Source organism: Erwinia sp. CGal63 (assembly GCF_037026505.1).
GTDB lineage: Bacteria > Pseudomonadota > Gammaproteobacteria > Enterobacterales > Enterobacteriaceae > Erwinia.
The window spans coordinates 229031-340371 of sequence record NZ_JAKUMN010000003.1 but is presented as its reverse complement, the minus strand read 5'-3'; the positions used below and the strand labels follow the sequence as shown (position 1 = coordinate 340371).

The following is a 111341-nucleotide window of genomic DNA, read 5'->3' as shown; positions in this document are numbered from 1 at the left end:
GGACGCGCAAAAAGCAAAGAGTAAAACAGAATTTTTCATCTTGTATTATTTATTGTCATTGACCAGCTTTTGATACTCTTTGCGCATAGAAGCAAGGTCTTTAACATAAGAGTTTTGGAAGTGTTCAGTGGTATCTTTATCGTAAAAAATGTCTTCATCATCTTTTACACCTAAGACTACATAGTCTTGCGAATACTGGCCTCGAACATCAACTTTATAAATAACAGCGATCTTTACATTTTTATCATCTGACCGCGACAGAATACCGACAGCCTGAACTTTATCACAGTCTACAGTTTCCCAATCATCAGCCCCCATCGTTTGCATAAAGAATGCATCGGGACGATGACCCGCTGACCATCCGATAAAACAAACGGGATGCACATCTCGTAACCAGCCTTTTCCCTGGACTAATGTTCCTAACTTTTTATTGTTAGTAAAAATATCGAACGTTTGCGTGGTATCAATTTTAACATTTGATAATCCTGTACTTGAAGCCTTCTCAGTCACAAAATCGTTAAAGCTGTTTGAGTCGATTTTTTTTAACGTTGTACCCGCGACAGAAAAAGCGCTACTTATTGACAATACTGCTCCCACAAAAAAATTGATAGCTTTCATAATAACCCTTAGTTAATGATGCAATGCATAATTGTAGTTAGCTGCCATCTGTGTATCGTAATGTTTTTCTTTATAACCAGAGCCATTATAGTAATAAGAAAATTTTGCCCAATTTTTGGTTCTGATTGCATTCAATAATACAGGTGTATTGGATATGTGGTTTACAAATGCATAAACCTGACCGGTAATTGTATTCATTCCTTCAACGAATTTTTCTATGCTTTCGTATCCGGCTGTTTTATAGTTATTTCCCATTATTTGAAAAGCCCCCCATGAAGCAGACTTGAGCGCAGCCTGACGGTCAAGCGCTATGGCTTTATTCAGTCTGTCATACTGTATGCTAAATTTTCCATAATGCTGGTAACGCGGTCCAGAAATTTCAGGGTGAGACTTATCGTACTTCCCATTGGTTAAGGAACTAAAATAGTGTCGTTCATAAAGAATCGTTGGGCGCCGTTGCGCGTCGAAAGCGCCAGTGACTTTAGATTCTGTAATAACTACAGCCTTTACTGCAGCCACCTCACAGTTAAGTGCTTTTGCGGCACTTAGGTACATTTCCTCAGTTAATTCCTGAACGTCCGTGTTGAAATTTAATTTTATCGGTTTAACTGTATTTGAATGATGATGTAAATTACGCATTGTTGGCCCATGAGGGGAAACAATGCCATCAGGATTAGATAATCTTACTACTTTTCTTTGAAAGTCTTTTATCCTTTCGATAGTTTTTGGTCCAATCAAGCCATCAACATTCAATTCATCACCTGGATTGGTAATGAGTTTGTTACTGTTAAGTAATAACTGAACTGTTTTCACATCCCGATATTTATTTATCTTTCCATAGCCTACAGCCTGGCTTATTCTGATTGTGCTCACCAAAGACTCCTGTATCAGAATTGATTATTTAATCAAAACTTATCTTTATTAACCCTATCCGTCGGAAAGGTTAAATAAAAACATTAAGCTTCTTTATTCTCTTTGACGCCCCGCTAACGTATCTTCTACGCCTTTACCGCCGAAAAGTCCGTGCGAAAATGTTATTACCATCTATACTAGCGTGTTGGCGTAAAATAACCCCTTCGAGATTCGATATTAATCAATCATAAGGGATTTCTTTAAGTTCATTGCTTCTTTGCGCATCCAGTTTTGCAATGCAATTATTGGTAAACACTGCATAAGGGTTACTCTTTTCTGCAGCGACATGTGCAAACATTTTACATTGATTATCACGATATTTTAACCAGCCACGCTGAGCATCCAAAAACACAGGAAGATAGGCTTTTTTTACTTCTGGCTCGTCAGAGAATGTTGTCTCAATACGTTTCTTTGCTTCTGAGTATTCTTTATTTAACTCTTTCTCAGCTACAACGCGGTTGTTTTCAGAACAGGCAAAAACTTCAGAATCGCTGGTTTTTTTTGAGCAATCATCCATAGCCAGGGCAGTACCACTCAATGCAAAGAAGCCAATCGCCGCTATAGCTAACACTTTCTTTTTCATATTATTTACGCATTATCGGTCTTTTCCAGGGTAGTTAACCCTTCGATGTTCGCCGTCATAACTGTGCACATGAGCGTTGGTTTCGATAAAATTAATCAGCGTGCCATAATCATTGGTCATGCACGGCTTGGTAGCTTTTGATTGTATCGGGCGTTTTCGGCTCAAGCACCTACAGGCACACTTCATCAATGTCCAGCGCACGGCTATCCCTTAATGAAAATTTAACCTTAAAAACTTGTTAGTCTATCCGCAAGTCATTTTCATTAAGGGGGGCATATAGGCATAAGCGCTAATTAACCATATCTAAATTTTCCATCTTAACATATCCCTTTGTCGCAGATTGCGAATTTGGCTGAGAGGCATCATACAGGGAAACATAAACCCATTTATCATCAATAGTTTTAATTCTAACTAGCGGCTGAGATACCGGTTTATCAGTAACAACATCACTCTTTTCATCAGGCTTTGACTTCAGATAAACATTTTCGTGCCCATCTTTTATCGTGAACATAACCGCATATGGCTCTGGATCACAGCCTGATTTCAGCTCTAATTTTTTTATGTCAAAATCACTTTCTGAATCAGGCTTAAAGGAATCAAATTTAGCATAATTTTTCTTGCTGTCGCACTCAGCAATGACTAACTCATCAGAGATAACTAACATTCCGTGTTGCTCGGTGTGTCCTTCCTTAAACTTAAAAAATTCTTCAGGAGTATTTTTGAAATTACTCTTAATGAAATTTTCCGCCTCTTTAACTTTAAAATAATCTTTTACTCCACTTTTTCCTTTAGTATCGTAAAGAAAATATGTGCGATTATCCTTCCCATCCGTTTCGAAGAAACGCATCATAACAAGTGGTGGCCTGGGCTTTCCTTCGTCACTCCACTGCGGAAACCAGTAGGCTTGCAACACGCCAGTTATATTTTTTTGCGTGGTAGCAAAAGCACTCGCACCAAAGAAAATTGTACATAATGAAACCAAAACAGTTATTAATAGCGTTATTTTTTTCATAACCTGCTCCTTAAAGACTTACTCGTACTGTGAACTTATTATCACTTTGAAGTTTTCAATTCCATTTTTTTGCAAGAATAGCTTTAACTCTTTTAGTTTACCAACGCTTCCTCCAACAAAATCAACCGCTTTTGAACTGCCAATTAAAAGGCATCCATCAGTATGCTGCGGTTTATTTCCATTATGTATTAACACATAGCGTGTTACAGGGACAGCAGAATTATATAACAATGGAACAGGACTATATGCTTTGATTGAACCTTTAGCCGTTTGATGCCATTTAAGATTATAAACGCCTTCCGGGATTCTTAATCTTTGATTGGGTGTCGTTGTATCAGGCCCGGGTCTTTCTAACATATAACCGGAAATTTTTGTCCCCGGAATACTATAACGGGATATCGTTGAGTTTTGGGTTTGTTGTATCCTTTTAACCAGAATTATTCCTTTCACGAGCTAATCCTTATAAATCAAATTAATGCAATCCCCTCAACAAGGGGATTGCGACAGTATTAAGCTTCTTTATTCTCTTTGATGTTCCAGCCAGCGCTGCTTTCTGCGCCTTTGCCGCCGGAAGAACTCTGCTCCCAGTACTGCTGCTTCACTTTAGAAGCCTGGAAAGAGTAGCTCATGCCCACGGTGTCGCCGTTGTCTGCGCCAACGTATTGTACGTTAGTCACCAGCACGTCTTCCAGCGTGATGCGGGTGTACTCAACCTGAGTGCCGCCAGCTTTGCAGATAGACAGCTCTACTTTGGTGATGTGCTTACCGCTTGCGCAGTTCTTCAGCAGCGCGGTAGTAGATTTGTCGATCAGCGCTTCAACGTGCAGGTCGTTGAAGTTCACTTTACCGGCACCGCCGCCGCCGCCAACGGACATGTTGCCTGGCTGAGAAGCGCCCCAGGAGAAAGAAGTGATATCAGTCCAGCCAGTGTGGTTGGAATCTTTCGATTCGCCGGTCACACCGTCAACTTTCATAAACATATCAATAGCCATTATTTTTTACTCTTTATTGATTTAACATTTTGCTTTTTAAAGCAGCGACAGACAAAAAGGAAAAATCCTTTTTGCCTTTTCCCGAACATCCTTTAACAGATCGTCCAGAAATTCCTGAACCCACCGTCTGCCTTTCTCACTTTTTACGCGTCAGAATAGTACGCACAAAAGTTAAAATGCGTTTTACAGACAGCGTATTCGACTATAAATTAGAGCGAATGCAGCATCACGTCAGACTAAAAGGAAAATTACTCAATAATGATAAAGGCATTTTTAGCATTACTCAGCGTTGTGTTATTAGCCATATGCGTGTACGCCCTTTTCGATATCATTAGCGGTGTTTGGCTTGTAGCGCGTTATGAACATTTCGATGAAAGAAATTTAAGCTTAATAGGTGGTAAATTGCTTTTCACCACGCTCTGTATTGGCCTTTTTTTCCTGACGAGAAAGGCGGCAAGAAAAAAAAGCTGATCTGTTTCTATAGCTAACCAATATCGTGCATAACACGCTAAAATGAGGGGCAGAATAGCGCCCCTCATTTTTACGCCTTAAGCCTCATCACTCTTCAGTGAAGGCAGCTTAGAGACCAGGCGTAGCGACACGGTCAATCCTTCCAGCTGATAGTGTGGACGCAGGAAGAATTTCGCAGCGTAGTAGCCCGGATTGTCTTCCAGCTCTTCCACCAGCACCTCGGCGGAAGCCAGCGGCTTGCGGGATTTGGTTTCCTGCGAGGAGTTGGCCGGATCGCCGTCCACGTAGTTCATCACCCAGTCGTTCAGCCAGCGCTCCATCTCTTCGCGCTCGCGGAAGGAACCGATCTTGTCGCGCACGATGCACTTCAGGTAGTGCGCGAAGCGGCAGCAGGCGAACAGGTACGGCAGGCGCGCGGCCAGACGTGCGTTGGCGGTGGCGTCCGGATCGTGGTATTCGGTCGGCTTCTGCAGCGACTGCGCGCCGATAAAGGCGGCGAAGTCGGAGTTTTTACGGTGCACCAGCGGCATAAAGCCGCTTTTCGCCAGCTCGGCTTCGCGGCGGTCGCTGATGGCGATTTCGGTCGGGCACTTCATATCCACGCCGCCGTCGTCGCTTGGGAAAGTGTGGCAAGGCAGGTTTTCCACCGCGCCGCCAGATTCCACGCCGCGAATCGACGTACACCAGCCGAACTCTTTAAAGGAGCGGTTGATATTGGCGGCCATCGCGTAAGCGGCGTTCGCCCAGGTGTAGTTGCTGTGGTTCGCGCCTTCGGTCTCTTCTTCAAAGTCGAAGCTGTCCACCGGATTGCTGCGGATGCCGTAAGGCAGACGCGACAGGAAGCGCGGCATCACCAGACCCAGATAGCGCGCGTCTTCGGACTCGCGCAGGCTGCGCCAGGCGGCGTATTCGCTGTTCTGGAAGATTTTGGTCAGGTCGCGTGGATTAGCCAGCTCCTGCCAGGATTCCATCTGCATCACTTCCGGCGCGGTACCGGTGATAAACGGGCAGTGCGAGGCGGCGCCGATACGCGCCATCTCGCCTAACAGCTCCACGTCCTGCGGGCTGTGGTCGAAGTAGTAGTCGCCAACCAGGCAGCCGAACGGCTCGCCGCCGAACTGGCCATACTCTTCTTCATAGATTTTTTTGAAGATGGGGCTTTGATCCCAGCCGACGCCTTTATAGCGCTTCAGCGTGCGGCCAAGTTCTTTCTTCGAGATGCTCATAAAGCGGATTTTCAGCATCTCGTCGGTTTCGGAGTTGTTCACCAGATGGCTCAGACCGCGCCATGCGCCTTCCAGCTGCTGGAACTCTTCATGGTGGATAATCTGGTTAACCTGCTTTGACAGCTTCTCGTCAATCTCGGCGATCAGCGCCTGGATAGTGCGATAAGCATCGTCGGAAGCGGTGACGGTGTTTTCCAGCGCCTGCTGCGCCAGGGTTTTTACCGCGCTTTCTACCGCGGAGCGGGCGGAATCGGTTTTTGGACGAAACTCTTTATTCAGCAGCGAGCTGAACTCGTCCTGGCTCCAGGCCTGCTGCTGGCTCTGCTGTTCGAACTGATTGCTCATCAGGCCTCTCCTTCTTTAGCCGCGTCGTCCTGCTTCGGCAGATGGCTCAGGGACTTCAGCAGCGTTGGATCCTGAAGGATTTTAGCGATCAGCTCTTCCGCACCGTTTTTGCCGTCCATATAGGTCAGCAGATTGGAAAGCTGGGTACGCGCGTCCAGCAGCTTGCTCAGCGGCTCTACGTTGCGCGCCACGGCGTCCGGCGAGAAATCTTCCATGCTGTTAAAGGTCAGGTCGATATTCAGGTTGCCTTCGCCGGTCAGGGTATTTTGCGCCTGGAAAGCCACGCGAGGCTTCAGCGCCTTCATGCGCTCGTCGAAGTTGTCGACGTCAATATCCATAAATTTGCGTTCGTCGACCGGCGGCAGATTGTCAACCGGCTTGCCGACCAGATCGGCCATCACGCCCATCACAAACGGCAGCTCGATTTTGCGTTCTGCGCCGTAGATCTCCACGTCATACTCGATCTGTACGCGCGGCGCGCGGTTACGGGCGATGAATTTCTGCCCGCTGGATTTACCTGACATAATGTTCTCCAAAGGTAGGCGTGGTTAAAATGAGTGCCGCGCGGTAAATACGTCCGCGCGTCGAAGGAGTCAGTCGTCTTAGTCGCGACGGCCGAAGATATTTTCCAGTTGGTGTACGCCGTCCGGCGCGAGATCGCGGATAATGCTCATAAAATCCATTTCGATCATGCGCTGCACGCGGTCGATCATCAGCGGCGCCGGGTGGCTTGGCTCATGCTGTACAAAGTACTGTTTCACCTTTTCCAGCATCAGCTGCGCGTCGGCGCGCGATTCCGGCTGAACGCTGCGCCAGTCGGTATGTGTCGCTCTGAGCGGCTGCGCTACCGGCGCGCTTTCCGTCTCTTCGCTGCGGCTTTCCGGCATCAGCGTGCTGAGGTCGGTTATTTCGCAGGCCTGCGCCACGGTATTAACCATTTTCAACAGCTGCTCCATTTCCGGCACGCCGCTTTCGCCCAGATGTTCACTCAGGGTTTCGCGGATTGTTTGTAACCGCTCACTTATACTGAGGATAGCGACAATGCCCGGCTGTTCGCCGCGTGCCAGCTCGTCCATCAGCCGTGCGCGGCCGCCAGGAAACTCTTCGCACTCGCTTTTGCTGCCGTCCAGCAAGGCGCAGGCATCACGCAGCGAAAGGACGTCGGAGGCATTGCGCAGCAGCGGAGCCTGACGCAAAGCGGTAGTAAGCGCTGACTTATCGCTTAAAGCCGCCAGCGCATTGATACGATAGAACGGGTCATAGTCGCCGTCGTCGGTCAGCACCGGCCACAGCGGCTCCCAGTACAGCAGCAGCGACTGCTTAATCAGCTGTAGACCGTCGGCATAGCCGCTTAAGCCGCGTAGCTGGGTCCACGCCTGCGTCAGCGCCAGCATTACGCGCAGATCTTTGGTGCGCGTCAGCAGGCTGCTCGCCAGCTTCTCGACTTTGTTCCAGTCCGCCGGTTCGGCAGGAATAATGGTGTCGCCGAACTGCTGCTCCGCTTTGCCCGCGCTGGCCTGCTCCATCGCCATGTAGTCGGCATCATATTCCAGGTTTTCCCCGCACGGCTGGTCGTTGCCGATCGGGGCGAGTAGCGCATCAAGATTCATCGAAGTTCCTTACTCAAACATCGGCGGATAGAGGCCGTGACGGCCCGGCTTCGCGCCAGCGCCCGGATCGAACAGCATGGCGAACAGCTGTCCGGTGAAGTTGCCGCTGTGCACATGGGTATAAAGCGGGTTGCCGTCAGCCTGATTCGTCCACCAGAAGCTGGTGTAGTGCTGCGGATCGAAGCTGTCCGAGACGCGTCGCCAGCTCAGCGTGCTCGGTCTTTCCTGATAGCCGATTACTTCCAGGATCTCTGACTGCTTCGGCTGCGCGACCGGCGGCAAAGGCAGCGACAGCAGCGCCTGATCCAGTTCTGCGGCGGACCAGGCTTCGCGAACCGCGGTCAGCAGAATACGGCCAAGCCGCTGATACCAGTCACCCGCCGTCGCCAGCTGCTGCTGCGTCCAGTGAGAAGGCGAAAAGGTTACCAGTGCGCAAAGCGGATAAAGGCGGCCAACGTTATCGCGCGAGGGCAGCAGGCAGCCCATCTGGATCTGTTGGCTACCCAGCATGGGCGGCACCACGAAATTCCATACCGGCGCGTCGGCAAACTGGCGCTCATCCTGCCTTTCGCTCTCCTGACGATGCAGCAAGCCGACCTGAAACCAGTTCGACCACTGCTGCAACAGCGCTTCCGGAAAGCGGCGTTTTAAAAAGTCGCCGCCGCTCGGCAGTTTTCCATACCAGCAAGGCGCGGGCGTCTGGCTCATGTTGTTTTCCATGGTCATGGGCAGGCGAAACCGGGCAGCTGGAACGGGTTACGAATGCTGTTCGGCGTGAATTCCAGCGTGACGTGATGGCCGCTGACGTTAAATGAAGCCTGGCGGCTCAGGCTGCTGCCGCCCGGCGAAAGCTGCGCGCGATCGAAGAAACGGTTCAGCGCCCAGGCGCCGTTGGTGACCAGCGTCGCCGTAGTGCCGTTGGCCAGCCCAAGCTGCATACGCACCTGGCTGGTGCCGCCGGGGCCGGGCCAGCTCATCAGCTGTACCGCCTGCGGGCCGTGGCTGTATTGCAGCAGCTGACCGTCAACGTCCAGCGTCATGGTCAGAATATCGTTATCCATCTGCCCGGTGCGCACCGTCACGCGGTACGAAGGCGTGGTCGCGCCGTTGGCAAAAAAGGCGTCGCGAATGCTCTGCGCCTGCTGAAAAGGCCGCAGCACGCTTTCGCCGCCCGGCAGCGTCTTGCCGTCGATGCCTGGCATAAAGCGCCAGCTGGCCTGAGTGGTGTCGACTTTGTTCGCCAGGTTGTCGCGGAAAAAGCTGTCCATCAGGCCGCTGCCCGGCGCAAACATCCGCGCCAGATCGTCCGGCGTAACTTCCGTGCGGGCAGAGCGCGTCAGCGGATAGCGTCCGGCGATCGCCTGGCGGCAGAAGCTGCCGACTTCAACGTTGATGCGCTTGCGGATATTGTCCATATCGCGACGTTGCGTATCGCTGCTGGCGCCCACCGCCATACTGGTGAACATGTTCTGCAATGAACCGGGCAGTCGTCCCGCGCTGGCCTGCAGTCGGCTAATCGCCTCGCTGGCCGGCGGCGGCATCCCGCTGTTGGCGGCGTCCTGTACCGCCGTCAGATAGCGATAGAGGTCGTCGATCTGGTGCAGAAAGTCGTCAAAAGCGATGGTTTTGCCGCCCTTCTCCAGCGGCTCCGCCAGTTCGGTAATCGGCGCAAAGTGAGCGGTTACTGACTGCTCCGGCGTTTGTGGCTGTGCTGCCGCCGTAGCCGCCTGGCGAGAGTGGAACAGCGCTTCCAGCGTGCCGCTGGCGCTCTCCTTGTTCTCCTCGCCCTCTTTTTGCGCTTCCGGCGCGGCCTTATCCAGCACCAGATAGTGGCTGAGATTTATCACCAGCTTGCGCAGCGGGGAATTGTTGCTGGAGAGCAAGCGCGCGGCGTTGATACGCTGTGAAAGATCCGCGCTGTTGTTCAGCTGGATATCCTGCAGCAGCCCGTCCCACTGACGCATATAGTCGCTCATATAGAGCTGGCGCACCGCGTAATCGGTCTGCTGACGGTTCTCATCCTGCGTTGCGCTATCCAGTACCCATCGATCGTCGTCGTGCAGCGATTTGGTCACCGCCGCGATATTTTTATCGAAGCTGTTCCAGTAGCCATCCGGCGTAAAGAGTCCCGGGATGCCGTCGCTAATCGATTTGCCGCTTTTGCGCGAGAAGACCAGCTCGCTCTGCGGGCCGCCCAGCATAGCCAGCGAAACCGGCTTCAGGCTTTCGTCTCTTTCCAGCAGGCGTTTCAGGCGACCGTAGACGCGCTGCGAGAGCGGCATCTGATTAATCAGCGCCTGCTCGCGCTTGATCAGCGCCTCATCTTTCGCATAAGGCGAAGCCTGAATCTGCGTTTCCAGCAGCTGCGCCAGATGCCAGTCGAGTTGTTTGATCTGCGCCTGGGTCACGTTCTGCGGCTGGTTGCGCGCAATATTCAGCATGACCCAGGCATGCAGGAACTTGCCGTCGTAGCGCTTCGGCTGATAGAGCATCCGGTACGCCTTCAGCGCCTCGTAGCTGTAGTCCGCATCGCTGCCGTTATCGTTGCGCAGCCAGCCGGTAATCAGCTGCGCTACCTGCGGCATCAGCAGCTGCTTCAGCGATTTTTGATAGAGCGACTGGGTGGCGTCGCTGACCTCTTCGCCGCGATACAGCCCCATACGGCGCGTGATCGGCGGATGATTAAGGTCAAAAGCTTCGCTTTCCGGCAGGTGCAGCACGCCGTTCAGATAAGGCAGCAGCGTATAGAGATCGGCGCTCTGCAGATTCTGGCCCAGCGCGGCAACCTGCGGCACTTTAGCCTGCACTTCCGCCAGATAGGCTTTGTTGTTGCCGTAGCTGGTGCTCCACAGCAGCGTGGCGATAATCAGCGCGCTGGCCAGCAGAATATAGCCAGACCAGAGCACCGCGCGGTTGCGTAGCTCCCACCAGCGGTTGCTGCCCGCCAGTCCCGCTTCCTGGAAGATAACGTTTTGCAGCAGATCCTTCAGGAAGAAGCTTTGGCCTTTATTACCGGGGATCGGCGCGGCTTTATCCACTTTGTCCCAGGCGCCGCTATGGCTCTCTTCGTTTTGCGGCAGCTGTAAGGTGCGGCTCAGCTCGCCCATGACGCGGTCAAACGGCAGGCCTTCCTGCGTGCCGCTGGCAAACCAGATACCGCGCGGCGAAAACTGGGTTTCAAAGTTGGAGCGGCTGAAGACCGTTTCCAGATAGTCGTTAAGCAGCGGGCGCAGCGCCGCAAACTCCTGCGGGAAGAGATAGCTTTCCGCGCGGGTTTTGGCGTCGCTCTCCTGCATCAGCGTATCGGGCAGGCCAGCATCCAGCCGCTGCTGCAGCAGCGCATATTCCTGGGTAAAGGCGCTGAGCAGATCGAAATCGGCCTGCTTTGCGCGCTCCCACGGAAAGGTGAAGCCCCAGACCTGGTCGCGCTGTGCCTTGTCGAACTTGCTGAAGTAAGCGCGAAAGCCTTTCAGCAGATCGGTTTTGGTTACCAGCACGTAAACCGGGAAGCGAATGCCCAACTGCTCGTGCAGCTCCATCAGGCGCTGGCGCAGCGAGAGCGCCTGTTGACGCGACGCTTCCGCCGACTGGGTCAGCAGATCGGAAACGCTGACGGTGACGATAACGCCATTGACCGGTTGACGGCCGCGATACTTCCGCAGCAGGCCGATAAATTTATTCCACTCGCTGGCGTCCTGCAGCTGTTCACTCTCCTGGGTGGTATAGCGGCCCGCCGTATCCAGCAGCACGGCTTCGTTGGTAAACCACCAGTCGCAGTTGCGCGTGCCGCCGATACCGCGCAGCGCCGCCTTGCCGAAACGCTCGGCCAGCGGAAATTGCAGGCCGGAGTTGACCAGCGCGGTGGTTTTGCCCGCGCCCGGCGCGCCGATAATCACGTACCAGGGAAGCTGATAGAGATACTGGCGGCTGAAGCGCTGCGTCCAGCGACGGTTGCCCGCGCGGCTGAAATGCGCTTTCTTCAGCATCTCCGACGCTTCGGTAAAGCGTTCCGCCAGCACTTTGTCTTCGCTGCTCAGGCGCTTGACGTTCGGGTCATTCTCATCCGGCGTGGTATTCAGGCTGCCCATCAGCTTGCGGTTGAGCCAGGCGTTATAGAGCCGTGGCACCACGTTACTCAATCCCCAGGCAATATAGAGCAGCGCGATGCTGATCTGGCGGTTGACTTCCGGCTCCAGCGGCCGGGAATCGACGATCGAGAAAACCGGCCCGATCACCCAGATAATGAACGACAGCGCGGTGATGCCGATAAAGCCCCACATCAGCCGGTTGGTCATAATGGCGAACAGAATATTCATCATCCGTTAATTTCCTTGCTGCGACGTCAGTTCCGCGCGGGTGTTATCGGGAGAAACCAGCAGCGTGATATCGACACGACGATTGCGCGCGCGATTGGCGGCAGTGGTGTTCGGCACCAGCGGATTAGTTTCGCCGCGCCCTTCTGCCTTCACGCGCGCCGGCTGGCTTAGCGTCTGCTGCAGCCGTTCCTGGACTGATTTGGCGCGCGCCAGCGACAGCTCGTAGTTAGAGGCGAAGCGAGCGCTGCGGATCGGCACGTTATCGCTGTAGCCAATCACCAGAATGCGGCCGCTGACGTTGTTCATCGCCTGAGCGATACGATCCAGCACCTCCTCGTAGCGGCCGCGCACGGCGGTGGAGCCGGAAGTGAACAGGCCATCGCCTTTCAGCGTCACCACGCTTTGATCCGCTTCGTCTCTTACCGACACCAGACCCTCATCAATTTCCGGCTTCAGGAAAGCTTTCAGGTTCAGCGCGGCGGGCGCTGGCGGCGCAGGATTGTGAATGGTCACTTCCGGCAGCGGCGTTTGATACACCGCCGCCAGCACCGGACTGGTAGCGTCGCCGAGCCGCCAGTTCAGCAGGATATAAAGCAGACAGGCCAGAAAGCCCACCAGCGCGGCGCAGGCCCACAGCGGCACCACGGGACGCCAGAGCCTGCGCGTCACCGGATGATCTTCCGGGTGCGCGGAGAGCGGCAGCGCATAGCCGCCGCGCACTGAACGGATCATCTGCAGCAGACGGCTTTTAATGGTTTCCAGCTGCGAGCGGCCGTTGTCCAGCACGCGATAGCGCCCTTCAAAACCAAGCTGCAGACAGTAGTTAATCAGCTCCAGCAGCGCGATCTGCTCACGCGGGTTTTGCGAAAGTTTGGCCAGCAGCTGGAAGAACTTTTCGCCGCCCCAGGTTTCGTTATGAAAGGTTACCAGCAATCCCTGGCCCGGCCAGGCAGCGCTGCCCCACGGCGTCAATGCTGCCGCCTCGTCGATAGCGGTACAGAGGCAGTAGCGCGCGCCGATAATCACTTCATAAGGCAGTCCGGCGCGCTGGCAATGCATTTCGAACTGGCGCATCTCGTCGATCAGACGCTGGCGCAGCCCGGCCGGATCGGCGTGGGTGACCGAATGGCGGATCTGCGGGATGGCGTTCAGTAAAGGATTTGCTGCCGCGACCAACGGGTTAACGCTGCCTGCGCTCTGTGCGGCGGCCTGTCGTTGCTGCATGGTTGTCGCTCCTGACGTCAGGCTGAATGACTACGAATGGCCCAGAACTCCATCACCAGGCCGGGAAAATCGCCGGCCAGATGGAGCGCGAAAGTGCCGGATTTTTCCATTTCCTGCCAGAGCTCGCTGCCCTTATCCAGTTCGAAATAGCTGTAGCCGGCGTGCCACGGCAGCTGCGGCGGCGCCACGGAGAGCGCGCGCAGAATCATGCCCGGCAGCTGAAGCTGCACCAGATCGCGGATTTTCGTCACCGGCGCGACTTTCATCTGCGCCGGGAAATGGGTCAGCAGCGTATCTGCCGGCACGTTAGCGCGTACCGCCAGGACAAAGCCGAACTCGCGCGCCATCGAGCCAGAAGGAAGCGTGGCGACGTTAAGCCCGTGCGAGCGTTCGGTGAGCGGCAGCTGGATGGCGTTCTCCTCCAGCACCAGCGACAGCCCCTGACGCAGCATCAGCATCAGCTGACCGAAGCAGCGGCCCAGGTCGTCGTGATCGTAAACCGGCAGCGAAGCGTCGGGAAAACGCTGCGGCGTCCAGGTCGTCAGCTCGCAGGCGAACGCCAGCCAGTCGGCGAACAGCTGTTCGGGATGCAGGAGCGGCAGGTTTTTAAGATGGCTGGCCTGGCCGAGATAGTGATTCACCCGCGACAGCAGCATAAAGTCGACCATATCGGCGGTATTGAGACGGCCCGGCTGCTGCAGCCGCTGACCGATCTGCTGGCTGCGCTGTTGCAGCAGGCCCGGCATATCGTTGAGATAGTCGTAAAGCTGCGGGCTGGCGCTACAGTTGAGCATCGGCGGAATATAGTCGTTCTCCAGCCGCACCTGATTGCCGCGCTTCTCGGTCACTTTCACCACCGCCATCGCCGTCCACTCGGCGGAAAGCTCGCTTTCGGGCATCAGGCGCAGGCGCAGCTTGCCGAACTGAACGGCGGCCGGGCTGACCGCCAGCGCGTTGCAGTCGTCCACTTCCCGTTCAAAGGTGAGGTAGCGCGCCAGCGAATCGGCGGCCTCTTCGAAAATCACCTCTTCGCGGCCGTTGCGGCGCGCGGGCAGCGCCAGCACGATTTTTTCGCTGCCCTGGCTCTCCTGGATGGCCAACGGCGGCGGGCCGTCGCGCCCGTCGCGGAACGAGAAAAAGGTGCCGTCAGGCAGCAGCCCGCTGGCTGAGCTCAGCGCTATTTTCCCCTGGCGCAGCATCGCCTCGTCGATTTCACAGTCCAGAAAACCCCACAGGTAAGGCCGCTGAGCCTGCGCCTGGTTAATCAGCAGACTCTGCTGATAGCTTTCCGCCTGCTGGAAATGGTGCGGACGCAGGAACATGCCTTCGGTCCAGACCACTTTTTCTGCTTTGTTCATAAAGGCTTCCGTATTGGCATCAGTGAGTCACGGCGAGAAGTCCGCTGTCGTTGGCGATAAGGTCGGCCTGTAGCTCGCTGTCGGTTTGTCGCCAGGCGGCGCTGGTCGCATCCGCGCTAACGGGAAGCGGCAGCGCAAGGCGCCACTTTTTGCCGTCAAGCGCCTGATATTCCGCCAGCACGCCGATATAGCGAGCCTCGGCGGGAAGTTGTCCACGCAGGGTTTGGTTGCCTTTACCAGGCATCAGAAAGAGTTGTTCGCTGTTTAACAGCGCGCCGCCCAGCAGCGCAGTGGTTTTGTTTTGCAGCGAATAAAAATCGGCAGACATGAAATCGGCGTCCGATCTCAGCAGCAGCACGCGAACCTTCAGCGGTGCGCCGTTGTTGAGCTGCGGAGGATGTTGAAACGCCAGGCTGTAGTGCGAAGGTACGCTGTGCGAAGAGCAGCCCGCCAGCACGCTAAGTGCGGTCAGGAAAAGCGCCTGAAGGCTCAGGCGCAAAAAGTTTCTGTTCATAATGACTGGCCGTTGGCCCGTTTATTAATCGATGACCCAGGTACCGCTGTTGCTGTTCTGACAGGCTTTGCTGTCGCCATCAACCGCAACGCAGGTTTTTTTCGCCGGCGCGCGAACGCGTTTGCGGCGGGCATCCGCTTTCAGGGTTTTGTCGTACAGATCGCTTTTCACTACGGCGCGCAGCGGCACGTAGCCGATCAGCTGCTCTTCGCCCTGTTCGGCGATGGCGAACCAGTTGTTCTCCACCGTTCCCAGCACGGTATAAGGTTTGCCGTTTTCCAGATGACTCACCAGCTTGCCGCCGAAGTCGGGACGCGTCATGACCGAAGCCGCGTAAAGCGCGCGGTACTCTTCGTTGAGCGGCGTAAAGGTTTGCGGCGGCTGCACTGCATGGCGATAGGTCAGCTTAACCCCGTCAACGGTGCTGGAGACGATGGTGTCGTCGGTCATCGGCGGAGGCGGCGCTTTACATCCCGCAACCGTCAGAACAAAAAGCAGGCTTAGTGCAATTCGAATTTTCACCCGGGTCCTCATGATATTTTTGTTGAAATAGCTTGTATGGAAAGGCATGTCGGCTGGCCGTCAGGCACAGCGGAAAAGGCTCTGCTCTCCGCTGGTCGCGCCAGCCGCATCAATAGCAGCCGGAACGGGATTGCGACCGGATTCATTAATAAAACAGTCGCGCGGCATTTGCCTGCGTCAGGCTTACGAGACGCCATTAGCAGGTTAATTAGTAAACTTTGTGATTCTTTTTCCCGCAGCCCTGTCAGCAGGCACTTTTCGGATTGCGATAGTTGGCCGGCAACGCGCGGAAAAAAAGCAACGTGGAGGCTCTTTTTTTCAGATTTTCTTTATTGATTATCCGCAGTCATTACAGGGACAAGAAAATGCTAACCCCATTAAAGTACTCAGGTTTATCAAAGAAGATCGCCACCATAGCTACCGCACGGGCCAGTGCTGAAGCAGGCTGCCCGTGTAAAATACCAACGCTGGCGGTTTTTTTTCGGCAAGTTTACAGAGTCTTTCCAATTATTCAACGTCCTGCACTGGCACGATGAAACTTAAGAAAGCCTTATGCGAAAAAAATAAAGTAAATTCTGCCTGAATGGCGCGCATTTCATGGAAAGTTTCCGAATTTAGTGACGAAAGCTTAACCTGTTTATTGGAATTGGTTACTAAAAAACAATGAGGTAATAACTAAATATTATATGTTGGCAGCCAGGGCTGGCCCTGAACTTTGGTATAGTGCCGCGAAGTAATTTCGGGATGAAAATAAAAAAAAGAATATATCGCCTTTTCCCTTAACAGGAGGATAAAGGCGATTGAAAGGCAGATAATTTGCCTTATGTCAGCGAAAAGATCCGTAAAAGGCAAACTTAAGCGGTCAGAATATCTTCCAGTTCACGCAGGGTGGAAACCTGCCAGGTCGGGGTAATACCCTCAGGAAGCGGACGGTTATCGGCATTCAGCCAGCAGGTCGCCAGCCCCGCGCGCATCCCGCCCAGGATATCAGAATCCGGATTGTCGCCCACCATCATGACCCGCTCGCGCGGCGGATTGCCCATTTTTTCCAGCGCGTGTTCGAATATCGCCAGATGCGGCTTGGCGTGACCAACCTGCTCGGAGATCACCAGCAGATCGAAATATTCCAGAAAGCCGGTACGCTCCAGACGAATCTGCTGCAGCGCCGTAAAGCCGTTGGTGATGATGCCCATCTTCACTTTGCCTTTCAGGCTGTTGAGCAGATTCACCGCGCCAGCCAGCGGCAGACAGAGTTCGGCCATCGCGCCAAGAAAACCGCTGTTGAGATCGTGCGGCGTCACGTTCAGCCTGTCGGCCCAGCCCTGAAAGCGCTGGTGCTGTAGCTGCATCGCGGTGATGGCGCCGTTCTGGTATTCCACCCACAGCGGCTTGTTAATGGCCTGATATTCCTGATAATCATCCGGCGAGAACACCACGTCATACTGTTGAAAGAGGCGCTGCAAACCGGCATACGCGTCAAAGTGAAACAGCGTGTCGTCAGCGTCAAACAAAATCCAGTCCCACTCTGTAAGCATGATTGCCCCTTAAATAGTTAGCGCCATGATGATGGCGTCTTCTTTCCCCTCGGCGGTGGGATAGTAGTTACGGCGAACTGAAACCTCATTGAAATCAAGCTGCTGGTAGAGCGCGATGGCGGCCTGATTGGAGGCGCGAACTTCCAGCCACAGCGTCAATACGCCGCGCTTCTCCAGCTCGCTAATCAGATGTTGCAGCAGCGTGCGGCCCAGGCCGCGACGCTGAAAGGCGGGATCGACCGCCAGGTTAAACAGCGTAGCCTCATCCAGCACGATTTGGGTGATGGCGAAAGCCGCCATCTCTGTGCCGACATCCAGCCGGTAGTTGAGATAGCGTTCGCCCTGATTGCTGGCGAAGGTTTTTTCACTCCAGGGAAAAGCGTGGCTGCGCTGTTCAATAGCGAAAGCGCGATCAAGATCTTGCGGCGTCAGTAAAGAAATCTGCTTCATAGTGGGTGATCTGCTGCCAGAGCGCGCGTTTGGCGTCGGCGTTGTGGTAAAGCTCCGCCAGTACGGGCGAAGTAAGTTGAGGGCCGGCCACCGGCGCAGTCAATCCCAAAGACCAGCTGGCGCAACGCGTATCGTCAGGCAGCATCGCCAGCTGTTCCGGCGTCAGCGCCATCACCTCGTGTTCGCGCATCAGCATCGCGGCAAGCACGTCGCGGATCAGCGGATCGCTTAACGGCGGCGGCGTTTCCGCCACGATCAGTAGCCGGGTCTGTTCCGGCAGCGAGATGGAAACCTCGCCATGCAGGGCGCGCGGACGCCGCAGCGTATACTGCGTTATGCCCATCTGCTGTAATAACCAGTCACGTCTGGAAGACATCGTTTTTCCCGTCTGGTCGCCCAATTGCGACGCTATGCTAGCAAACCCATCGAATCTGCGCCAACAAACCACTATAATCGCCGCTCTGATTTGTAAGGAGCCACCGATGTCCGCATTTACCCCGGCCAGTGAAGTGATACTGCGCCACAGTGATGAATTTTCTCAACGCCGCGTGCTGTTTGCTGGCGATCTGCAGGATGACCTGCCCGCCCAACTGGATACCGCGCTGAGCCGGGTGCATACCCAACAGTATCATCACTGGCAGATCCTCAGCCGCGCGATGGGTGAAAATGCCTCTTACGGCCTGGTGGCGACGCCGGAAATGGTTGCCGACTGCGATACGCTGATCTACTTCTGGCCGAAGAACAAGCCGGAAGCGCTGTTCCAGCTGGAAAACCTGCTCTCTTTACTGCCGGTCGGCAGCGAACTGTTTATCGTCGGCGAAAACCGCAGCGGCGTACGCAGCGCGACGGAGATAGTAGAAGGCTGGGCGACGCTGAACAAGATTGACAGCGCGCGCCGCTGCGGCCTCTATCATGGTCGCCTGGACGCGCAGCCGGAATTTGACGCCAAAGCTTACTGGAACGACTACGAGCTGGGCGATTTGACCATCAAGACGCTGCCGGGCGTCTTTAGCCGCGACGGGCTGGACGCCGGCAGCAACCTGCTGCTCTCCACCCTGACGCCGCATATGAAAGGTAAAGTGCTGGATATCGGCTGCGGCGCGGGCGTGCTTTCCGCTATGCTGGCGCGCTTCTCGCCGAAGGTGCGCCTGACGTTGACCGACGTCAACGCGGCGGCGGTGGAAGCCAGCAAGGCTACGCTGGCCGCCAACGAGCTGGAGGGCGAGGTCTTTGCCAGCAACGTCTATTCCGACGTGCAGGGCCGCTTTGACCTGATTATCTCTAATCCGCCGTTCCATGACGGTATGCAGACCAGCCTGGACGCGGCGCAGACGCTGATCCGCGGCGCGGCGAAGCATTTGAATATGGGCGGCGAGCTGCGTATTGTCGCCAACGCCTTCCTGCCCTATGCGCAGGTGCTCGACGAAACCTTCGGCAGCCATGAAGTGCTGGCGCAAACCGGCCGCTTTAAGGTTTATCGCGCCGTCTGGTCACGAGCGGCGAAAGCCAAACGCTGATACCTCGCTGCCAGCTTTGCCCCGCGTCTTTAAGGGCGCGGGCGCTTCCTTTCCCCGCTTTTTGGCCTACGAACACGCTAGCTGGCGCTTTCTGCAGCGATCGCCGCAGTAGCGTTAAATAACTGTTGACGTGCCGGGGAAAATCTCTAGAATGCGCCTCCGTGGTTGCAATATAACGTTGTTATGTTGACGGTACGCGAAGGTGGCGGAATTGGTAGACGCGCTAGCTTCAGGTGTTAGTGTCCTTACGGACGTGAGGGTTCAAGTCCCTCTCTTCGCACCAAAAACCACGTTATTCATGTTACGCGCACTGCGCGAAGGTGGCGGAATTGGTAGACGCGCTAGCTTCAGGTGTTAGTGTTCTTACGGACGTGAGGGTTCAAGTCCCTCTCTTCGCACCAATGCGGTGACATGGGTAAAAAGTTCAACACGATGCGAAGGTGGCGGAATTGGTAGACGCGCTAGCTTCAGGTGTTAGTGTTCTTACGGACGTGAGGGTTCAAGTCCCTCTCTTCGCACCACGTTGAACCTTTCCTCTCCCTGTTTGTCCTCTTGCTTTTTTTCTGTTCGTTTCTTCTGTTTTCTCCATACCCGTTTTACGCTTTATGACCCTGTTTCCGCCACAGGCTTGCTGCAGAGTACGCTATTGGCCCACGCTCGTCTTTACGGCGCGAGCCCGCAGTTAAAGCGTGCCGAAGTTTACCGATATCGCCGCCGCGCCGCCCGCCAGCGCCAGACAGGAAGGCAGCAGCAAATAGTGACGCAGCCGTTTATGGTACAGCATCGCCACGGTCGCCAGCAGCGCGATAACCATCACCAGTCGCCACTCGCTAAAAGAGAGATTCATTAAGGTAATCAGCGGCATAATGGCGCACGGCAACAGAACGCCCCAGCCGCTGTCCAGTTTTTTTCCCAACATCCAGCTTACTCCCCCTACGCCGCAAGCGGCCACCACGGCTGTCAGCATCGTTTTACCTGCGCTACGAATGATAATGATTAGCAATAGCATATAAGAACTTTTATCATTTTGCAGCAAGATTTCTCGATCGCCGTTAACGCCCGATGATGACACCAGAGATATTAAGTGTTAAATTGGCGCCGCCCTACTATTCTGTATCTCCATATAATAACAACAGCAAATTATTCCCGGCATGGTCCTTTATTCAGGCCAGGCCGCATGCTATTCAGGCAGTCATGAGTAGAAAATAATGAAATTACAAAGCTATAATGAATTGCTTCACAGCAAATATCGGCTTTCGCTGATGCTATTTCTCTTTTTAAACGCTGCAGCGTCTTTATTTTATATTTACAGCAGAAAAGAAGGCTTTCTGTCGCCCACGCTGATTATCGCTCTGCTCAGCGGGCTAATATTGTTATGGATGCTTTTGCGTCCCAGATGGAAATTTCCGCTATTATATATCGCCGCGCTAACCACGGGTCTGCTTTGGGCATGGCAGATCGTTCGCTCATTTGAATTAGTTTTCTATTTTGACAACAGCTTTTTGCTGCTCAGCCTCTTTAGCGCTTTTTTTATCGCGGCAATTGCGCTGAATGATAACTTGCTGGCGTTTTGCCTGCACACCGCGCCGCCTTCGGCCACGATCATCGTGCTGGATCGCGGTCAGGATACGCTGCTTATCGCCTTTGTTATCCTGCTGCCGCTGGTGGGCTTTACGCTCAACCATATGCTGCAGCGCCGGCGCGACCGCTTTACCCGTCGCCTCGTCAACCAGCTCTATGAAGAGAAAGAGGCCTGGAGCGACCTGAGTATGCTCGATCCGCTGACCGGCCTCTATAACCGTCGCGGGCTGATGAACAGATTAAAAAATATCTTTGATAATCATGCAGGTAACCACTTTGTCCTGCTGCTGGATATCGATCATTTCAAAGCCTACAACGATAACTACGGTCATGCGATGGGCGACCAGGCGCTGGCGCGCGTTTCCATCGCCATCCGCGACGCGGTACGCTCCCGCGATATTGTGGCGCGCTACGGCGGAGAAGAGTTTCTGGTGCTGCTGACCAACGTGAACGAAGCCATCGCCATGAAGCTCTCGGAGCGTATCCGCCACTATATTCATGAACTGGATATTCCTCATCTTTTTAATGAACGCGTCGCCACGCATGTCACTCTCAGCGCCGGTTTTGCTCCGATAATCGATGAGGATTTTGACAGCGCGATCGCCAATGCCGATCGCGCGCTTTATCTGGCAAAAAATCGCGGCCGAAATACTATTCTCTCCTGGGAAGAGGTTGACCGACAAGATTTGTCCAGACCGGCGGACGCACTTTAATAGATTCGCCGACCTGACCGCTACGGGTCGGCGAAATAATTTGCCTTAATATTGTTATTTGATTTATCGCCTGCGAACATAGCCGCATTCGGCGGATTTTTTCAGATTTCCTTTATGCGCATCCGCGCTAAAATCGGCTACAGGTTTTATTATTCCTCTCCCTGAGCCATTATTTCTCTCTGCAAAAATTCTTAAATGCAAATTAATGGCAGCGAGAAAAGAACCGTCTCTTTTTTTGATTACGTCATTAATGCAAATTAACGCATTCCGGGATTATTACGCGCGCGATCGGCGCGCCAAATGACGCTTGTTTGTCCGCTGCGCCTCAGATACAATCAAGAACGATTATCATTTGTTTTCCCACTTAGATTGATGCTGGATAACCCATGAGCACGCTTCGTCGTCAGGTACCCGAGTCAGCCGCTTCCCCGCTCATCTTTTTGCAGAGCCATCGTCCGCTGGCTGGTTCGCTGCGCGCGCTCTTCAGCGAGCATCGCGCTTATTTCCTGGAGACGATAAAGCTTAACGACGCGCCGCCCGCCGAAGCGCTTACGCTGCAGCAGTGGTCTCAGCCTGAGCAGTTCGCGCGGCTGAATGCGCTCTACGGCGATTTTATCTATCGCGAGCACGGCGAACTGCAAAGGGAAAACAAGCCGCTGCAGTCGCTGTGGGCGCAGTGGTATCTGGGCCTGCTTCTGCCGCCGCTGATGATGGCGCTGCTGCTGGAAAACCGGGCGCTGGACTGCTCGCCGGAGCGTATCCACGTTGAGTTTCACGAAACGGGTCGGCCTGCGGCTTTCTGGATTGACGTAAAGGAAGATGAAGAGGCGCGCTATCTCAGTCCGCGCCGCCGTATGGATCGCCTGATCCAACAGTGCCTGATGCCGATAGTGACCGGCATAGAGCAGCATGGCGAAATCAACGGCAAACTAATCTGGAGCAATACCGGTTTTGCCGTCTCGTGGTTCCTGGGCGAGCTGGCTCCGCTGCTGGGCGAAAGCCTGCGCGCCGAGCTGGAGCACGCCTTTTTCTTCTCGCGTTCGCTGGCCGACGGCGCCGATAATCCCTTTTACCGCACCATGCTGCCGCGCGACGGCGAGATGCAGCGCCGTACCTGCTGTCAGCGCTATCGACTGCCGGCCGTAGAACGCTGCGGCAACTGCACGCTCAAGCCGGTCTGACGCCCCGAACTTTCTCAATTTTTCCTGACCCGTTTACAGCCAGCCCGCGCTATGGCAGCTTTATCGCCCCTAGTCTAAAGGAGCGGAAGCATGAGCCTGGAGTCTGTACGGCAATTTTTTGCCGACCACGCGCCCGATATCGACATTATTGAGCTGGCGGAAAGCACCGCGACGGTGGCGCAGGCGGCGCGTGCGCACTACGTTAAGCCCGGCCAGATAGCCAAGACGCTGTCGCTGAAGGTGAAAGATCGCGTGATATTGATCGTGACCTGTGGCGACTTAAGGCTGGATAACCGTAAGCTGAAAGCTTTGCTGGGCGCCAAAGCGCGTATGCTCAGCACCGATGAGGTGGTCAGCTGGACAGGCCATCCGGTTGGCGGCGTCTGCCCTTTTGGTCTGGAGACGCCTTTGCAGATCTTTTGCGACCTGTCGCTGCAGCAGTACGATGAAGTGCTGCCCGCCGCCGGATCTATTTATAGCGCGGTGCGTATCTCTCCGCACAGGCTGGCGGCGCTGACCGACGCCAGTTGGGTGGACGTCTGCCAGCCACGGGAGTAACCGCGCAGTTTTACTCTGATCGGTGAGTTATCGCCTTGCCGCGCGTCTCTTTGCCGCAGGCGACAATCAGCGCGATCAGTACCGCTACCGTTCCCGCCACTATCGCCATCGCCAGCCCGTAATCGTTGCCGTGCGCTTCGGCGATGCCGGATTGCAGCGTGGCGTTAACGGAGGCGATCAGATTGCCAAGCTGGTAGACAAAGCCCGGCAGCACCGCGCGCGTGTTGGCGGGCACCAGCTCGGTCAGGTAAGTCGGCACTACGCCCCACGCGCCCTGCACCATAAACTGCATCAGAAACGCGCCCAGCCCGATAGCCAGCGAACCGCTGGAGAAAGCCCACAGCGGCAGCACCGGCAAAGCCAGCAGCGCGGCGACGATCATCGCTTTTTTACGGCCAATCTTTTCCGAAAGCGAACCAAAAAATACGCCGCCCAGCATCGCCGCGATGTTATAAGCGATAGCGATCAGGCTTACCGTGTGCGGGTCGAAACCGTGCTGCACTTTCAGGAAGGTCGGATAGAGATCCTGAGTGCCGTGGCTGAAGAAATTAAAGCAGGCCATCAGGCCGACCAGATAAAGACACAGCTTCCAGTGCTTGCGCACCACCGGCAGCAGCGCCACGCTCTCTTTACGCGCCCTGGCCGCCAGCCAGACAGGGGATTCCGGCACCTTAAACCAGATAAACGGCAGCAGCAGTACCGGCATCGCGCCAATCAGGAACATGCCGCGCCAGCCGACGAAATCGTAGCAAAGACCAAAAATAATCGACGCCAGCAGATAGCCGGCCGGATAGCCCGCCTGAAAAATGCCTGACATCAGGCCGCGGGAACGATCCGGAATCGTTTCCATCGCCAGCGACGAGGCGACGCCCCAAACGCCGCCCATCGCGATACCGTAAATTACGCGCAATATCAGGAAGGTGGTCAGCGTCGGCGACCAGGCGGAGAGCAGTTCAAACAGCGAAAAGAGCAGAATATTGCTCATCAACACTGGCCGACGGCCATATTTTTCCGCCAGCCGGCCAAACAGCAGCGCGCCGATTGGCCGTACCGCCAGCGTCAGCATAATCGCCAGCGACACCTCGGAGATTTCGGCGTGGAAATTGGCCGCGATATCGCTCAGTACAAAAACCAGAATAAAAAAGTCGAACGCATCCAGCATCCAGCTGGCAAAGCTGGCGAAAGCCACGTTGCGCTGGGTAGAAGTCCAGTCAAACATAGAGAGGTTCCTGTCTTACAGCCTGCGAAAAGCCGCCAGCCGCGGCGGCATGAATGTTAAGCATTTGTTTATAGCATGTAAGAACCAATGTAAGTTCAGGGCAGTTGTCAGGCTTTAATTCAGAATGTAAGCAACCTTTTCCCAACATAAACGACTAAATTTGCTACACTGGCCGCCGCTTTGTAGGCAAAGCGCTTTATTGTCGTTGAGAAAATGCAAAACCTGTCGCTGATTAAAAGGCGGCATAGCCTGCTCGCTGCCTGGCTGGGCCTGCTTGCCGTAATGCTGCTGTTTGTCGCGCCGGTGATTTCTAAATCGCTGGCGGTTTCGCCTGCGTGGCACAGCATGATGATGCCGGGTATGGCGATGCATGAAGAGATGGCGATGGAGCGTGCAGGCGCAGAGCATCGGCATTACGCGACCGCCGACCAAAGCGCGATGCCCGTTTATGGCAAACATCATCCTCCGCTTTCCATGATGGACGACAGCGCCTGCGGCTACTGCGTGTTGCTGGCTCATCTGCCGCTCGATCTCGCCCGCTTGCCGCCGCTCTGGTCAGCGCTGCAGGCAGCAAGATTGCCTGCTCCGCCGCTGCTCAGCCCCGTTATCGCCCGCATCTTTCCCCGCTATTTCCATCCGCGCGCGCCGCCGCGTCGTTAAGCACTCCCTGAAAGAACGTCGCTCCCGCGACAGTGATCTGCTTATGCCTGTAATCAGGCGGATGGAATTCGTATGTCAGAAAAAAGCCTGGCGCAGCCTTCGCGCGCCGTTACCACTCAGAGCGCGCTGCTGCCGCTGCTGCGTCGCCTGCATTTTTATATCGGCCTGTTTATCGCGCCTTTTATCTTTGTCGCCGCGCTGACCGGGACGCTCTATGTTCTCACGCCGCAGTTGGAAAATGCGCTCTACTCACACCAGCTCTTTACCGACGGCGCAGAGCCGGCCCGACCGCTCGCCGATCAGGTACGTGTCGCTCAGGACTTCGCAGGTTCGGGCATGACAATCAGCGCCGTACGTCCTGCGCCTTCCGCCCTGGAAACCACACGCGTGATGTTTACTACGCCGTCGTCGCGCCCTTCTGAAAGTACGGCTGTTTTTGTCGATCCCGGTACGCTGGCGATCCGCGGTATGCTGCCGGTTTACGGCACCAGCGGCGTGCTGCCGCTGCGCACCTGGCTGGACTACCTGCACCGTAATCTGCTGCTGGGCGATATTGGCAGGAACTACAGCGAATTGGCCGCCAGCTGGCTGTGGGTTGCGGCGCTCGGCGGCGTGCTGCTCTGGGCGACGGGCCGTTCGCCGCAGCGCGCCAAAGGTCGGGGCCAGCAGATCCTGCGGCAGCGCTACCGGCACAGTACCCTGGGCGTGCTGCTGCTGCTCGGCCTGCTCTTCTTCTCCGCTACCGGACTGACCTGGTCGCGCTGGGCTGGCGATAATATTTCTGCCATGCGCAGCCATTTCGGCTGGATGACGCCTGCCGTAAATACTTCGCTGCTGCCTGACCAGCCCGCTATCGCTGACGAACATGCGCAGCATCATCTGTCTGATGATCATTCGATGCCCGGTATGACGATGCCCGGCCACGCGCATCAGGCTACCTCAGTGAGCATTACGCCAGCGCAGTTCGACGGCGTGGTAGAAGCCGCTCGCGCAGCCGGTATCCAGGCAGAGAAAATCGAAATCAGGCCGACGACCAAAGCCAACAAGGCCTGGGTCGTCAGCGAGATCGATCGCCGCTGGCCCACCAGGGTAGACAGCGTGGCGGTCGATCCTGCGACCTTTCGCGTAATGGATAAAGTGGCGTTTGCGCAGTTCGGCCTGCTGGCGAAACTCACCCGCTGGGGCGTGGACGCGCATATGGGCGTGCTGTTTGGCCTGCCGAATCAGCTTATCCTGGCGGCCTTCGGTTTGGGGCTGTGCGTGATGATTGTGCTTGGCTATCGCCTGTGGTGGCTGCGGCGTCCGGCTGCCGCGCAGGGTTGTCATCCGGCAGAAACCCTGACCTACCACTGGCGACGGCTTGGCCTCAGCGCCCGCTTTCTGCTGCTGGTCTGCACCGTCGCGCTGGCGGTCAGCCTGCCGGTGATGGGCGTGAGCCTGTTGGTTTTGCTGCTGATTGACGCGCTGCGCTGGCAGCGGGCGAAGCAAAGAGCCGATTTGCCCTGCTGAAAACGCGCCAGACAAGAGAGTCTGCGCAGGTAAGAAGAAGCCGCCAGGCAGCAAAGGCGCTTTTCGTCCGGAACAGGGTCGCCAGTGCGGCCCTGCTACGCCAGCGCCCGCTCAAGCATCGCCAGCAGCCGGGCGTTGTCCACCTTTTGCAGCACGTGCACCAGACCACCGGTCGGTTCGCCGGTGGCCACATCAACCCGCAGCGGCAGACGATAACGCCAGGATTTGCCTCGCGTCATTCCCGGCCTCAGCTCCACGTCAACATAGTAATCCGCCGCCGTGGCGACGCGCTGATCGATTAGCCATGCCATCACCAGCGCGTCATGAACCCAACAGCCCGGCAGTTTGCGGGTCTGCATGGAATAATCGAGCCACGGCCGCAGCGTTTCGCCGACAAATTTCGCCAGCGGCGTATTAAGCGCCTCAATCCGCCGCAGATCGCTGTGGGTAAACATCGTTTGCGTGGTGGCGTCCATCGGTACCAGCGTAATAGCGGCGCCGCAGGTCAATACCCGCCGCGCCGCTTCTGGATCCAGACCAAAATTGGTGTCTTTGATAAAATCATCCAGGGCGAAGACGCCGCCCATAATGGCGATCTCCTGCACCGCTTCCGCCATTTGCGGGTAGCGCTCCAGCGCCAGAGCGACATTCGTCAGCGGGCCGATCGCCACCAGCGTGATTTTTCCCGGGTTGGCGCAGATTAGCTTCCCCATCGCGTCAGCGGCTTCTTCACCCGGCGCCTGATAAGCACGAGGCGCGCGAACGCCCTGCCAAAGGTGCGACAGCTGCGAATGCCAGACGCGATTATCCAGCGCTTCGCGCCAGGGCTCGGGCGGCTCCACCAGCGCCCGATCGGCACCTTTATAGACGGGCACCTCCAGATCCAGCCTGGCGAACAGCTCTTTCGCCACGTTGAAGCCGGTTTGGCTGGGCGTATTGCCTGCCACTATGGTGACCATCTCCAGCGAAACCGCAGGCGATCCAATCGCTAAAGCCAGCGCCAGACCATCGTCCACGTTAGCGCCGATCACGCCGTTGCCGGGGTCGCAATCAATAATTACTCTTTTCATTAATTAGTCTTGTGCTGCAGAAATAAGGCCGCAGCCGCAGGATTCACCGATCTGCAGCTGGTGGGAGAACTCGCTTAGCTGAACCTCGCTTTGCGGCGCGGCCAGCATCGCCAGCGCTTTTTTCGCCATCGCCTCCACCGGCTGGCGCACCGTGGTCAGCGAAGGCACATGGAAGGCCGACTGCGCCGTGCCGTTAAAGCAGACCAGCGCGATATCTTCCGGCACGCGCAGTCGCTGCTCTGCCAGCGCCCGGATAAAGCCAATAGCTTGTAATTCATTGGAAACGAACAGCGCGCGAGGAAGCGTTTCGCCCCGCAACATCTGTTTTGCCGCCAGATAGCCGCCTTCCCGCGTATAGGGCGCCGGGAAAATCCATTCGGCACGCTCCGCCACGCCGAACTCCGCCAGCGCCTGACGCCAGCCTGTCAGACGATCCTGCGCGTTGTACATTTCTGGCGGGCCGCTGATCGCGCCTACCTGCTGGTAGCCGTGGCTGAGTAAATGCGAAGCGACCTGATATGCCGCCTCGGCCTCATCCACGCGCAGAATATTGACGTTCAGCGCCGGATCGACACGGTCGAGCATCACCAGCGGCGTACCGCTGGCCTGAATAATATCGATATAGGGATGACGATCGACACTGTTGTAGAACAGGCCGTCAACCTGCTGGCTGAGCAGGCTGTTGATCAGCTCCAGCTCGCGCTGGCGGCTGTCGCCCGCGTCGCCAAGCAGCATGACCATGCCGTTGTTGAGCGCTTCCTGCTGCAGCGCGTGAGCGAAAGAGGCAATGAAAGCATTGCTGATATTGGGCACCACCAGACCATAGGTTCTGGAGCTGCCTAACGCCAGCGCTCTGGCCAGACTGTTAGGGCGATAGTCGGTTTTTTTGATCGCTTCCAGCACGCGACGGCGGGTCGCTTCCGCTACCGGCCTGGGGCCGTTATTGATCACATAACTGACTACGGCGACAGAAGTGCCGGCTTCTCTGGCTACATCGGCGCGCGTCGCCCTGTCGGAACCTGGTCTGGCCAATCTGTTACCTCTTTACCCTGACGGGCAGGCAAAGCCAGCCCGCGTTATCAAATCGCATCTTCCGGCGCATTGAGATCGCGACCCCGGGTTTCCGGCGCGACAAAGGTGGTCAGAAAACCGATCCCCGCCATCACCGCGAAATAGGTAGCGATAACCCACCAGTGGCCGGTCCAGGACAACAGCGCCGCCGCTACCAGCGGCGCAGTGCCGCCGGAAAGAATGGAGCCCAACTCTTTAGCGGTCGCCATTTTAGTGTAGCGGTGTTTTACACCGAACATCTCAACGCCCCACGCGGCCTGCACGCCATAGATGCCAAGCGAAGCCAGTCCCATGCCAACGACGATAACCGACATCACTATCGCCGGCTCGCGCGAATCGAGCAGCATAAACGCCGGAAAAGCGTAAAGCACTAATAGCAGGCAGAACCAGCGATAGGTAATGCGACGTCCAAAGCGGTCGGAAAGCCAGCCAGCAAAAGGAATGATCAGAAAGCCCAGCAGCGAAGCGATAAAGACCGCCGACGTCGCCACCGATTTATCCACCGCTAACACCTTAACTACATAGCCGATCATAAAACCCTGCGCCAGGTAGCTGGGGCCGTTCTCGCCAATGCGCAGGCCAAGCATCACCAGAAACGAGCGGCTGCGCTGCCACAAAGTCCGGTCGGCCGCAGGCTGGTACATTGCCAGCTTGCCTTCCCGCACCGCCTGGATCTCCGCGTTTTTGCGTTCAAACACCGGCGTTTCTTTCAGATGACGACGGATCCACAGCGCCAGCAGCGCTATCAGCGAACTACAGAGAAAAGGAATACGCCAGCCCCACTCCTGCAGCTGCTGCTGATCCATCTGCACCACGGCCAGCCAGACCAGCGACGCGATCAGCGTGCCGCTGTTTGACCCCAGCGCAATAATAGAAGACACAAGCCCGCGTCTTTCCGCTGGCGCATATTCGCCCAGCATTACCGTTCCGCCGGAAAGCTCCGCTCCTGCGCCAAACCCCTGGCTGAAACGTAAAACAACCAGACAGACCGGCGCCCAGAAGCCAATGGAGGCGTAGCCGGGAATAACACCGATTAGCGTAGTGGAGAGACCCATCAGAATAATGGTGGTGACCATAACGACCTTACGGCCCTTGCGATCGCCCAGCCAGCCGAAAAAGAGCGCGCCGATAGGCCGGGCAATAAAGCCGACCGACCAGGTGGCAAAACTCGACAGCAGCGCCATTGCCGGCGTAACGTTAGGGAAGAACACATCGCCGAAAATGATGCCGGCCGCCAGGCCGTAAAGCGCAAAGTCGGCATATTCCATTGCCGTACCAAGCCAGCAGGAAAAGGTGGCTCGCCAGAAATCCTTGCGTCCTTCCGGCGTAGCCAGCCGTTCATCCGCCGCAGAAACGGCGCTCCGTCCATTGCTTTGTGTCAACATGAAAAAAATCCCTGAGGTGAGGAGGTTTTTATCGCCTTCCCTGGCTATCTGCGACATGCGGCCATTCGCCAGTCAAGACGTGCTTTTGCTGAGCCATGATTAAAGGTCAGTAACGGGTTCCCTGGTGTTGGACTTCGTTCTGTCTACTTTGCGCCCGCCGATTTCAGTTATCAGTCATTTAAAACGTAAAGTAAATTTGACCTTCACCGTGCAAAAAAGCATCGCCACCGTGAATTTTTAACGCACGCCATTGTATCTACGCGCGTAGATAAATCAAGTCATCAGACGAAACAAATTAGCCAACCTTTACATTCCCCAGAAACCAGCTGAATATAATTCTTTTTAAATCATAAATTTAATTAACTTTATCGATTTGCTTTAAGCTGATTATTTGAAAGATATAAGCCTGCTTTACTTAAAATACCCCGTTACGTCACTCTGTTCCGGTTTCAGCAAGCGCACTCTACTATGGGTGCGTGACAAATTGATGATGCTGCGGCGTGCAGCTGGCTATGTCTGACCAGGCCGTACCTGCATAGATTATTTTAAGGACGCTTATGACTATTATCCTGATGCGCCACGGTAAACCGGATCACGCTCAGCATGGCCGCCTGCCTGCGCTGGCGATGGCAGCCTGGTGCGAAGCTTACGATATGTCGCTGGTTGCGGAGATGCCGCCGGAAAGATGCCGGGAAGTCGCCGCCACCGCCGATTATATAGTGGCCAGTCCACTGCCTCGCGCGCTTTCCTCGCTGGAAAAGCTGGGGCTGGAAGCCGTTTCTGTCGATCCGCTGTTCAGCGAGGTTTCGCTACCCGTGATGCGGCTGGGCTATCCCCATCTTCCGCCTGGTTTCTGGCTTTTGCTCCTGCGCCTGCTGTGGCTCGGCGGCTACGCGGGAACGGTAGAATCTTATCAACAGGCGGAACAGCGCGCGCGGCTCGCCGCCGCTAAGCTGATAGCGCTTTCTGAGCAAGGCAACGTGTTGCTGGCCGGACACGGCATTATGAATAAGCTGATCGCTCGTCAGCTGCGTAAACAGGGCTGGCTGGCCGAAAAGCACGCCAGCAGCCGCTACTGGAGCACCGCGATCTATCATCCGCCCTTGATTCCGCCGCAGGAAAGCTGAGCGCGAGCAGCTGGGTATGGTGGATTCTGAGGATCCTGTCGGGTGACAGGCGCGCCTGCATGGTTACAGCTTCAGGACGCTGCATTTGTGGCAAAAAGCGTAGTTTAGTGTCGACGTTTGTGATGATGAGCCAACGGATACGTTACGGTATGATGTGCTGCACGATAACGGTTTGTTATTTAAATAGTTACACCGCTTAAGCTTGTGGGTAAAAAACAGACAGTCAGCCACCTGGCGCTGGATTGCATCCGCAAGTTACTTTATAATCCCGCGCCACAGGCCCCTTAGCTCAGTGGTTAGAGCAGGCGACTCATAATCGCTTGGTCGCTGGTTCAAGTCCAGCAGGGGCCACCAAATTTATCAAGGACTTACGTTAATAGCGTGAGTCCTTTTTGTTTTCCAGGATATCTATAGGATATTTTAGACAGGGATTTACAGTGTTCAACAGGTACTGTATGACTGGCCACTTCTTTGTGATTGGCTGCTTCTTTCAAACCATGCCTGACCAAAGCAAACATGCGCCCTTCTGTCTTTGAGTGAGCTTTTCCGTCCAAGCTCGACTCGAAAAAATCTTCACCGTTGTGGAATTGCGTGGCGAAGGAAGCTTAGCGGTAAAAGGTCGGCAACACCTGTTTCATCGCGGCCCGCTTAGCAGCATTCAGGTATGTGCAGAAGCAATCACAACGCCCTCTTCTTTCCCCTGCTTCGCTATGAATTGACTGCAACTTAACCTTGATTTCTGTATAGAGTAATGCGGGAAAATCTTTACGGTGCGGCAGTTAGTTTTGGTTTCTCCTGGCTTGATTCGGAGAAAACCTTTGGCTCCTCTTCATCCGTCAGGACAACCGCCAGCCGTTACGCCCCCGATAATATTGGACGTGGTGTCCACTTCGGTTTCGCCATGCGGTACATGCGCCACGACGGTGACGGGTTTCGACTGGTCGGCGATCGTATCCTGTGACCAAGCCAACGTGCTGGACTCGCCAGCTTTGCCGCTGGCCGTTAGCACGTCGGTAAGTAAAACAGGTTTATTCAGCGGAAAAGTCGCCGCGTCAGCATCGTCTGCGGTACAGACCAGCCCGACGATTGCCGTGCTGACGGTGGTGATAGTTCGGGTGCCCTCGTTGATTTCCTCAACGCGCACGCCGTGGTGATAATCCTGGGCCATGTGGCGGTTCTCCTGTAAAGGGGTTCCGCTATGCTGTGTCAGTCCAGAGAAAGATTCATTTGTGATAAATTGTTTAAGCAACCACACAAATAAATTCGATGCTATAAGGGAGAAGAAATGAAAGCAGAGCAAGCCAGTTGTGACGAATGGTTCAAAGCAAGTATGTATCGGGAATTGGCATATCGAATTTCTTTATGGACATTTTTCACTTGTTTTACTTTTTACCTGGCAAGCACCAAAACGAATTTTTCATTTACAAAAAACCTGAAAGATACAATAGAAAAAAGTGGTCTATCCATAAATACCATTGGCTTATGGGTACTCGTCTTTATGGCAATAGCTTGGTTTACAAAGGATATTGAAAGAATGCAACTTCCCGAATGGAAAAATACTGCCATAGGAAAGTCATTAAGTTTTTACAGAAAAGTCATCGGCGATATACTACTTTGGCTTTGTTCTACCTGTAACGCCATGCTTTTTATTACTATCGGCTCCTTCATACATGCACTAAAAAACCATCCTCTACCTGGGTTACATTCTGCTTCAAATGCTGCGGGAATAGTTTTACTTTTCATATTATTGGAAGCCGCCATGGTGGTTTTTTATGTGATAATAAAAAAAGAAGGTGGATTGTTGTCAGGCCATATCAAGAAGAAAATAAATATTATAATTTTGCACATTTCCTTTATTTCTTTAACCATATTAATGGTCAGCAACTAGATGGAGAATATTTTATACTATGGCCACCCTGTAAAACAGGCTGGCACTTCTTGAAAAATCCCGGCCATATCTAATGTAGAAGCATTACCAACGCCAATATCATGAATATAGCCACTGCCCCGCCTCAGCGGAATCAGTCAACATTTGGGCAGTCAACTCTTCAGGTTGATTGTGATCGGTACGCAGATATTTTGGTAAAATAGCATTTGGTAGAAATGGTATTTCTGTGATGGGAAATATCGGCGTAATTCAAAACTAATCATATCGACGCGAAATGATTCAACGTACTCTTCAAAAAAGTCATGAGCCTCTTCAGGCAGTACACCATTTTCACCTGTACTCAGAGAAGCGTTATCTGGCATTTCCCAAAAATATTTGGCAACAAGACGACGGACCCTTTCAGCAATGCTCATACTTTCCCGGTCCTTTTTCACCAGCAATCACTTTATAGGGGCTGATGAAATTCATTTTTAATACATAGGAAATGACCACAACAACGCTCAATTATACTACTTATCTTTAGATTTAAACTGTATTTTATTAAAAACCTTAACGCTCAATATAAATATTACAGCAATTGTGATTAGCAATAGCCTTCCCCAATAATCTGGAAAAAAAACCACATAAAATACGCCCGCAACAATTACTAACAATACGGGCACGTAATCAATAGCAATATTCAATATAAACTTTGTTAAAAATTTCATTTTATACCATCCAGTAGCCTGATAATATCTTGCTCAGTTGGCGATGTTCTTCCGCTTAATTTCATATTGAAAGAGTTGATAACCTTTTCAATATAAATATAGAGCATTTCAAGATTATTTTTGTAAAGAGCCTGATAAAATAAAGGGTTAGTTGAACGCAGACGTCGAGCGGCCATGGCAGATTTTTGCACTTTCCCATAAAAACCTAATCCGGATAAAGCAATATAGCTGGTACCATTTATAGCTGTTCTGATAGCCATAGAAATTGGCGCGGCTTCTGCTATCCCTTTAGCCATTGCATATGATATAGCCATTTTCGTGACTTTCGATGCTTTGCCGTTAGCAGCAAATCCAGCAATAGACATTACTTTTTTCTGTATTGGAGAATTAGGGCTTTCAAGTTTCCTTGCGTCCTGATCGCGTAACAGATAGGCGGTGTAAAGTTCAAACATATCCAAAAAGACATCTTTCCTTTTATACGCTTCATAGACAGAAAGAAACATCCTTTTATCTTCCAGATTCAATTCGTTGCATACATCACTGTACTTATCTGTGAAGCAAGAACTGCGCCATGAAAGCCGTTCTGTACCTGAATATATGTCACTTATATTCTCTCTGGCTACATTACCTACCCCTTGCAATCCCTTACTGAAGGCATCGGCAATCTTCTTATCTGCTGTGATCTTTAATTTTAAATATTGTGATAGCGCCATTAGTAATCATCCTTTTTTAATGGCGCATTATTATACAGGACTATAATCAAAAGAAAACTTAAGAGTTTGGCTCTGGTCGCCCATCTACGTTAAGCGCAACATTCTGGCATCAACCTTTATCCCGCATCCGATGTTGAGTCAGCAGGAGTTCAGCAAGTTTGCACTGGATTATCTGGTGTTCGGGAATGCCTTTGCCGAGCTGCGACGCAACAGCCTCGGCAAGCCGTTCAGGCTGGAAACCACACCGGCGAAGTTTACCCGCAAGGGCGTTAAAGAGGGTGAATACTGGTTTGTGAACGACTGGAAGGAGCCGCATCAGTTTGCAGCTGGCAGCGTGTTTCACCTGATAGAGCCGGACATTAATCAGGAGCTTTACGGCCTGCCGGAATACCTCAGCGCGCTGAACTCCGCCTGGCTCAACGAGGCGGCCACGCTGTTTCGGCGCAAGTACTACCAGAACGGCGCGCATGCGGGCTACATCCTGTATATGACCGACGCGGCGCAGAGTTCCAGTGACGTCGTTCGGATGCGTCAGGCGATGCGCGACACGAAAGGCCTGGGTAACTTCCGTAACCTGTTTATGTACGCGCCGAACGGCAAGCCGAACGGCATTAAAATTTTGCCGCTCAGCGAGGTGGCGACGAAAGACGATTTCTTTAACATTAAAAAGGCCAGCCGCGACGACCTGTTAAGCGCGCACCGCGTGCCGCCGCAAATGATGGGGATTATCCCGGACGGTGCCGGCGGATTCGGCAATGCGGTCAAGGCGTCACAGGTTTTTGTCAGGAATGAGCTGATGCCGTTACAGGAGCGGTTGAAGGAGATTAATGAGTGGATGGGGGAAGAGGTGATCGCTTTTCGGGGGTATTCGCTGGAGAGTGCAGCACAAGACTAAGAGATATCATTTATAATCAAAATAATATCGCTGGCAATTTTGGTGCAAGATGGCCTAAAGTCGGTGATGCATTAGGAATTGTTACTGTATTGGGTTAACGACGAAATTGTAAAGTAGCTCAGTGAGGAATATCATATTGTCTACACCCAATAAATCTGAGAAAATGGTATCACTATCTAAACGTATTGTATCTTTTAAAATTCACGAAATGTAGGATAAAAAATGGCGCGCAATACTCGAAGCAAAAACACAAATATTGAACTTACACTCGAAGACATTCAATTAATAGAAAAAATAAAAACACTTAAAACAAAGACAACTTGTTTTTTTAATAACAAAGGTGGAGTAGGAAAGACAACTTTAGTTGCTAATTTAGGTGCAGAATTATCGCTTAACTTTAACGCAAGAGTATTGATCGTTGATGCTGACCCCCAGTGTAACCTTACTCAGTACGTATTAACAGATTCGGAAACACAAGATCTTTACAGCCAAGATAATCCTGAAAGTATTTATACTGTCATAAGACCATTATCTTTTGGCAAAGGATATGAAAGTGACCTTCCAATCCGTCATGTCGAAAAATTCGGCTTTGACATAATCGTCGGAGACCCTAGGTTGGCCCTTCAGGAAGATTTATTAGCTGGAGACTGGAGAGATGCAAAAGGCGGCGGCATGCGAGGAATAAGAACAACGTACGTGTTTGCTGAGCTAGTAAAGAAAGCTACAGAACTAAATTACGATTTTGTTTTCTTCGACATGGGGCCTTCCCTTGGAGCAATTAACCGTGCAGTTCTACTTGCAATGGAGTATTTTGTAGTCCCTATGTCGATAGATGTTTTTTCGTTGTGGGCGATTAAAAATATTGGCACAACGGTATCAATTTGGAAAAAAGAACTTGATACAGGAATAAAACTATCGGAAGAGCCAAGCGAATTATCGCAATTATCTCCACAAGGAAAATTAAAATTTTTAGGATATGTGACACAGCAACATAAAGAGCGCTCAGGTTATGATACTGTCCGTTTGGATAACGCCGATGAAATCAAAACTAAGCGTCGCGTCCAAGCGTATGAAGATATTGGCGAAATATTTCCATCCAAAATAACTGAATATTTATCTAAGTTATATGCAGCAAAAACGATGAACCCTCATTTAGGAGATATTCGGCATCTAGGAAGTTTGGCTCCTAAATCTCAATCTCAACATGTACCAATGATTTCGGTTTCCGGTACGGGTAACTATACAAGATTACGGAAAAGCGCAAGGGAATTATACCGCGATATTGCCCGCCGTTATTTAGAAAACATTAAAGAAGCTAATAACGGAAAACAATAAAATGAATTACAATGAAGATTTAATAAATGATCTTGCCCAACAAAAAGTTGTTTTATTTATAGGTGCTGGCGTATCTTCAAGTGTAAATCTGGATGCAATGAACAGATTTAAAGGGTGGCCGGATTTTCTTGAGGCAGCGGCAGAAAATAGAGATGTAAAATTAAAAAGGCAGATAAAGTCTTTGATAAAGTCCAAAGATTACCTATTGGCTTGCGAGTTATTACAAGCTGATTATGGTGAAACATGGGAGAGGAAAGTTACCGAAGAATATGGACGCGCTGCACAACCATCTAAACTGCATAAATCTTTAATTTCATTAGGCCAAAGAATAATACTTACAACAAATTTTGATAAATTGGTCGAAAGCGCATGGGCATCATCATTAGCTGATGGCGAAAGACATTTTAAGGTGCTAACAAAAATAGATAATGATATTTTCAAAATCCTGAAAGATCATGATACTTCTTATATAATTAAAATTCATGGCTCAATAGATGACGTGAGCAATATAGTATTTTCCCGCTCACAGTATATAAGACTTGCATTCGGAAACGAAAACTATTCATTATTTTTAGATTCTCTGTTATTGAATTATACTTTTTTATTTGTTGGTTTTTCAATGGATGACCCCGCCATTACATCATTAATGGAATTATATGCATATAAATACCCTAAATCACGCCCGCATTATATTATAACAAATAATAAAATACCTCAGAATATTTTAGATATTCACAGATCTCTGAGGAAACTTATTGCAATGACTTATGATCCAAAAAATAACCATGAGGAGCTACCTAAACTGATTGACGGCATGATGGAAAGAGTAAATTTAAAAGCCAAAGCTAATATAGCAAAATTATTAGCCAAAATATCATAGATGAGTTTTTGAATCTCATAAAATTAAAAAATTTATATATCAGCGCAATATCTAATATTCGCTCATGCATTGACTACCAGAGGCTCTCACATACATTATGCAGCCTCTCTCTTCTCTTTTTGCAATACAAGCCGTATATTGCCGCTATCACTGTATCGTTAACATAACTTGCCGCATACATGTTTGCTGCCTCCGCGCGCAATGCTATCTCCGCCACGCCTGCCCGCTTCGTGTATCGCTTTTAATGCAGTTGCATGACCCAGCCGGATCCACGCCAGCTCAGGCCTTCAAAGGGATCCTCAGAAGGGATCGAAGCATGCAAAACCATGCACCTGATGCATGCATGGCTGCTTACCCGTTTTGCTGACAGTCACCTGTGATTATTTTTGACAAGGCACGGTCGAAAATGCGACCGAAAAATTTCCATCTGAAAGCGTGTTGTTAGCAGCTATCTCGGCGATCAGATTGAGCGCGATTTCTCTGTCCCGCTCTTTGCACATCCCTTCAGTTGTCAGCCTGGCTATCAATTCGACACGTTCAAGCGTGACACGCTCTTGTAACTCGTTATCCACATTCCCTCCCATCTTTTACTGTGTTTTTATACAGTATCATAACTTCAAATCGTAGCGTAAGAAAATTCTCATGCCAAATACCATTTCTTATCTTACTGAAATGATGGAGTAGAAGTAACACTATCTTATCCTGACATTTAGCCTGAAAAAACCTCTCAACACAGACATTACTTCAGTCAGACTTTATCTTTATTATCTTCCCTTCACTATTTATCCGGTATGATCCACTACTCAGAAGAAAATAAAGACCGGTATTTTTGCTGTTCCTCACCATTAGCAGTGAATCTTTATCGATACAATTTATTGGCGGTTTCATATCGTTAAAACAAAGCCGATCGTAACCATCCGTTTCTTTATAACCTTCACCGAAGTCCCAAAAGACAATCACAAAGGAGCCATCAGATGATGGCATCGGAATTTGATACTTTTCTTTAAGCATACTTTTGTTTTCCTCCCACCATTTAATCCTGCCTTTTTCAGTTATCGGGAATTTTTTCACTAAAACATCACTATAATGGTCATCTTTGTGTACGGCTATAATCTCGACCTGACGCAGCGATACCCAAAAAAAACCTGACAGGATACAGGCTACAGCGATTAACGTAACGCAGGTTTTCTTTTTTTTAATAGCCATTACGATGCCCCGTAATTTCAATAGTAGCTTCTATATTAGTCATAAACGGCCTGAAACCAAACAAATTACATCTTTGTAAAACAAACCAGATACGAAAGAAATTGAATGCCAGAAATTTACCTTTCGTTATGTCTTCATCGTCCAGCCCAAAATGATCCTGGATTTTATAATGCACTAAGGCGCGGTAGCGGTTGTTAGCGACAGAAAGGGATTTTATAGTGATATGCGTTGCCCAGGTATCATGAACGGTAATCCCCATCCCGTTAAAACTGTCCTGAAACCGATCGAACTTGGGCAATCTTCCCCTGAGAATGGCTTTGCAAAGCTCATTCTTTTGATCGACAGGATAATATTTATTATCCCAGTTTATTCTTTCTTCGAATGTTTTCGCCAGTAAAATACGCGTACTATTGTCTTCCGATTTGTCATTACGAATATGTTGTTTTAGAGCTTGATCCAGCGCCCCATCACGAAAAGGCGTACCTCCGCCATGCTGCATATGGGTAATCATCTTTTCAATCAGGTGGCAGTAAGGCCCATACAGGGAAAATTCTCGCGATAGCTGGCGGAATTCATCGAACAGGATAGCGGTACACTGCTGGCGGGTGATCTTCGCGCCAGCGGGACGTCCGTTACAGCAAAACATTGAGCGTGGATTATCCAGAGCAGAGCGCCGGGTCAGCGTCCAGGGATCGACCCGATCGGAGATGTAATTCAGTCCATAACGCGTTTTTAGTTGTGATGCCGATAAATCCCCGTAGCGCATGTCTCTGGCGCTGTTGTCATCCATCCGGTTCTGGCTTTTGAATATGGTGCAGGGAAACTGTAGTGCTGACATAGCCTCTCTTCCTTGTGAGTACAGAAACTGTTCCGGTCATAAATCATACGCCGCTGAAGCCGCCTGTAAATGCCTGCAGATAAATCAGTAGTAATTAAGAATATTGCCCGATTCCGGTAAAGTTAGTTCTTTCGCTACTTTTTTAAGAGTGGCAGGCTAAATAACAAGAGATCAGGTTAGCCTGTTGCATAGCTTTATTAATACCCTGGAATTGTCTGGCCATTATTGCTTCACTATGGCACGTCATCGACCAGCCCTGTTTTCCTCGCTCGTGAGCGATATTATCTCCGTCACGCCTTCCCGCTTTGAACATCAGCTTCCCCACAAAAAAGCCGCACCATCTGTCCACCGCTTGCCTTGATAATAACTATTATTAATTAAGCCTTTATGCGGATGAAACTGAATGAATATACACCAACATAGCCCTGTATCTTCCTGCTGTATCGTCGGTGCCGGTCCGGCGGGCCTGATGCTGGGCTATCTGCTGGCGCGTAACGGCATTCCCGTTACGGTGCTGGAAAAACATGGGGATTTCCTGCGCGATTTTCGGGGCGACACCATTCATCCCTCCACGCTGGAGATCATCCGGCAACTGGGGTTTCTGGACGAATTTCTGGCGCTGCCGCATCAGAAAGCGGAAAAGCTCTATGGCGAAATCGACGGCCAGCCAGCCGTGATGGCGGACTTTACTCGCCTGCCTGTCCACTGCAAATATATCGCTTTTATGCCGCAGTGGGATTTCCTGAATTTCCTTAGCGCTAAAGCGCTGGCATTACCCAATTTTCAGCTGATTCAGAACGCGCAGGTTAGCGAACTGATTGAAGAACAGGGACAGATAAAAGGCGTGCAGGCTATTGTCGACGGTGAACGGCAAGAAATCCGCAGCAATTTGGTTATCGGCTGCGATGGTCGTCACTCTGTGGTTCGCGATCAGGCAGGGCTGAAGGTACGCCGCTTTGGTTCCCCACGCGACGTGCTGTGGATGAAAGTGCCTAAACAGCCGGACGATCCTGAATGGTCGCCGGGCCATCGCGGCCCGAAAAAGCACTTTATCATGATCGATCGCGGCGACTACTGGCAGTGCGGCTACTCGATTAGCCAGGGCAGTTTTGCCGATCTGCAGCGCACCGGACTTTCCGCTTTTCTGCACCAGGTTGCCGACGCTTCGCCCTTTACCTTTAACCGACTGCAGCAGGAAATTATCGACTGGCAACAGGTTAAGCTGCTGGAAATCCGTATCGACCGTTTAGAACAGTGGGCGAAACCCGGCCTGCTGTGTATCGGCGATGCCGCCCACGCTATGTCGCCGATTGGCGGCGTCGGCGTTAACCTGGCGATTCAGGATGCGGTCGCAACCGCTAATTTGCTCTCGGCTCCGCTAAAAAAGGGAAAACTGAGCCTGAAAGATTTGCAGAAGGTGCAGCGTCGACGCGCTTTTGCGACCTGGGCTACCCAGTCGCTGCAGATAATGATTAGCAAGGCGGGAAAGAAGCCGCGCCGCAAACCGCCGGGCCGCATGGAGCTGTGGCTGCGTCGACGTCCTTTTCTTCCCTTTTTATTTGGCAGGCTAATAGGAATGGGGTTTTATCACGAGCTTCCCAAACGGCGAAAAAAAAGCGGCCCCGCAGGGCCGCTGTATTGACTCAGCTATTGGGCGGCGTTTCGCCTTCCTCAATAAACTCTTTGTCCAGCTCTTCGCTGTTGCTTTCGTTATCCCGACCGGAAAGCAGGTTCCAGCAGGCGATAAACAGGGCGGCAATCAGCGGCCCGATAACGAAGCCGTTAATCCCGTAGATTTCCATGCCGCCTAACGTGGAAATCAGAATCAGGTAGTCCGGCATTTTAGTGTCCTTGCCGACCAGCAGCGGACGCAGGAAGTTATCCACGAGGCCGACAATTACCACAAAGAAAGCGACCAGGAAGATCCCTTTCCAGATCATGCCGGTAGAGAAAAAGAAGATAGCGGCGGGCACCCAGACGATAGCGGAACCCACGGCCGGCACCAGCGACAGAAAAGCCATCAGTGCGCCCCACAGCAAGCTGGCGTCGATGCCGGTAAACCAGAAAGCCAGGCCGCCCAATGCGCCCTGCACCACTGCGACCACCACGGTGCCTTTTACCGTAGCGCGCGCTACTGCGGCAAACTTCGCCAGCAGATGATGTTTCACGTAGCGTGAAAGCGGCAGTGATTTCAGGATGACGTTAACCAGCCAGGAGCCATCTTTCAACAGGAAGAACAGCAGGTAAAGCATGATGCCGAAGCCCAGCGTAAAGCTCAGGCTGCTCTTACCGATCAGGAAAACGCTGCCGGCCAGATACTGGCTGCCGCGTACCGCAACCTGCGAAAGTTTTTGCTGAATACCGCTCACGGTATTTAGCTGATGGTCGGCCAGATAGTTTTGCGCCCACTGCGGAAAATGGTGCACAACCTCCGTTATCATCGTCGGCAGCGGCGTGCTGTTGCCCTGTATTTTGCTGTAAAGCACGTTGAACTCCACCGCCAGCGAAGAGAGGATCAGCGCCAGCGGCGTTAGCACAATCAGGCAGATGATCGCTACGGTCAGCAGAGAAGCCGCGCCGTTTCTTTCTCCCATCCACTGTCGAATTTTATTTTTCAGCGGATGGAAAATCACGGCCAGAATCGCCGCCCACAGTACGGCCGAGTAGTAAGGACGCAGCACTTCGAAAAAAGCGACGGTAACAATAAGCAGGATCAGGATAAAAAACCCTTTGTTCAGACCGGGAAATCTCATTTTATTCTCTCTGAAACAACAATTTGCTAACGCAGCATAGAAGGCCTTGCCGCTTTTGCAATATTGCAGCAAAGATAACCGGAAAGGGTGCTCGTGGATCATGCCGCAACAGGCGGCGAGAAGAATCCCGCCGCCGGGTTGCCTTACCGTCCGGATTCGTAAGCCAGGCTGGCGACAACCTCCGTTCCTCCCTGTCTGATATGCAGTTCACACAGCGAGCCGCGCGTTATCCATGTAAAAATCAGTACCGATACACAGATAATGATCAGGCTCAAAAAGAGTAACTTCGCTGTCTTCATTGGCTTCCTTCTCCGTTGCTTTCCAGCGGGTAAAAGGCTACCTTTATGTTGCTAGGCATAAGGGTTGGCCTCACTTTGATTGATTCAGGTGGGGCCTTTCTCTTTCTGTCCCGGCTGCCCGGAACCGAAAGATCCAGAGCACCCGTCAGGCAGTTTACGCTTTCCTCTTTTTCATCCCACCAGCAAAACGCAGAGTTGCGTAGCGGCTTCCCGACTGATGTAACGAGGCCGTCTGAGTTGCAGAAAGGCTGCCAGCGCGATCGTAAAAAATCACCGTTACTGTGCGACTGAACCTGCGATAAAACCGCAGCTGACGAAAATCGTTCGGATCTGAAAAGAGGTAAAGCCTGCGGGAAACAAAAAAGGGTGCTCGTGGATCATGCCGCAACAGGCGGCGAGACGAATCCCGCCGCCGGGTTGCCCTACCGTCCGGATTCGTAAGCCAGGCTGGCGACAACCTCCGTTCCTCCCTGTCTGATATGCAGTTCACACAGCGAGCCGCGCGTTATCCATGTAAAAATCAGTACCGATACACAGATAATGAGCAGGCTCAAAAAGAGTAACTTCGCTGTCTTCATTGGCTTCCTTCTCCGTTGCTTTCCAGCGGGTAAAAGGCTACCTTTATGTTGTATGGCATAAGGGTTGGCCTCACTTTGATTGATTCGGGTGGGGCCTTTCTCTTTCTGTCCCTTGCCATGCCCGGGACCGAAAGATCCAGAGCACCCGTCAGGCAGTTTACGCTTTTCCCCTTTTCATCCCATCAGCAAAACGCAGAGTTGCGTAGCGGCTTCAGGATAGCTGCAACAACCCGAGCGGCCGTTAAATAAAATGTTAACTCTCTCCAAAAATCAGCTCAGGTAGCTGCAACAGGACGACCTCTGACCTGCGATCTCGTGGAATAACTTGATTAATAAGTGGACCTTTCGCATTTACCGCTTAGCGAAAATCGCTTTTGGTTATTTCCTCGCTATCGCAGAAGACGACACGCCTCACACTATAAATAAAACGCATGCCTCTATAACCATTTTATGGCAGACAAACAGCATCCGTCCGCCTAACCTGGTATAGCTAATTCGCAGCAGTGAAATACCAATTCTTTGTTTCAGATAAAAAAATATAAGAAAACTTACCTCAAATAGTTTTTTAAATGCCTGCTGTTAATGCCGAAAGGGAAACAACCGATTTTCTTCCCTATCGGCATTGATAAAAAAAACAGAGAGCGTACCCATGAGCGATCGCGATATTGTCGATGTAAAGGCGTGGATTGATTCCCGCGCCATCTCTTCAAAGCAGTGGCTGATTCTGGCGCTGTGTTTCATCATTATCTTTTTTGACGGTTACGATGCCGCGGTAATGGGATTTATTGCGCCAGCGCTGATTGAAAACTGGAATATTACCCGAACCGGCATGGGCCCGATTCTCGGCGCAGCGATGTTTGGCGTAGCGCTTGGCGCGCTAATCGCTGGCCCGTGGTCGGACAGATATGGCCGAAAGAAGATCCTGCTGCTGGCTATCCTCTGCTTCGCCTGTTTCAGCCTCGCCAGCGCTTTCGCCCGCTCGCCCTTTGAAATGGCATTGCTGCGCTTTTTGACCGGTCTGGGCCTGGGCGCCGTAATGCCGAACTGCGTAACGCTGCTGGCGGAATATATGCCCGAACGCCGCCGCAGCCTGGCGATCGCCGTGATGTATGGCGGCTTTAATATCGGTTCCGGAATGAGCGGTTTTATCGCCGCCGCCCTGCTGCCCTATTTTGGCTGGCGCTCGACGCTGGTATTCGGCGGCGCTGTACCGCTGCTGATGCTGCCTCTCCTGATCTTTATGCTGCCGGAATCCGCCATGTATATGGTAGTAAACAGCGTCAGCCGTGAAAAAATAGCTGCGACGCTGAACCGGCTTGGCGGGACTTTTACCTCCGCCACCGCTTTTGTGCTGGCCGCGCCGGTGGTGCCCAAAAAAGCTCGCGTGCTGCAGCTCTTTTCCGGCGGCTATGCGCGCGGCACGCTAATCCTCTGGCTTACCTATTTTATGGGCCTGTTCGTGATCTATTTACTGAACGGCTGGCTGCCGACCATTATGCGCTCAAACGGCGTATCGCTGGAACGCGCCGCCGTCGTCGCCGGCCTTTTTCAGCTTGGCGGCGCGCTGGGCGGATTGCTGGTCGGCGCGCTGATGGATCGTCTGCAGGCTAAATATGTTATCGCCCTGTTCTATCTGGTGGGCAGCTTCTGCCTGCTGTCGCAGGGGATCTGGGGCTTTGGCCCGCTGGCGCTCGCGGTGCTGGTGTTTATCAGCGGCCTCTGCATCAACGGCGCGCAGAACGGCCTGCAGGCTTTTTCTCCGGTATTTTATCCCACGGAAATGCGGGCAACCGGCGTCTGCTGGATGCACGGCATCGGCCGCAGCGGCGCTATTCTCAGTTCTTCGCTGGGCGGCGTGCTGTTAGGCGTTTTCCCGGGCCAGACCACGATTTTCATTATTTTATCGCTACCCGCTTTGTTAGCTGCGCTCTCCATTGTGCAACATAAAAACGTCCGGGCTTCCCGGCAGATAAAAGGCGCCGGGCTGAACGATTTACCAGCTCTGTCGCGTACCCTGAATAACCGATAAGTGAAGAGGTCTGAAATGGCGAAAATTATTGGCGGACTGGCCGTCTCGCACACGCCTACCATCGGCTTTGCGGTCGATCACCATAAACAGCAGGAAGCGGCCTGGGCGCCCATTTTCGAAGGATTTGCGCCGATGCAGCGCTGGCTGGAAGAGAAAAAGCCCGATGTGCTGCTCTACGTTTTTAACGATCACGTGACGTCGTTCTTTTTCGATCACTATTCCGCCTTCACGCTGGGTATCGACAGCAGCTATGCGGTCGCCGATGAAGGCGGCGGCCCGCGCGATCTGCCGCCCGTGCAGGGCCATGCAGCGCTTTCACAGCATATCGGCGCCAGCCTGATGGCGGACGAATTCGATATGTCTTTTTTTCAGGATAAGCCGCTGGATCACGGTCTGTTTTCACCGCTATCAGCGCTGCTGCCTTATGAAAACGGCTGGCCGGTGCAGGTGGTGCCGCTCCAGGTTGGCGTTTTACAGTTCCCAATCCCCAGCGCAAGACGCTGCTATAAATTAGGCCAGGCGCTGCGTCGCGCGATTGAAAGTTATCCGGAAGATCTCAACGTTGCCATCGTGGCGACGGGCGGCGTTTCGCATCAGGTACATGGCGAACGCTGCGGGTTTAACAATCCCGAATGGGACGCGCAGTTCGTCGATATGCTGGTCAACGATCCGCAGCGCCTGACCGAAATTACCCTGGCGGAATACGCCACGCTTGGCGGCCTGGAAGGCGCGGAAGTGATTATGTGGCTGATTATGCGCGGCGCGCTGTCGGCGCGGGTGGAGAAGCTGCATCAGGCTTACTATCTGCCTTCCATGACCGGCATCGCCACGCTGATTCTGGAAAATCAGTCCAGGGAAGCGCCCGCCGAAGTTCACCAGCGCCAGCGCGACAAAATCAACCTTCAGCTCAGCGGCGTCGAGAAGCTGCCGGGCACCTATCCCTTTACCCAGGCACGCAGCCAGAAGGCGCTGCGGATTAACCGCTTTTTGCACAGGATGATTCAACCTGCCTGGCGCGAGCGCTTTAAGCAGACGCCGCAGGCGCTGTATGAAGAAGCGGCGCTGAGCGAAGAAGAGCGGCGGCTGCTTAACGAACTGGACTGGCGCGGCATGATCCATTATGGCGTCAGCTTTTTCCTGCTGGAGAAGCTGGGCGCGGTGGTGGGCGTATCCAATCTGCATATCTACTCGGCGATGCGCGGCCTGTCGCTGGAAGAGTTTCAGAAAACGCGCAATCAGCAGGTGCTCTACTCCGTCGCGGGTAAATCCGCCTGACTGGCATCCGGCTGGCAAACCTCACGCAGAAAGCCGATCAGCGCTTCCGCTGCAGGCGAATGCAGGCAACCGGTGCGATAGCTCAGGCCGATGGCGCGACGAGTATCCGGCAGGGTCGCCAGCGCAATCAGCTCTCCCGCAGCCAGCTCTACTTCCAGCTGATGCGCCGAAACGGCGGTCAGCATATCGGAATCGCGCAGCAGGCCGCGGATCAGCGCCAAATCGCCGCTTTCCACCACGGCATCGGGCGCCGGGATGCCCATGGCGTGGAAGCAGCTGTCGAGCAGACGACGAGCGGGCGTGGCGGAGCGCGGCAGCACCCAGCGAGCCGTGCGCAACCTCTGCCAGTCAAACGATTGCCGGGTCAGCGGATGATCGCGACGCGCCACCAGCACCATTTCCTCCGCAAACAGCGTTTCGCTGCTGATATCTTTATGCGCCTCGCTGTCGCGCAGTGCGCCAAAGATAAAATCGATATCGCCCGAGCGCATCTCTGCGCTCAATATCTCCCAGGCGCTTTCGCTGGTCACCACGCTGACACCAGGATAGCGCGTCGTTAGCCTGACGATAGCCTGAGGCAGCAGGCGCGTTCTGCCCAGCGGCAGCGCGCCGATCCTGACCGATCCCTGTAAGATCCCTTTTCTTGCCGCAAGATCGGCGGGAATATGACGCAGTTCGTTTAGCGCGCGTCGGATCGCCGGTTCTATTTCCCTGCCGGCCAGCGACGGCGCCATGCCATGCGGCGACCTTTCCAGCAGTACCGTCTGCGCGCCGTTTTCCAACACTTTTAGCGCGGCGCTGACGGCGGGCTGGCTCAGCCCCAGCTGCGTCGCCACCGACTGCATATGCCGCGTCTGACAGAGCGTAACGAAAATCTGTAAACGACGAACGTTGAATAGCCACAGCGGCTCTGCTTCACCACGCCCGCTTTTTCCCGCCAGCCTGGCCAGCAGCTGTGGAATAAGCCGTAGCTCCGCCATCGCCCTTTCCGCGCGCGGCAGCATGCATTTTCCGGCGTCGGTCAGCCGCATTCCGCCCGCGTGACGCTCAAAAAGCGGCGCGGCCAGCGTCTCTTCCAGATCGTGGATTGCTCGCGTGATAGCTGACTGCGTGCGGAATAACTCATCTGCCGCCTTAGAGACGCTGCCGTGCGCTACTACCTGACAAAACGCTCTGATTTGCATCAGATTTATGCCTTCGTGCCGCTCCGCTTTTCGCGTCATTTATCGCCTCTGGCCCGCTGTGATTTAACCGGCAATATAAATAAAACGCATAGCGGCTGCAATGAAATGAATTATCGCCGACGCATGCGGAGTGCCAGCATAAGAAAAACGCAAAGGAGCCTGAACATGACTGACACTTCGACAAAAACCGCGCTGGTGGTCAGCGCCCATTCTGCTGATTTCGTCTGGCGCGCCGGCGGCGCGATTGCGCTGCATCAGCAGCAGGGTTACCGCGTGCATGTGGTCTGCCTCTCTTTTGGCGAACGCGGCGAATCGGCCAAACTCTGGCGCAAAGGCGAAATGACCGAAGAGAAGGTGAAACAGGCCCGACGCTCGGAAGCGCAGGCCGCCGCTGACATCCTGGGGGCAAGCATTGAGTTTTTTGACCTGGGCGATTATCCGCTGCGCGCCGATAAAGAGACGCTGTTTCGCCTGGCCGACGTATACCGCCGCGTGCAGCCGCATTTCGTGCTGACTCACTCACTGCACGATCCCTACAACTACGATCACCCGATGGCGACAAACCTGGCGCAGGAAGCACGCATTATTGCCCAGGCGGAAGGCTACCGTCCCGGCGAGAAAATCGTCGCCGCGCCGCCGGTCTACTGCTTTGAACCGCATCAGCCGGAACAGTGCGGCTGGAAGCCGGACGTGCTGCTGGATATCACCAGCGTCTGGGATAAAAAGTACGCGGCTATCCAGTGCATGGCGGGCCAGGAGCATTTGTGGGAATACTACACGCGCGTGGCTCAGCAGCGAGGCGTGCAGGCTAAGCGCAATGTCGGCATCACGGCGGCCCGCGATATTCTTTACGGCGAAGGCTACCAGAGCATCTTCCCGCGCGTAACGGAGGATCTGGCATGAAGAGTCTCGGACAAAAAGGCGTGGTCGTGCGCGCAATCCAGCGGGCCGACAAAAAGGATATCGCCTCGCTGGCCGCTTCGGGCGTGGCGACGGTGCATGAAGCGCAGGGTCGCAAAGGGCTGCTCGATCCCGCTATCCGGCCCATCCAGCAGAATAAAAGCCTGGCGGGCAGCGCGGTAACGGTGCTGCTGGCGCCGGGCGATAACTGGATGTTTCATGTCGCCGTCGAACAGTGTCGGCCAGGCGATATGCTGGTGGCCGTGCCAACTTCGCCCTGCGTTGACGGCTTCTTCGGCGATCTGCTGGCGACCTCTTTACAGGCGCGCGGCGTCGTTGGGCTGATTGCCGATCATGGCGTGCGCGATTCACGAACGCTGCGTGAGATGGGTTTCGGCGTCTGGTCGCGGGCCGTTTACGCTCAGGGCACGGTAAAAGAGACGCTCGGCTCGGTTAACGTGCCGGTAATCTGCGCCGGCCAGCTGATTATGCCAGGCGATACGATCGTTGCCGACGATGATGGCGTCGTCGTCGTGGCTCGCGCCGATACCGCGCGCATCGCAGAAAAAGCGCGCCAGCGGGAAGAGCTGGAGGAAAGCAAGCGCGCGCGGATGGCGGCGGGCGAGCTGGGTCTGGATATTTATCAAATGCGCGCGCGCCTGGCGGAAAAAGGACTGCGCTATGTAGAAACCCTCGACGATCTGGAGGAGTGACATGCGCCAGCGCCGAATCCCCTGTTTACTGATGCGCGGCGGCACCTCTAAAGCCGCCTGCTTTCTGGCGGAAGATCTGCCGCAGGAAAAAGATCTCCGCGATCGCGTGCTGCTGGCGGTGATGGGATCGCCGGACAGGCGGCAGATCGATGGGCTGGGCGGCGGCGATCCGCTAACCAGCAAGGTGGCGATTCTTCGCCGCTCGGCGCGCGCCGATGCCGATGTCGACTACCTCTTCGCCCAGGTTAACGTCGATCGCGCCAGCGTGGATTACGGGCAAAACTGCGGCAATATCCTGGCGGCGGTCGGGCCGTTTGCCCTTGAGCGCGGCCTGGTCGGGGCCAGCAAACCGGTTACCGAAGTGCGCATCTTTATGGAAAATACCGGGCAGTTGGCAACGGCCAGGCTGAACACGCCGCACGGCGAGATCGACTATGACGGCGAGCTGAAAATTGATGGCGTACCCGGCTCGGCGGCGGAAGTGGTGCTGAACTTCAGCGATATCGCCGGTTCGAGCTGCGGTTCGCTGCTGCCGACCGGCAACGTCCGCGACGTTTTCAATGGCACCGAAGCGACCTGTATCGACAACGGGATGCCGGTAGTGCTGCTGCGCGCGGCGGATCTGGGCCGCAGCGGCTATGAAAGTCCCGAACAGCTGGATAGCGACGAGGAGTTGAAAGCGCGTCTTGAGGCCATCCGCCTGGAGGCCGGGCCGCGGATGAATCTGGGCGACGTCAGCCAGCGCACCGTACCGAAAATGACGCTGCTGGCCGCACCGCGCGCGGGCGGCGCAATCAGCAGCCGGACTTTTATTCCGCACCGCTGTCACGCCACCATCGGCGTGCTGGGCGCGGTCAGCGTAGCCAGCGCCTGTCTGCTGCCGGGCAGCGTGGCGGACGGGCTGGCAAGCGTCGGCGATGAACGCAATCAGCGGCTCAGCGTTGAGCATCCTGGCGGCGAATTTAGCGTGCTGCTTCAGCGCGATAAACGCCATCAGCTTTCCGGCGCGGGCTTGCTGCGGACGGCCAGGCTGATTTTCGCTGGCGAAGTACAAATCCCCGGCCATATCTGGCCCGTTTCGTCCACGCAACAGGAGGCAACCTGATGACGACCGTGACTTTTATCGGTTTTGGCGAGGCGGGCGCAATCCTCGCTGCCGGTCTGGCACAGCGGGCTGAGGTCACCATCTGGGATCGCAAGCTGACGCAGCCGGAAACACGCCGGGAAACAGAGCGCGAAGCCGCCGCCTGCGGCGTTCGCGTCGCCCGTTCAATGAGCGAGGCGCTGCAGGACGCCCGCCTGATTTTTTCTGCGGTCACCGCTGCAGAATCACTGAACGTGGCGATGGCCGCAGCGACAGATCTGCGCGACGGCCAGACGTTTCTCGATCTCAACTCCGTCTCTCCGGCAACCAAGCTGGCCGCCGCTGAGCTAATCGAGGCCGCTGGCGCAGCCTATATCGATGTGGCGGTGATGGCGCCTGTGCCGCCGAAAGGTTTGCGCACGCCGCTGCTGATAGGCGGCCCAACGGCGGAAAGCGTGGATGTCGAACTCCAGTCGCTGGGGCTGAACAGCCGCTACCGCAGCCGTGAAGTGGGCGAAGCTTCGGCTATCAAGATGTGCCGCAGCGTGATGATCAAAGGGCTGGAAGCGCTGACCACCGAGTGCCTGGGCGCTGCCCGCGCCTATGGCGTAGAGCAGGCGGTGCTGGAGTCGCTGCACGCCAGCTTTCCGTCGCTGGGCTGGGATGGCGAACTGCCGGACTATCTGATTAGCCGGGTTGCGGAACATGGCCAGCGGCGAGCGGAAGAGATGCGCGAAGTTGTGCAGACATTAAAGGACGCCAATATCGCGCCGACGATGAGCGAAGGCATTGTCAGCACGCAGCAGGGCCTGGCCGACGCGCTCAGCCAGCATGGGCTGCGTTATGCGCAATTGATGCCGTTTAGCTGGCGGCAGACGCTGGATCGACTTCGCGCGCCGCGCTGACGCCGCTTTTTACAATTTGTCTGGCGCGCGTCACATTTTTATCCGCGCCGCTTTCAGATTGTTTACGTCGCCGCTACATTGAACTCATCCGACCACTTTAGCGACCGTCATCATGAGCCTTTCCCTGTTTTCACCTCTGGATTTGGGTTTCACGCAGCTGAAAAACCGTGTGTTGATGGGATCGATGCATACCGGTCTGGAAGAGCATCCTGACGGCGCGCGCCGCCTTGCAGCCTTTTACGCCGAGCGTGCGGCAGCGGATGTGGCGCTTATCGTCACCGGCGGCATCGCGCCTTCGCCGGAAGGCGTAGTCATGGCGGGCGCTTCCGTGCTGAATCATACCGATCAGCTACCGCATCATCGCGTTATCACGGAAGCCGTCCATCAGGCTGGCGGAAAAATCGCGCTGCAAATTCTGCATGCCGGACGCTACAGCTATCAGCCCGGCCTGGTAGCGCCTTCTGCACTTCAGTCGCCCATTACGCCTTTTAAACCTCACGAACTGACTCACGAGGCTATTCTGCGGCTGATTGCGGATTTTGCGCGCTGCGCCGCGCTGGCGCAGGAAGCGGGCTACGACGGCGTAGAGATTATGGGCTCGGAAGGCTATCTGATTAACCAGTTTCTGGTCGCCAGAACCAACCAGCGTCAGGATGACTGGGGCGGTGACGAGCAGCGGCGCATGCGCTTCGCGCTGGAGATCGTGCGCGCGGTTCGTCAGGCGGTAGGCACGAACTTTATTATTATTTATCGCCTGTCTATGCTCGATCTGGTGGAACAGGGCAATACGCTGCCGCAAACAATACGCCTGGCGAAAGCGATTGAGCAGGCGGGCGCGACGCTGATCAATACCGGCATCGGCTGGCACGAGGCCCGTATTCCCACTATCGCCACTTCTGTACCGCGCGGCGCTTTCGGCTGGGTGACCCAACAGCTGAAGCAAGAGCTTACCGTGCCGCTGATTGCCACCAACCGCATCAACCATCCCGACGTGGCGCAGGCGCTGCTGGACGAAGGCTGCGCCGATATGGTGTCGATGGCGCGCCCTTTCCTCGCCGACGCGGCCTTTGTACGCAAGGCGCAGCAGGGCCGCAGCGACGAGATCAATACCTGCATCGGCTGTAACCAGGCCTGCCTTGACCAGATATTCGCCGGCAGGCTGACCTCCTGCCTGGTCAATCCGCGCGCCTGCCACGAGACTGAAATGGTCATCACGCCTGCGGCAAATCCGCAGCATCTGGCCGTCGTCGGCGCCGGGCCAGCCGGACTGGCTTTCGCCGTTAACGCCGCCAGCCGCGGACATCGCGTGACGCTGTTCGACCAGGCTGCCGACATTGGCGGCCAGTTCAACATTGCACGACAAATCCCCGGCAAAGAGGAGTTCAGCGAAACGCTGCGCTACTACCGGCGTCAGCTGGTGCTGAATGGCGTAACGCTGCGGCTGAATCAGGCGGTCACGGCGGCCGATCTGGCGGGCTTCGATCGGGTGATCCTGGCGACCGGCGTGCTGCCGCGAACGCCTGAAATACCGGGCATCGATCACCCCAGCGTACTGAGCTATCTGGAAGTGCTGCGCGATAAAAAACCGGTGGGCAAGCGGGTAGCGATTATCGGCGCGGGCGGCATAGGTTTCGATACGGCGGAGTTCCTGAGCCAGCAAGGCGAGGCCGCCAGCCAGGATATTATGGCTTTCTGCCGCGAATGGGGCATCGACCAGACGCTGCGTCAGCTTGGCGGCCTGATCGCGGCGGCGCCGCCGCCGTCGGCGCGGGAAATCTGGCTGCTTCAGCGCAAGCCCGGTAAACCCGGCGCCGCTCTTGGCAAAACCACCGGCTGGATCCATCGCGCCAGCCTGCAAATGCGCGGCGTCGCCATGTGGGGCGACGTGGAATATCAGCGGATTGACGACAGCGGCCTGCATATTCTGCACCAGGGCGAGCCGGTATTGCTGGCGGTGGATAACGTGGTGATCTGCGCCGGCCAGCAATCCGACCGGCGGCTGGCGGAAGCGCTGGGCGATCGCCCTGTACATATTATCGGCGGCGCGGATCGCGCGCTGGAGCTGGACGCCAGACTCGCTATCGCGCAGGGCACGCGGCTGGCGTTAAGCCTCTAGCGATGGCCTGGCAACAACGACCGTCGCCAGGCTAAGCTGACAGGGTTATCGACAATCGCTGAAAAGGTCGCCCGATGCCGCACGTTTACCGCTCCGCCCTGCTCTCTTCCTTCGACTGGCTCGATCACGCTTTTCAGCCCGCTGGCGAACCGCCGCCGCCGGAAAGCGTGATGAATCGTCAGCGCCATACCGCCAGCGTATTGCTGGACAGCGAAGCGCTTCCCGTTAAAAGCCGCGAGGCCGATGGCCTGATTGGCACAGGTTCGCATCCCGTCGCCGTCTACACTGCGGACTGCCTGCCGGTGCTGCTCGCCGACGTGCGGCAAAAACAGGTCGCCGTCGTTCATGCCGGACTGAACGGCGCATTAAAAGGCGTGTTGATTAACGCTATTCGTCAGCTTTGCCAGCGCGGCGCGACGCCGGAAAGTCTGCATATCGCTATCGGCCCAGCTATAGGGCCATGCTGTTATGAGCTGGGCAAAGACAGGATTGAGGCGATGCATCAGGAAGATCCGCATCAGCTAAGTTCGCTGCTGGCCTGGTCGGCGCAGCAAAGCCGCAACCCGCAGGCGATCAGGGCGCAGGCTGTTGGCACCACGCAGGGCGTCTGGTTCGATTTGCCGCTGCTGGCTAAGCGGATGGCGATGCGGGAAGGCGTACCGGAAGCGCAGATCGAGCTGAGTCAGATCTGCACCTACTGCATGGCGGAAGAGCAGGCCAGCTATCGCCGCAACGGCCATTTCCAGCTCGGCTATCAGCAGCGCTACTCGTGGATCAGGCGGCGATAATCCAGCGCCGCCTTGACTAAAAGCTAGCGCAGCTTCACCGAGCGCAAAATAACAAACTTCTGGTTCGAAGCCACGGTAGTGCAGTTGCCGAACAGCTTCTTCATTTTGCGATAGTAATCAAGATGACGATTGCCGACGATGCGCAGCTCGCCGCCATACTGCAGGCAGCGGCGCGCGTCGCGGAACATCTGCCAGGCGATATGATCGGTCAGCGTGTTCTGCTGGTGGAACGGCGGATTGCAGAGCACCGCGTGCAGACGATCGGAAGGGAAACCGGCCAGCGAGTTGTTTACCGCGAAGTGGCTGCGCGCCAAATCCTGCGGGCGGTTGACCTCCACATTCATTCGGCTGCTGGCGACCGCCATCCAGGATTCATCCACGAAATGGACTTCCGCCGTTGGATTCTGCTCCAGCGCCAGCAGGCCGATGATACCGTTGCCGCAGCCCAGGTCGACGATTTCGCCGTCGATATTGTCCGGCAGATGCGCCATAAAGAAGCGCGCGCCGACGTCCAGGCCGCTGCGGGCAAAGACGTTGGCGTGGTTATGGATCTGATAGTCGGTGCCGTCCAGCGTCCAGCTATAGGTTTCCGGGCCTTCGGCCAGCTCCGGCAGGGTCGGCGTGCAGTAGATCAGACGCGCTTTCTTCACCGCCAGCGAGGTAGTGGTTTCGCCCAGCACGCGCTCGAACAGCTGGAGCGTCGAGGTATGAATATCCTTTGCTTTGCCCGCGGCGATAACCTGCGTGTCCGGCGTTACCACGCTGCGCAGCGCGCGCAGCTGCTGCTCCAGCAGCGCCAGGGTTTTAGGGATTTTGATCAGCACGCGTGCCGGGCTGGCGGGCAGCGCGGCCAGGCTGTCCAGAAAATGCACGTCGCCTTCGTCCATGCCGTTCGCCAGCAGATTCTGCCGCGTCGCCTGCTGGCTGATCCAGGAGTCGCTGATGCTGAACAGCTCTTCGCCCACCAGCGCGCAGGCCAGCGCGCCGAAGGTATCGTTGAAAATCAGCGTCGCGCCGTTGGCGGGCGTATCGGCGACCTGCTTCAGCAGGTATTCATCGGCGGCGTCCCACGCCTGTAACGGGCTTTCGTCACGCATCTGGGGAAAACGGTGCAGCGTCAGCGTGCGGTGGCTCAGTTCGAATTGGCTCATGGGATCTCCGGCTGGATAAAAATTCCCGCGAGTTATCCCTTAAAACGCGCCGACAGTAAACGTTTTTCTTGCTTCAACGCGGTTTGCCGGCGTAAATAATCGACTTTTTTTTCTATTCCTTTATCGACTGAAATTTCTGATTTTTTCGCCCGGCCCGCCGCGCGCCCGCCGCCGCTTCGCTCGCGCCCGCTGCGATCCTCTCCTATATATTTGATTATACGAATATAGCCGGAGCGCAGCGTGGCTGCGTCGCTTACCTATGACCCATGCCAGGCCGTTTCGCTTTGAGTCCACCACGCCGTTCATCTGGCTGCTGATTGCCGCTGCAGGTATGACCGATGCCCTGCTCTATCTGCACAGCAAAGAGATGCTGGCGGTCTATATGACCGGCAACAGCTCCAAAATGGCGCAGTTCTTTCAGCAGGGCAATCTGGCGAAAGCGCTGCCGCTGCTGACCATCGTTATCGCCTTTATCGCCGGCACCACGCTGGCGGCCTGGCTGGGCAACAAAGCCCGATCCTGGCGCGCGCCGCGCCTGCTGCTGCTGGTGGCCGCGCTGCTGGCGCTGGCCTGCCCTTTTGTCGGCGAGAAATTCACGCTGGGCGCCGTACTGCTTATCAGCGCCGCGATGGGCGCGCTGAATCAGGTGCGCAGCAGCGAAGCGGGCGTGACTTTTATTACCGGTACGCTGGTCAGGCTGGGCCGCGTGCTGGCCGCCGGAGAGCTGCGCAGCGCCGCCAACTACGCGCTGCGCTGGCTGGTGTGGATTATCGCCGCCTTTATCGGCGCGCTGCTCGACAGCCGCTTCGCCCAATATTCGCTGCTGGCGGTGGTGCTCTGGTGCCTGGCGCTGGCGGCCGTCGTCACGACTAATCACTTTATGCTGACGCGCAGGCTGAAACAGCGCGCGGTCCGGCAATCATAAACAGGAGAGACGCATGACTAAATCCCAGCGCGATTACGCCCCTTCCGGGCCGGGAACGAAGAGCGGCCCAACGCTGCCGGCGGCAGGCAAAGCGCTTGCGCCCAACGCTATCGACACAGGGGAAGTGAAAGAGCAGGCGGTGGTATTCGAAAACTGGAAAGGAGCTGCCGACCGGCCGGAACCGCAGCCCGCCGCGCCGCTGCCGCCGGATGAGCGTTTAGGCATTGCTATCGTCGGACTGGGACGTCTTTCGCTCAATCAGATCCTGCCCGCGCTGAACGAAAGTCAGTTTGCGCGCGCCGTGGCGCTGGTTTCTGACCGGCCCGAGAAAGCGCTGGCGGTCGCAAAGCAGTACGGCATCGATCCTGACGCCATCTATCGCTACGACGAGATGCAGAAGATGGCCGACAACCCGAAGATTCAGGCGGTCTACGTGGTGACGCCGAACGGCCTGCATCGCGATCACGTCGTCGCGGCGGCGAAAGCGGGCAAGCATGTGCTGTGCGAGAAGCCGATGGCGAATACGCCGGACGAAGCGCGCGAGATGATCGCCGCCTGCGAACAGGCTAAGGTCAGGCTGATGATCGCCTATCGCTGCCAGCACGAGCTGTTTAACGTTGAGGCGGCGCGCCTGACGCAAAGCGGCGAGCTGGGCAAGCCGCGCGTGATCGAGGCTATCACCAGCCAGGTGCAGGGGCCAGGCGATCAGTGGCGAATGCGGGCGGCGCTGGCGGGCGGCGGCGTGCTGCCCGATATCGGACTTTACTGTCTGAACGGCGTGCGCACTATGCTGGCGGAAGAGCCGGTCGAGGTTTACGCGCAGATTATCAACCCCAGCAATGACGAGCGCTTCAGCGAAGTGGAAGAGACGATCGCCTTTACGCTGCGCTTCCCTTCCGGCGCTATCGCCAACTGCTTCAGCAGCTACGGCACGCATGAAGCGAAAGATATGCGCATCCGCCTGGAGAAAGGCTGGATCGCGCTGGACAACGCTTTCGCCTATGAGGGACAGCGCCTGCAGATTGCGCAACGCAACGGCCAGTCCGAACAGGTCAACGAGCTGAGGCTGTCGCCGAAAAATCAGTTTACGCTGGAGATCGATCATTTCGCGCAGTGCGTGCTGCACGACAAAACGCCTTACTCGCCGGGCGAAGAAGGCTTACAGGATCATATTCTGATGGCGGCGATCTATCGCTCCGCGCGGGAAAATATGCCGGTGAAATTGACTCACGATTCGCCGCATCCGCCGCTGAAGATCGCCGATCGCCAGGGGTAAAGCGTCGCCTGCGGCGGCTTCTCCGTCCGCAGGCCGTTTTCAGCCTGCCTCGTGTCGGCCGATAATGGCGAGAATATCTTCGATCGCCTCGTTCAGCAGCCTGCCTTCGCGGTAGGCCTGTAGCTCCGCTTCGCCGCCGTTAACCACCTTCTCCGGCCGCTCGACAAAAGTCCCGATCGGCTCAAATTTCGCGTTCAGCACCAGGGTAAAAGGAATGCGTACTTTATCCAGCGCCAGCGCAGGCAGCAGCGTGCGCTCCGCCCGACTTTTGCTGATAATCGCCTGCGAGACGTTCGGCTGCAGTTCGCTGATAAACTGCATGGCGGTGACGTTGCGCTGGCAGTCGGGACACCACAGCTCGGCGGCGGTCAGCAAATAGTAAGTGCCGCGCACCTGCCCGATCCGCTCTTTCAGCTCGCTGGCGACAAACTCTTCCGAAGCCAGCTTCGCGCGCGCTTCCTTAACGGCCGCGATTTCACCGGCAAGGCCGGTTCGGGCGAACGTCTCAAAGCTTGCGCCCGCGCTGAACAGCTCTCTGTAATCAATCATGGTGGCTCCAGGTCATTCGTGAAACCGACAGTATGCGAAAAGGCGTAGAGGCTTGCAACGCGGTTAAAGCGTCGCGTCGGGCGGCGCGCGCGTGGTAAAATCGCCGCCTGCTATTCAAATCCAGGAAGCGCCCGTGTCTTTACTCTATCTACAAGGTTATCCGGAATCGCTGCTGACTCAGGTTCAGCAGCTGATCGACCAGCAGCGGCTGGGTGAAGTGCTGCAAAAGCGCTACCCCGACACGCATTCGATTACCAGCGACAAGGCGCTGTATGACTATGCGCTGACGCTGAAAAACCAGGCTCTGCGCAACGCGCCGCCGCTGAACAAGGTCATTTACGACAGTAAAATCAAAGTGATGAAGGATGCGCTGGGGCTACATACCGCGATTTCCCGCGTGCAGGGCGGCAAGCTAAAGGCGAAGGCGGAGATCCGCGTGGCGACCATTTTTAAACAGGCGCCGGAGGCTTTTCTGCGCATGATCGTGGTGCATGAGCTGGCGCATATCAAAGAGAAAGATCACAACAAGGCGTTCTATCAGCTCTGTTGCCATATGGAGCCGCAGTACCACCAGCTGGAGTTCGATACGCGCCTGTGGCTGACCGAACAGGCGCTACGCGGCAGGGCGAGCTAACCCGCCTATAAAAAATCCTTCGCTTTCTGAATCAGGCTGGTTTTGGTCAGCGCGCCCAAAAACTTACGCTCGACGGGATTGTTCAGCACCGGCAGGCGCTCCAGCGTTACGCGGGCAAAAGCTTCCCAGCCTTCCGTAATGGTCTGCTTTTCAAAAACATAGGGAAAGGATTCGTCCGTCACGCAGCTGACCGGCGAGCTGAGCGTGATCTCTTTATCCAGCACCTTGCGTGAAATATCGTGAATCGACGCCGCGCCCAGAAACTGCCCGCTTTCGTTGATCACATAAACAAAGCGTTCGCGCTTCAGCGAGCTGACCGCCAGCGCCTTGCCGACGGAATCGTGCGGCTGCAGCGCCGCGCCGGAGACGATAAACTGCGAGATAATGCCGTTATCGAAGTCGAACTTGGCGTCGGAGCGGCTGAAGTGGTTTTTAATGACCGGATAGGTACTGCTGGAATGCAGCTGATAAACCACCATAAAAGCCAGCGCGCAGGCGATCATGGTGGGAAACAGCAGGCTGCTGTTCAGCGTCATTTCCAGCACCATCAGCATCGCCATCAGCGGCGCCTGACTGACCGCAGCGAGCACCGCGCCCATACCGATTACGGCGAAAATCACCGCGTTGTCGACCGGCATTCCGGCCAGCGCCGCCACGCTGGCGACCACCACGCCCAGCAGCGCGCCGGTCAGCAGCGAAGGCGTAAACAGGCCGCCAACGGCGTTGGAGCCGACGGAAATCGCCGTGGCGAGCATCTTCAGCAGCAGCAGAATAATCAGCCCTTTCAGCATAAAATCGCCGGCCATAATCTCTACTATCACTTCGTAGCCGTTGCCTAACACGCTGGTGCTGCCGACGGCCAGCGCGCCAACCAGCAGGCCGCCCAGCCCCAGCCGCAGCGGCAGGCTTTTGACGCGGGCGAAGCGCCTGCGGCTCTGCGCGATCAGCCAAATCAGCATCCAGCCGATCAGGCCAGCCAGCAGGCCGATCAGCACCGTCAGCGCGATACTGGTTGGCGTCAGCGCAAACTGCGCCTGGGAAAAGAGATAGATCGCCGAACGGTAGCCCAGCGCCGACATGGTCAGCACCGCCACGCCAGCCGAGATAATCAGCGGGATCAGACGCTGCAGCGCGGAAATGCCGAAGGCGATCTCCGCGACGAAAATCGCCGAAGCAAGCGGCGCGTGATAAACGGAAGAGAGTCCGGCCGCAGCGGCCATCGCCACCACGTCGCTGTTTTTCAACGGCAGTTTTTTAAAGCAGAAACGTCCCATCAGGCTGCCTGCCAGCGCCGAGAGCTGCACCATCGGCCCTTCCTTACCGATAGAGGCGCCGCTGCCGATGCTGGCGATGGAAGAGAGCGCGCGAAACAGCGAGGTTTTGGTCGGCACCGCGTCCAGACGAGCGTTGATAACCTCCAGATAATCGGTACGCACCGTCGCTTTCTGCTCAAGCGCGGTGGCGTAACGCAGGAAAAATCCGGCAATCAGGCCGCCGACGCCCACAATCAGCGGCCACGTGTACCAGGGCCAGACGTGGATAGCCTGGGTCACATCCTGGCGGCTGCTGAACAGCAGCAGATTGATCTGCTCAATCAGCAGCCGGAAGCCCAGCGTGACCAGTGAAGCCACCAGCCCCACCGGAACAGCGACCAGCAGGCTGGTCCAGTTAAGTGCGTGTTTACTGCTCGTGGACATCAATTTTTCTGACCTCGCCGCCGTTGTGATGCTCCTATCGTGAGAGAGGATGCGTTAAAAATCAAATGCTCGCATTCGCCCTCTTCCGGAAATATCACGCCTGTTGATTGAGAAACAGCATAATGACTTTGCAGGTTATCGGACGCGATTTAAGGCGGTTCCGTCTTTAAATCAGCCTGGTTTTTTCAGCCTGCGGGCGGTTTGCAATGTAAATATTGCTAAATATTTCTGTGGAAGATTGACCGCTTTCGCCGCACTGACTATCTTCACTGCTGCAAAGGGGAGTAACTTCTTCGTCGGTTAATCGTCATTACGGTGCGCAAGCACCCGGTTGCCGGGCAGTCAGCATCCTGACTGTAAGTGAGACCTTGCCGGAAGGCGAGGTTTGCTCACAGAAAAATATGTGGCTGGCGTCTTCTGACGTTAGCCCTATTTTTTTGACAGGATAAAGTTATGAACACTGTAGGCACGCCTTTACTCTGGGGCAGCTTCGCTGTCGTAGTGCTGATTATGCTGGCCATCGATCTGCTGCTGCAGGGAAAGCGCGGCGCGCAGACCATGTCGATGAAGCAGGCCGCGTTCTGGTCGCTGGTCTGGATTAGTCTCTCGCTGCTGTTCGCCGCCGGTTTATGGTGGTATCTGAAAGAAACCGTCGGCCCGCAAATCGCTCATACCCAGGCGCTGGCGTTTCTCACCGGTTACGTGCTGGAAAAAGCGCTGGCCGTGGATAACGTTTTCGTCTGGCTAATGCTGTTCAGCTACTTCTCCGTTCCGGCCGCGCTTCAGCGCCGCGTACTGATCTACGGCGTGCTCGGCGCCATCGTACTACGCACCATCATGATTTTCGCCGGTAGCTGGCTGGTTTCCGAGTTTAGCTGGATCCTCTATCTGTTCGGCGCGTTTCTGCTGTTTACCGGCGTCAAGATGGCGATGGCTGGCAGCGAGGACGAAGGCGCGGTCGGCGATAAACCCGTGGTGCGCTGGCTGCGCGGCCACCTGCGCATGACCGATAATCTGGAAGGCGAAAAGTTCTTTGTGCGCCGCAACGGCCTGCTCTACGCCACGCCGCTGCTGCTGGTGTTGATTATGGTCGAACTGAGCGACGTGATTTTCGCCGTGGACAGCATCCCGGCCATTTTCGCCGTCACCACCGATCCCTTTATCGTGCTGACCTCTAACCTGTTCGCCATTCTGGGCCTGCGCGCGATGTACTTCCTGCTGGCCAACGTGGCGGAACGCTTCTCGATGCTGAAATATGGCCTGGCCATCGTGTTGGTGTTTATCGGCGTTAAAATGCTGATCGTCGACTTCTACCATATTCCGGTCGCCGTTTCGCTGAGCGTGGTAGGCGGTATCCTGGCGACAACGCTGTTAATCAATGCCTGGGTTAACCGTCGTAACGATCGCCTGGCACTACGGAAATAATTTTTACCTCTCTGTAACACCCAGCCTGGCGGCGAAACCTTGATTTGCCGCCAGGTCAATTTTCGCTTCCCCTGCTATCACATTTCCTTATACTGCCTGCGCAAACACACCGATGCCGACCTTGCAGCGCGTATGACGCCAGGGCGCATTCCATCACTTTCACAGCTGGTTTTTTATATGAGTATCGAAAAGAGTCGTTCCGGGCCGCTGCAGCGTTTGCTGCAGGCGAGCCTGGTTACCCAGATCATGATCGGTCTGGTCGCTGGCCTGGCGCTGGCCTGGTTTTCCAAAGAGAGCGCGCTTTCCGTCAGCCTGCTCGGCACGCTGTTCGTTAGCGCGCTGAAGGCCGTCGCGCCACTGCTGGTCATGGTGCTGGTGATCGCCTCTATCGCCAACCACAAGCAGGGCCAGAAATCCAATATTCGCCCTATTATCATGCTCTACCTGCTGAGCACCTTTTTTGCCGCCGTGCTGGCGGTGGCGTTCAGCCATCTGCTGCCGCAAACGCTGACCCTGACCACCGCCAATAACGAGATCACGCCGCCTTCCGGCATTCTGGCAGTGCTGAACGGCCTGCTAATGAGCATGGTGTCTAATCCGATCGACGCGCTGCTGCACGCCAACTATATCGGTATTCTGGTATGGGCGATTGGCCTGGGTCTGGCCTTCCGCCACAGCAGCGAGACGACGCGCGCTTTTCTGAACGATGCCTCCGACGCCGTGACTTATCTGGTGCGCATTGTGATCCGCTTCGCGCCGATCGGCATTTTCGGCCTGGTTTCCTCCATTCTGGCCTCAACCGGCTTTTCCGCGCTGTGGCAGTACGCGCATCTGCTTGGCCTGCTGCTGGGCTGTATGCTGGTGATGGCGCTGGTGGTCAATCCGATCCTGGTGTACTGGAAAATCCGTCGCAATCCTTATCCGCTGGTCTTTACCTGCCTGCGCGAAAGCGGCGTTACGGCCTTCTTTACCCGCAGCTCGGCGGCCAATATTCCGGTGAATATGGCGCTGGCGAAGAAGCTGAACCTGGATGAGGATACCTACTCCGTCTCGATCCCGATCGGCGCCAATATCAGTATGGCGGGCGCTTCCATTACCATCACCGTGCTGACGCTGGCGGCGGTCAACACGCTGGGCATCCATGTGGATATCGGCACCGCGATCCTGCTCAGCCTGGTCGCCTCCATCTGCGCCTGCGGCGCTTCCGGCGTGGCAGGCGGTTCGCTGCTGCTGATCCCGGTAGCCTGCAATATGTTCGGCATCCCGAACGATATGGCGATGCAGGTGGTCGCCGTAGGCTTTATTATCGGCGTGCTGCAGGATTCCGCCGAAACGGCGCTGAACTCCTCCGCTGATATTCTGTTTACCGCGGCGGCCTGCATGGCCGAAGAGCGCCGCGTCGAGCAGCAGGTCTGATTCTGTCCGCCACGGCGCCGTGGCGGAACCTACAGCGTTACCCCGCTTTTAAAAATCGCCAGCTCGCGAAAATCATTCTGTTCGTTGCGGGTCTGGCGACCGCTGGCGATCGCCGCCAGCAGATCGAGAAACTGCGCCAGCAGCGTTTCCATTTCCACTCCCTTCAGCAGCGCGCCCGCATCAAAATCGATCCAGTGCGGCTTTTTCGTCGCCAGCTCGCTGTTGGTCGCCAGCTTCACCGTCGGCACAAAGCCGCCATAAGGCGTGCCGCGTCCCGTGCTGAACAGCACCATTTGACAGCCCGCGCCGGCCAGCGCGCTGGTGGCCACCGCATCATTTCCCGGCGCGCTCAGCAGATTAAGCCCCGGTCGCCGCAGGCGTTCGCCATATTTCAGCACGTCGACCACCTGACTTCGCCCGGCTTTTTGCGTGCAGCCCAGCGATTTCTCCTCCAGCGTGGAGATGCCGCCTTCTTTATTGCCGGGAGAAGGATTTTCATAAATGGGCTGGTTATGGGCCAGGAAATAGTGTTTGAAGTCGTTGATCATGCTGACCGTTTTATGGAACGTTGCCTCGTCGCGACAGCGATTCATCAGGATGCGCTCGGCGCCGAACATCTCCGGCACTTCGGTCAGCACCGTCGTGCCGCCGCGAGCAGTAAGCCAGTCGGAGAAGCATCCCAGCAGCGGATTCGCCGTTATACCGGAAAGCCCGTCCGATCCGCCGCACTCCAGGCCGAATTTCAGCTCGCTCAGGCGGCCCGCTTCACGGCAATCGCCGCGCATAGCCTTATAGAGCCGCCGCAGCTGGATTAAGCAGGCTTCGACTTCATCGTCGTGCTGCTGCAACGCCACAAAGCCGACGCGTTCGGCGTCAAACTCGCCCAGCGTCGCTTTGAACTGCTCGATCTGATTGTTCTCGCAGCCCAGGCCGATCACCAGCACGGCGCCGGCGTTGGGATGACGCGCCATATTTTGCAGCATGGTGCGGGTATTCTCATGGTCTTCTCCCAGCTGCGAACAGCCGAAAGGATGGGTAAAGAGCTGCACGCCGTCTGTGTCCATCGCGCCGCTGCACTCCTGTAAAAAGCGCCGCTGAACCTGCCGCGCGATGCCGTTGACGCAGCCTACCGTAGGCAGAAGCCAGAGCTCATTGCGTATCGCGACCTCGCCGTTGCGGCGGCGGTAAATAGCGATCTCGCGATCGTCATCGCCCGCCGGCAGGCTGATAAAGCCCGGACGATAGCTATATTCATCCAGCGCGCTCAGGTTGGTGCGGATGTTGTGGTGATGAACAAACTCGCCGGCGGCCACGGGCCGCACAGTATGGCCGATGGGCAAACCATATTTCACGACCTGCGCGGCGGCGGCCAGCGGCAGCAGGGCGAACTTATGCCCGCGCCTGATGGCCTGCTTTAGCGACAGAAGCTCTCCGTCCACCTTCAACACTTCGCCAGCGGCCAGATCCTCAAGCGCTACCGCCACGTTATCGGCAGGATGAATTTTGATCCAGCGCTGCATGACTTGCTCCTTACTCTGTCCAGGCCAGCGCCGCGCGTATGCCTTCGACGATGCGCTGCAGATGCTCCGCTACGTCAGCGGTCAGCAGATCGATTTGCCACTCCAGAAAGGCCCGCCAAAAGTTGCCGTCGCCGAACGGGATAATGTGGTCAGGGTGAGATCGGCCCGGAAAGCGGCTGCGAGTTAAGCTGAGCATAGAAACGCCCTGTCTGCGCGAGCTAAAGCTCAATGCCGAAATAGTCGCGGGCGTTGTTGAAGCAAATATTTTGCACCATCTGTCCCAGGTGGTTGATATCTGCCGGCGCCTGGCCCGCCTCGACCCAGCCGCCGATCATGTCGCACAGCAGCCGGCGAAAATAGTCGTGCCGCGTATAGGAAAGAAAACTACGGCTGTCGGTTAACATGCCGACGAAGCGGCTCAGCAGCCCCATCTGCGCCAGCTGGGTCAGCTGCCGCGTCATGCCGTCGAGCTGATCGTTGAACCACCAGGCGGAGCCGAACTGCATCTTGCCCGGCTGCCCTTCGCCCTGAAAATTCCCCGCCATCGTGGCGATAGTTTCGTTATCACGCGGATTCAGGCAGTAGAGAATGGTTTTCGGCAGGGCATGATTGCGATGCTGGGCGTCCAGCAGGCGCGCCAGCGGCACGGCGAACGGGCTGTCGTTGATCGAGTCGAAACCTACGTCCGGCCCCAGCCGCGCAAACTGCAGGCTGCTGGCGTTGCGTAACGCGCCGATATGATACTGCTGCGCCCAGCCGCGTTTGGCGTACTGCGACGCCAGCCAGACCAGCACCGCCGTTCTGAACTGTGCGATCTCATGGCCGCTCGGCGCGATCCCGCCAAGACGCCGCGCCAGAATACCGTCCAGCGTCGCCTCGTCGGCTTCGGCATAGATCACCACGTCCAGCGCGTGATCGGAAATCCTGCAGCCGTGCGCTTCAAAATGATCGAGACGACGTGAAAGCGCGCGGCAAAGATCGTCGAAGCGCACGATATCAATATCGGCCGCCGCCGACAGTTTTTGCAGATAGTCGTTAAAACCCGCGGCTTCGATATTAAACGCCTTGTCCGGCCGCCAGCTTGGCAAAACTTTGATAGTGAAGGTGTTATCTTCCGCCAGCCGACGATGGTGGCGCAGATCGTCAATGGGATCGTCAGTGGTGCCCGCCATATGAACTTTCATCTGCTGCATGATGCCGCGAGCGCGAAACGCCTCCTGCGCCAGCAGCTCGTTGCCCCTTTCCCATATTTCCCTGGCCGTTGCCGGAGAGAGCAGCCTGTCCGTTATGCCGAAAGGACGGCGAAGCTCCAGATGCGTCCAGTGGTAGAGCGGATTGCCAATGGTGTCCGGTACGGTTTTCGCCCAGGCCTGGAATTTCTCTTCGTCGCTGGCGTCGCCGGTGATCAGCGCTTCAGGCACGCCATTGGCCCGCATCGCACGCCACTTATAATGGTCGCCCTTCAGCCAGATATCGTAAAGATTGGCGAAGCGATAGTTGTCCGCGATTTGCTGCGGCGGCAAGTGGCAGTGGTAATCGAAAATTGGCTGTTCGGCGGCGAAATCGTGATAAAGCCGACGCGCAAATTCGCCGGTCAGCAAAAAATCTTCACCCATAAATTTTGACATAACACCTCCCTGTAGCGCTCCGGCTAGTCGATAAAGTTATCATACCAATATACGCCGCTGTCGCTGACGGTATGTTAAACAGTTCACAAAAAGACCAGGAGCGGTGAATTACGGGCGCAGTAAATCGCTATCTAAAATTAATTATTTGATATTTATAAGTAAAAATAGCCGCCAGGGCGATAAATGTTGTTTTGTGATGGTTCTCACCTTTCCAACCTGTATGACAAGTTAAGGTTATGCCGTTCAGGCGCGCCGCTGAACATTTTTTATGCGGGTGCTCTACCGGCAAGCCGTCCCGCTCCCGTCAGAGAGGTCGCAACGCACAGGAAGCTTGCGGCTGAGAAAACGAGCAGGAGAACTTCATTTAATGCGAAAAAGATCTGGACGCTGTTAAGCAATCAACCTGACGCCGCGCCAACTCCTTCGCGCCAACGCGCCAACGCGCTCTGACGCCCTGAAGATCGTTTCTTCAGCAGGCTAAAAGTGGTATAACAAATCTCCTTTTATGCTGCAGGAGAAAGATCATGGGGATGACAGAGTCCCGACGTCTTTACCAACAGCTCGCCGCAGAGTATAAGCGCCGTCTGGAAAAAGGCGCTTATGCCGTCGGCGACAAATTGCCCGCTGAACGTCTTATCGCAGAAGAGATGGGCGTCAGTCGGACGGTGGTACGCGAAGCGATAATCATGCTGGAAGTGGAGGGCTACGTCGAAGTTCGTAAAGGCTCCGGCATTCATGTGATATCGCAACGGCAGCAAAACGCGGTCATTCCCGACGCGCAGCTTGAATTCGCCAGCTTTGGCCCGTTTGAACTGCTTCAGGCTCGCCAGCTGATCGAGAGCAATATCGCGGAGTTTGCCGCGACTCAGGTCACCCGCCAGGATATTTTGCAGCTGATGGATATTCAACAGCAGGCCAGAAAAGAAGATCGCTTTCGTAATTCCGAATGGGATCTTCGCTTCCACGTGCAGATAGCCCGGGCGACGCAAAACGGCGCGCTGGCTGCGATAGTAGAAAAAATGTGGCTGCACCGCCTGTATAATCCCTACTGGCTGAAACTGCATGAACATATTGACGACAGCGCAATTGAAAGCTGGTGCGACGACCATGAACGTATCCTTGCCGCCCTGATAAGAAAGGATGCCGCCGCCAGCAAACTGGCTATGTGGCAGCATATTGAGCACACGCGCGAGATGCTGTTCGCCGCCACCTCGGACGACTTCGATTCCGCCATCGATCGCTATATGTTTACGGAAAATCCCGTTATCGCCCTCGATTTCCCCTCAAACCAGAATAATTAGCATTTTGTTCCGCCAAAGGCGGCGAGATCCGCCTTAGTAAAGCGTAATTATGTCAGGCTATGTAAAACTGCTTTTCTCCCGAATGTCGCGCCTGTACAACATGCTGGAAACCCCTTTTTTTCATTTGGCAGGCAGGCGGTTGGTTAAAATTAGCGGTTTTTTGCACCTTTAGCCCAGGATAACAATCGCATGCCTTGTTTTTAGAATTATTAAAAATCATCCGTGTTAAGAGGCCGTTCAGCACGCATACTTATCATCATCAAAATGTGACGAACTTTGCCGGAACATGGCTGACAATGATGTTCAGGGAAACTTTATGGATACTATCAAAGCACTGGTTTATGCCCTGTGGCACCAGGATTATGTCATGTTGGCCGATCCTTCTTTGGTCTGGGCAATCTATCTGGTGCTGTTTATGATCTTATTTCTGGAAAATGGCCTGCTTCCCGCCGCTTTTCTGCCGGGCGACAGCCTGCTGATACTGGTTGGCGTGCTGATTGCCAAAGGCACCATGAATTTTCCGCTAACGCTGTTTATCCTTACCACCGCGGCCAGCCTGGGCTGCTGGGTCGGTTATATTCAGGGACGCTGGCTGGGCAATACGGCGACAGTGCAGCGATGGCTTGCCCATCTTCCCGCGCAATATCATCAGCGGGCGCACGCGCTGTTTCACCGCCACGGTCTTTCCGCCTTGCTGATCGGCCGGTTTATCGCTTTCGTCCGCACGCTGTTGCCGACCATCGCCGGGCTTTCGGGCCTGAATAACGCGCGTTTTCAGTTTTTTAACTGGATGAGCGGGCTGCTGTGGGTATTGATCCTCACCGTGCTGGGCTTCGCGCTGGGCAAGACGCCGCTCTTTCACAAATATGAAGATCAGCTGATGGTCGGCCTGATGATCCTGCCGCTGCTCTTGCTGTTTATCGGCCTTTTTGGGTCGCTGTATGTTTTATGGAAAAAGAAACGGACTATGGAGAAAGGAAACTCATAATGAAATCTCGCGCTTCTCTGAAACAGACGCTGAGTCTGCTGGCGCTGGCTTCGGTCGCGTTGACCGCCGTGATGCTGCTGCCAACGCTGTTTCGCAGCGAAACCGCGCTACAGATACGGGCCTCGCGTCAGGGGGCCATGCTGCCGGATGGCTTCTATGTCTGGCAGCGGCTCAATGCCGAAGGCATTCATATCAAGAGCATTACGCCGGATAAAAACTCGCTGGTGATCACCTTCGACTCGCAGGAGCAAAGCAGCGCCGCCGAAAAAGTGCTGCGCCGCCTGCTGCCGGAAAATCTCGATATCGCCCATTCCGAACAGAATGCCGACTGGGTCAGCCGCATCGGCCAGCGTCGGCAAAGTATTGGTTAATCTCCACGCCCGGTTATCCTCCTTCCGGGCCCTCTATCCTTAAGAATCTTCTCCCTTTTTGAGCTTTCCGAATTTCCTGACTATGCTTAATTAGCCGGCGGCAGCCGGCAAGCATGACAGGATTAACTGGGATACACGCGATCCCACACAACGGAAGGTCACTTTATGAGATACCGCACGATCCTTGGCCTCAGCCTTTTATCCCTGACCACTTTCGCTCAGGCGGCAGACTCGCTGTGCCTGCAAAAAGAGCAGGATATCCAGCACGAGATCGATTTAGCCCGTCAGCATGACAACCAGCGCCGTGTTACCGGACTGGAGCGTGCGCTGACGGAAGCTCGCGCAGGCTGTACGGACGGCAAGCTGAAGGCCAGCCATCAGGAAAAGATCAAAGATCTGCAGCAGAAAGTGGAAGAGCGGCAAAAAGAGCTGAACCAGGAAAGAGCGGACGGCGATGATAAAGAGAAGATCGCCAAGCGAGAACGCAAACTGGCAGAAGCAAAACGTGAACTGAAGGAAGTCCAGGCTGCCCCTTACTGAAGCAGGCCTGGTTCTCATTACCGATAATAAAGGAGTTTGTTATGTCAAAAGATATCACTTCCGATCACCTGCGTGCGGAATTAAAAAACCTGGCGGATACGCTGGAAGAAGTGCTTAGCAACACCACCGATAAGTCGAAAAACGAGCTGGATAAGCTGCGCAGCAAAGCGCAGAGCGCGCTGAAAGATACGCGTGCCCGCCTGGGCGATTCTGGCGATCGTCTCGCCAAAACCTCGCGCGAAGTCGCCGACAACGCTGACGTTTACGTGCGTGAAAATCCCTGGACCAGCGTAGGTATCGGCGCCGCTATCGGCGTAGTGCTGGGCGTTCTGCTGACGCGTCGCTAACAATGGCAGATTCCCAGCAAAGCCAGGGCCCGGGCAAAGGGGTCATCAATATCGGACAGCGCATCGTTACCACCCTGGTCGGGATTGTGGAAACCCGCGTCAGGCTGGCGGTGGTGGAGCTGGAAGAGGAGAAGGCTAACCTTATTCAGCTGCTGATTATGGTAGGTCTGACCATGCTCTTCACCGCTTTCGGTCTGATGAGCCTGATGGTATTGATCATCTGGGCGGTGGACGCGCAGTATCGCCTGATGGCGATCGGCATCACCACGGCGGTGCTTTTTGGTCTGGCGCTAATCTTTGGACTATGGACGCTGGCCAAATCACGTCGCTCCACGCTTCTGGGCGCAACCCGTAAAGAGCTGAAGTCCGATCGTAAACTACTGGAGAAAGATTAATGAGCCGCGACCGTGACGAGCGCAAGGCCGAGCTGCTGCGCCAGATCCAGCAGCAGCGGCTCGATCTCAGCATTCAAAAGAAATATTTTCTGGAGAGCACCGCCCGTTACGATCGCGGCTGGCTGACGCTGGTTAGCCTGAAGCGCTATATCGCGGTCGGCAGCGGTCTGGCGGCAATCTGGTCAGTACGTAACCCACGCCGCATTACCCGCTGGGCCAAACGTGGTTTAGGCCTCTGGAGCACGGTGCGGATGGTGCGCAACTTTATGCCAGGTCGTTAATCTCTTGTCCGGATTCAGCTGAGCTGCATCCGGACAATCAGTTTTTCTGAAAAACTTTGACAGTTTAACTCGCTTACAATCCCCGACCATCACGAATATTATCTTCTGCAACGACCGGTACTTAGCGAATTTATCGCGTCATTACTGGCTTCAGAGCGGCTGCGGGCATTCCCAGCCAGACTATTTTTATCGGGGATTATCATGAAAAAATTAGAAGATATCGGTTTTCTGGCTGCGCGTATCCTGATGCCTGTGCTGTTTATCGTCGCCGGCTGGGGAAAAATCACCGGCTACGCGGGCACTCAGCAGTATATGGAAGCCATGGGCGTGCCGGGCTTTCTGCTACCGCTGACTATTTTACTGGAGTTCGGCGGCGGCCTGGCCATCCTGTTCGGCTTGCTGACCCGCTTTACGGCCATTGTGACCGCTATTTTCACGCTCATTACCGCCTTTGTGTTTCACAGCAATTTCAGCGTGGACGGTAACTCTATTAGCTTTATGAAAAACCTGACCATCGCTGGCGGCTATCTGCTGCTGTTTATTACCGGCCCGGGCGCTTTGAGTCTCGATCGTCTACTGAATAAAAAGTGGTAACGATTGCCCTGCTCTGTGGCGAGCAGCTGGCAGAATGCAATGCCGCCTCTGGTTAAAACAGAAAAGCGGCTTGCAGTGCCGTTCTGCCCAAAAGCATTAACGCCGTGTAAGTTATCCCCGACAGCAATAGCGCTATTATCGGACTATCGCTGCTGAAAACAGAGGCTAATAACCTTATTAAGGATAATCAGAAACGGCAGTCAGCCTGCGATTTTGGTGGAAATCATTATGGGATTTTTCTGGACAAATAATCAGGCCAGAAAGAAAATAATATTAAGATAATCTATATGATAACGTGATTATCTTTTACCTGACTCGCCAGACAAAAAAGCGGAGCATAGCGCTCCGCTTAATAAATGAAAAGTCAACCCTGACGGTTAATTTCACACCAACATGATTACTTAAGTTAAATTAACTTATAGCTATGTGGGTTTGTTTTATTTCAGGCCTGATTTTTTTCTTTAATCTGGTTAATGGCGCTGATACCAAATTTCACAATGCCGACAATACCGCTGCCAATGTTGCTAATGGCCGTAACAAAGTCACGATCCAGCAGGCTGCCGATACCGAAGCCCAGAGTGCCTCCGGCAGAAGTGGCGTCAGTTGTCAGACCACCAGCTTCGGTTCCCTGGTCTACAATGCTACCAATAGCGGTACCAATGCTTTTACCGAGATCGGAAAAAAAGCCGGCACCAGAAACCACAGACACTTCATTTACGTTTAGTTCACGCATAAATATCTCCTTGTTAATAAAATTCCAGCCCTCTACAGGGCGCTGCAATATTAATAAAACGCAATAAATAAAGTCAAACTTTAAATATAAATACTATGGATAGCCTGCTTTTTATTTTATAAATATGCGTAATTACAGAAATAAACAAATAATTATTGGAAAATGAACTCTGTTATTATTTGAATGACAAACGGCTCTCCTGACGCGTCAGGCCTCTGTTTTGTCGAAAAAACAACCCCGGCAAAAAGAATTTTTAGCTGTGCTATATTTAAATTCTATTCTGCAACCAAAATTTCATTTATGGAGCCTGTATGGGACAGTTAATTGACGGCGTCTGGCACGACAACTGGTACGACACGAAATCCACAGGCGGCCGTTTTAAACGCGCCGATTCCGCCTGGCGCAGCTGGGTAACGCCTGACGGCTCTGCCGGCCCCGATGGTAAAAGCGGCTTTCGCGCGGAAGCGGATCGTTATCATCTTTATGTTTCTCTGGCCTGTCCCTGGGCGCATCGCACGCTGCTGATGCGTAAGCTGAAAGGCCTGGAAAAGCTGATTTCAGTGTCGGTAGTGCATCCGCTGATGCTGGAGAACGGCTGGACTTTCGACGAGAACTTCGAGGGCGCGACAGGTGACAGCCTCTATCAGAATGAATTTCTTTATCAGCTGTATCTGCATGCGGACGAAAACTACACCGGTCGCGTTACCGTGCCTGTGCTGTGGGATAAGCAGCAGAATACTATCGTCAGTAACGAATCCGCCGATATTTTAAGAATGTTTAACAGCGCATTTGACGCCGTTGGTGCCCGCGCCGGCGACTACTATCCTGCCGATCTGCGTCAGAAAATCGATGACATTAACGGCTGGGTCTACGACACCGTAAACAATGGCGTCTACAAGGCTGGCTTCGCCACTTCTCAGGCTGCCTATGACGAAGCCGTCACGGCGCTGTTTCAGTCGCTGGATCGCCTGGAGCAGATACTGGGACAACATCGCTACCTGACCGGCGACCGCCTGACCGAAGCGGATCTGCGTTTGTGGACCACGCTGGTACGCTTCGATCCGGTGTATGTCACCCATTTTAAATGCGATCGCTATCGCATTGGCGACTATCTGAATCTTAACGGCTTTCTGCGCGAAATCTATCAACTGCCGGGCATAGCGGAAACGGTCGATCTGGCGCATATTCGCCATCACTATTACTGCAGTCATAAGACGATCAACCCGCACGGCGTGATTTCGACTGGCCCCGCGTTCAACTGGGATGAACCGCACGGGCGCGATCTCCGCTTCCGCTAGCAGCCTTATCCCTTAGGCGGCGCCGGACGCTTCGCCAGCAGCTTAGGGATTTCCCGCAGGCACCAGGCCTTGGCTTCGCCCATGCTGTCGCGACGCCAGGCCATAATGATATCGACCTCTTTACTGTATTCCGGGCTGACCACTCGCAGCCTTCCTTCCGCGACATCCTTTTCCACCAGCGGCCAGGGCATGGAAGCCACGCCAAGTCCCGCCAGCAGCGCGCGGCGTTTATCTTCGATAGAGCTGACGGTCAGCCGCTGCTGCTTATCCAGCAGCTGAACCGTCAGTACCGGCCGTTCGCGAGCCGTATCGGCTACGGCGATGCCGCGATATTTTACGCGAGAAATTTCCGACAGCGGTTCCGGCTCCTGATGGATAGGGTGATCCGGACTGGCGACAATCACGCTTATAATGCTGTAGAGCTTGCGAGTGTTGATCTCCGAAGAGGCGCGAAAGTGCATATCCGGCGCGATAACGATATCCGCCCTTCCCTGTTCCAGCCGCTCCCAGGCGCCAGCCAGCACTTCAGTCACCAGCGCGATCTGCGTATTAGCTTTCTCAGCGAGCTTATCCACCAGCGGAAAAAGAGACTCGGATGGCACCAGCGCTTCGGCCACAATGGTCAGGTGCGTTTCCCAGCCGCGCGCCAGCGCTTCCGCGTCGGTAGTCAGCTTGTCGGCCGCTTCCAGTAAAATCCGCCCTCGCTCCAGCAGCATACGGCCTACGTTGGTGAATTTGGTACGATGCCCGGAGCGGTCGAACAGCACGACATCCAGCTCTTCTTCCAGCTTCTGCATGGTGTAGCTGAGCGCCGAAGGAACTCGTCCCAGCTCGTCTGCCGCCGCGGCGAAGCTGCCGCGCCGATCGATAGCATCCATCACTCGCAGCGCTTCCAGCGTCAGAGCGCGATCTTTAGCCATAGCTATTCTCTGTCAGGATTTTTGAACATGGCAAGCAGATTAACTGGCTAACAATCTGCCGTCCAGCGTCTTACCATAGGCACATAATAAAGGCCGGCGCAGTATGTCGGCCAGTCAGGAGGAAAGCATGATTATCAGTCGCACCGTACAGCAGTGTGGTAAAGCCGATTACGGCTGGCTGCAGGCGCGCTACACCTTTTCCTTCGGCCACTATTTTGATCCAAACTTGCTGGGCTACGCCTCTTTACGCGTGCTCAACCAGGAAGTGCTGACACCAGGGGCTTCCTTTCAACCCAGAACCTGGCCAAAGGTCGACGTTCTGAATCTGATCCTGCAGGGCGAAGCGGAGTATCGCGACAGCCATGGCGGCTGCGTGGCGGCAGGCGTGAGCGATGTGCTGCTGCTGGCCGCCCAGCCCGATGTCAGCTATAGCGAGCACAACCTCAGCAGCGAACAGCCGCTAACGCGGATGCAGCTCTGGCTGGATGCCTGTCCCGAGCGGGAAAACGCGCCGGTGCAGCGCCTGGCGTTGACGAAAGAGGCGAACTATACGCTGTTGGCTTCGCCTGACGGCGTGGATGGCAGCCTGCAGCTGCGGCAGCAGGCCTGGGTGCATCATGTGCGACTAGAGCCGGATGAAGCCTGTACGCTGCCGCTGCACGGTTCGCGCGCCTATCTGCAGTCTGTCCACGGCAATTTGACCGTGACGGCCTCTTCAGCGGACAAGCAGACGCTGGCCTGCGGCGATGGCGCTTTTATTCAGGAAGAAAACAGCATCACGCTGGTGGCGAATACGCCAACGCGCGCGCTGATAATCGACCTGGCTGAATAGCCGTTACCTGTTTTTATCCGGAAGCCATCGGCGCAATGACGCCGACAGCATAGTTTGTGCGAGCAGAACGCGCGGCGGCTTTTAGCGCTAAGAGACGTTGAATAAACTGATGGGCACGGCAACTCTTTCGCCAATCGACCAGCCTTTTTTGCCCAAAATGCGCTGCGGCGTATTATCCGGAACGGTGAAATAAAAGGTATTGCTCTCTTCCTCCACGCTTCCCTCATCCAGATCCTCCGGATCCAGATCCATCTCGTCCAGCTCTTCTTCGGTCAGCCCCAGATGGGTTGCCAGTATCGATCTTTTCATTATTTCACTCCTTATTGCTTACCTTTGAAGTTAAGCAAAGATTCTTCTTACGCGCCTTTTTGTTTTGCGGCTTTAGCGAAACGATATCGATTCATCGCCCGTTGAAGCCCTATGGCTTACTTTTGATTCCACTGAATTATGGGAGAGCGTAGAGTGAAAAAACGGCTGGTTGTTTCTCTTGTTTTACTGAGCGGCTGCGTCGATTTGGGACGCGTGGGTATGCATCCTGAAGTAAAAGAAACCGAGCTGAAGGGCAATCCGCCTGAGGTTGCCGGTTGCCTCTTTTCCGCGGCGCTCGATCAGCGCCTTCGGCTGGAACGGGACGATCCGCTGTCTGCGGATATTGAAAGGTATAATTTGACGACGCGGAATGGCGATAAGGTTGCCTGGGTCGAGGTGTCGGCGGCACCGCGCAAGCGATCCAACGTCTCCTTCTATTATGCCAAAGAGGCCAGCGCCGCCGTTTCCGCCATGATTGCGCAGTGCGAGGACGCGCGTTTTTAGGCGGGCCGCTTATCTGTTACCCGCAATATCAGGGGCAACGCCTGGCGCACAAAGCAAAAAACCCGCCTAAGCGGGTTACAGATTGCTGACAAACCTGAATCGTCCCTGGGTTTTGGCTTTTTTTCTACAGCAACACGGCAGCTTCATAGCGGCAGAGGCAGAGCGGATAAGCGGACCGTTTGGCGCATGGACGCGCCAACCGAGCCATCAGGGATGATTTCACGGCGTGTCCGTGTTCCGATCTGCCTCTGCTGCTCTGTCACTGATTTAAACGCGACGAGGGAGTTTTTCATCAACCTCTAACCCGCCGAGGCGCTGAATGCGTGAAGCTGACCGGTAAGCCGCTTTCTTTTCATAAATAGCGTCGTGGACAGTCATTCATTTTTAATACACAGAAAGCAAAAAACCCGCCGAAGCGGGTTTTCTACTGAAAATGTGAAGCTGACCGGTAAGCCGGGTTCTGTCGTGGACAGTCATTCATCTAGGCCAGCAATCGCTCACTGGCTCAAGCAGCCTACCCGGGTTCAGTACGGGCCGTACCTTGTGAACCCCTATTTGGCCTTGCTCCGGGTGGAGTTTACCGTGCCGCGAACTGTTGCCAGCCGCGCGGTGCGCTCTTACCGCACCCTTTCACCCTTACCTGATCCCACAAGTGGGCCATCGGCGGTTTGCTCTCTGTTGCACTGGTCGTGGGCTTGCGCCCCCCAGGCGTTACCTGGCACCCTGCCCTATGGAGCCCGGACTTTCCTCCCCTTTGTCTGTCTCCCCCGAAGGAGGACGGCAACAAAGCGGCGACTGTCTGGTCAGCTTCGGCGCGGATAATAGGGCATTCCGCGCGATTTGTCACCCCTCTTGCTGCTCCAGCGCATACTTATAGAGCGCATTCTTTTTTACGCCGTGGATTTCAGCGGTCAGCGCTGCCGCTTTTTTCAGCGGCAGCTCCTGCTGTAGCAGCGCCAGCGTGCGCAGCGCTTCCGGCGGCAGCGCATCTTCGGCGGCGTGATAGCCTTCCACAATCAGCACCATCTCGCCCTTGCGACGGTTTTCATCCTCTTTCACCCAGGCCAGCAGTTCGCCTACCGGCGCGCCGTGAATAGATTCCCAGGTTTTGGTGATCTCCCGCGCCAGCACCACATAGCGCTCGCTTCCCCAGACGCTGTCCATATCCTGCAAACTTTCCAGCAGGCGATGGGTCGATTCATAAAAAATCATCGTGCGCGGCTCCTGCTCCAGCGCGCGCAGCACATCGCAGCGGCCTTTGCTTTTGGCCGGCAGAAATCCTTCGTAACAGAATCGATCGGACGGCAATCCCGCCGCGCTTAATGCTGTAATCGCCGCGCAGGCGCCAGGCAAAGGCACCACGTTGACGCCCGCCTCGCGGCAAAGACGTACCAGATGATAGCCAGGATCGTTGATCAGCGGCGTGCCGGCATCGGAAACCAGCGCTATGCTTTGTCCGTCACGAAGCTTCGCCAGCAGCGTTTCCGCTTTCTGCTGCTCGTTGTGATCGTGTAATGCGAACAGGCGCGCATTGATGGCGAAATGTTGTAGCAACAGCCCGGTATGACGTGTATCTTCCGCAGCGATCAGATCGACGCCCGCAAGCACCGCAAGCGCGCGTTGGGTAATATCGCCCAGGTTGCCGATCGGTGTAGGGACGATGTAGAGCGTGCTGGCCGAAATCTCTTCGCGTTGTTTCATTGTTTGATCCGAATTGCCGATTTAATATTGAGCATCTTGAAAAAAACATAACTGGATACAGTATGCTTCCTTCGAAAGTCATTCATAACAAAGCAGGACGCTGCGTGCCTCTACTGCTGGCTGCCCTGATTTTTGCCGGCTGTTCCGGCCAAAGCCCGCAGGCGCCGACGGTCAACGTACAGGGCGCCGCGCCAGGCTCTTCCGACTCCTATTTGCAGCAAATGCAGCAAAGTTCAAATGATAACAAGGTTGACTGGCAATTACTCGCAATCCGGGCGCTGCTGAACGAAGGAAAGATCCCGCAGGCCAACGATCAGCTCGCCAGTCTGCCGCAGCAGCTAAGCGACGTGCAGCATCAGGAGTTGCTGCTGCTGCAGGCGCAGCTGAAAGTCGCGCAGCAGGATGCGGGCGGCGCGGCCCAGTATCTGCAGCAGATCGATCTCGATTCGTTATCGAAAGAGCAGCAGGCTCGCTACTATCAGCTGCAGATCGCAGGCAGCCAGGGACTTCCGCTGCTACGCGCTTATATCGCACAGGAGCCGCTGCTGACCTCGCCTGCCGATAAGCAAAAAAATATCGATGCGACCTGGCAGGCGCTGAGCCAGATGACGCCGGCGCAGGCGAACAGCCTGGTGATTAACGCCGACGAAAACACGCTGCAGGGCTGGTTGGATCTGCTGAACGTCTATAAAGCCAACGCCAGCGATCCGACGATGCTGAAAGCGGGCATCAGCGACTGGCAGACGCGCTACCCTAACAATCCCGCGGCGAAAATGCTGCCGACGGCGCTAAGCCAGGTGCAGAATTTTCAGCAATCCTCTACCAATAAGATCGCGCTGCTGCTGCCGTTAAACGGTCAGGCGCAGGTGTTCGCCAAAGCGATTCAGAAAGGGTTCGACGACGCCAGAAACGGCGCGCTGGCGCAAAGCGCTGCGCCGGTTCAGGTTCAGCCTCAGGCTGATGCCGCGCCTGCTGAAGCGGCGCCTGCCGCAGCACCGAACGCCGTCAGCCCTTCCGCGCCGGTTTCTGCTGACGCCAACGCCGCCAACAGCGCATCTGCTACGCCAGCCGCCAATAGCGCCCCGACCGCTGCCGCCGCTATAGCGCAGCCTGCCGCGCAAAACGGCAGCGTCGCCCAGACCGCGCCGCCATCCAGTTCGGCGCAGGTTCAGGTGTACGATACCAGCAGCCAGCCGGTAGACCAGATTCTGGCGCAGGCGCAGAAAGACGGCGCCACGCTGGTGGTCGGCCCGCTGTTAAAAAGCAACGTCGAAAAGTTAGCTGCGGTGCAGACGCCGCTGAACATCCTTGCGCTTAACGAGCCGGAAGCCGTACAGAACCATCCGAATCTTTGCTACTTTGCGCTTTCTCCTGAAGACGAAGCGCGCGACGCCGCGCATCATATGTGGGATCAGGGCAAGCGTTCGCCGCTGCTGCTGGTGCCGCGCAGCTCACTGGGCGATCGCGTCAGCAAAGCCTTTGCCGCCGAATGGCAGAAGCTGGGCGGCGCCACCGTGCTGCAGCAGCAGTTCGGTTCGCAGAGCGAGCTCAAGCAGGGCATTAACAGCGGCGCGGGCCTGCGCCTGACCGGTACGCCGGTCGTTACTCAGCCGCAGCAGTCGCAGGACGTCACTATTGCGGGCCTGACTATTCCGGCGCCGCAGACGGATACACCGTCAGCGACAGGCGACGGCGGCGTGGATTCGCTCTATATCGTGGCGACGCAGGATGAGATGGCGCTAATCAAGCCGATGATCTCCATGCGCGTCAGCAGCCGCAATATGGCGCAGATCTACGCCAGCTCGCGCAGCTACCAGGCCGGCAGCGGCCCGGACTATCGTCTGGAGATGGAAGGCGTCCAGTTCAGCGATATTCCACTGCTTTCGGGCGCCAACCCGGCGCTGATGCAGCAGGCAGCCAAAAATTTCAACAACGACTACTCTCAGGTTCGTCTGTACGCCATGGGCGTAGACGCCTGGACGCTGGCTAACCACTTTAACGAAGTGCGCCAGCTGCCGGGCTTCCGCCTGCAGGGAGAAACCGGCGACCTGAGCGCTAACCAGGAGTGCGTGATCAACAGGAAGTTGGTATGGAGCCAGTATCAAAGGGGACAAATCGTTCCGGCCTCCTGAGCCGTCAGCAAACCGGGGCGGGCTATGAGCTACAGGCCCGCCGCCTGCTGGAGCGCGCAGGATTAACCTTTGTCGCGGCCAACGTTCGCTATCGCGCTGGCGAGATCGATTTGATTATGCGCGACGGAGAAACCTGGGTTTTTGTTGAGGTGCGCTATCGCCGCAACGATCGTTTCGGCGGCGCCGCCGCCAGCGTGACCCGCAGCAAGCAGCAGAAGCTGCTGAAAGCCGCAGCCTTATGGCTGAACGAACGCCGGAGCAGTCTTGAAAGCGCCCGCTGCCGCTTTGACGTGGTAGCGATAACCGGCGCCACTATCGACTGGCTGCCCGATGCTTTTACGGCGGAGTAATTTCGCCAACCATTTGCCAGGTGAAAAACGTGCTGGAAAGAATAAAAGTTTGTTTTACCGAAAGTATTCAGACGCAGATAGCCGCAGCGGAAGCGCTGCCGGACGCTATCTCGCGCGCGGCGATGACCATTGTGCAGTCGCTGCTGAACGGCAATAAAGTGCTGAGCTGTGGCAACGGCACCTCCAGCGCCAATGCCCAGCACTTTGCGGCCAGTATGATCAATCGCTTTGAAACCGAGCGTCCCAGCCTGCCCGCAGTGGCGCTGAGCGCCGATAACGTGCTGCTGACGGCGATCGGCAACGATCGTCTGCACGATGAAATTTACGCCAAGCAGGTGCGCGCGCTGGGCCATGCGGGCGATATCCTGCTGGCGATTTCAACCCGCGGCAACAGTCGTGATATTGTGAAGGCCGTTGAAGCAGCGGTTACCCGCGATATGACTATTATTGCGCTAACCGGCTATGACGGCGGCGAACTCGCCGGCTTACTGGGCCCACAGGACGTGGAAATTCGTATTCCCTCGCACCGGAGCGCGAGGATTCAGGAAATGCATATGTTAACCGTGAATTGCCTGTGCGATTTAATCGATAACACCTTGTTTCCCCACCAGGACGTTTAAGGAGCTATGATGAAGCTGATTTCCGCAACTGCCGTCGTGCTGAGCGCGTTATTGCTGCAGGGCTGCGTCGCCGCCGTTATCGGCAGCGCGGCGGTAGCCACTAAAACGGCAACCGACCCGCGCACCGTCGGCACTCAGGTCGACGACGGCACGCTGGAGCTACGCGTCAGCAACGCGCTGGCGAAAGATGACCAGATCAAAAAAGAAGCCCATATCGTGGCGACCGCCTATCAGGGCAAAGTGCTGCTGACCGGCCAGGCGCCGAGCGCCGACCTCGCCAGCCGCGCTAAACAGATCGCCGTCGGCGTGGATGGCGCGACCGAGGTTTATAACGAGATCCGCACCGGCGCCAAAGCCAGCTTTGGCACAGCCTCTTCCGATACCTGGATCACCACTAAAGTGCGTTCCAACCTGCTGTCGAGCGACCAGGTCAAATCGTCCAACGTGAAGGTGACTACCGAAAACGGCGAGGTGTTTCTGTTAGGGCTGGTGACCAACGAGGAAGCGAAAGCGGCCGCCGATATCGCCAGCCGCGTCAGCGGCGTCAAGCACGTGACTACCGCCTTTACTATTCTGCAGTAGTTTGAATGTCCGTGCCTTTACGGCACGGACAACTTCTCTATCAATCAAACAGGCCATCCATCGCCACTAATTTGAAGCTGCTAAAATCCTTGCTGTTTTGCAAACTCGTCACCACCCTTTTTCTCAGAAAAGTTACAAACAGATCGTAAATAGCCATGGCTTCTTCATAATCGCTTTTGCTGATGGCCAGCAGAAAAATCACCGTGGCCGTTTCGTCGCCCCACGCGATGCCCTGCGGCGCCAGCACGGTATACACCACGCTTTTCTTCGCCAGCAGGCCCAGCGAGTGCGGCAGCGCGATGCCTTCACCGAGCATGGTGCTGACAATAGCCTCGCGCTCCACCACCGAATCGTAAAAGGTTTCGTCTACAATATTTTCTTTTTCCAGCTGGTCACACAGAATGCGAAACAGCGTCTCCTGCGTCATTGGCCGATCGACAATAAGAAAATGGCTGGCGTCGAAAAACTTTTCCAGAATATAAGGCCTGGTGCGATCCACCAGCACCAGTTTACCGATTTGCTCCAGCTGATAGTCGGTTGGGAAAGGCGATACCACCACAATCGGCTTTGTTTTTTCATTCAGGCGCGTGGTAGAGATAACAAAATCTTCCTCTATCTTCTGCTGCTGCTCATATTCCCGCAGGGAAATAATATTGCTGACGACAATCTGCGGATATTTACGCATTAACATCGCCTGAATCATGCGTACGGTAGAATTGCCGGTATCGCAAACCAGTAAAACCTGCGGATGACGCTGGTAGCCGACGTTGTAGTGCCGCTCCAGACCGACGCCAATATGCAGCACCAGAAAACCTATTTCGTTCTCGCTGATGGTATAGGGCGTATATTTCCCCCAGCTGGAGACGGCGGCCAGCGTCACGTCCCAGGCCATCGGGTAGTGCTGTTTGATATTCGCCAGCAGCGGATTGGGAATATTAATCTGGTAGCGTACGCGGGTAATCATGGTCTTGATATGCGTCAGCAGATCCGCGCGCAGCTGCATATCATCCTGCAGGTTGAAGTTATAGTGGGTATTGATATAGCTGAGGATATAGTTGACCAGCGATTCGCCATCGTCCGGGCTGATGGCGTCCGGCGCGATAACCTCGACGCGTCGCGCCGCGATATTGACGCGCAGATAGGCCTCTTCCGCGCCGGAAATCGCTTTGCCGGTAAGCGGCCTTAGCAGAGCGATGAGATGACGCGCCGCGCCGCGAACCTCTTCGTCAACGTCGTCGGCCGTAAAGTCAGAAAGCGGATAGCCTTCGCTGATACGCCTGACGGCAACCGCGCAGTAAAGACGCAGATAAAACTCGCCGTCGTCGGTCATTTTAATGTTAAAGCGGCTGAAACAGTGATTAAGCAGCGGCTGTAGCGTCGCCAGGATGCCGCTGTTGAGCACTTCCAGATGCAGCAGCGGATCGTCGGCATCCTCCTGCGCAATATGGTAAAGCAGGTCGGTCAGGCAGGTACGCACGGCCATCTCGCTGCCGAACAGCTTCATGCCGTAGCGCGGCCGGGTTTCAATCGCCAGTTGGTAGCGCGCCAGCCACTCTCTCACTTCAGCCATATCGCTCTGCAGCGTGGCGCGGCTGACGAACCATTCGTCGGCCAAATCCTCCAGCTTGAGGGAGTAGGCTGAAGTGAGAAAACGGGTCAGCAGATAGTGCACCCGAGCGGCCGAAGTGCGCGGAATGCGTAACGAAGAGGGCGACTCATGCCGCAGACGGCTGTAGCGCTGCGCATCCTCGATTTTCAGCTGATAGCCTTCGCCCCGATTCAGCACTAGCCGCGCGCCGTGTCCGGCAAGCAGCTCGTTTAAGGTGGCGATATCCGTGCGCACGGTACGTGTGGAAACCGCAAAACGGCGCGCCAGCTCGTCCTGAGGCAGCGTTTCGTTTTGCAGCGTGTCGAAAAGTCTTGCGAGGCGTTGATTAGGGAATCTCACCGTTTTTCCTGTGGTTAGTTTTCTCCGTTGAGCAGAACAGGCCGGAATAACCGGCCTTGAGTCTGCGCTTATCCAACCAATTTTTTCGTCATGGCCAGCAGCGCGCTGACATCTTCCGGACGAGTATTGCCTGAAGCTTTATCAATAATCGAGCTGTAAATATGCGGGATGATTTTGCTGACGCCCGCGTCCAGCGCGATCTGCAGAATAGCTTCGTAATTAGCGAGATCGATGCCGCCCGTCGGTTCCAGCCAGAAATCCTGCTCCGCGCAGGCTTTCGCCACCGCGCGAAACTCCTCTACGGCCTTCAGTCCGCCCATCGGAAAATATTTTACCGAGCTGCCGCCCATATCTTTCAGCAGCGCGATCGCGGTTTCAACCGGCACGATGCCGTCGGACATCTGTGAGCTGAGCGGCCCGGTGGAAATCTTCACCAGTCCCGGTTTGCCCGTTGGCGAAATCAGGCCGTTAACCACCGTCTGACTCTGTCCCAGCAGCGCCCGGCTGGTCGCCACGCCGGTGAATACCTGATTAACGTGCTGGGGCTGAACCTGCGCAGAAATAGCGCTGACCATGGCCGACTGGTTGGGATCGCCTGCGCCCAGTCCGACGGAAAGCGCATTGTCGATCAGCGACGCGTATTCACGCATATCCGCTACGGCGCTGGCGACGCTGTCATAGTTTTTCGACAGCACGCCGACCAGCACGTGTCCTTCGGCAGCCTGCCAGATCTCGCGGGCGTTTTCTTTCGATCCTGCCAGCACGTTCAGACAAACGCGATCGCGGTAAAATTTTGGCGTAAGCGTCATGCTTTGTTCTCTCCTGATAATAATGCCCTGATGGCGACGTAAATGGTATTCAGCTGCGCTGGCGAAACGCTGCGCACGTCCGCTTCGACAATGCCTTCATTGGCTTTATAGCCGCGGAAATAGATCGCCGTTTCGCCGGTTTTCAGGCGCTGCACGACTTCGCTGGTGGTAAGGCCGATTTTCGCTTCATCGAAGTGGATCTCCGCGCGGGCGATATCGCGTCCTGCCGCATCCCAGACCACGCGTGCGCTGATGCCGTCAAGGCCGTTAAGCTTTTCGATAAACGGCGTCATCTTTTCCACCATCTCCGCACCGGTGACTTTCGGCTGGCGCAGATAGTTTTCGATCGCATGGGTCAGCCCCAGAATGCCCTCTTTACCGACCTTCATCGCCCGGCCAATCCCCTGGGACTGGCGCTTAACCCAGGCGACATACTGTCCGCGCCCCATCACCAGGCCGCTGGTCGGCCCTTCGATAGCCTTAGCGCCGCTGTAAATCACCAGATCCGCGCCGTTCTGGTAATAGCGCTGCAGATCTTCCTCCGCTGCCGCGTCGACAATCAACGGTACGCCGTGCTGGCGCGCCATGGCAGCGGCCTGCTCTACGCTCAGATGGCTTTTCTGTACGCAGTGATGTGATTTGATATAGAGAATGGCCGCCGTCTGCGGCGTAACCGCAGCGGATAGCTGCGCGGCGGAGCATTCGTTGGCGTAGCCGGCTTCAACCAGCCGCCCACCGCCCAGCGCGACCATAGTGCCGACCGGCGCGCCATAGTTTACGTTATGGCCTTTCGGCACCACGATATCGTGAGGCACCTCAAGCGGCGCGGCGTGCAGGTTGTCCAGCAGCCAGTCGTCATCTTTGACGATCACCGCCGCTACGGATTGTGCGATGCCCGCCGAGGCGCAGGAAACCACCACCGCATCCTCGCAGCCGAGCAGCCCGGCGATATAAGCGCCGGTTTTATCAACCAGATCTTTGATCTCGAAATAGTGATTAAGGCCGTACTGCACCGTTTCCACCACGTCGGCGGCAGGCGTGGAAACCCCCAGAATCGTCATCCGTCCCGAAGCGTTAATGACCTGTTTTAAACCATATTTCTCATAAATCGAAGCCATGATGCTTTTTCCCTTCTTCGGTGATCAGCCACTCACCGCCGACGACGGCGGCCAGCGGCAGCAGCTGTTTCTCGCCGGTGACCGATTCGCCTTCGGAATCGGTAAACACGCAGGCGGATTCCTGTACGTCAAAAATCGTCAGATCGGCGTCATAGCCCACTTCCAGCCGGCCTTTATGGCGCAGCCGCAGACCTTCCGCCGCATGGACGGTGACGCAGTCGATAATTTGCGCCAGCGTCATACCCACGTTGAAGAATTTGGACATCACGTGCGCCAGCGAGCGCACCGGGCCGTTAAGCCGGTTGCGGCAGTAAATATCGGAGCTGATGGTGTGCGGCAGAATGCCCTGCGCGATAGCCGCGCGCGCCACTTCGAAGCTGAAGCTGGCCGTGCCGTGGCCCACATCCAGCCGTACGCCGCGCTGCAGGGCGCGATGAACGGAAGCTCGCAGTTCGCCGGCGGGCGTCAGAATGCGGTTCGGCTTGCCGTTGTAGCAGTGGGTGATGATGTCGCCGCTGCCCAGCAGATCGGCTATCTCATCCAGATCGGGCGGATTGTTGCCGATATGCACCATCAGCGGCAGGTTGTTGTTTTCCTGCTGGATGGCTTTGGCCTCAAGCAGCGGCCGCACGCCGTTTTTACCCACAACGCTGCTGCTGATGCGCGCCTTGATGCCGAGGATAAAGCCCGGCAGGCGCTGGACCGCATCCCGTACGCCGACGCGGTCGATCTGCGTCATATCCGCCAGCTCGTTTTGCGTGACGATGCCGGTGCGCGCGATGTTCAGCAAGGCATAGACCTGAGTGCTGGCGTCGCGGGTTAGCTGATAAAAATCGTCAATATCGTCCGCGCCGGTGCTGCCCGCGTCTACCACGGTCGTTACGCCGGTGGCGACGCCGATGCGGTCGGCTTCGTCGTGATAGATCGGTGATTTGGGATAACAATGAACATGTGAATCAATCCAGCCCGCGCTCAGATAGAAGCGCGCTGCCAGATCATATTCCCGCGCGGCCTCGCCGCTGACTTCGCCCAGGGCGGCAATTTTGCCGTCCCGCACGGCGATATCGGTCAGACCGCCATCCGCCATACGTGCCCGGCGAATAATAAAATCATACATAGCAAACTCCTCTGTCTGCGGAAGCTTTCGCCAGAGCCGTTACGCCCTGGCGAAAAGGCTAAAGCGCAACCGGGAAAAAGGCGCCCAGCAGCATCGCGCCAAGAATGGCGCCGCCGGTAATCGGCTTGTTCCAGAGATAGAACAGCAGCGCGCCAATCAGCGATCCCAGACCGATCGGTATAGAAGCGGCCATCGCGGAGAGGATAATCAGCGGCCCCAGGAAGCGACCGGAAGCGTTGCCCGCGCCCATCATCACGTCGGCGCCATAGGTGGAGTCGCTGTTGTTAATGGTGAACTTGCGCGCCAGGATGATGACGTAGCCAATCGCCACGCCCAGAATCAATCCGGTCAGCAGCGAGGCGGCGAAGTTCGAGACGGGAAAGACAATGCCTGCGCCCAGCAGCAGCGCCGGTACGCCAAGCCCGATGCCGGTCTGAATAGCGCCGCCGATATCCAGAATGCCCACCAGCGATCCTTCGATAATACGGGCGAACAGAAAGCTGGCGCCGAAGGCCGCGACCGCGCCGTAAACGCCGGTTTCCATGCCCGAACGCAGCATGGAGACGAAGGCGACCTCGTTAAATGCGCCCAGCCCGTAGACGTAATACATATGCGTACCGGCAAAAACCCCGGCGGAGAGCAGACCGACAAAGATCGGGAAAGACCAGTCGGCATACCAGAAACCGCTTTTTGACTCTTCCATTTTCTTTTCTCCTTATTTTCCGCTCAGGGTGTTGTGGATAGTCGACAGCCAGTCCGGCACGCCAAGCCGGAAAGATTCCAGCATCTTCATATCGAAGCCGCGGAAGAAGCCGCTCAGCACAAACAGCAGCACAATGGCGAACATCATGACCTTAGTGACGCGATGCCAGCCGCTCTCTTCGACGCCTTTGCCGATCAGAATGCCCAGCACCAGGCCTGGTACGGCGTTGCCCATAATCAGCTGCGCCAGGCCGCCGAAAATAGTGGCCCAGAAGCCCGATTTTTTACCGGCGTCGATCGCCGCCAGCCAGAAGATCACCGGCATTACGGTGTTAACCAGCAGGTTAGCCGCAGGCACCAGCACTTTTACCGCAGTAACCTGCAGCGCCGCAGGAACGGCCGAAGCGGTGGAGTTGAGAAAAGCGACCACGATCATGCCGATCACGCCGCAGGCGATCGCCATCTTTTTGGGATCGTGCAGCGTTTCCGCCACGTTGCGGTTTTTGATCATCAGCGCCGCCGCGCCCCAGTTTGGGATAATGCGGTGATCGACATCCTGAGTAAAAGATCCCGCCGCGACGGAAGAGGCCCAGGCGTTGAAAAAGAAGCCCAGACCAAACGAGAAGTGAGAAGCGGGATCGCCCTCACAGGAGTTGAGTTCGCCCAGCGTACGAAATGCGCCCATGCCCTGGGTGGTCGGCGCGTGGAACATGCGCGCGGCGCCTGCGCCGACGCCTACCCCGACAAGACCGCCGATAATAAGAGATTTAAAGAGGATTATTAAAAACATCACACTTTCCTTTCAGGCTTGCGCCAACGTTATTATGTTTGCCCGGCTAGCGCGTGAGAAAATCGATTTTGTCGACGTCGATAGCGCTCACGCTGACGGTAATTTCCAGTTCGATGCTGTAACTCCGTCGTTCCCTCGCCAGAAAGAAGAACAAAAAGCGCTCTTTCCTGACGCTTTCCCGCGCCAGCACCACCCTGACCTCCTGCGGCTCGATGCGCAGCAGTACTTTACCGGTCGTCTTTAGCAGCGTGTTCTGTACCCGGCTCAGCGCATCGGCGAACGCCTTTTCTTTGCTGTCGCCTTTGCCGCTGACGTTTACCGTGGTGGTAAATTGCTCCTTCATCGGTCAGGCGCCGTACTTTTTGAGCCACGCCTGCACCAGCCGCTCGCCCAGCTCTTCCTTGTCCATAAAGCCGAAGCCGAGCACGTTCGCGCCTTCGTTGATGGCGGTAACGCCTTCATCCACCGAGCGCATGCCGTATTTCGCTTTATAGCCATGTTTGGTCTGCGCGGTGATAGCGCCTGCGCCGCCGCTGCCGCAAAACGAGATGCCGAAAGTGGCGTTTTCCGTCTTCATCACGTCGCCCAGCTTCATATCCGCCGCCACGCCCGGCACCACGATAGCTTTGCCGCCCGCTTTCTCTACGCCTGCGGCGACCTTCTGCCCTTTCCCTAAACGATCGCCAATAACCACAATGACCTGTGACATATTCCGTTCTCCACTGAGTAAAATTAGTTTTCTTTCGCCACTTCAAAATGGACAGAGAGCAGCCAGGCTTCCTCTTTCGGCAGATTGCCAAAGAGATCCACCACCTGCTGCGCCAGCGACATCGACGCCGGCGAAATATCTTCGAACAGTTCCGCCTCTACTTCCGGTAGTGGTTCGCCGGTCAGCGAACGCAGCGCCATCGCCCGCACATGTGAGGTCAGCATCTGCTGCTGTACCGCGTTGGGATAAATTTTTTCGGCGGCGAACAGTTCGCCAATCCGCCTCATCACGCTGTCGGCCAGCGCCTGAATAGCTTCTTCCCTGTCGCCGTTCTCTACCGCTACTGCTCCATTGTTCACGTAACGCCCCTTATTTTCCGTTTCATCCCGGCTATAAAACCGGGGTCTTCGTGAGGGGAATAAATTAGCGCCGGAAGAGGTCTCTTTGTAGAAGTTGTTTTTCCGTTTCAAAGTGGAAATAGAGCCGCTGACAGCGCAACGCCTCACAAAAACGTCTTTTTGCGTACCGGGAAGATAAAAATGGAAGGGAAATCACACTACCGCAGTTAAATTGCCTGCGCAGGCTCACAGACAGCAGCTGCATTTCAGGTTAAGCAGAGGGAAAACATAGGATTAGCTTATGACAAAAAAAGCCATGTGGAGCGTTGAGAAAAGAAGATATTCCGGCTTCTTTTATTAGATACCATCAAAAAATTACGCTAAAAACTGTTTAATATTACTTAATTATTCCGGCTTATCCGCGCCGACAATAAAAAAGGAGGCGCGAATCGGCCTCCTTATCGTTTATTTCGCCGCGACTATTGTCCGGCGATTTTCATTTCCGGGATCAGCACGGAGCCGCACTGAATATTGCTGCGGGTTTCGATATCGCTCCCAACCGTGACCATATTGCGCCACATATCCTTCAGGTTGCCCGCGATGGTGATTTCGCTGACCGGATACTGGATTTCGCCGTTTTCCACCCAGAAGCCCGCCGCGCCGCGCGAGTAGTCGCCGGTAATGCCGCTGACGCCTTGTCCCATCAGCTCTGTTACCACCAGGCCGGTGCCCATTTTCTTCAGCAGCTGCTCAAAGCTGTCGCCCTGACCATTGATGCGCCAGTTATGAATGCCGCCAGCGTGACCGGTGCTTTTCAGCCCCAGCTTACGCGCCGAGTAGCTGGTTAACAGCCAGGTTTGCAGTACGCCGTCCCTGACGATATCGCGCTGCTCGGTACGCACGCCTTCGCTGTCGAACGGCGTGGAAGCAAGTCCTTTCAGCAGATGCGGCTGCTCCTGAATCGTCAACCATTCCGGCAGGATCTGCTGGCCCAGCGAGTCCAGCAGGAAGGTCGATTTGCGATAGACGCTGCCGCCGCTAATCGCGCCGACCAGATGACCGAACAGACCGGTTGCGACTTCCGCCGCGAAAATCACCGGCGCTTTCATGGTGGAGAGCTTGCGTGGCGAAAGGCGCGACAGCGTGCGCCGCGCGCACTCCTCGCCGACCCATTCCGGCGACTTCAAATCTTCGAAAGCCCGGCCAATAGTATAGGCGTAGTCGCGCTCCATATCGCCGTTGGCTTCGGCGATCACGCTGCCGGAAAGCGAGTGGCGGCTGGAAGAGTAGCCCTGGATCATGCCGTGGCTGTTGCCAAACACCTTCATGCCGATATGGCTGTTAAAGCTGCCGCCTTCGGTATTGGTGATACGTTTGTCGGCATTCAGCGCCGCCTGCTCGGCGCGCGCGGCCAGTTCGATCGCCTTGTCGGGATCGAGCTCCCACGGATGGTAAAGATCCAGATCCGGCGCATCAAAGGCGAGCAGCTCGCGATCCGCCACGCCTGCGTAAGGATCGGTGGAAGTGTAGCGAGCGATATCTACCGCGGCCTGAACGGTGCGCGCAATCGCGTCCGGGCTAAGATCGGTCGAGGAGGCGCTGCCTTTGCGATTTTGATGATACACGGTAATGCCTAAGGCGCCGTCGCTGTTGAACTCAACGTTTTCCACTTCGCCATAGCGGGTGCTGACGCTGATCCCGGTGGTTCTGGTGACGGCGACTTCCGCCCCATCGGTGCTGGCCTTCGCCAGCTCGAGTGCTGTTGCGACCGCCTGTTCGAGGGTTTTACGCTGTTCTGCAACTTGGGAGAGTAATTTCATCGACCTACCATATAATTAACAGAGGGTTTCTCTGGGCATACGCCACCAGATTTCCGAACTCTTCAGGGTTTCAGGTTTACCTGAGTCTAACAGAGTCAGAGAACAATTTCGCAGTGGCCTGAGTTTCCTGATAGCATTAGCCTCTTTTTTAGGGAGCCTCCCATGACCAAACAGCCTGACGACTGGCTCGATGATGTACCAGATAACGAAGAAGAAGATGATGAAATTATCTGGGTCAGTAAAAGTGAAATTAAACGTGACGCCGAAGCGCTGAAACGCCTGGGCGCGGAGCTGGTGGAACTGAGCAGCAATTCGCTGGACAGAATTCCGCTGGATGAAGATCTGCGCGCCGCTATCGAGCTGGCGCAGAAGATCAAAAAAGAGGGTCGCCGTCGCCAGCTACAGCTGATCGGCAAAATGCTGCGCTCGCGCGATGAAGATCCAATCCGCCAGGCGCTGGATAAGCTGAAGAACCGCCACAATCAGCAGGTTGCGCTGTTCCACAAGCTGGAAATGCTGCGCGATCGTCTGATAGAAGAAGGCGACGACGCGATGGCGGACGTGCTGCAGCTCTATCCGGACGCCGATCGCCAGCAGCTGCGCTCGATGATCCGCAACGCCCAGAAAGAAAAAGCGACCAGCAAGCCGCCGAAGGCCGCCCGCCAGATCTTCCAGTATCTGCGCGAACTGGCCGAAGCCTGATTACGCTGCGGGTTTCCTTGCCCGCAGCGCTTTGCCGGCGGCCCGTTTCCGCGCGTCGGCCCGCTTTTTAGCTGCCCGTCTGGCTCGCCAGCTTCTCCAGCAGCTTCTGATGAATACCGCCAAAACCGCCGTTGCTCATGACCAGAATGTAGTCGCCCGGCTGCGCCGTTTTGGCGATCATCTCGACCAGCGTGTCTACGTCCGCGCTCCAGTGAGCAGGCTGTACGCACGCTTCCGCCACTTCCGCAACCTGCCAGGGAATATGGTGCGGCTGCAGCAGGAACACCTCGTCGGCACGGCCCAGCGCGGGCGCCAGGTCATCCTTGCTGACGCCCATTTTCATGGTGTTAGAGCGCGGCTCCAGCACCGCCAGAATGCGCGCCCTGCCGCCAACCTTGCTGCGTAGCGCGGTCATTGTCGCCAGGATAGCGGTTGGATGGTGGGCGAAGTCATCATAAACCTTGATGCCGTTGGCTTCGCCGCGCAGCTCCAGGCGTCGACGCGCGTTGATAAAGTCGTCCAGCGCCTTTGCAGCATCTTCCGGCCTGACGCCAACGTGACGCGCGGCGGCGATAGCCATCATGCCGTTATGCATGTTGTGTTCGCCCACCAGCGACCAGTTCACTTCCCCTACGCGCGCGCCGTCCAGCCAGACTTCCCAGTTTGACGCGTCCGGTGTCAGCTTTTTGGCCTGCCAGCGACCGTTTTCGCCTGCGCTCTCCTGCTCGCTCCAGCAGCCCATCGCCATCACCTGCTTCAGGTTGCTGTCCTGCTCCGGCACGATAATACGGCCCTGACCAGGCACGATGCGCACCAGGTGATGGAACTGGCGCTGGATAGCCTTTAAGTCGTCAAAAATATCCGCGTGATCGAACTCAAGGTTGTTGAGGATCAGCGTGCGTGGAGAGTAGTGAACGAATTTGGAACGCTTATCGAAGAAGGCGCAGTCGTACTCATCCGCTTCAATCACGAAGAATGGGCTTTTTCCTAAAGTTGCCGAAACCTCGAAGTTTCCCGGTACGCCGCCGATCACGAAGCCCGGTTCCAGCCCGCAGGCCTGTAGGATCCACGCTGTCATGCCCGCCGTCGTGGTTTTCCCGTGCGTGCCGGCGACGGCGATCACCCAACGGTCGCGCAGCACGAAATCGTGCAGCCATTGCGGCCCGGAAAGGTAGGGAATATTACGTTCCAGTACCGCTTCCACGCAGGCGTTGCCGCGGGTCATCGCGTTGCCGATAATCACCAAATCGGGCGCGGGATCGAGCTGCGAGGCATCATATCCCTGTATTAAATCAATACCTTGCTTTTCTAAAAGCGTGCTCATCGGCGGATAAACGTTGGCATCGGAACCGGTCACTTCATGGCCCAGCGATCGGGCCAGCATTGCCAGGCCGCCCATGAACGTGCCGCAGATACCGAGGATGTGAATACGCATAAAAGGTCCGTTTACTGAAAGGGTCGGTGCACAGTGTAGCGCCCTCATCGTGCGGAAGAAACGGAATTTGCCCTATGTTCTTTGCCTCCCATTCGGCTAAACTGCCCCGGTATACGTTGGCAGTTTGTGTCACAAGCTGCTGTTCAACCGCAGATTCAGGGATTGTGTTATGAAAACGTTAGGCGAATTTATCGTCGAGAAGCAACACGACTTTCCTCACGCCACAGGTGAGCTGACGGCGCTGATTTCAGCTATCAAGCTGGGCGCGAAAATCATTCACCGCGACATTAACAAAGCGGGCCTGGTCGATATTCTGGGCGCCAGCGGCGTGGAAAACGTGCAGGGCGAACAGCAGATGAAGCTCGATCTGTTTGCTAACGAAAAATTGAAGGCAGCGCTAAAAGCGCGCGGCATCGTGGCCGGTATCGCTTCTGAAGAAGAAGACGAGATTGTGATTTTCGAAGGCGTCGAAAACGGCAAATATGTGGTGTTGATGGATCCGCTGGACGGCTCTTCCAATATCGACGTCAATGTTTCCGTGGGCACCATTTTCTCTATCTATCGCCGCATCACGCCGCCAGGCACGCCGGTTACGGAAGAGGATTTCCTGCAGCCGGGCAGCCAGCAGGTTGCGGCGGGCTACGTGGTTTATGGTTCTTCCACCATGCTGGTCTACACCACCGGCTGCGGCGTCCACGCCTTTACCTACGATCCTTCGCTGGGCGTGTTCTGCCTCAGCGCGGAAAGAATGACCTTCCCGGAAAAGGGCTACACCTACTCCATCAACGAAGGCAACTACATCCGCTTCCCGCAGGGCGTGAAAAAATACCTGAAGTTCTGCCAGGAAGAGGACAAGCTGACCCGTCGTCCCTACACTTCGCGCTATATCGGCTCGCTGGTGGCGGATTTCCACCGCAACCTGCTGAAAGGCGGGATTTATCTCTATCCAAGCACCGCCAGCCATCCGCAAGGCAAGCTGCGCCTGCTGTATGAGTGCAACCCGATGGCGTTCCTGGCCGAGCAGGCCGGCGGTAAGGCCAGCGACGGCAAAAATCGCATCCTGGATCTGGTGCCGGAGACGCTGCACCAGCGCTCGCCGTTCTTTGTCGGCAACACCGACATGGTCGACGACACTGAACGCTTCCTGCGCGAATATCCGGACGCGTAAGACGCTATGCTGATATTGACAGGGCGATCTTCGGATCGCCCTTTCTTTACGCCGTTTTCACGGCGGACACGCGCCGCCAAATCGCCATACTGGAGCATTCCGAAAGCCCAAAAAGGGGGAATACTTTTATATCCAGTTGGCTATAATGAGCGTCACTTGATTTAAGACGATTAAAGGAATTCACCATGAGTTTAAACCAGGTTCCAGCGGGCAAAGATCTGCCAGAAGATATCTATGTCGTTATCGAGATCCCGGCTAATGCCGATCCGATTAAATATGAAGTAGATAAAGATTCCGGCACGCTGTTTGTTGACCGCTTCATGTCTACCGCGATGTTCTATCCGTGCAACTACGGCTACATCAACCATACGCTTTCTCTGGATGGCGACCCGGTAGACGTGCTGGTGCCAACGCCTTATCCGCTGCAGCCGGGCTCAGTGATCCGCTGCCGTCCGGTCGGCGTGCTGAAAATGACCGACGAATCTGGCGAAGACGCTAAACTGGTTGCGGTTCCGCACACCAAGCTGACCAAAGAGTACGATCACATCAAAGATGTGAACGACCTGCCAGAACTGCTGCGTGCGCAGATCACCCACTTCTTCGAGCAGTACAAAGCGCTGGAAAAAGGCAAATGGGTGAAAGTAGAAGGTTGGGACAACGCTGAAGCGGCTAAAGCCGAGATCGTCTCCTCTTTCGAACGCGCTGCGAAAAAATAATTTTCGCTTTGCCGTAAGATAAAAAAACACCGCTCACTGAGCGGTGTTTTTATTTATGTGACACGAGTCAGGCAGGATCCTGGTTATCCCGCAGCAGCCAGTCTCCGCTGGCTATCCGCTGCTTGCCTTCTACTGAACGCTGATAAACATAGAGCCATGCGCTGCCATAAGGCGTTTGCATCAGCTCGCGTTTATATTCTCCACCTTTGGTTCTGAGCGCGTCCAGCTCGCCCAGCGTGGAGGCGTCCACTCGATAGACTTCGCAGTAAACCTGGCCGCTACCCGCGACAACGCCCGGATAGAGGCCCAGGTTATAGAGCTCGTAGCCGTCGATCAGATGATCGCCCAGCCACTGTCCGTTGGTCATCCAGTGACTGTTACCCTGCTTGCGTCTCAGGCTGCCGTAGACAATTATTCGCATTGCTAGAACTCAAACTGATAGAGCACATCAAGGGCCTGGTCTACACCAGACACCGCTTCCAAATAGAGTTTGGGCATCAGGCGATAACGTAAGGTTAAAGTCGCCAGTGAATCAAATATGCCAACACCATATTTTACCTGTAGACCCGGCAATACGTAGCCGCTGACCTGGACCTGCTGGCTGTCACCGACGCCCGCCGTATCCAGCGCGAGGTTACTTACGCCGAAAGTCTCCCCGATTTTACCCACAACCTGCCCACTTTGTGCAAGCCCTAATCCCACCAGCGCCGAGGTTAATGCGCTGCTGTCGCTGCCCGTGGCGTCCAGACCCTGGCCGCGCAGCAGATAAGAGAGCGCTTCCTGCTGCGACATCGCCGGATCGGAGAAGACTTCCGCCTTCGGCTCGTCGGCCAGGCCAGTCACACGCACGCCTGCCGTGACGTCATCTTCCGTGGCTTCCGGATTACGAATCGCCTCAATGTTAAGGTAAGGCTGGTTCGCCGGGCCGGAGAACTGCAGCTCGCCTTTACGCACGATCAGATCCTGACCGTAAGCGTGGAAACGTCCGGACGGAATATTGATCTGGCCGTTCAGTCCCAGGCCGCGCTTGTCCTGCGCCAGCTTCAAGTCGCCGTTCAGCTTCGCCTTAAGGCCAAAGGCGCTCAGCCGTACGTCGTTGCCGACATGGATAATCAGGTTGCTGTTGATCGGGATAGCGGTACTTTTCGGCGCGATCGGCTTCAGGTTCTCATCCAGCAGCACTTCGTCGGAGGAGACGCCCACGGCGCTTTCCGGTACTTCCTGCACGGTGACGCGCGCCCACGGAATATCGACGCGCCCGTTCAGGTTAAACGCCTGCGGCGTGGCTTCGAACTCCAGATCCGGTGAGACGTCCATACGGATCATTGGCGGCACCGTTACGCGGATTTTGCTGCCTTTCGCCGCGATACGCGCACGCCAGGCGTCCAGCTGCGCCCAGTCCGCGTTGCCGCTCAGCGCCAGCTGGCCCTGTGAAGTTTCAATCAGGCCCTGCAGCGTCGAACTCATGCCGTTAAAGACCATGTTGAGGTTGGCGCTGGTTAAATCGACCGGCATAAAGCTGCCGTTGACGTCAACATTTCTCAACCCAAGCTGACCGAAGACCTGTGGCTTCTGCAGGCTGCCGCCCAGGCGCAGCGCGCTGTTCAGCATGCCGGCAACTTTCTCGCCCTGCATCAGCGCCGGATTAACCAGCGCCAGATCCAGGTTTTTGATATTTACGTTGCCGGAAAGGCCGCGCTTGTTCTGCGGATCGCTGATCTGCACGTTGCCGTCCAGCTGGCCGTTTTTAACCAGCCGGATCAACCAGTCGAGCTGCGCGCTACCGTTGCGCAGCGCCGCGTTCAGATTCAGCGTATCAAAAGCGATCGGCAGCGTATTGCCGTCCACATCCTGTTCGATCTTCACGCTATTGCCCTTCAGCGAAACGCGACCCTGCGGCAGACCGCCGCCTGCCGTCCAGCTAACGTCGGCGTCGCCGCTAAAAACGCCGCTGAGTTTGGTGGCGTCGGTTAAAAACGGCTTCACCATCGCCAGATCAAAGCGGTTCAGGGTTACTTTCGCATGGCCGGACGGGCCGGCTTCGATGGTTTGCGGCACGCAAAGCTCAGCGTTGGGGTTCAGCCAGCAGTGCGGGCCAATCGAGGCCGTCTGGCTGCTGTTGAGGTAATCCAGCGCTATCGCGCGCGTCAGGCGCCATTCGCCTACCGGCGTGTCGAAGCGGGTATTGTTAAGCGTGCCGCGCCAGCGCTGCTGGTCACGATCGAAGCTGCCGTTGAGCTGCAGCTGGCCCGATACCGGCTGGCCGTTAACCGTCAGCTTTAGCTGATGCGCTTTTTCGTCGCCGCTGGCATCCAGATCCAGCCGGTCGATCGCCAGCGTATCCTGCTTCAGGCGATCCACGCGCAGCGCCAGCTTGCCCTGGATCTGCTCGCCCGATTTGACGTCGCCCTGCAGCGCTACGCGGGCGATGCTCATCGCCTGCCAGCGTAGTCCTGTAGCGGTAAGGTCAGCCAGCAGCTGCGGCGTCTTCAGATCGCCACGCGCCTTGATGGTGCCTTTCGCCACGCCGCCTAATCCCGGCAGGGCGTTATCCAGATGCTGCGCGTCGATATTGGCATCCAGCGCCAGCTTGTCGCCGAGCGAGCCTTTCAAATCGATGTTGTTACGGCCCAGCACCAGTTTGATGCCGGGAATATCCCACTGGTTGTAGCTGTTGCCGTAAAGCGAGCCGTCGGCGCTGACCGCGTTCTGCTTCACGTTGCCGCGCAGCTTCAGCTCCGGTACCCGCATCTGCCAGCTTCCGCCGTAGAGGCTGCCGCGCGTGGTGATTTTGCCTTCCAGCTTCGCTGGCCAGTCCGGATATTGGCGCGCGGTATTGATGCCGTTGAGCTGCAGCTCGCTGCGCCAGCTGATCGCTTTGCTCCAGTCCACCATCGCTGTCAGATCGGCAGTGCCTTCCAGCGCCGCCAGCCGCAGCTTCTCCAGTGAAAACTGCTCCACATTGCCTTTGCCGTTCAGCGTCAGCGTGGCTGGCGGAATGGCTTCGCCGCGCAGCGCGGTTCTCAGCGACATCACGTAGTCCGTCGCCTTACCTTTAAAACTGAAGTTCAGGTTATCGGCCTGATACTGCGTTTCGCCAGTCAGCGGCCAGCGCAGCTGCGGACTTTGCAGCGTCATCGCCAGCGGCAGGCCCGCTTCCGCCAGCTTTGTCTGCGCGTTCAGCTGCGCCCTGACCGGCCCGGAAAGATTCAACGCCAGCTCAAGCTGCTCGCGCAGGCCGCCGCCAACGGTCATGCTGATCTTCTCGCCCTTGATCGGATCGACATTAAGCGAGCTGTTCAGGTTAAAACTCACCGGCCAGTTGTCGGCCAGCTGCGCCTGGCCGCTGGCGTTGAGCTGACCCTGCGGCGAATCGACGTCCAGCGTTTCCAGATGCAGCAGGCGATCCTGCGTCTGCGCTTTCAGCAGCAGGCGCGTGATGGCGATATCGGTATCGCCCGTAATACGCAGCTGCTCGCCAAGGATCTGCTGGATATTTACATCCAGCGGCAGTTTGAAATCGGGCAGATCCGGCAGCAGCGGTTTGGCGAACATCGCCTTCAGCGTTTCGCCCAGCGGCGGCTCGTTTGCCTCAGGCTGCTGCACTTTAGGCTGTACGACCTGCTCGTCCGCCACTTTGGCCGCTTTCGGCAGCGCGACCAGCAGTCCCTGAATATGGGTTGGCGTTAAGGTGAGCGCGCGCTGCTGCCAGCTAAGGCCGGAAGTGAAATCCGCCAGCGAGATCGCCGTGTCGTCGACTTTTACGGTGATGTTATGCAGCGCCAGCTGCCGTAAAGTGATGGGATACGGCGTGCTCAGATCGCCGGAAGAGGTATCTTCCTGAGTCTCCGGCGCGGACGGCCCCAGCTTCGTACTGTCCACCACTACGCTGGCGTCGCGCAGCGCCAGATCGTTAATACAGAAAGCGCTGTTTTTCAGGCAGCCTAAGTTCAGGGCGAGATGAAATTCGCCCGCGTTGACCGTTACGCCAGGCATCTCGTAACGCACGCCAGTAAGCCGAAGATCGCGCCAGCCGCCGCTGACCTGTTTGATCGCCAGTCCAGGCACCCAGCGCGCCGCGCCGTTCAGCACCAAATGCAGGCCGGTGGTGGTGCCGATTAAAAACGCCACGCCGCCCAGCAGCACGACCAGAAAAATCAGGATGCCAATAAGGACCTTTTTCCAAAGCTTCATAGTTCAGGCCCCAACCCGATGTAAAACTGTAAATTGCGCGCATCGCTGTCGCCGATCGGGCGGGCGATATCCAGTTTGATCGGCCCAACCGGCGACTGCCAGCGCACGCCGAAACCGGCGCCGGTTTTGAAATTACTCTGTTTGATGTCGTTAACCGCTTCGCCGGAATCCACAAACGCCGCGCCCCACCACTTGCCGGTAACGTTGTACTGATATTCTATTGAGCCGGTCGCCAGCTTCGAGGCGCCGGTCAGCTTGCCGTCGTCGTCACGCGGCGAGATGCCTTTATACTTGTAGCCGCGAATGCTGCGATCGCCGCCCGCGAAGAAACGCAGATCGGGCGGCACGCGTTCGAAATCGTTGGTTTCTATCCAGCCAAGATTACCGCGCAGCACAAAGCGGTGTTTGTCCGCCAGCGTGCGGATCCAGACGTTCTGCGCCTGTACGACGGCGAAATCGATATCCGACGCCCAGCTGGTATCGGAGACATCCAGCGAGTAGCGCTGCGAATCGCCCCATGTCGGCATCAGGCCGCCGCGCGAGCGAGTGCGGTTGATGCTGACGCCCGGATAGATCAGCATGGTGGTGTTGGTGACGTTGCCCTGGGTAAAGTGATCGAGGCTCCAGTGCAGGTTGACGGCGCGCTGCCAGCCCGTTGAGGATTCCCAGTAGCGCGAGGCGGCAAGCGTGGTGGAGTCCGCTTTGGTATCGTTGAGATCCGTTCTTTTCAGACCGCCCTGCAGCAGATAGTACTGCTCTACCGGATTCTTCAGCAGCGGAATTTTATAGCTAAAATCAAGCTGCTGCTCTGGCGCGGAGATATTGGCGCTGGTGGTGAAGCTGTGGCCGTAAGAGTTGACCCACGGCCTTTTCCAGGTCGCTTTTACTCTCGGGCCAACGTCGGTAGAGTAGCCGACGCCCGTTTCAATGGTGTTTTCCGTACGCGGGCTGACCACGCCGTGCAGCGGCAGGATTTTGCTTTTGCGCGCCTGATCGAACTGCGGCGCCACCACCACGGAATTAAACCAGCCGGTGGAGGAAAGACGACGGTTCAGCTCCGCCAAATCGCGCGAGCTGTAATAGTCGCCTTTTTTAAACGGCACCAGATTTTGCAGATACTCCTCGCGGATTTGCGATCCTTCGAAGCTGACGTCGCCAAAGCGGTAGCGCTGGCCGCTGTCGTAGTCGATATCCCAAAAGGCCTCTCGCCGCGCTACGGAGACGCCCAGCTGGCTCTTGCGATAATCGCCGTCAAAGTAGCCTTTGCGCAGCGCCAGATTGCTCAGCGAGCTTTTAAAGCCGTCGTAATCGCTGTGGTTGAGCACGCCGCCGATTTTGCCTTTTCCAGTGCGTACCAGCGCCTGGTAATCTTCGTCAGTGCGGGCTTCGCCGCGGATAATCACCGTTTCACCCGCCAGCTTCACCGGCTCGCCCGGCGTCACTTTGGTCAGCAGCACCGGACGCTTACCGCCCGCGGGCGGCGGCTGAAGTTCAAATTCGATCTGCGGCTCGTAATAGCCCAGCGCTTTAAGGCCTTCCTTAACCGCTTCGCTGACGCGCGCACGAAAACGACCATCAGAGGTCACTTCCTCGCTGGAAATGGTCGACAGTCTCGCACGCACGTTTTTTTGTAATTCGCCGGATAATCCTGTGACCTGCAGGCGTACTGTAGCCGCCGTCGCTGCAGGTGCGGCGGCGATCAAACACAACATGCAACAGACGTGAATTCGTGTCACGCTAACTCCTGATTTTATTGCCGGCCTGGATTCCTGACAGGCGCAACTGCTGAATCTGTAAAATAGCCCGCTTAAGCATGGCAACTTTTTGCGGGTTCAGAGGCTCTTTTTCTTCGAAAAGCCAGAATTTGCGTTATTGTGTGCAAACAATCGCCAGGTTACAACCGGGGATCGCGCGGGAAGGCGGCGACCCGTTCGTTAAAAGCGCATACTCGGATAAATCTCACCGCCGCGTTAACGCCGTGCGCCGCGTAGCGCCGCAATTGTAAGCAATCCTCACCACAGCTATAATCCACAGCTGAGGCCGCATCGCGGCCAGTTAACGTCTTTCTGCTCCTGCAAACGGCGCAGACATTTTTGGCACGGATAGCCCGGCGCGACATCAGGGTACAGGAAGTCCACCGCGCCATCGCTGCCCAGGCCAAAAATGACAGGTACTCAACTTAAGGCCTGCTTTAGCGCTTCTTTCCGCAAAAGCGTCTGAACCGGCCACTTAATGGATGTTTTATGTTAGACAGCTTGCTTGTCATCTTAATGCTGATCGCCATCAGCTCGTTTTTTTCTCTTTCGGAAATCTCTCTGGCCGCTTCGCGCAAAATCAAGCTGAAGCTGCTGGCGGACGAAGGCAATATCAACGCGCAGCGGGTATTGAAAATGCAGGAAACGCCCGGCATGTTCTTTACCGTGGTGCAGATTGGCCTGAACGCCGTGGCTATTCTGGGCGGTATCGTCGGCGACTCCGCTTTTTCGCCGGTGTTCCGTACGCTGTTCGATCGCTTTACCGGCCCGGTGCTGGCCGAGCAGCTTAGCTTTATCGCTTCCTTCACCGTGGTCACCAGCCTGTTTATTCTCTTTGCCGATCTTTTCCCGAAACGTCTGGGCATGATCGCGCCGGAAACCATCGCGCTAAAGATCATTAACCCTATGCGGCTCTGCCTATTTATCTTTCGGCCGCTGGTCTGGTTCTTTAACGGCGGCGCCAACATTATTTTCCGCCTGTTTAAAATTCCGCTGGTGCGCAAGGATGACATCACCTCGGACGATATCTATGCGGTCGTGGAGGCTGGCGCGCTGGCTGGCGTACTGCGCAAGCAGGAGCACGAGCTGATAGAAAACGTCTTTGAGCTGGAGTCGCGCACCGTGCCCTCTTCCATGACCTCGCGCGAGAACGTGATCTGGTTCAATCTGCACGAGGATGAGGCCAGCCTGAAAGAAAAAATCGCCAACCATCCGCACTCTAAATTCCTGGTCTGTAACGATGATATCGATCATATCGTCGGCTACGTTGACTCCAAAGAGCTGCTGCTGCGCGTGCTGGGCAATCAGAGCATGGCGCTTAACAGCGGCGTGCAGATCCGCTCGGCGCTGATCGTGCCGGACACGCTGACGCTGTCGGAAGCGCTGGAAAGCTTCAAAACCGCCGGCGAAGACTTCGCGGTGATCATGAACGAGTACGCGCTGGTGGTAGGGATTATTACCCTGAACGACGTGATGACCACGTTGATGGGCGATCTGGTCGGTCAGGGTCTGGAAGAGCAGATTGTGGCGCGCGATGAAAACTCATGGCTGGTGGAAGGCGGCACGCCGATCGACGACGTGATGCGCGTGCTGGATATCGACGAGTTTCCGCAGTCCGGCAACTACGAAACCATCGGCGGCTTTATGATGTATATGCTGAGGAAGATCCCTAAGCGCACCGACTTCGTGAAGTTTCACGGCTACAAGTTTGAAGTGGTGGATATCGACAGCTACCGTATCGATCAGCTGCTGGTCACCAGGATAGATGAAGCCAGACAGGGCGCGGCGCCCGTACTGAGCAAGATGGTGGAAGAATAAAACAGAAAAGGCGCGAAATTCGCGCCTTCTTTCTTTTACGCCGTTCGCGGGCGTTAGTTAAACTCGGTCTGCAAACGCAGCACCTGACGGTTAACTTCTGACATCACGCTGTAGTGCTGTTTATCTTTAATGCGCGGGATCAGGATCTTACCTTTATCAAATTCAAACGCGCCTACATCTTTAATGTAGATCCGGCCACGGAACAAAGTTTTAACGTATTTGGCCACCTGCAGCGGATTATAGCGCTGAAAAATCTTCATGTTACTACTCCTGAAAGATAATACGTGCTGCGTCGTGTCCAGGCTCGGTACGAAGCTTTGCAGCACAAAGTGGATACACTATAGACCAGGTTTGACTTACAAAAGTCCTAAAACCCAATTTATTTACTGTTTTTACACATCATGACAGTAGGCTCTGTCAGCCACCGGCAGGATGACAGTATAAACCGTTGAGTTCCGCAAATTTGTGCGTCGTGTTGCAAAGATGTTGTATCCCTGCGACAGACGCATCATCCCTGTTTATTATTGCAGTAACATGACTAATGAATCCGGTTGCCCGAATGATGAACTTCCGTCTCTGCCTGCTGCTGTTTACGCTTGCCTCACCGTCCATCGTCTGCGCCCATAATCTTGTGACAGGCCAGCGCGTGCCGCCTGTTGGCATCAGCGATCGGGGCGAGCTGCGCTATCAGCAGGATGAGTTTAGCTATCAAAACTGGAATAGCGCGGCTTTGCCGGGAAAAGTGCGCATCATTCAGCATATCGCCGGGCGCGCCTCGGCTAAAGAGAAGAACGCGGCGCTGATCGAAGCGGTGAAAATGGCCCACTTTCCGCAAGAGCGCTATCAGACCACCACGCTAATCAACACCGATGACGCGATCCCCGGCACCGGCATGTTTGTGCGCAGCAGCATTCAGAGCAATAAAAAACAGTATCCCTGGTCGCAATTTATCGTCGACAGCAACGGCGTCGCTAAACGCGCCTGGCAGCTTGAAAACGAAGGTTCAGCGGTTATCGTGCTGGATAAAACAGGCAGGGTACATTTTGTCAAAGACGGCGCGTTGACGCAGCAGGAAGTGCAGCAGGTGATTGCGCTGGTGCGGGATTTATTGCGCTAGCTGACAGAATGGAGACAGCCTCGCCGCCTCCATCCCTTAGTGCGGATCAGAAGATCGACACGCGGAATCCCGGGTTCAGGAAAGATTCGCGTGGCGCATAGTCCAGCGTTTTTCCCTGCCAGTCATGGACATGCGCGCCAGCGGCGATCGCTACGGCGTGGCCTGCGCCGGTATCCCAAATGTTGGTCGGCCCAAAACGCGGGTAGAGCTGCGCTTTGCCTTCGGCCACCAGACAGAACTTCAGCGAGGAGCCGATAGCGATGGTCTGGTGCTCGCCCAGCTGGCTGAGATAGTCTTCCAGCTCGCTATCGGAGTGCGAGCGGCTGACCACCACCAGCGGCGGACGCGCTTCCCGCACGTGGATCTGCGTTTTCACGCCGCCCTCTTCCTTCCACGCTTTGCCGTCGGCTGCGGAATACATCACATCCATCACCGGCGCATAGACCACGCCCAGCACCGGTTTGCCCTCTTCTATCAGCGCGATATTGACCGTGAATTCGCCGTTCCGCTTGATAAACTCTTTGGTGCCGTCCAGCGGATCGACCAGCCAGTAGCGCTGCCAGCGCTGGCGAACTTCCCAGCCTGGCGGATCTTCTTCCGACAGAACAGGCACTTCGGGCGTCAGCGCGGCAAGCCCCTGCAGGATAACTTTGTGGGCGGCCAGATCCGCGGCGGTCACGGGCGAATCATCGGATTTTGTGGAGACATCAAGCGGCGCCTGACCATCGTAGATCTGCATGATGGCAACGCCCGCGTCTCGTGCCAGCTGGCATATATTCTCTAACATTTTCCACCTCTTCATTGGCAAGCCGGCGCCGGCCGTTACTCTGGCTGAACCCGCGCGCCAGCGCTCTGTTGATCATAGTCGATGCCGGAGATCGAAGGCCGAACCTTCCGTCAGCGCTTAATTATCAATAGCATAATTTATTTTCCGCCGCAGAAGCTCCTGTTTTTTTGACCCATTAGCCGGGTTGCGGTTCATATCTTTCCAGTTACTTCCCGTTTTTATGCCGCTAACAGAGAAATATTTGTAGCAGGTCACATATCTGTGAGAGAGAAGGTATTAGTTTCACAAAACTTTGCGACGTTAGGGAGTAACTCAATGCTATTAAGGAGAAAAAATGATTAAGCCCGTTGTGACGCTGAGCGCTCTGCTGGTCAGCGGCGCGCTACATGCCGCCACGGTAGATTTCCGCCTGCTGGAAACCACCGATCTGCACAGCAATATGATGGATTTTGACTACTACAAGGACACGCCTACGGAAAAGTTCGGCCTGGTGCGCACCGCCACGCTGATTGCGGCGGCGCGTAAAGAGGCGGCTAACAGCGTGCTGGTGGATAACGGCGACGTTATCCAGGGCAGCCCGCTGGGCGACTATGTGGCGGCAACCGGCTTGAAACAGGGCGAAATCCATCCTGTTTACAAGGCGATGAACACGCTGGACTATACCGTCGGCAATCTGGGCAACCACGAGTTTAATTACGGCCTGGATTATCTGCAGCGAGCCATCAGCGGCGCGAAATTTCCTTATATCAACGCCAATATCATTGATATCCACGGCGGCAAACCGCTGTTTACGCCTTTTCTCATCAAGGCGGAGGAAGTGACCGATCGGCAGGGAAACAAGCATCAGCTGAAAGTGGGCTATATCGGCTTTGTGCCGCCGCAGATTATGGTGTGGGACAGGAAAAACCTCAGCGGCAAAATTACCGTGGAGGACATAACGGAAACCGCCCGCAAATGGGTGCCGGAAATGCGCCGACAGGGCGCGGATCTGATTGTCGCTATTCCGCATTCCGGCCTCTCCAGCGAGCCGTGGCACGCCATGGCGGAAAACTCCGTTTACTATCTCAGCCAGGTCCCGGGCATCGACGCCATTCTGTTTGGTCACGCCCATGCCGTCTTCCCGAGCCAGGATTTTGCGGCAATCAAGGGCGCCGATATCGCCAAAGGCACGCTGAACGGCGTTCCCGCGGTCATGCCCGGCATGTGGGGCGATCATCTCGGCGTGGTCGATCTGGTGCTCAATAATGATTCGGGCCGCTGGCGGGTAAGCGAAGCCACGGCGCAGGCACGTCCCATCTACGATACGGCAGCGAAAAAATCGCTGGCGGCGGAAGATCCGGCGCTGCTGAAGGTGATGGCGCCCGACCATAGCGCCACGCGGGAGTTTGTCAGCAAGCCCATCGGTAAATCGGCGGATGTGATGTACAGCTATCTGTCGCTGGTGCAGGACGATCCGACCGTGCAGATAGTCAATAACGCGCAGCGTGACTACGTAGAGCATTTTATTCAGGGCGATCCGGATTTAGCTGATTTGCCGGTGCTCTCCGCCGCCGCGCCATTCAAGGCGGGCGGACGCAAGAACGATCCTGCCAGCTATGTCGAAGTGGAAAAAGGGCCGCTGACCTTCCGCAATGCGGCAGATCTCTACCTTTATCCCAATACGCTGGTCGTGGTGAAAGCCAGCGGCAAAGAGGTAAAAGAGTGGCTGGAGTGCTCGGCGGGCCAGTTTAACCAGATCGATCCCCACAGCGCTAAGCCGCAGCCGCTGATTAACTGGGATTACCGCACCTATAACTTCGACGTGATCGACGGCGTCAGCTATCAGATAGATGTCACGCAGCCCGCTCGCTATGATGCGGAATGCCAGCTGATTAACGACCAGGCCTCCCGCATTCGCGATCTCACCTTCCAGGGAAAAGCCATCGATCCCAACGCAACTTTCCTGGTAGCGACCAATAACTATCGCGCCTGGGGCGGAAAGTTTGCCGGAACGGGCGAGACGCATATCGCGTTTTCTTCGCCGGACGAAAACCGCGCCGTGGTGGCGGGGTACATTCAGGCGCAGACTAAATTACAGGGTGAAGTCAGACCGCAGGCGGATAATAACTGGCGGCTGGCGGCGATTAATAGCGATCAACCGCTGGCTGTTTTTTTCGAAACATCGCCGACGGCTAAAGCTGAGCAATTTATTAAAACGCACGCACAATATCCACTGAAAAAAACAGGTGAAGACGATATTGGTTTTGCGCTTTATCAGGTAAAACTAAGCGCCAATTAAATCGAAAAAGCCAGCGTAATGCTGGCTTTTTATTACCCTTAGCTGCTGGAGCTGGAAGAGTTTTTAATACCTTCAATCACTTTAACGGTGTTTTTCAGCGCATCCGAAACACCTTTACCAATATCGGTGATTGCGCCGGAAATATTCAGTTCCAAAATTTTGCCAATGCCTGAACCGATTTCCTGGAATGAGTTTTTCGCGGTTGTTTCCAGGCCGCCAGCAGTGGCGCCGCGGTCAATAATGGTACCAATGGCATAGCCAATGCTGGCGCCGATATCTGAAAGAATCCAGCCGCCCGATACTGCCTCTACTTCATGGTTATTTAAATCGCGCATGATATTCTCCTTAACATTGAAATAATCTTATTAACGATCATTAGCGGCATTCCTGCCAGCAGGTAATTTATTTCAACCAGGAAAATTCTTCAAATTAAAATCTTTGCGATTAGTCCTAAAAAATGGAAACAGTCGTATTTTAAATAAAATAATTTCAGGCAAGATATGGGTATTTTAGAATGGCGGCATAATTAATGCCGCCACTTCAGAACTTATCGGAAATAATTATTCCCGGCGGTTCAGGCTTACAGAATTTCCAGCAGCTCGACTTCAAATACCAGCGTGCTGAATGGCGGAATAGAAGCGCCTGCGCCGCGTTCGCCATAGGCCAGGTTCTGTGGGATCACCAGTTCCCATTTCGATCCAACCGGCATCAGGGTCAGCGCTTCAATCCAGCCTGGAATCACGCCGCTGACCGGAAATTCAGCCGGCTCGCCGCGCGCAACGGAGCTGTCGAAAACGCTGCCGTCAATCAGCTTGCCGGTGTAGTGAACGCGTACGCGATCCTGGCGAGACGGGATAGCGCCGTCGCCCTGTTTGATGACGCTGAAACGCAGGCCGGATTCGGTGCTGCTCACGCCTTCGCGCTGGCCATACTCTTCCAGAAATTTCTGGCCGTCAGCGGCCATCGCCTGCTGGCGCTCGCGACGTACCGCGTCGGCACGTTCGTGCACTTCACGCAGCGCACGGTGTACGACGTCAACAGGCACCGCCGGGGAGTTCCCTTCCAGCGCGTCGCGCAGGCCAGCCAGCAGCGCTTCTGGCTGCAGGCCCTGCAGTCCGGATTCCAGCAGCTGCTGGCCAACCTGTAAACCGATACCGTAGCTCGCCTGTGCTTCTACGCTGTCTAAAGAAGGGGTAGTCATGGATTTTCCTTTACTGGTAATAAAACTGAGCACGAAGCATAACAGCGCAGGCTACAGGGGTAAAACGCCATCTTCTTCGGATGACATTTTCAGCGTAAAAGGAAACAATACCGCTGTGCCGTCAGCGGCAGAAAAGCCGCACGGAGAGTGCGCTATCAGCTATATTTCAGTAGAGGTCAATATGGGGCATATTGCCCGTAGACGAAGGAAACGCCGGCCGCTTTCGGCTTCGCTTAAGCGGTATATTTTATTCGCGCGAGGAACGCGCAAGGAGGACGACGCCATGCCAGCAACCAAAGCGTCACCAGCTACACGGTGGTTTAACCAGATCTGGCGCCTGACGGATTCCGCGCGCTGGATGGATCCACTGCCGCCCTTCCACCGCCGCGCTATTATTATCGCCAGCGCGCTGGTGTTACTGGCCTTTCTCTGGCCTTCACCTCGACAGCCGGAGCAGCCGACGCGTCCGGTTGACGTAGAGCGAACCACCACGGACGTGCCGCTACAGGCGGAGCTGAGCGCGCCGGCAGCAAGCGAGCAGCCGCCGAAAGGTGATGCTCAGGGTCAGTGGACTAACTATCAGATCGCTTCCGGACAAACGCTGGCGCAGCTGTTCCGCGACCATAATCTGCCGGTCAACGATGTGTTTGCGATGGCTCGGGTAGAAGGCGAAGGCAAGCCGCTGAGTAATCTGCAGGCTGGCCAGGCGGTAAGGATACGTCAGAATTCCCACGGCGTGGTGACGGGCCTTGCAGTAACCACCGATCAGGGCGAAATCCTGTTTACCCGCCAGCCGGACGGCACTTTCCTGCAGGTTCACTAAGCGATAAAAACAAAAACGCCGGCACATGGCCGGCGTTTTCAGCAGCAGCGAAGCGATTAAGCTTCAGCAACCACGTTTACAGTCAGTTTTGCGAATACTTCGCTGTGAACCTGGAAGTCCACTTCGTGCTCACCGGTAGTGCGCAGAACGCCGTTCGGCAGGCGAACTTCGCTCTTGGCCACTTCAACGCCAGCTGCAGTTACAGCGTCAGCGATGTCGCGAGTACCGATAGAACCGAACAGTTTACCTTCGTCGCCTGCTTTAGACGCGATAGTAACGCTGCCCAGCGCGTTGATTTTCTCAGCGCGAGCGTTAGCAGCGGACAGAACGTCAGCCAGTTTGGCTTCCAGCTCTGCACGACGTGCTTCGAAGAACTCAACGTTCTTCTTGGTAGCAGGAACAGCTTTGCCCTGTGGTACCAGGAAGTTACGAGCGTAGCCCGCTTTAACGTTTACCTGGTCGCCCAGGGTGCCCAGGTTTGCTACTTTATCAAGCAGAATAACTTGCATTACCTTATCCTCTTAAAGTCGTTAATTGACAACAGCCGTTACTGATGACGATCGGTATACGGCAGCAGAGACAGGTAACGCGCGCGCTTGATAGCACGAGCCAGCTGACGCTGGTATTTAGCGCGAGTACCAGTGATACGGCTTGGTACAATCTTACCGCTTTCAGTAATGTAGTTTTTCAGCGTTGCGATATCTTTATAGTCGATCTCTTGAACGCCTTCCGCGGTGAAACGGCAGAACTTGCGACGACGGAAATAACGTGCCATTTGGCTAGTCTCCAGAATCTATCAATTCAATCTGCTCGGCATGCAGCACCGTTTTATTCAGTCCATTGCGCCCTTGATGGCTGCTAATGAAACCGGAAACGGTGATCGGCGTGCCGACCGTTATACTTTGAGTAATGGCCTGATGGGCTTTGCCGCTGATAATCACCGGCATCCGACACCAGGCTTGCCGGGTAAAACCGGCTTCCACCTGCATCGATTTGTGCTCAAGCACGAACTGGCAGTGTGGAATACCTGAGGGGCTTACTTTACGCATCGGCGTCTTGCACACGGTGCCAGACAGCGTCAGCCGATTAGCCACCACGGTCAATTACTCTTCAGAATCCCCAGCATCTGCTTCATCAGAGGTTTCGTTAGCAAAATCTTCACGACGCTCACGGCGCTCGTCTTTCGCTTTAACCATCGGAGAAGCTTCAGTTACCGCGTGCTTAACGCGCATAACCATGCTGCGGATAACGGCGTCGTTGAAGCGGAAGTTAGTTTCCAGCTCATCGATCGCTTCCTGCGGCGCTTCAACGTTCAGCAGAACGTAGTGCGCTTTGTGCAGTTTGTTGATCGGGTAAGCCAGCTGACGGCGGCCCCAGTCTTCCAGGCGGTGGATCGTACCTTCTGCACCGGTGATGGTGGCAGAGTAACGCTCGATCATGCCAGGAACCTGTTCGCTTTGGTCAGGATGAACCATAAAAACGATTTCGTAATGACGCATCGAATTTGCTCCTTACGGATTATTCAGCCTCCTGTCAGGGTCAACCGCGGCCCATGGAAGCAAGGAACGTGTTTGTGTGCGGCTGAAAAATTGACGCGTAATCATACTGACGGCGCCAGGGAAACTCAAGGTAAAGTCGCGGCCCGATGTAAATTATTTGTCAGCGCTGGCCGAATTCAGGTGGGAAAGGAGAAATATCAGCAGCCTGGCGGTCGCGAAGCGTGACGGTAAAAAGCAAGAATTACTAATACACTTTACGGCAAAGCGCGCTAAACTTTAAACGTTATGACAAGACCCTGACGCCCGGCGTCAGATTTGTTACCTGATTGTGGAGTTGGATTATGAAAACCATCGCAATCGCCACCTTTCTCGGACTCGCACTTTCCACTTCCGCCCTTGCCAGTCAGTCTGGCTGTGAGCAGCGCGTAACCAGCAAAGCGGCGAACAGCTACGTCTATGTTAACCGTATCGATTCACCAGCCAGCCAGCCGACGGACAATCCTTCGGTCACGGCACCTGCCGCGCGACGGCTCACGCAGCAGTTATAACAGGATGCTACAGATGCCGTTTAAAAAATGCTGTCGCCGCGTTCAGCGCCGGTGGCGTGATACGATGCCCGACGCCCTGCTCCGTTAAAAACGTCAGCCGGGCGTCGAGCTTCGCTTCCCTCAGCGCTTTTTCCAGTTTTAAACTTTCCGCCACGGGCACGACCTCATCCGCTTCGCCATGCCAAATCAGCAGCGGCCGATCGGCGATCTTTTCCAGCCGCTGCCCGATGTCATACTCCGTCAGCGGCGCCAGCTCTTCAGCCAGTTTTTGCTTATCTTCCGCAGTTTCTACCGCCAGCGGCGGAAACAGCCTGGCAGCCAGCGACACAAAATAGCCCGAACCCATCAGGCAGGCGACGCTGGCCAGCTCAGGGTAGCGCGCCATCGCGCCCAGCACGGTCATGCCGCCCATCGACGCGCCGGCCGCCGCAAGGCGCGCTCCGTCAATTAAATTCCGCTGGCGCAACGCGGCAATCAGCGCCGGCATTTCATCAATATTGCTTTTCAGGATCGTCCAGAAAGCGCTGAGGCGAAGTTCGCTGTCGCCGTTATAACGCGCGCCGTGC

114 protein-coding genes, 4 tRNA genes, 1 other RNA gene and 2 pseudogenes (2 of these 121 running past the window's edge) are annotated in these 111341 nt (G+C 55.5%); 52 read left to right on the top strand and 69 right to left on the bottom strand.

What is annotated here, in order from left to right; genetic code table 11:
• From MKZ79_RS12925 to MKZ79_RS12835, 19 genes are all read right to left on the bottom strand, one after another.
• Positions 1-39, bottom strand: partial view of a hypothetical protein gene (locus tag MKZ79_RS12925; protein ID WP_336142719.1) — the 5' end (the start) only. It extends 819 nt beyond the left edge of the window; 39 of the gene's 858 nt are visible here — the first part of the coding sequence; its start codon is at positions 37-39; its stop codon lies beyond the left edge, outside the window.
• A 6-nt stretch (positions 40-45) separates the two neighbouring features.
• Positions 46-618, bottom strand: a complete 573-nt coding sequence (locus MKZ79_RS12920; protein ID WP_336142718.1) for a hypothetical protein — start codon at positions 616-618, stop codon at positions 46-48.
• A 12-nt stretch (positions 619-630) separates the two neighbouring features.
• Positions 631-1491, bottom strand: a complete 861-nt coding sequence (locus MKZ79_RS12915) for an N-acetylmuramidase family protein (RefSeq protein WP_336142717.1) — start codon at positions 1489-1491, stop codon at positions 631-633.
• A 220-nt stretch (positions 1492-1711) separates the two neighbouring features.
• Entirely contained in the window at positions 1712-2113 is a 402-nt protein-coding gene (locus MKZ79_RS12910) for a lysozyme inhibitor LprI family protein (protein WP_336142715.1), read from the bottom strand.
• 289 nt (positions 2114-2402) lie between these two features.
• The gene (locus MKZ79_RS12905; protein ID WP_336142714.1) at positions 2403-3125 is read right to left on the bottom strand and encodes a hypothetical protein; all 723 of its coding nucleotides are present in this window, start codon (positions 3123-3125) and stop codon (positions 2403-2405) included.
• An 18-nt stretch (positions 3126-3143) separates the two neighbouring features.
• The gene (locus tag MKZ79_RS12900; protein ID WP_336142713.1) at positions 3144-3575 is read right to left on the bottom strand and encodes a DUF5675 family protein; all 432 of its coding nucleotides are present in this window, start codon (positions 3573-3575) and stop codon (positions 3144-3146) included.
• A 59-nt stretch (positions 3576-3634) separates the two neighbouring features.
• Positions 3635-4117, bottom strand: a complete 483-nt coding sequence (locus tag MKZ79_RS12895; RefSeq protein ID WP_336142712.1) for an Hcp family type VI secretion system effector — start codon at positions 4115-4117, stop codon at positions 3635-3637.
• Positions 4118-4665: 548 nt separating this feature from the next.
• Positions 4666-6159 (bottom strand): type VI secretion system contractile sheath large subunit, encoded by a 1494-nt coding sequence (gene tssC / locus MKZ79_RS12890; protein WP_336142711.1) that lies wholly within the window; start codon positions 6157-6159, stop codon positions 4666-4668.
• Positions 6159-6683 carry a type VI secretion system contractile sheath small subunit gene (gene tssB / locus MKZ79_RS12885; RefSeq protein WP_336142710.1) on the bottom strand — a complete coding sequence of 175 codons (525 nt, stop codon included), beginning with the start codon at positions 6681-6683 and terminating at the stop codon, positions 6159-6161. Before tssB ends, tssC begins: the two co-directional genes overlap by 1 nt.
• A 78-nt stretch (positions 6684-6761) precedes the next feature.
• Positions 6762-7769, bottom strand: coding sequence for a type VI secretion system protein TssA (gene tssA, locus MKZ79_RS12880; protein ID WP_336142708.1), 1008 nt, complete (start codon positions 7767-7769; stop codon positions 6762-6764).
• Positions 7770-7778: 9 nt separating this feature from the next.
• Positions 7779-8477, bottom strand: a complete 699-nt coding sequence (gene tagF, locus MKZ79_RS12875) for a type VI secretion system-associated protein TagF (protein ID WP_336142707.1) — start codon at positions 8475-8477, stop codon at positions 7779-7781.
• A 14-nt stretch (positions 8478-8491) separates the two neighbouring features.
• Positions 8492-12088 (bottom strand): type VI secretion system membrane subunit TssM, encoded by a 3597-nt coding sequence (tssM, locus tag MKZ79_RS12870; protein ID WP_336142706.1) that lies wholly within the window; start codon positions 12086-12088, stop codon positions 8492-8494.
• Between the two features lie 3 nt (positions 12089-12091).
• Positions 12092-13309 carry a DotU family type VI secretion system protein gene (locus MKZ79_RS12865; protein ID WP_336142705.1) on the bottom strand — a complete coding sequence of 406 codons (1218 nt, stop codon included), beginning with the start codon at positions 13307-13309 and terminating at the stop codon, positions 12092-12094.
• A 17-nt stretch (positions 13310-13326) separates the two neighbouring features.
• Positions 13327-14667: a type VI secretion system baseplate subunit TssK gene (gene tssK / locus MKZ79_RS12860; protein ID WP_336142704.1), complete on the bottom strand. Its 1341-nt coding sequence runs from the start codon at positions 14665-14667 to the stop codon at positions 13327-13329.
• A 19-nt stretch (positions 14668-14686) separates the two neighbouring features.
• Positions 14687-15184, bottom strand: a complete 498-nt coding sequence (tssJ, locus tag MKZ79_RS12855) for a type VI secretion system lipoprotein TssJ (protein WP_442897155.1) — start codon at positions 15182-15184, stop codon at positions 14687-14689.
• A gap of 21 nt (positions 15185-15205) precedes the next feature.
• Complete coding sequence (locus MKZ79_RS12850) at positions 15206-15703, bottom strand: SH3 domain-containing protein (RefSeq protein ID WP_336142702.1); 498 nt, start codon at positions 15701-15703, stop codon at positions 15206-15208.
• A gap of 854 nt (positions 15704-16557) precedes the next feature.
• Entirely contained in the window at positions 16558-17238 is a 681-nt protein-coding gene (yjjG, locus tag MKZ79_RS12845) for a pyrimidine 5'-nucleotidase (RefSeq protein WP_336142701.1), read from the bottom strand.
• 9 nt (positions 17239-17247) lie between these two features.
• A complete protein-coding gene (gene rimI / locus MKZ79_RS12840; RefSeq protein ID WP_336142700.1) occupies positions 17248-17688 on the bottom strand; it encodes a ribosomal protein S18-alanine N-acetyltransferase in 441 nt (146 codons plus the stop codon).
• Entirely contained in the window at positions 17651-18064 is a 414-nt protein-coding gene (locus MKZ79_RS12835; RefSeq protein ID WP_336142699.1) for a DNA polymerase III subunit psi, read from the bottom strand. The genes rimI and MKZ79_RS12835 overlap by 38 nt, the downstream gene beginning before the upstream one ends.
• Before the next feature lie 106 nt (positions 18065-18170).
• Between MKZ79_RS12835 and rsmC the strand changes: the two genes are divergently transcribed.
• The 4 genes from rsmC to MKZ79_RS12815 all read left to right on the top strand — a co-directional run bounded on the left by rsmC (position 18171) and on the right by MKZ79_RS12815 (position 19726).
• Entirely contained in the window at positions 18171-19205 is a 1035-nt protein-coding gene (rsmC, locus tag MKZ79_RS12830) for a 16S rRNA (guanine(1207)-N(2))-methyltransferase RsmC (RefSeq protein ID WP_336142698.1), read from the top strand.
• A gap of 196 nt (positions 19206-19401) precedes the next feature.
• Positions 19402-19488 (top strand) — tRNA-Leu (locus MKZ79_RS12825).
• Positions 19489-19519: 31 nt separating this feature from the next.
• Positions 19520-19606: transfer RNA gene (locus tag MKZ79_RS12820), tRNA-Leu, on the top strand.
• A 33-nt stretch (positions 19607-19639) separates the two neighbouring features.
• Positions 19640-19726 (top strand) — tRNA-Leu (locus MKZ79_RS12815).
• A gap of 161 nt (positions 19727-19887) precedes the next feature.
• Here the strand turns inward: MKZ79_RS12815 and MKZ79_RS12810 are convergent.
• Positions 19888-20172, bottom strand: coding sequence for a DUF1435 domain-containing protein (locus MKZ79_RS12810; protein WP_336142697.1), 285 nt, complete (start codon positions 20170-20172; stop codon positions 19888-19890).
• 241 nt (positions 20173-20413) lie between these two features.
• Here MKZ79_RS12810 and MKZ79_RS12805 point away from each other — a divergent pair, with 241 nt between their 5' ends.
• From MKZ79_RS12805 to MKZ79_RS12795, 3 genes are all read left to right on the top strand, one after another.
• The gene (locus MKZ79_RS12805) at positions 20414-21499 is read left to right on the top strand and encodes a GGDEF domain-containing protein (RefSeq protein WP_336142696.1); all 1086 of its coding nucleotides are present in this window, start codon (positions 20414-20416) and stop codon (positions 21497-21499) included.
• Positions 21500-21885: 386 nt separating this feature from the next.
• Positions 21886-22680: a siderophore-iron reductase FhuF gene (gene fhuF / locus MKZ79_RS12800; RefSeq protein ID WP_336142695.1), complete on the top strand. Its 795-nt coding sequence runs from the start codon at positions 21886-21888 to the stop codon at positions 22678-22680.
• 90 nt (positions 22681-22770) lie between these two features.
• Complete coding sequence (locus tag MKZ79_RS12795) at positions 22771-23238, top strand: YbaK/EbsC family protein (RefSeq protein WP_336142693.1); 468 nt, start codon at positions 22771-22773, stop codon at positions 23236-23238.
• 10 nt (positions 23239-23248) lie between these two features.
• Here MKZ79_RS12795 and MKZ79_RS12790 read toward each other — a convergent pair whose 3' ends face one another.
• The gene (locus tag MKZ79_RS12790) at positions 23249-24457 is read right to left on the bottom strand and encodes an MFS transporter (RefSeq protein ID WP_336142692.1); all 1209 of its coding nucleotides are present in this window, start codon (positions 24455-24457) and stop codon (positions 23249-23251) included.
• A 213-nt stretch (positions 24458-24670) separates the two neighbouring features.
• Between MKZ79_RS12790 and MKZ79_RS12785 the strand changes: the two genes are divergently transcribed.
• Together MKZ79_RS12785 and MKZ79_RS12780 are read left to right on the top strand one after the other, a co-directional pair.
• Complete coding sequence (locus MKZ79_RS12785) at positions 24671-25117, top strand: DUF2946 domain-containing protein (protein ID WP_336142691.1); 447 nt, start codon at positions 24671-24673, stop codon at positions 25115-25117.
• 72 nt (positions 25118-25189) lie between these two features.
• On the top strand, positions 25190-26626 hold the full coding sequence (locus MKZ79_RS12780) for a PepSY-associated TM helix domain-containing protein (RefSeq protein WP_336142690.1): 1437 nt from the start codon (positions 25190-25192) through the stop codon (positions 26624-26626).
• A 95-nt stretch (positions 26627-26721) separates the two neighbouring features.
• On the opposite strand, the gene MKZ79_RS12775 is transcribed toward MKZ79_RS12780, so the two are convergent.
• The 3 genes from MKZ79_RS12775 to MKZ79_RS12765 are packed head-to-tail and all read right to left on the bottom strand — an operon-like array spanning position 26722 to position 30152.
• A complete protein-coding gene (locus tag MKZ79_RS12775) occupies positions 26722-27696 on the bottom strand; it encodes a nucleoside hydrolase (RefSeq protein ID WP_336142689.1) in 975 nt (324 codons plus the stop codon).
• Positions 27697-27699: 3 nt separating this feature from the next.
• Entirely contained in the window at positions 27700-28728 is a 1029-nt protein-coding gene (locus tag MKZ79_RS12770) for a LacI family DNA-binding transcriptional regulator (RefSeq protein ID WP_336142688.1), read from the bottom strand.
• Positions 28729-28775: 47 nt separating this feature from the next.
• Complete coding sequence (locus tag MKZ79_RS12765) at positions 28776-30152, bottom strand: MFS transporter (RefSeq protein ID WP_336142687.1); 1377 nt, start codon at positions 30150-30152, stop codon at positions 28776-28778.
• A gap of 557 nt (positions 30153-30709) precedes the next feature.
• Between MKZ79_RS12765 and MKZ79_RS12760 the strand changes: the two genes are divergently transcribed.
• Positions 30710-31279, top strand: coding sequence for a histidine phosphatase family protein (locus tag MKZ79_RS12760; protein WP_336142686.1), 570 nt, complete (start codon positions 30710-30712; stop codon positions 31277-31279).
• A 278-nt stretch (positions 31280-31557) separates the two neighbouring features.
• Positions 31558-31633, top strand: a tRNA-Ile gene (locus tag MKZ79_RS12755).
• 478 nt (positions 31634-32111) lie between these two features.
• On the opposite strand, the pseudogene MKZ79_RS12750 reads toward MKZ79_RS12755, so the two are convergent.
• Positions 32112-32447, bottom strand: a pseudogene (locus MKZ79_RS12750) (phage tail protein); the annotation flags it as partial.
• Between the two features lie 117 nt (positions 32448-32564).
• Between MKZ79_RS12750 and MKZ79_RS12745 the strand changes: the two are divergent.
• Complete coding sequence (locus MKZ79_RS12745) at positions 32565-33167, top strand: hypothetical protein (RefSeq protein WP_336142685.1); 603 nt, start codon at positions 32565-32567, stop codon at positions 33165-33167.
• A 99-nt stretch (positions 33168-33266) separates the two neighbouring features.
• Here MKZ79_RS12745 and MKZ79_RS21270 read toward each other — a convergent pair whose 3' ends face one another.
• From MKZ79_RS21270 to MKZ79_RS12735, 3 genes are all read right to left on the bottom strand, one after another.
• The gene (locus MKZ79_RS21270; RefSeq protein WP_442897154.1) at positions 33267-33353 is read right to left on the bottom strand and encodes a DUF1493 family protein; all 87 of its coding nucleotides are present in this window, start codon (positions 33351-33353) and stop codon (positions 33267-33269) included.
• On the bottom strand, positions 33320-33580 hold the full coding sequence (locus MKZ79_RS12740; RefSeq protein ID WP_442897149.1) for a hypothetical protein: 261 nt from the start codon (positions 33578-33580) through the stop codon (positions 33320-33322). The genes MKZ79_RS21270 and MKZ79_RS12740 overlap by 34 nt, the downstream gene beginning before the upstream one ends.
• A 290-nt stretch (positions 33581-33870) precedes the next feature.
• Entirely contained in the window at positions 33871-34587 is a 717-nt protein-coding gene (locus MKZ79_RS12735) for a hypothetical protein (RefSeq protein WP_336142684.1), read from the bottom strand.
• A 76-nt stretch (positions 34588-34663) separates the two neighbouring features.
• Between MKZ79_RS12735 and MKZ79_RS12730 the strand changes: the two are divergent.
• The 3 genes and pseudogenes from MKZ79_RS12730 to MKZ79_RS12720 all read left to right on the top strand — a co-directional run.
• A pseudogene (locus MKZ79_RS12730) lies at positions 34664-35482 on the top strand (phage portal protein); the annotation flags it as partial.
• A 222-nt stretch (positions 35483-35704) separates the two neighbouring features.
• Positions 35705-36817 carry a ParA family protein gene (locus tag MKZ79_RS12725; protein WP_336142683.1) on the top strand — a complete coding sequence of 371 codons (1113 nt, stop codon included), beginning with the start codon at positions 35705-35707 and terminating at the stop codon, positions 36815-36817.
• Position 36818: 1 nt separating this feature from the next.
• A complete protein-coding gene (locus MKZ79_RS12720; RefSeq protein ID WP_336142682.1) occupies positions 36819-37697 on the top strand; it encodes an SIR2 family protein in 879 nt (292 codons plus the stop codon).
• A gap of 380 nt (positions 37698-38077) precedes the next feature.
• Here MKZ79_RS12720 and MKZ79_RS12715 read toward each other — a convergent pair whose 3' ends face one another.
• The 3 genes from MKZ79_RS12715 to MKZ79_RS12705 all read right to left on the bottom strand — a co-directional run bounded on the left by MKZ79_RS12715 (position 38078) and on the right by MKZ79_RS12705 (position 39741).
• Positions 38078-38269: a hypothetical protein gene (locus MKZ79_RS12715; protein ID WP_253455651.1), complete on the bottom strand. Its 192-nt coding sequence runs from the start codon at positions 38267-38269 to the stop codon at positions 38078-38080.
• A 172-nt stretch (positions 38270-38441) separates the two neighbouring features.
• Entirely contained in the window at positions 38442-38903 is a 462-nt protein-coding gene (locus tag MKZ79_RS12710; protein ID WP_336142681.1) for a DUF943 family protein, read from the bottom strand.
• Complete coding sequence (locus tag MKZ79_RS12705) at positions 38893-39741, bottom strand: YPO3983 family protein (RefSeq protein ID WP_336142680.1); 849 nt, start codon at positions 39739-39741, stop codon at positions 38893-38895. Before MKZ79_RS12705 ends, MKZ79_RS12710 begins: the two co-directional genes overlap by 11 nt.
• Positions 39742-40144: 403 nt before the next feature.
• Between MKZ79_RS12705 and MKZ79_RS12700 the strand changes: the two genes are divergently transcribed.
• Positions 40145-41383 (top strand): FAD-dependent oxidoreductase, encoded by a 1239-nt coding sequence (locus MKZ79_RS12700; RefSeq protein ID WP_336142679.1) that lies wholly within the window; start codon positions 40145-40147, stop codon positions 41381-41383.
• A 1-nt stretch (position 41384) separates the two neighbouring features.
• Here the strand turns inward: MKZ79_RS12700 and MKZ79_RS12695 are convergent, their stop codons facing one another.
• The 3 genes from MKZ79_RS12695 to MKZ79_RS12685 all read right to left on the bottom strand — a co-directional run bounded on the left by MKZ79_RS12695 (position 41385) and on the right by MKZ79_RS12685 (position 43371).
• Positions 41385-42494 (bottom strand): AI-2E family transporter, encoded by a 1110-nt coding sequence (locus tag MKZ79_RS12695; protein WP_336142678.1) that lies wholly within the window; start codon positions 42492-42494, stop codon positions 41385-41387.
• Positions 42495-42637: 143 nt separating this feature from the next.
• On the bottom strand, positions 42638-42793 hold the full coding sequence (locus tag MKZ79_RS12690) for a Hok/Gef family protein (protein ID WP_336142677.1): 156 nt from the start codon (positions 42791-42793) through the stop codon (positions 42638-42640).
• Positions 42794-43215: 422 nt separating this feature from the next.
• Positions 43216-43371 carry a Hok/Gef family protein gene (locus MKZ79_RS12685; RefSeq protein WP_336142676.1) on the bottom strand — a complete coding sequence of 52 codons (156 nt, stop codon included), beginning with the start codon at positions 43369-43371 and terminating at the stop codon, positions 43216-43218.
• A 649-nt stretch (positions 43372-44020) separates the two neighbouring features.
• Between MKZ79_RS12685 and MKZ79_RS12680 the strand changes: the two genes are divergently transcribed.
• A complete protein-coding gene (locus tag MKZ79_RS12680) occupies positions 44021-45400 on the top strand; it encodes an MFS transporter (RefSeq protein ID WP_336142675.1) in 1380 nt (459 codons plus the stop codon).
• A 15-nt stretch (positions 45401-45415) separates the two neighbouring features.
• The gene (locus MKZ79_RS12675) at positions 45416-46675 is read left to right on the top strand and encodes a gallate dioxygenase (protein WP_336142674.1); all 1260 of its coding nucleotides are present in this window, start codon (positions 45416-45418) and stop codon (positions 46673-46675) included.
• Here MKZ79_RS12675 and MKZ79_RS12670 read toward each other — a convergent pair.
• The gene (locus MKZ79_RS12670; protein WP_336142673.1) at positions 46648-47859 is read right to left on the bottom strand and encodes a LysR substrate-binding domain-containing protein; all 1212 of its coding nucleotides are present in this window, start codon (positions 47857-47859) and stop codon (positions 46648-46650) included. The genes MKZ79_RS12675 and MKZ79_RS12670 overlap by 28 nt on opposite strands.
• Positions 47860-48024: 165 nt before the next feature.
• Between MKZ79_RS12670 and galB the strand changes: the two genes are divergently transcribed.
• From galB to MKZ79_RS12640, 6 genes are all read left to right on the top strand, one after another.
• On the top strand, positions 48025-48762 hold the full coding sequence (gene galB / locus MKZ79_RS12665) for a 4-oxalmesaconate hydratase (protein ID WP_336142672.1): 738 nt from the start codon (positions 48025-48027) through the stop codon (positions 48760-48762).
• A complete protein-coding gene (locus tag MKZ79_RS12660) occupies positions 48759-49472 on the top strand; it encodes a 4-carboxy-4-hydroxy-2-oxoadipate aldolase/oxaloacetate decarboxylase (protein WP_336142671.1) in 714 nt (237 codons plus the stop codon). The genes galB and MKZ79_RS12660 overlap by 4 nt, the downstream gene beginning before the upstream one ends.
• A gap of 1 nt (position 49473) precedes the next feature.
• Positions 49474-50577 carry a 4-oxalomesaconate tautomerase gene (locus MKZ79_RS12655; protein ID WP_336142669.1) on the top strand — a complete coding sequence of 368 codons (1104 nt, stop codon included), beginning with the start codon at positions 49474-49476 and terminating at the stop codon, positions 50575-50577.
• Positions 50577-51461 (top strand): NAD(P)-dependent oxidoreductase, encoded by an 885-nt coding sequence (locus MKZ79_RS12650; RefSeq protein ID WP_336142668.1) that lies wholly within the window; start codon positions 50577-50579, stop codon positions 51459-51461. The genes MKZ79_RS12655 and MKZ79_RS12650 overlap by 1 nt, the downstream gene beginning before the upstream one ends.
• Before the next feature lie 112 nt (positions 51462-51573).
• Positions 51574-53577, top strand: a complete 2004-nt coding sequence (locus MKZ79_RS12645; protein ID WP_336142667.1) for an NADPH-dependent 2,4-dienoyl-CoA reductase — start codon at positions 51574-51576, stop codon at positions 53575-53577.
• A gap of 74 nt (positions 53578-53651) precedes the next feature.
• The gene (locus MKZ79_RS12640; protein ID WP_336142665.1) at positions 53652-54365 is read left to right on the top strand and encodes a polyphenol oxidase family protein; all 714 of its coding nucleotides are present in this window, start codon (positions 53652-53654) and stop codon (positions 54363-54365) included.
• A 23-nt stretch (positions 54366-54388) separates the two neighbouring features.
• Here the strand turns inward: MKZ79_RS12640 and rlmG are convergent, their stop codons facing one another.
• Positions 54389-55516: a 23S rRNA (guanine(1835)-N(2))-methyltransferase RlmG gene (rlmG, locus tag MKZ79_RS12635; protein ID WP_336142664.1), complete on the bottom strand. Its 1128-nt coding sequence runs from the start codon at positions 55514-55516 to the stop codon at positions 54389-54391.
• Between the two features lie 259 nt (positions 55517-55775).
• On the opposite strand from rlmG, the gene MKZ79_RS12630 reads away from it, so the two are divergent.
• Both MKZ79_RS12630 and MKZ79_RS12625 read left to right on the top strand, forming a co-directional pair.
• Complete coding sequence (locus tag MKZ79_RS12630; RefSeq protein ID WP_336142663.1) at positions 55776-56441, top strand: YoaK family protein; 666 nt, start codon at positions 55776-55778, stop codon at positions 56439-56441.
• A gap of 13 nt (positions 56442-56454) precedes the next feature.
• Entirely contained in the window at positions 56455-57717 is a 1263-nt protein-coding gene (locus MKZ79_RS12625) for a Gfo/Idh/MocA family protein (protein WP_336142662.1), read from the top strand.
• A gap of 39 nt (positions 57718-57756) precedes the next feature.
• On the opposite strand, the gene MKZ79_RS12620 is transcribed toward MKZ79_RS12625, so the two are convergent.
• The gene (locus tag MKZ79_RS12620) at positions 57757-58266 is read right to left on the bottom strand and encodes a thioredoxin family protein (RefSeq protein WP_336142661.1); all 510 of its coding nucleotides are present in this window, start codon (positions 58264-58266) and stop codon (positions 57757-57759) included.
• A gap of 133 nt (positions 58267-58399) precedes the next feature.
• On the opposite strand from MKZ79_RS12620, the gene MKZ79_RS12615 reads away from it, so the two are divergent.
• Positions 58400-58900: a M48 metallopeptidase family protein gene (locus MKZ79_RS12615; protein ID WP_336142660.1), complete on the top strand. Its 501-nt coding sequence runs from the start codon at positions 58400-58402 to the stop codon at positions 58898-58900.
• Between the two features lie 5 nt (positions 58901-58905).
• Here MKZ79_RS12615 and MKZ79_RS12610 read toward each other — a convergent pair whose 3' ends face one another.
• Positions 58906-60597 carry a chloride channel protein gene (locus MKZ79_RS12610; protein WP_336142659.1) on the bottom strand — a complete coding sequence of 564 codons (1692 nt, stop codon included), beginning with the start codon at positions 60595-60597 and terminating at the stop codon, positions 58906-58908.
• A 453-nt stretch (positions 60598-61050) separates the two neighbouring features.
• Here MKZ79_RS12610 and MKZ79_RS12605 point away from each other — a divergent pair, with 453 nt between their 5' ends.
• Positions 61051-62022, top strand: coding sequence for a TerC family protein (locus tag MKZ79_RS12605; RefSeq protein WP_336142658.1), 972 nt, complete (start codon positions 61051-61053; stop codon positions 62020-62022).
• A 177-nt stretch (positions 62023-62199) separates the two neighbouring features.
• Positions 62200-63438, top strand: coding sequence for a serine/threonine transporter SstT (sstT, locus tag MKZ79_RS12600; protein WP_442897148.1), 1239 nt, complete (start codon positions 62200-62202; stop codon positions 63436-63438).
• A gap of 29 nt (positions 63439-63467) precedes the next feature.
• Here sstT and MKZ79_RS12595 read toward each other — a convergent pair whose 3' ends face one another.
• The 3 genes from MKZ79_RS12595 to uxaC are packed head-to-tail and all read right to left on the bottom strand — an operon-like array spanning position 63468 to position 66586.
• Complete coding sequence (locus tag MKZ79_RS12595; protein ID WP_336142656.1) at positions 63468-64958, bottom strand: UxaA family hydrolase; 1491 nt, start codon at positions 64956-64958, stop codon at positions 63468-63470.
• A gap of 10 nt (positions 64959-64968) precedes the next feature.
• Positions 64969-65154: a hypothetical protein gene (locus MKZ79_RS12590; RefSeq protein WP_336142879.1), complete on the bottom strand. Its 186-nt coding sequence runs from the start codon at positions 65152-65154 to the stop codon at positions 64969-64971.
• Positions 65155-65176: 22 nt separating this feature from the next.
• Complete coding sequence (gene uxaC / locus MKZ79_RS12585) at positions 65177-66586, bottom strand: glucuronate isomerase (RefSeq protein WP_336142655.1); 1410 nt, start codon at positions 66584-66586, stop codon at positions 65177-65179.
• Between the two features lie 524 nt (positions 66587-67110).
• Between uxaC and exuR the strand changes: the two genes are divergently transcribed.
• The 8 genes from exuR to MKZ79_RS12545 all read left to right on the top strand — a co-directional run bounded on the left by exuR (position 67111) and on the right by MKZ79_RS12545 (position 71403).
• The gene (exuR, locus tag MKZ79_RS12580; RefSeq protein ID WP_336142654.1) at positions 67111-67887 is read left to right on the top strand and encodes a transcriptional regulator ExuR; all 777 of its coding nucleotides are present in this window, start codon (positions 67111-67113) and stop codon (positions 67885-67887) included.
• Between the two features lie 316 nt (positions 67888-68203).
• The gene (locus MKZ79_RS12575) at positions 68204-68875 is read left to right on the top strand and encodes a DedA family protein (RefSeq protein ID WP_336142653.1); all 672 of its coding nucleotides are present in this window, start codon (positions 68204-68206) and stop codon (positions 68873-68875) included.
• On the top strand, positions 68875-69246 hold the full coding sequence (gene mzrA, locus MKZ79_RS12570; RefSeq protein ID WP_336142652.1) for an EnvZ/OmpR regulon moderator MzrA: 372 nt from the start codon (positions 68875-68877) through the stop codon (positions 69244-69246). The genes MKZ79_RS12575 and mzrA overlap by 1 nt, the downstream gene beginning before the upstream one ends.
• 165 nt (positions 69247-69411) lie before the next feature.
• On the top strand, positions 69412-69786 hold the full coding sequence (locus tag MKZ79_RS12565; RefSeq protein ID WP_336142650.1) for a DUF1090 domain-containing protein: 375 nt from the start codon (positions 69412-69414) through the stop codon (positions 69784-69786).
• A 41-nt stretch (positions 69787-69827) separates the two neighbouring features.
• Positions 69828-70133, top strand: coding sequence for a DUF883 family protein (locus MKZ79_RS12560; RefSeq protein WP_125290365.1), 306 nt, complete (start codon positions 69828-69830; stop codon positions 70131-70133).
• A gap of 2 nt (positions 70134-70135) precedes the next feature.
• A complete protein-coding gene (locus tag MKZ79_RS12555; RefSeq protein WP_336142649.1) occupies positions 70136-70528 on the top strand; it encodes a phage holin family protein in 393 nt (130 codons plus the stop codon).
• A complete protein-coding gene (locus MKZ79_RS12550; RefSeq protein ID WP_336142648.1) occupies positions 70528-70809 on the top strand; it encodes a YqjK-like family protein in 282 nt (93 codons plus the stop codon). The genes MKZ79_RS12555 and MKZ79_RS12550 overlap by 1 nt, the downstream gene beginning before the upstream one ends.
• Positions 70810-71010: 201 nt before the next feature.
• A complete protein-coding gene (locus tag MKZ79_RS12545; protein ID WP_336142647.1) occupies positions 71011-71403 on the top strand; it encodes a DoxX family protein in 393 nt (130 codons plus the stop codon).
• Between the two features lie 442 nt (positions 71404-71845).
• Here MKZ79_RS12545 and MKZ79_RS12540 read toward each other — a convergent pair whose 3' ends face one another.
• Positions 71846-72136, bottom strand: a complete 291-nt coding sequence (locus MKZ79_RS12540) for a hypothetical protein (protein WP_336142646.1) — start codon at positions 72134-72136, stop codon at positions 71846-71848.
• A gap of 311 nt (positions 72137-72447) precedes the next feature.
• Here MKZ79_RS12540 and MKZ79_RS12535 point away from each other — a divergent pair, with 311 nt between their 5' ends.
• Positions 72448-73434: a glutathione S-transferase family protein gene (locus MKZ79_RS12535; RefSeq protein ID WP_336142645.1), complete on the top strand. Its 987-nt coding sequence runs from the start codon at positions 72448-72450 to the stop codon at positions 73432-73434.
• Positions 73435-73439: 5 nt separating this feature from the next.
• Here MKZ79_RS12535 and MKZ79_RS12530 read toward each other — a convergent pair whose 3' ends face one another.
• Positions 73440-74354, bottom strand: coding sequence for a LysR family transcriptional regulator (locus MKZ79_RS12530; RefSeq protein ID WP_336142644.1), 915 nt, complete (start codon positions 74352-74354; stop codon positions 73440-73442).
• Positions 74355-74481: 127 nt separating this feature from the next.
• Here MKZ79_RS12530 and MKZ79_RS12525 point away from each other — a divergent pair, with 127 nt between their 5' ends.
• Entirely contained in the window at positions 74482-75186 is a 705-nt protein-coding gene (locus MKZ79_RS12525) for a pirin family protein (RefSeq protein WP_336142643.1), read from the top strand.
• 87 nt (positions 75187-75273) lie between these two features.
• On the opposite strand, the gene MKZ79_RS12520 is transcribed toward MKZ79_RS12525, so the two are convergent.
• Positions 75274-75495 carry a hypothetical protein gene (locus tag MKZ79_RS12520; RefSeq protein WP_336142642.1) on the bottom strand — a complete coding sequence of 74 codons (222 nt, stop codon included), beginning with the start codon at positions 75493-75495 and terminating at the stop codon, positions 75274-75276.
• Positions 75496-75648: 153 nt separating this feature from the next.
• On the opposite strand from MKZ79_RS12520, the gene MKZ79_RS12515 reads away from it, so the two are divergent.
• The gene (locus tag MKZ79_RS12515) at positions 75649-75999 is read left to right on the top strand and encodes a hypothetical protein (RefSeq protein WP_336142641.1); all 351 of its coding nucleotides are present in this window, start codon (positions 75649-75651) and stop codon (positions 75997-75999) included.
• Positions 76000-76432: 433 nt separating this feature from the next.
• On the opposite strand, the gene rnpB is transcribed toward MKZ79_RS12515, so the two are convergent.
• Both rnpB and rsmI read right to left on the bottom strand, forming a co-directional pair.
• Positions 76433-76810: RNase P RNA component class A (gene rnpB, locus MKZ79_RS12510), an RNA gene on the bottom strand.
• Between the two features lie 32 nt (positions 76811-76842).
• Positions 76843-77700 (bottom strand): 16S rRNA (cytidine(1402)-2'-O)-methyltransferase, encoded by an 858-nt coding sequence (gene rsmI / locus MKZ79_RS12505; protein ID WP_336142640.1) that lies wholly within the window; start codon positions 77698-77700, stop codon positions 76843-76845.
• Positions 77701-77762: 62 nt separating this feature from the next.
• Here rsmI and MKZ79_RS12500 point away from each other — a divergent pair, with 62 nt between their 5' ends.
• From MKZ79_RS12500 to dolP, 4 genes are read left to right on the top strand one after another with little or no spacing between them, the layout of a single operon-like run.
• Positions 77763-79832 (top strand): penicillin-binding protein activator, encoded by a 2070-nt coding sequence (locus MKZ79_RS12500; protein ID WP_336142639.1) that lies wholly within the window; start codon positions 77763-77765, stop codon positions 79830-79832.
• Entirely contained in the window at positions 79790-80182 is a 393-nt protein-coding gene (locus MKZ79_RS12495) for a YraN family protein (protein ID WP_336142638.1), read from the top strand. Before MKZ79_RS12500 ends, MKZ79_RS12495 begins: the two co-directional genes overlap by 43 nt.
• A 29-nt stretch (positions 80183-80211) precedes the next feature.
• Positions 80212-80802 carry a DnaA initiator-associating protein DiaA gene (gene diaA, locus MKZ79_RS12490; RefSeq protein ID WP_336142637.1) on the top strand — a complete coding sequence of 197 codons (591 nt, stop codon included), beginning with the start codon at positions 80212-80214 and terminating at the stop codon, positions 80800-80802.
• A 9-nt stretch (positions 80803-80811) separates the two neighbouring features.
• The gene (gene dolP, locus MKZ79_RS12485; RefSeq protein WP_336142636.1) at positions 80812-81384 is read left to right on the top strand and encodes a division/outer membrane stress-associated lipid-binding lipoprotein; all 573 of its coding nucleotides are present in this window, start codon (positions 80812-80814) and stop codon (positions 81382-81384) included.
• 40 nt (positions 81385-81424) lie between these two features.
• Here dolP and MKZ79_RS12480 read toward each other — a convergent pair whose 3' ends face one another.
• The 10 genes from MKZ79_RS12480 to pmbA form a co-directional block, all read right to left on the bottom strand.
• Positions 81425-83332 (bottom strand): BglG family transcription antiterminator, encoded by a 1908-nt coding sequence (locus MKZ79_RS12480; RefSeq protein WP_336142635.1) that lies wholly within the window; start codon positions 83330-83332, stop codon positions 81425-81427.
• 68 nt (positions 83333-83400) lie between these two features.
• Positions 83401-84141, bottom strand: a complete 741-nt coding sequence (gene dagF, locus MKZ79_RS12475; RefSeq protein ID WP_336142634.1) for a 2-dehydro-3-deoxy-phosphogluconate aldolase — start codon at positions 84139-84141, stop codon at positions 83401-83403.
• Complete coding sequence (locus tag MKZ79_RS12470; RefSeq protein ID WP_336142633.1) at positions 84138-85259, bottom strand: DgaE family pyridoxal phosphate-dependent ammonia lyase; 1122 nt, start codon at positions 85257-85259, stop codon at positions 84138-84140. The genes dagF and MKZ79_RS12470 overlap by 4 nt, the downstream gene beginning before the upstream one ends.
• The gene (locus MKZ79_RS12465) at positions 85243-86376 is read right to left on the bottom strand and encodes an amidohydrolase/deacetylase family metallohydrolase (protein ID WP_336142632.1); all 1134 of its coding nucleotides are present in this window, start codon (positions 86374-86376) and stop codon (positions 85243-85245) included. Before MKZ79_RS12465 ends, MKZ79_RS12470 begins: the two co-directional genes overlap by 17 nt.
• A gap of 58 nt (positions 86377-86434) precedes the next feature.
• A complete protein-coding gene (locus MKZ79_RS12460; RefSeq protein WP_336142631.1) occupies positions 86435-87079 on the bottom strand; it encodes a DUF4310 family protein in 645 nt (214 codons plus the stop codon).
• 12 nt (positions 87080-87091) lie between these two features.
• Positions 87092-87868, bottom strand: coding sequence for a DUF4311 domain-containing protein (locus MKZ79_RS12455; protein WP_336142630.1), 777 nt, complete (start codon positions 87866-87868; stop codon positions 87092-87094).
• A gap of 46 nt (positions 87869-87914) precedes the next feature.
• Positions 87915-88211 (bottom strand): DUF4312 family protein, encoded by a 297-nt coding sequence (locus tag MKZ79_RS12450; protein ID WP_336142629.1) that lies wholly within the window; start codon positions 88209-88211, stop codon positions 87915-87917.
• Positions 88212-88214: 3 nt separating this feature from the next.
• Positions 88215-88577: an SFCGS family glycine-rich protein gene (locus MKZ79_RS12445; RefSeq protein ID WP_336142628.1), complete on the bottom strand. Its 363-nt coding sequence runs from the start codon at positions 88575-88577 to the stop codon at positions 88215-88217.
• A gap of 23 nt (positions 88578-88600) precedes the next feature.
• Positions 88601-88936: a glycine dehydrogenase gene (locus MKZ79_RS12440; RefSeq protein WP_336142627.1), complete on the bottom strand. Its 336-nt coding sequence runs from the start codon at positions 88934-88936 to the stop codon at positions 88601-88603.
• A 458-nt stretch (positions 88937-89394) separates the two neighbouring features.
• Complete coding sequence (pmbA, locus tag MKZ79_RS12435) at positions 89395-90735, bottom strand: metalloprotease PmbA (RefSeq protein WP_336142626.1); 1341 nt, start codon at positions 90733-90735, stop codon at positions 89395-89397.
• Between the two features lie 162 nt (positions 90736-90897).
• Between pmbA and yjgA the strand changes: the two genes are divergently transcribed.
• The gene (gene yjgA / locus MKZ79_RS12430; protein WP_336142625.1) at positions 90898-91437 is read left to right on the top strand and encodes a ribosome biogenesis factor YjgA; all 540 of its coding nucleotides are present in this window, start codon (positions 90898-90900) and stop codon (positions 91435-91437) included.
• A 67-nt stretch (positions 91438-91504) separates the two neighbouring features.
• Here yjgA and mpl read toward each other — a convergent pair whose 3' ends face one another.
• Positions 91505-92872 carry a UDP-N-acetylmuramate:L-alanyl-gamma-D-glutamyl-meso-diaminopimelate ligase gene (mpl, locus tag MKZ79_RS12425; RefSeq protein WP_336142624.1) on the bottom strand — a complete coding sequence of 456 codons (1368 nt, stop codon included), beginning with the start codon at positions 92870-92872 and terminating at the stop codon, positions 91505-91507.
• A gap of 169 nt (positions 92873-93041) precedes the next feature.
• On the opposite strand from mpl, the gene fbp reads away from it, so the two are divergent.
• Together fbp and ppa are read left to right on the top strand one after the other, a co-directional pair.
• On the top strand, positions 93042-94040 hold the full coding sequence (fbp, locus tag MKZ79_RS12420; protein ID WP_336142623.1) for a class 1 fructose-bisphosphatase: 999 nt from the start codon (positions 93042-93044) through the stop codon (positions 94038-94040).
• A 185-nt stretch (positions 94041-94225) separates the two neighbouring features.
• Entirely contained in the window at positions 94226-94756 is a 531-nt protein-coding gene (gene ppa / locus MKZ79_RS12415; RefSeq protein ID WP_336142622.1) for an inorganic diphosphatase, read from the top strand.
• 67 nt (positions 94757-94823) lie between these two features.
• On the opposite strand, the gene MKZ79_RS12410 is transcribed toward ppa, so the two are convergent.
• From MKZ79_RS12410 to tamA, 3 genes are read right to left on the bottom strand one after another with little or no spacing between them, the layout of a single operon-like run.
• Entirely contained in the window at positions 94824-95177 is a 354-nt protein-coding gene (locus tag MKZ79_RS12410) for a gamma-glutamylcyclotransferase family protein (protein ID WP_336142621.1), read from the bottom strand.
• Positions 95178-95179: 2 nt separating this feature from the next.
• A complete protein-coding gene (gene tamB, locus MKZ79_RS12405; RefSeq protein ID WP_336142619.1) occupies positions 95180-98950 on the bottom strand; it encodes an autotransporter assembly complex protein TamB in 3771 nt (1256 codons plus the stop codon).
• Positions 98947-100662: an autotransporter assembly complex protein TamA gene (gene tamA, locus MKZ79_RS12400; RefSeq protein ID WP_336142868.1), complete on the bottom strand. Its 1716-nt coding sequence runs from the start codon at positions 100660-100662 to the stop codon at positions 98947-98949. Before tamA ends, tamB begins: the two co-directional genes overlap by 4 nt.
• Before the next feature lie 531 nt (positions 100663-101193).
• Between tamA and MKZ79_RS12395 the strand changes: the two genes are divergently transcribed.
• Entirely contained in the window at positions 101194-102522 is a 1329-nt protein-coding gene (locus MKZ79_RS12395) for a hemolysin family protein (RefSeq protein WP_336142616.1), read from the top strand.
• A gap of 53 nt (positions 102523-102575) precedes the next feature.
• On the opposite strand, the gene MKZ79_RS12390 is transcribed toward MKZ79_RS12395, so the two are convergent.
• Positions 102576-102782, bottom strand: coding sequence for a DUF1107 domain-containing protein (locus MKZ79_RS12390; protein ID WP_246760837.1), 207 nt, complete (start codon positions 102780-102782; stop codon positions 102576-102578).
• Between the two features lie 302 nt (positions 102783-103084).
• Between MKZ79_RS12390 and MKZ79_RS12385 the strand changes: the two genes are divergently transcribed.
• Positions 103085-103639 (top strand): YtfJ family protein, encoded by a 555-nt coding sequence (locus tag MKZ79_RS12385; RefSeq protein WP_336142867.1) that lies wholly within the window; start codon positions 103085-103087, stop codon positions 103637-103639.
• A gap of 46 nt (positions 103640-103685) precedes the next feature.
• Here the strand turns inward: MKZ79_RS12385 and cysQ are convergent, their stop codons facing one another.
• On the bottom strand, positions 103686-104426 hold the full coding sequence (cysQ, locus tag MKZ79_RS12380; RefSeq protein ID WP_336142613.1) for a 3'(2'),5'-bisphosphate nucleotidase CysQ: 741 nt from the start codon (positions 104424-104426) through the stop codon (positions 103686-103688).
• Between the two features lie 334 nt (positions 104427-104760).
• Here cysQ and MKZ79_RS12375 point away from each other — a divergent pair, with 334 nt between their 5' ends.
• Positions 104761-106704, top strand: a complete 1944-nt coding sequence (locus MKZ79_RS12375) for a bifunctional 2',3'-cyclic-nucleotide 2'-phosphodiesterase/3'-nucleotidase (RefSeq protein WP_336142611.1) — start codon at positions 104761-104763, stop codon at positions 106702-106704.
• Positions 106705-106742: 38 nt separating this feature from the next.
• On the opposite strand, the gene MKZ79_RS12370 is transcribed toward MKZ79_RS12375, so the two are convergent.
• On the bottom strand, positions 106743-107039 hold the full coding sequence (locus tag MKZ79_RS12370; protein ID WP_336142609.1) for a hypothetical protein: 297 nt from the start codon (positions 107037-107039) through the stop codon (positions 106743-106745).
• A 245-nt stretch (positions 107040-107284) separates the two neighbouring features.
• On the bottom strand, positions 107285-107905 hold the full coding sequence (gene fklB / locus MKZ79_RS12365) for an FKBP-type peptidyl-prolyl cis-trans isomerase (RefSeq protein WP_336142607.1): 621 nt from the start codon (positions 107903-107905) through the stop codon (positions 107285-107287).
• 283 nt (positions 107906-108188) lie between these two features.
• Between fklB and MKZ79_RS12360 the strand changes: the two genes are divergently transcribed.
• Entirely contained in the window at positions 108189-108728 is a 540-nt protein-coding gene (locus MKZ79_RS12360) for an OapA family protein (protein ID WP_336142605.1), read from the top strand.
• 56 nt (positions 108729-108784) lie between these two features.
• Here MKZ79_RS12360 and rplI read toward each other — a convergent pair whose 3' ends face one another.
• The 4 genes from rplI to rpsF are packed head-to-tail and all read right to left on the bottom strand — an operon-like array spanning position 108785 to position 110227.
• A complete protein-coding gene (gene rplI / locus MKZ79_RS12355; protein ID WP_336142603.1) occupies positions 108785-109237 on the bottom strand; it encodes a 50S ribosomal protein L9 in 453 nt (150 codons plus the stop codon).
• 38 nt (positions 109238-109275) lie between these two features.
• Positions 109276-109503, bottom strand: coding sequence for a 30S ribosomal protein S18 (gene rpsR / locus MKZ79_RS12350; RefSeq protein WP_000135199.1), 228 nt, complete (start codon positions 109501-109503; stop codon positions 109276-109278).
• A 4-nt stretch (positions 109504-109507) separates the two neighbouring features.
• Complete coding sequence (gene priB, locus MKZ79_RS12345) at positions 109508-109825, bottom strand: primosomal replication protein N (protein ID WP_336142866.1); 318 nt, start codon at positions 109823-109825, stop codon at positions 109508-109510.
• A gap of 6 nt (positions 109826-109831) precedes the next feature.
• On the bottom strand, positions 109832-110227 hold the full coding sequence (gene rpsF, locus MKZ79_RS12340; protein WP_125290324.1) for a 30S ribosomal protein S6: 396 nt from the start codon (positions 110225-110227) through the stop codon (positions 109832-109834).
• Between the two features lie 341 nt (positions 110228-110568).
• Here rpsF and MKZ79_RS12335 point away from each other — a divergent pair, with 341 nt between their 5' ends.
• Complete coding sequence (locus MKZ79_RS12335; protein ID WP_336142599.1) at positions 110569-110775, top strand: hypothetical protein; 207 nt, start codon at positions 110569-110571, stop codon at positions 110773-110775.
• 7 nt (positions 110776-110782) lie between these two features.
• On the opposite strand, the gene yjfP is transcribed toward MKZ79_RS12335, so the two are convergent.
• A protein-coding gene (yjfP, locus tag MKZ79_RS12330) for an esterase (protein WP_336142597.1) crosses the window boundary here: on the bottom strand, positions 110783-111341 show its 3' portion. Its footprint extends 191 nt past the window's final position; the window shows 559 of its 750 coding nt (coding positions 192-750); its start codon lies off the right edge, out of view; the stop codon is at positions 110783-110785.

Excerpts from the sequence above, each read along its gene's own strand:
- MKZ79_RS12920 (WP_336142718.1), bottom strand. The coding sequence starts at position 618 with ATGAAAGCTATCAATTTTTTTGTGGGAGCAGTATTGTCAATAAGTAGC.
- MKZ79_RS12910 (WP_336142715.1), bottom strand. The coding sequence starts at position 2,113 with ATGAAAAAGAAAGTGTTAGCTATAGCGGCGATTGGCTTCTTTGCATTG.
- MKZ79_RS12905 (WP_336142714.1), bottom strand. The coding sequence starts at position 3,125 with ATGAAAAAAATAACGCTATTAATAACTGTTTTGGTTTCATTATGTACA.
- MKZ79_RS12895 (WP_336142712.1), bottom strand. The coding sequence starts at position 4,117 with ATGGCTATTGATATGTTTATGAAAGTTGACGGTGTGACCGGCGAATCG.
- tssC (WP_336142711.1), bottom strand. The coding sequence starts at position 6,159 with ATGAGCAATCAGTTCGAACAGCAGAGCCAGCAGCAGGCCTGGAGCCAG.
- tssB (WP_336142710.1), bottom strand. The coding sequence starts at position 6,683 with ATGTCAGGTAAATCCAGCGGGCAGAAATTCATCGCCCGTAACCGCGCG.
- tssA (WP_336142708.1), bottom strand. The coding sequence starts at position 7,769 with ATGAATCTTGATGCGCTACTCGCCCCGATCGGCAACGACCAGCCGTGC.
- tagF (WP_336142707.1), bottom strand. The coding sequence starts at position 8,477 with ATGAGCCAGACGCCCGCGCCTTGCTGGTATGGAAAACTGCCGAGCGGC.
- tssM (WP_336142706.1), bottom strand. The coding sequence starts at position 12,088 with ATGATGAATATTCTGTTCGCCATTATGACCAACCGGCTGATGTGGGGC.
- MKZ79_RS12865 (WP_336142705.1), bottom strand. The coding sequence starts at position 13,309 with ATGCAGCAACGACAGGCCGCCGCACAGAGCGCAGGCAGCGTTAACCCG.
- tssK (WP_336142704.1), bottom strand. The coding sequence starts at position 14,667 with ATGAACAAAGCAGAAAAAGTGGTCTGGACCGAAGGCATGTTCCTGCGT.
- yjjG (WP_336142701.1), bottom strand. The coding sequence starts at position 17,238 with ATGCTTACAGAGTGGGACTGGATTTTGTTTGACGCTGACGACACGCTG.
- rimI (WP_336142700.1), bottom strand. The coding sequence starts at position 17,688 with ATGAAGCAGATTTCTTTACTGACGCCGCAAGATCTTGATCGCGCTTTC.
- MKZ79_RS12835 (WP_336142699.1), bottom strand. The coding sequence starts at position 18,064 with ATGTCTTCCAGACGTGACTGGTTATTACAGCAGATGGGCATAACGCAG.
- rsmC (WP_336142698.1), top strand. The coding sequence starts at position 18,171 with ATGTCCGCATTTACCCCGGCCAGTGAAGTGATACTGCGCCACAGTGAT.
- MKZ79_RS12810 (WP_336142697.1), bottom strand. The coding sequence starts at position 20,172 with ATGCTGACAGCCGTGGTGGCCGCTTGCGGCGTAGGGGGAGTAAGCTGG.
- MKZ79_RS12805 (WP_336142696.1), top strand. The coding sequence starts at position 20,414 with ATGAAATTACAAAGCTATAATGAATTGCTTCACAGCAAATATCGGCTT.
- fhuF (WP_336142695.1), top strand. The coding sequence starts at position 21,886 with ATGAGCACGCTTCGTCGTCAGGTACCCGAGTCAGCCGCTTCCCCGCTC.
- MKZ79_RS12795 (WP_336142693.1), top strand. The coding sequence starts at position 22,771 with ATGAGCCTGGAGTCTGTACGGCAATTTTTTGCCGACCACGCGCCCGAT.
- MKZ79_RS12790 (WP_336142692.1), bottom strand. The coding sequence starts at position 24,457 with ATGTTTGACTGGACTTCTACCCAGCGCAACGTGGCTTTCGCCAGCTTT.
- MKZ79_RS12785 (WP_336142691.1), top strand. The coding sequence starts at position 24,671 with ATGCAAAACCTGTCGCTGATTAAAAGGCGGCATAGCCTGCTCGCTGCC.
- MKZ79_RS12780 (WP_336142690.1), top strand. The coding sequence starts at position 25,190 with ATGTCAGAAAAAAGCCTGGCGCAGCCTTCGCGCGCCGTTACCACTCAG.
- MKZ79_RS12775 (WP_336142689.1), bottom strand. The coding sequence starts at position 27,696 with ATGAAAAGAGTAATTATTGATTGCGACCCCGGCAACGGCGTGATCGGC.
- MKZ79_RS12765 (WP_336142687.1), bottom strand. The coding sequence starts at position 30,152 with ATGTTGACACAAAGCAATGGACGGAGCGCCGTTTCTGCGGCGGATGAA.
- MKZ79_RS12760 (WP_336142686.1), top strand. The coding sequence starts at position 30,710 with ATGACTATTATCCTGATGCGCCACGGTAAACCGGATCACGCTCAGCAT.
- MKZ79_RS12745 (WP_336142685.1), top strand. The coding sequence starts at position 32,565 with ATGAAAGCAGAGCAAGCCAGTTGTGACGAATGGTTCAAAGCAAGTATG.
- MKZ79_RS12740 (WP_442897149.1), bottom strand. The coding sequence starts at position 33,580 with ATGAGCATTGCTGAAAGGGTCCGTCGTCTTGTTGCCAAATATTTTTGG.
- MKZ79_RS12735 (WP_336142684.1), bottom strand. The coding sequence starts at position 34,587 with ATGGCGCTATCACAATATTTAAAATTAAAGATCACAGCAGATAAGAAG.
- MKZ79_RS12725 (WP_336142683.1), top strand. The coding sequence starts at position 35,705 with ATGGCGCGCAATACTCGAAGCAAAAACACAAATATTGAACTTACACTC.
- MKZ79_RS12720 (WP_336142682.1), top strand. The coding sequence starts at position 36,819 with ATGAATTACAATGAAGATTTAATAAATGATCTTGCCCAACAAAAAGTT.
- MKZ79_RS12710 (WP_336142681.1), bottom strand. The coding sequence starts at position 38,903 with ATGGCTATTAAAAAAAAGAAAACCTGCGTTACGTTAATCGCTGTAGCC.
- MKZ79_RS12705 (WP_336142680.1), bottom strand. The coding sequence starts at position 39,741 with ATGTCAGCACTACAGTTTCCCTGCACCATATTCAAAAGCCAGAACCGG.
- MKZ79_RS12700 (WP_336142679.1), top strand. The coding sequence starts at position 40,145 with ATGAATATACACCAACATAGCCCTGTATCTTCCTGCTGTATCGTCGGT.
- MKZ79_RS12695 (WP_336142678.1), bottom strand. The coding sequence starts at position 42,494 with ATGAGATTTCCCGGTCTGAACAAAGGGTTTTTTATCCTGATCCTGCTT.
- MKZ79_RS12690 (WP_336142677.1), bottom strand. The coding sequence starts at position 42,793 with ATGAAGACAGCGAAGTTACTCTTTTTGAGCCTGATCATTATCTGTGTA.
- MKZ79_RS12685 (WP_336142676.1), bottom strand. The coding sequence starts at position 43,371 with ATGAAGACAGCGAAGTTACTCTTTTTGAGCCTGCTCATTATCTGTGTA.
- MKZ79_RS12680 (WP_336142675.1), top strand. The coding sequence starts at position 44,021 with ATGAGCGATCGCGATATTGTCGATGTAAAGGCGTGGATTGATTCCCGC.
- MKZ79_RS12675 (WP_336142674.1), top strand. The coding sequence starts at position 45,416 with ATGGCGAAAATTATTGGCGGACTGGCCGTCTCGCACACGCCTACCATC.
- MKZ79_RS12670 (WP_336142673.1), bottom strand. The coding sequence starts at position 47,859 with ATGCAAATCAGAGCGTTTTGTCAGGTAGTAGCGCACGGCAGCGTCTCT.
- galB (WP_336142672.1), top strand. The coding sequence starts at position 48,025 with ATGACTGACACTTCGACAAAAACCGCGCTGGTGGTCAGCGCCCATTCT.
- MKZ79_RS12660 (WP_336142671.1), top strand. The coding sequence starts at position 48,759 with ATGAAGAGTCTCGGACAAAAAGGCGTGGTCGTGCGCGCAATCCAGCGG.
- MKZ79_RS12655 (WP_336142669.1), top strand. The coding sequence starts at position 49,474 with ATGCGCCAGCGCCGAATCCCCTGTTTACTGATGCGCGGCGGCACCTCT.
- MKZ79_RS12650 (WP_336142668.1), top strand. The coding sequence starts at position 50,577 with ATGACGACCGTGACTTTTATCGGTTTTGGCGAGGCGGGCGCAATCCTC.
- MKZ79_RS12645 (WP_336142667.1), top strand. The coding sequence starts at position 51,574 with ATGAGCCTTTCCCTGTTTTCACCTCTGGATTTGGGTTTCACGCAGCTG.
- MKZ79_RS12640 (WP_336142665.1), top strand. The coding sequence starts at position 53,652 with ATGCCGCACGTTTACCGCTCCGCCCTGCTCTCTTCCTTCGACTGGCTC.
- rlmG (WP_336142664.1), bottom strand. The coding sequence starts at position 55,516 with ATGAGCCAATTCGAACTGAGCCACCGCACGCTGACGCTGCACCGTTTT.
- MKZ79_RS12630 (WP_336142663.1), top strand. The coding sequence starts at position 55,776 with ATGACCCATGCCAGGCCGTTTCGCTTTGAGTCCACCACGCCGTTCATC.
- MKZ79_RS12625 (WP_336142662.1), top strand. The coding sequence starts at position 56,455 with ATGACTAAATCCCAGCGCGATTACGCCCCTTCCGGGCCGGGAACGAAG.
- MKZ79_RS12620 (WP_336142661.1), bottom strand. The coding sequence starts at position 58,266 with ATGATTGATTACAGAGAGCTGTTCAGCGCGGGCGCAAGCTTTGAGACG.
- MKZ79_RS12610 (WP_336142659.1), bottom strand. The coding sequence starts at position 60,597 with ATGTCCACGAGCAGTAAACACGCACTTAACTGGACCAGCCTGCTGGTC.
- MKZ79_RS12605 (WP_336142658.1), top strand. The coding sequence starts at position 61,051 with ATGAACACTGTAGGCACGCCTTTACTCTGGGGCAGCTTCGCTGTCGTA.
- sstT (WP_442897148.1), top strand. The coding sequence starts at position 62,200 with ATGAGTATCGAAAAGAGTCGTTCCGGGCCGCTGCAGCGTTTGCTGCAG.
- MKZ79_RS12595 (WP_336142656.1), bottom strand. The coding sequence starts at position 64,958 with ATGCAGCGCTGGATCAAAATTCATCCTGCCGATAACGTGGCGGTAGCG.
- MKZ79_RS12590 (WP_336142879.1), bottom strand. The coding sequence starts at position 65,154 with ATGCTCAGCTTAACTCGCAGCCGCTTTCCGGGCCGATCTCACCCTGAC.
- uxaC (WP_336142655.1), bottom strand. The coding sequence starts at position 66,586 with ATGTCAAAATTTATGGGTGAAGATTTTTTGCTGACCGGCGAATTTGCG.
- exuR (WP_336142654.1), top strand. The coding sequence starts at position 67,111 with ATGGGGATGACAGAGTCCCGACGTCTTTACCAACAGCTCGCCGCAGAG.
- MKZ79_RS12575 (WP_336142653.1), top strand. The coding sequence starts at position 68,204 with ATGGATACTATCAAAGCACTGGTTTATGCCCTGTGGCACCAGGATTAT.
- mzrA (WP_336142652.1), top strand. The coding sequence starts at position 68,875 with ATGAAATCTCGCGCTTCTCTGAAACAGACGCTGAGTCTGCTGGCGCTG.
- MKZ79_RS12565 (WP_336142650.1), top strand. The coding sequence starts at position 69,412 with ATGAGATACCGCACGATCCTTGGCCTCAGCCTTTTATCCCTGACCACT.
- MKZ79_RS12560 (WP_125290365.1), top strand. The coding sequence starts at position 69,828 with ATGTCAAAAGATATCACTTCCGATCACCTGCGTGCGGAATTAAAAAAC.
- MKZ79_RS12555 (WP_336142649.1), top strand. The coding sequence starts at position 70,136 with ATGGCAGATTCCCAGCAAAGCCAGGGCCCGGGCAAAGGGGTCATCAAT.
- MKZ79_RS12550 (WP_336142648.1), top strand. The coding sequence starts at position 70,528 with ATGAGCCGCGACCGTGACGAGCGCAAGGCCGAGCTGCTGCGCCAGATC.
- MKZ79_RS12545 (WP_336142647.1), top strand. The coding sequence starts at position 71,011 with ATGAAAAAATTAGAAGATATCGGTTTTCTGGCTGCGCGTATCCTGATG.
- MKZ79_RS12540 (WP_336142646.1), bottom strand. The coding sequence starts at position 72,136 with ATGCGTGAACTAAACGTAAATGAAGTGTCTGTGGTTTCTGGTGCCGGC.
- MKZ79_RS12535 (WP_336142645.1), top strand. The coding sequence starts at position 72,448 with ATGGGACAGTTAATTGACGGCGTCTGGCACGACAACTGGTACGACACG.
- MKZ79_RS12530 (WP_336142644.1), bottom strand. The coding sequence starts at position 74,354 with ATGGCTAAAGATCGCGCTCTGACGCTGGAAGCGCTGCGAGTGATGGAT.
- MKZ79_RS12525 (WP_336142643.1), top strand. The coding sequence starts at position 74,482 with ATGATTATCAGTCGCACCGTACAGCAGTGTGGTAAAGCCGATTACGGC.
- MKZ79_RS12520 (WP_336142642.1), bottom strand. The coding sequence starts at position 75,495 with ATGAAAAGATCGATACTGGCAACCCATCTGGGGCTGACCGAAGAAGAG.
- rsmI (WP_336142640.1), bottom strand. The coding sequence starts at position 77,700 with ATGAAACAACGCGAAGAGATTTCGGCCAGCACGCTCTACATCGTCCCT.
- MKZ79_RS12500 (WP_336142639.1), top strand. The coding sequence starts at position 77,763 with ATGCTTCCTTCGAAAGTCATTCATAACAAAGCAGGACGCTGCGTGCCT.
- MKZ79_RS12495 (WP_336142638.1), top strand. The coding sequence starts at position 79,790 with ATGGAGCCAGTATCAAAGGGGACAAATCGTTCCGGCCTCCTGAGCCGT.
- dolP (WP_336142636.1), top strand. The coding sequence starts at position 80,812 with ATGAAGCTGATTTCCGCAACTGCCGTCGTGCTGAGCGCGTTATTGCTG.
- dagF (WP_336142634.1), bottom strand. The coding sequence starts at position 84,141 with ATGACGCTTACGCCAAAATTTTACCGCGATCGCGTTTGTCTGAACGTG.
- MKZ79_RS12470 (WP_336142633.1), bottom strand. The coding sequence starts at position 85,259 with ATGGCTTCGATTTATGAGAAATATGGTTTAAAACAGGTCATTAACGCT.
- MKZ79_RS12465 (WP_336142632.1), bottom strand. The coding sequence starts at position 86,376 with ATGTATGATTTTATTATTCGCCGGGCACGTATGGCGGATGGCGGTCTG.
- MKZ79_RS12460 (WP_336142631.1), bottom strand. The coding sequence starts at position 87,079 with ATGGAAGAGTCAAAAAGCGGTTTCTGGTATGCCGACTGGTCTTTCCCG.
- MKZ79_RS12455 (WP_336142630.1), bottom strand. The coding sequence starts at position 87,868 with ATGTTTTTAATAATCCTCTTTAAATCTCTTATTATCGGCGGTCTTGTC.
- MKZ79_RS12450 (WP_336142629.1), bottom strand. The coding sequence starts at position 88,211 with ATGAAGGAGCAATTTACCACCACGGTAAACGTCAGCGGCAAAGGCGAC.
- MKZ79_RS12445 (WP_336142628.1), bottom strand. The coding sequence starts at position 88,577 with ATGTCACAGGTCATTGTGGTTATTGGCGATCGTTTAGGGAAAGGGCAG.
- pmbA (WP_336142626.1), bottom strand. The coding sequence starts at position 90,735 with ATGAAATTACTCTCCCAAGTTGCAGAACAGCGTAAAACCCTCGAACAG.
- yjgA (WP_336142625.1), top strand. The coding sequence starts at position 90,898 with ATGACCAAACAGCCTGACGACTGGCTCGATGATGTACCAGATAACGAA.
- mpl (WP_336142624.1), bottom strand. The coding sequence starts at position 92,872 with ATGCGTATTCACATCCTCGGTATCTGCGGCACGTTCATGGGCGGCCTG.
- fbp (WP_336142623.1), top strand. The coding sequence starts at position 93,042 with ATGAAAACGTTAGGCGAATTTATCGTCGAGAAGCAACACGACTTTCCT.
- ppa (WP_336142622.1), top strand. The coding sequence starts at position 94,226 with ATGAGTTTAAACCAGGTTCCAGCGGGCAAAGATCTGCCAGAAGATATC.
- MKZ79_RS12410 (WP_336142621.1), bottom strand. The coding sequence starts at position 95,177 with ATGCGAATAATTGTCTACGGCAGCCTGAGACGCAAGCAGGGTAACAGT.
- tamB (WP_336142619.1), bottom strand. The coding sequence starts at position 98,950 with ATGAAGCTTTGGAAAAAGGTCCTTATTGGCATCCTGATTTTTCTGGTC.
- tamA (WP_336142868.1), bottom strand. The coding sequence starts at position 100,662 with ATGTTGTGTTTGATCGCCGCCGCACCTGCAGCGACGGCGGCTACAGTA.
- MKZ79_RS12395 (WP_336142616.1), top strand. The coding sequence starts at position 101,194 with ATGTTAGACAGCTTGCTTGTCATCTTAATGCTGATCGCCATCAGCTCG.
- MKZ79_RS12390 (WP_246760837.1), bottom strand. The coding sequence starts at position 102,782 with ATGAAGATTTTTCAGCGCTATAATCCGCTGCAGGTGGCCAAATACGTT.
- MKZ79_RS12385 (WP_336142867.1), top strand. The coding sequence starts at position 103,085 with ATGAACTTCCGTCTCTGCCTGCTGCTGTTTACGCTTGCCTCACCGTCC.
- cysQ (WP_336142613.1), bottom strand. The coding sequence starts at position 104,426 with ATGTTAGAGAATATATGCCAGCTGGCACGAGACGCGGGCGTTGCCATC.
- MKZ79_RS12375 (WP_336142611.1), top strand. The coding sequence starts at position 104,761 with ATGATTAAGCCCGTTGTGACGCTGAGCGCTCTGCTGGTCAGCGGCGCG.
- MKZ79_RS12370 (WP_336142609.1), bottom strand. The coding sequence starts at position 107,039 with ATGCGCGATTTAAATAACCATGAAGTAGAGGCAGTATCGGGCGGCTGG.
- fklB (WP_336142607.1), bottom strand. The coding sequence starts at position 107,905 with ATGACTACCCCTTCTTTAGACAGCGTAGAAGCACAGGCGAGCTACGGT.
- MKZ79_RS12360 (WP_336142605.1), top strand. The coding sequence starts at position 108,189 with ATGCCAGCAACCAAAGCGTCACCAGCTACACGGTGGTTTAACCAGATC.
- rplI (WP_336142603.1), bottom strand. The coding sequence starts at position 109,237 with ATGCAAGTTATTCTGCTTGATAAAGTAGCAAACCTGGGCACCCTGGGC.
- rpsR (WP_000135199.1), bottom strand. The coding sequence starts at position 109,503 with ATGGCACGTTATTTCCGTCGTCGCAAGTTCTGCCGTTTCACCGCGGAA.
- rpsF (WP_125290324.1), bottom strand. The coding sequence starts at position 110,227 with ATGCGTCATTACGAAATCGTTTTTATGGTTCATCCTGACCAAAGCGAA.
- MKZ79_RS12335 (WP_336142599.1), top strand. The coding sequence starts at position 110,569 with ATGAAAACCATCGCAATCGCCACCTTTCTCGGACTCGCACTTTCCACT.